The sequence below is a fragment of the Enterococcus sp. AMC1623 genome, from assembly GCF_058216495.1.
The window spans coordinates 2,198,871-2,314,213 of sequence record NZ_CM177096.1 but is presented as its reverse complement, the minus strand read 5'-3'; the positions used below and the strand labels follow the sequence as shown (position 1 = coordinate 2,314,213).

Here is a 115,343-nt window from a genome sequence, read left to right as displayed (position 1 = left end):
TCCAAAAAATTAGCGATAGAATCACGCCATAAAATATCATTGTTACATACATAAGTTGTTGCTGTTAAAGGTTCTTTTGCTTGAATTCGTTCAATCATCCGTTTGGCCGCTAATTGACTAATTTCTTTAATAGGTTGTCGTAGGACAGTTAATTTAGGATAAACGATTTCACTTAAATCAAAGTAATCGAAGCTGGCAAAAGAAATATCTGTGCCAATTTGTTGGTCACTTTCATATAGTGCTTGTAAAGCACCGAGAGCCATTTTGTAATTACACACAAAGACGGCAGAAACATCCTGTGTCAATAATTGCTGCATGTTTTGATAACCACTTGCTTTCGAATAATCACCAAAATAAATGGTCGCTGTTACTTGAGGGTGCTTGTTCACTGCTTCTTGAATACCTGTGAGGCGTTCTTTGGCGATAATATCTTGTTGGGGTGCAGCAATGATACCAATATGTTGATGTCCATAGGCGATAATCTTCTCCATCACGGCTTGAGTACTTTGTCGATTATCCATCACAATCGAATCTACATTATCTAAAGACAGAGGGATATTAATCGAAGCAACAGGAATAGTCAAAGCTTTGATATATTGCTGGTCAAGTGTCGTTGGCTCAATTTCAAACAATAAAAGTCCATCAATTTGTCGTGCCATTAGGAAATCTAATTTTTCTTTTAAACGACTGGCATCATCTCGTAAAGCACTGACAACAATACTGTATCCTAACTTTTCTAGCTCATCTGAAACGGTCGCAATAAAGGTCGCAGAAAATTGATTTTGGACATGATTCATTAATAATCCAATCGAACGAGTTTGTTTATTTTTGAGTCCCCGTGCCAAAAAGTTCTCTTGATAATTTAGTGTTTTGATAGCAGTTGCAATTTTTTCCATATTTGTCGGTTTTAATTGATGCCCATTTAAATAACGCGAAACACTACCTACCGACACACCAGCATGAGCCGCCACTTCTTGAATTGTTGCCATACCATTCCTCCATTCTGCTCTATTTTTGAATCGATTCAAAAATAGATTAGCATAAATAAAAATAAATGAAAACCCTTTTTTCAAAACATTGTAAAATTTTTGTAGTTATTCAAGAATTTAATTTACCTATTGACTTTAGGAAAACAATTCTGATATATTCATTACAACTTCATAAATAAACACTGTGAGAAAGAAAGTAGTGAATTCGTTTTTTTCGTTAGAGAGTCTCGGTAGCTGAAAAGAGATAAAAAAATAGATTCAACGAAAATGGCTTTTGAGTGGATTTTCTGAATAGTTAAGAAGATACGGTTTGCTCCGTTAAGCAGCAACAGTCTCCACGAATTGTGGGTACTGATGAAGGTAGTATTTGTGAGAATACTACGTTATAAGGTGGTAACGCAGAGTAATGCCCTTAGATGTCTTAGGATGTCTAAGGGCTTTTTTTTATAAAATAAAAGGAGAGATAATAATTATGACTATTCCATTTCGTTGGGATCAAGTAGGAAGTTTCTTACGTCCAGAAGAATTAAAAGTAGCACGCGCAGCCTTTAAAGAGGGAACTATTACGAAAGAAGAATTGACTGCAGTGGAAGACAAGGCGATTATTGCATTGATTGAAAAGCAAAAAGAAGTAGGCTTACAAGCAGTTACAGATGGCGAATTTCGTCGTCGCTGGTGGCATCTTGATTTTATTGCGGGGTTGAATGGTATTACCGTCTATGATTTTGAAACCACTGCTTTTGGTTTAAAAACCGAAGCACAAGGTACCTATGTGAGTGGCAAATTATCTTTTGATTTAGCGCATCCATTTTTGGATCACTTCCGCTTCACAAAAGAACATGCTGGTGATGCAGTTGCCAAACAAACGATTCCTGGACCGAATATGATTTTTCTCGATTCATTTATTTTATCGAAACAATACAATGAAAATCCAGTCTATGAAACCAAAGAAGCCTTTATTGAAGATTTAATTGCAACCTATCGTGAGGTTATTCAAGGATTTTATGATGCAGGTTGTCGTTATTTACAATTAGATGACACTAGTTGGGGCGGATTATTCGATGATCGTTTCCGTGGTTTGATTGCCAATAATGGCTATGATCCAGACGAGCTGATTCAAGAATTTGGAGATATTACTGAAGCTGTGTTAGAAGGCAAACCGGATGATTTAGCAGTTACATTCCACTTTTGTAAAGGGAATTTTCAGTCTCACTGGTTGTATAATGGCTCTTATGATAAGATTGCGAAGCGACTATTATCAATTGAAGCATTTGCAGGCTTTTTCTTGGAATTTGATGATGAACGTTCAGGTAGTTTTGAACCATTACAAAATATCAAAGACCAACGTATTGTTTTAGGTTTAGTGACAACGAAAACACCAGAATTAGAAGACAAAGTAGTCTTAAAAGCACGAATTAAAGAAGCAAGTCAATATGTACCGTTAAATCAATTATGTTTAAGTCCGCAATGTGGTTTTTCTTCTACTCATGAAGGAAACAACGTGAGTGAAGACGATCAATGGAAAAAATTCGCATTAATTATTGAAACAGCTAAGGAAGTATGGGGCGACCAATAGTTGCTCTATCGAAAAATAGGAGGAATAAAATTATGGCAGAAGTAGAAAGTTTCACCCTAGATCATACAAAGGTAAAAGCACCTTATGTGCGTTTAATTGCAGAAGAACATGGTACTAAAGGCGATGTTATTGCGAATTATGATTTGCGCTTTTTGCAACCAAATGAAAAAGAAATGCCAACAGGAACCATTCATACATTAGAACATTTGTTAGCTGACTTATTGCGTGACCGATTGGAAGGAATTATTGATATTTCGCCATTCGGTTGCCGTACAGGTTTCCATTTAATTACATGGGGTGTACCAAGTGCTACTGAAGTTGCGAAAGCATTAACGGAAGTATTAACGATTATTGTGAATGAAACAAAATTTGAAGATATTCAAGGCGTATCTGAAAAAGAATGTGGAAATTATCGTGACCATTCGTTATTTGGTGCAAAAGAATATGCCAAATTGGTAATAGAACAAGGCATTAGTGATGATGCGTTTGAGCGCAATGTAGTTAAATAAAAGCTCATGTCATTCCCTTGGGAAAACGAGGCAATGGGTAGGTAGCAGCAAGGGATTTTTTTAGCTGAAATACAACAATGTGACGCATATTGTTGAGGAGGATGACAGGTGGGATATTTTTCAGAATTAGTTGATAAAGTTGTTTTAGTCATTGGAAGTAAACAAGGCATTGGCGAAGCTGTCGTAGCAACCTTTTTAAAAGAAGGCGCGCGGGTAATTTCTGCGGATATTGGCTTTGAAGAAGAGCAATTGACAAAAATAAACGAGCAGCTTTACCATGTACATTTAGATATTAGTCAAGAATCTGCGCTTCAAAACCTTGTGGAACAATTAGAGAATGACCAAGTGATTCCCGAGGTATTTGTGGATGTAGCTGGAATTTCCACCATGGATTTTCTAACTGAAAGTAAAACTTCTGATTTTGATAAGGTACTCGCTGTTAATACTCGAGGTGCTTATTTAAGTAGTAAATATATTGCTAAATTAATGCAAAAACATCAGAAAAAAGGGCGCATTCTTTTTATTGCCTCGCAAGCAGGAAAAAATGGGTATCGAGGGATGTCAGCTTATGTTGCTTCTAAACATGCAGTATTGGGCTTGTGTAAAACCTTAGCATTAGAAGTAGCCAATCAAGGAATCTTAGTTAATGCTGTTTGTCCAGGAATTATTGAAACACCGATGAAACATCGTGAGCGCATTGAAGGAGGAGCCATTCGTGGCATGACAGCACAAGAGGTTCTTGAAGAAGACAATAGTCAAGTACCTCTAGGACGGACAGGTACGCCACAAGATGTCGCCAATGTTGTTTTATTCTTGGCAAGCCCGTTAGCTAGTTATATGACAGGGCAAGCAGTAAATGTAACAGGCGGTATGACAATGAATTAAAGGAGCGAATCAAATGAAAAAATGGTTAAGTGGTTTATTGATAGCAAGTGTCCTTTTGCTAGGGGCTTGTGGCAATCAAGAAAAAACAGAAGAAACTAAAGAAGCGTCAAAAGAAGAAACAATTCGAATTGCTTCAGTTGGACCAGATGCAGAAATTTGGCGCTTTATTGCAGAATCAGATGCGGCGAAAGAAGCGGGAATTAAACTTGAAGTGCAAGACATAACAGGTGGCGCAATTACCAATAATGCCGTTGCGGATGGTGATGCTGATGCGAATGCCTTTCAATCGATTGGTTATCTTGAAAGCTTTAACGCAGAAAGTCCCGTTAAACTCGTTCCTGTAGCAACAACCTATATTGAACCAATGGGAATTTATTCCAATAAATTCAAATCTGTAGAAGAAATTACAGATGGTGCTACGGTTGCGCTAGCTGACAATCCATCAAATACGACACGAGGTTTACGTGTATTAGAATCAGCTGGTTTGATTAAACTAAAAGATGATTTTGATGATGGAATTGGTACGCCAGATGATGTGGTCGAAAATCCTAAAAACTTAGAATTTACATTAATTGATGATTTGACTGGTCCGCGTGTGTTACCGGATGTTGATTTAGTGTTAATTAGCAATACGATTGCTTTTGAAGGCGGTCTAAATGTGTTGGAAGATTCTATTTATCGTGAAGAAGCCGATGCAACCACCCGTAAAAGTATCAATATTATTGCCGTTAAAGAAGATCGGGCAGATGAAGAAGCACTCCAAAAATTAGGCGAATTGTACCATGATCCAAAAGTGCAAGAATTTGTAGCTGAAAAATTTGATGGAACAAAAGTAGAAGTCGATGAACCAGTCAGCGATGTATGGGAGGACTAAAGTGAAAATTGCAGTTGTTGCCGCAATGGAAGAAGAGTTGGCACCATTTCGGGCGAACTTTGCTACAACCGTTGTTTGGCGTAAAGGAAAAACCGTTATTGAACAAGTGAATGAGTCATTGTACCTAGTGGAATCAGGCATTGGCAAAACCAATGCTGCTGCTACGGCGGCTTGGCTTTGTGAAAAAATTCAACCAGATGTAATTATTAATACAGGAACAACGGGTTCTTTTCGTTCCGATTTTGCATTAGGTGATGTCGTCTATACGGACAAATTTGTTTATAGTGATGTTGATGCAACCGGATTTAACTATGCGTTTGGTCAAGTACCACAAATGCCAGCTGATTATCCTGTGGCTGAAGAATGGTTAGCTAAGATTGAAGAAGCGCTCAAAGATGGTGCAATTACTGCGCATTTAGGAACGATTGTGACGTCAGATTCTTTCATGAGTGATACGCAATCTATTGCGGCTATCCGCCAAGTCTTTCCAACGATTGCTGCTTCAGATATGGAAAGTTGCTCTTTAGCTCAAGTAGCAAGTTTTTATGAGATTCCAATTGTCAATGTGCGTGGGATTTCCGACCATGTGGGGGATGCAGCACCCGATACATTTGACGATACGCTAGATCATGCCGCAGAGCAAGCCTTTCAAGCAGTGAAGATTCTTTTAGAACAATGGGGATAAAAAAACTGGTGTCGATTGGCACCAGTTTTTTTAATAGTGGCAAGTGGACAATTTTTCTAACGCGTGTTAGACTAACGTGTGATTAGAAAGGATGATTGTCATGTTTTACCAATCCTATTTAAAATTTATCAGAAAAGCAGCTCTTAACAAGTGAAGATGAAGCATTGTTAAGAGCACGCGTTAGATACTTCATCAAAAAGGACGAGGTTTATTTGTGGTGTCCTTTTTGATGAGTGATAGATAAAGCCGTGGACAATGCGTCTACGGCTGTTTGTTTGTACAGATAAAGAAATGGAGAGAAAAAATGCTAAGTTTAATTAACATTACCCAACAATTTGGAGATAAAATTTTATATGAAAATTTGAATCTACAAGTCAATAAAGGCGAACATGTCGGTTTAATCGGACAAAATGGTGCCGGAAAGTCGACGTTAATCAAGATTATTACAGGAGAACAATTACCCGATGATGGACGTGTAGAAATTGCGAAAAACTGTCATATGGGGTATTTAGATCAATATGTTCGAGTGAACGAAACGTTAACGATTGAAGAATTTCTGAAAACAGCTTTCCAGAAAGAATTAGATATTGAGCAAGAAATTACCGAATTGTATACAACCTATAGTGAAACGTTGGAAGATAAACTATTAGAACGCGCGGGTCGTCTGCAAACACAACTCGATCAAGGAGAATTCTATCAAATGAACACCTTGATTCAAGAGATGGCAACTGGTTTAGGCATTGATGTGTTGGGTTTAGATAGTTTATTAAAGAATTTAAGTGGTGGACAACGATCAAAAGTTATTTTAGCCAAATTGTTATTGGAAAAACCCGATATGTTGGTTTTAGACGAACCAACGAACCATTTGGATGACACCCATGTGCAATGGTTGACTGATTTTTTGAAAAGCTTTAATGGGACCTTCCTTGTGATTTCACATGACCGAGCTTTTCTAAATGATATTACAACTCATATTGCGGATATCGAATTCGGACAATTAACTAAATATACAGGAAATTTAACAAAAGCGTTGAAACAAAAAGAAGCGAATCGAGAAAGTTATTTACGCCAATACGAATCGCAAAAACGTCATATAGAAAAAACCGAAGCATATATTCGTAAATATAAAGCTGGGTCACGTTCAACAATGGCAAAAAGTCGTGAGAAGCAATTAGATAAAATTGAGCGTTTAACCCCACCAAGTGATACGGCGAAACCAAATTTTCAGTTTCCTTATAAACCTATTGTCAGTACCTTAGCATTAACCACAGATGCGTTAGTGGTAGGCTATGATAAGCCATTGTTAAATCCGATTAATTTAACTATTCGTTATGGAGAAAAGATTGCGATTCGTGGTTTTAATGGTATTGGAAAGTCCACTTTATTGAAAACACTGATTGGCGAAATTCCAGCTATTTCTGGAGAGTACCATTTCCCAGCCAATACGAAAATTAATTATTTTTCTCAAGAATTGGTTTGGGAATCTCCCTTAGAAACACCTCTGCAATACCTAGGTAATTTATACGAAAAAGCAACAGTTAAAGATTTAAGACGCCAATTATCAAGAGCTGGGCTGGTTAATCAACTGGCTCAAGAACCATTGAAAATGTTAAGTGGTGGAGAGCAAACCAAAGTAAAATTAGCACAAATGACCATGACAGAAGGCAATTTATTGATTTTGGATGAGCCGACCAATCATATCGATCAAGAAACGAAAGAAAGCTTACAAAAAAGTTTGGCAGAATATGAAGGAACCGTTATTGTGGTATCTCATGAACAAGATTTTTATGAAAATTTTGTAGAACGTGTCATTGAAATCGAGGGATAAGCAAATGTTTGAACAATTCAAAGATTTACATTTAACTGTAATGGAGTTACCTGTTGAGGTGCTTGAAGATAAGCCCGTTTATTCAGGTTATCTTAGAGAGCTGCCATTCATTACTGGAGAAGGGAATTCCAAAGTAGAGATGTATCGAAAGTTGATGGAACATTATCAAGAATATGTGGAAAGTCAAGTTGTCGAAGAATCTACCGAGGAAATGACCTCATCGCTATTAAGTGTTGAGCAGTTATTGAAATATTATGATGGTGAAGTATTTGATGGATTTGAGATAGATACCGAGAAATAAATAAGATACATGAGGCGCCTGTTCTGACACAGCGCCTCATTTTTTGTGCATAAATGTTTCATTTAAAAAGTCTTCAATATTTTTTAAATCTTTATTGGATAAAGAGGGATAGACATGGATAACAGGGGAGTGACCCAAGTCAGTGTTTTGGAAAGTACTGATAATTACATCAGATTGGTTTACATTTTCCACAAAAAGCACATTATATCTCAATAAAAAATAACTAATACGTTTTTCCATAAATGAGCGATGTGTATGAGCAATATCCGAATGAACAAATAATTTTACAGTTGGATTAAACGCTTTGGGATCAACCAAGGAGGTGCAAATCAGAAAAAGTTTAAATCTAAGGTAATCGCTACCGTTAAATTGGTTCGATTTTGTCTCTAATTCTTCCCAAAACTGGGTGAATTGCTGTTGATAAAAAGGAAAATCTTCATTGAAACTATTAAAATTAGTAAGACCAAACATACTTAGCAGAAAATTATTCACTAAAAACATGGTGTGAAATAGGATATGTCGGTCTAATGAAGCGGCTAAAGTATCTGTTTCATCTTCTGTTAAGGGACGAAAATATTTTTCAAAGGTAGTCAAACATAAGGCGATATCTTCTTCAAAAATATAGGGCTTTATCGTTTGAAGGACGTTATCGTTTGGGATGAAGTTCGTAGCATACAGCGTCAACAAGAAGAAGTCCCAATCAATTTCAGTCCATTCTGGGAGAAAGTCTGGTCTTTTCGTATTAAAATGATAAGAAGAATGGTAACGCATGGTAGGCTCTTCTAAGGTTACGCCACCATAACGCTTACTATTTTGTGAGATAATCAAAACGAATAATCCAAAAAATTGCTGGTTGTCATCAGTGGGCTCGATGTCCAAATAAGCAAAAACTTGTTTCGTAAGCTGTACATATTTTTCTATCTCTGGAAACCATGTTAAACGATCCAAACGTCGGTGAACCAAGAAGAAATAATATTGATAATTGGAACATATTTTACTGACAGGTCCGGAAAGTGTCATTTTATCGGATAGAGAGATGCGCAATTGTCGTTGGCTTAACAGGTTATTTAAGCGTTGTAAATAGCGAGCAAGCGTTGATTTTGAGATATAATGTTGTTCGCAAAAATCATCTGTAATGACTTCTTTGTTTAAAAATAGTGCCTGATAGATTTTATAACTCAAGTCATCCACAAAAAAATTTTCAACTAAGCGTTGTAGATCAATACCTTGATGGATAAGCTTGATGCCGTAACGTGTATTGATGACAAGTTCAACTTCATTGTTAGGATAGATTTTTTCAAAATCTTCCTTCAATTCTAAACATGTTAAACGTACATTATTTAGAGTGATGTCCCCCAAATCATGCGCTAATTGCTGCATAGATAAAAAGTCCTGCTCATTATCTAAAATTTCAATGATTTCAATTTTTAAAAAGAGTTTTGTTTTTAATCTCTTCATCGCGATTAGCTATTTAATCATTCGAAATACAAACAATAAATAGGCTCAATCCTCCATTCTTCACTATAATTATCTGTATTCTAACAAATTTTTATAGAATAAGAAACTATTCATGTGTTGCTGGTAACCAAAAGAAGACTCAGTAAAATTTTCTGAGTCTTCTTTGTAATTATAGGATATATTGAATGAACAAAATACTGAAACCAATGAAGCAAAAGCCGATACCTACCCAGCGAATGATTTTTTTTGTTGGTAAGAAAGGGATACGAGAACGTTTTTGGTGAGTGTTCTTTCTTTTCTCATCCGGCACAATAGGGATGAAAAATGACATTAATAAGAAAATCAAGCCTAATAGAGCGATTCCTAATGCGAGAATGGTCAATTTCGTAATTTCGACGACATTAACGATTTTTGCTAAAAAGGTATGTTGATCAATATTTTTTTCAATCGGCGATGTCACTTCACGATAAGAAGCCATAAGAGGAGCGACACTATCTGATATGACAGGTAAGGCTTCCGTTAATGTCAGCTGGTTATCTTTTAAACTAAACGTGGGCTGTTCTCCTTTTTTTACAACAGCATACCAATCGTTTTCTACTTGAATCGTCTGTTTATTCAACTCTTGTTGTCCTGCAGAAATGATTTCTTTGTATTCATAATTATCAAATACTTGTTCCGTCAAGGTATTACTTATGGGAAATACGGCTTGTTTACTCTCGGGTCGTAATACGTCACCGACTCCCATAATCACCGTAATAACACGTAAGCCATTTTGTTTTGCAGTAGTGATGGCGTTGAATCCAGTTGTTGATTGGCTTGTTTTGAGACCATCTGTCCCTTTAAAGGCAAAAGGGCGACTATACAACGAGTCATTATCTGTTTCAAATGTTTCTTCATACAAGGAATCTGGTAAAACCGTAAAAGAAAGTTCTTTGGTTATGTCTAAAATCGAAGAGAATTCACGAATCAAATGATAGACGAGAATGGCTAAATCTTTAGCTGTTGTTAGATTACCTGCATCAAAATCATAGCCTTCTGGTTGGTAATAGCCATTGAATTGAACAGCCGGTATGCCTGTGGCCGTATTGAAAGTCGTTTGCGTCATCCCCAATTCAACCGCTTTATTATTCATCTGGGTGACAAAGCGACTATCTTGCTCTTCTAATAAGTTGGCAAGCATCAACGTAGCGACATTCGATGAAGGCACAACCGCTAATTTCAGTAAATCACGTACAGTATATTCAATTCCTGCAATAATATTGTTGTTGTTTAACGATTGAATTTGACCAATTGCTTCGTCGTTTTGGGTAGCAATGACTTTTTTGTCTAAGCTTAACTCGCCTTGTTGAATGGCTTCTAAAGTTAAATAAATCGTCATTAAATTAGACAGTTCAGCAGCATCAATGCTTTTAGTCGCGTCTTGTTCCCAAAAAATTTGTCCGTTTTCCGCTTCAATAACAATGCCTGTTTCTGGTAAATCTGTTTCGGGAATATTGTAATTATTTTGAGTGACTTGCTCAAGTAACGTCTCTGCAATCACCGGTTTTGTGGTGGTGCATATATAGAAAAAAGCCAATAGACTAAATAGAAATCCGATTTTTTTCGTTTTCAAAATAGTTCTCCTTTGAATGTAGTTGTAACTATTATTTTAGCATAATTTTAGAAAAAAAGAGTCAACGACACAGTCTAGCGTCATTGACTCAACTGTTTATAAGAATGGCAATATCCAGTTTGCCCAAAGCCAACTAAAAGGCATAACCAAAATCATTGCGGGAATCATATCGGCTGTGGGAAACATTTTGACATGAATCATTCGAAACCCTGTTGCTACCATTAAAAAACCACCACACGCTTTGAAATCTAAAATCATATCGGGCGTTGTTAATGGGAAAATGAGTTTAGCAGCGTAGAATAGCGCACCGAAAATAATTAATTGTGGAATGGCGATGATTGACACTACAAAACCTAAATTACACGCAAAAATGGCCGCAGTAAAAAAATCCAAAATTGATTTAGAAACTAAAATCGAATGGTCTCCAGTCATTCCTGAATCTAAACTACCATAGATGCCGGTTCCACTTGCACAAAACAAGACGATAATCGTAACAAGTGAACGGATAAATTCCTCTTCATCCATCGTTGGTTCTGATGGAAAAAGTCTAGCGATGGGACGCTGCATCAACAGAGCACCTTGATTAATTTTATCGCCAAGTCGACACATCAACCCTAATCCAGTTCCAATCACTAAGGCAAAAATAACTGCTGGCATGTATTTCATCGGTGCAATGGCATAGATCCCCATACCCATCGAACAAACGCCAAAAATCATCGTCAAATTAGTTTTAAATTCCTCACTAAGGTGATGACCAAGTAGTCCGCCAAGAATTCCTCCTAATAAAATTGCACCTGTGTTAATTAACACCCCTATTGGCATTTTCTTCCCTTCTTTCACTCGATATTGCTTTAGTCTAGCAAATGATTGATGAATTTATCAATAGCAAACTAGAAATTCGAATTTACACTATTTTAACGTTGTTAACAAAATAGCTACAATCTTCACTGACTCTTTTCATAAATTTTGTCGGAAATTAAAAGAGCTTTGTTACGATTGGGTCATCAAATTATGAGGTGAAAAAATGAAAATTTCAAAAAAAATTACACTTTTAGCATTAGCTAGTTCAGCATTAATTCCAATGTTAGCCGCATGTTCTTCTGAAGTAAAAGAAAGTAATGTTTCTGAGGATGATACGTTAGAAACGATTATTGAAAAAGCGAAAGAAGAAGGCGAAATTGCTAGTTTAGGAATGCCAGATACTTGGGCTAACTGGGTTGATACGTGGAATGACTTAAATGAAAAATATGAGTTGAAACATACAGATACCGATATGTCTAGCGCGGAAGAGTTAGCGAAATTTGAGTCAGAGGGTGTAAAAGGAACCGCAGATATTGGCGATGTCGGCATTAGTTTTGGACCATTAGCTGCAAGTAAAGACTTAACGTTGCCTTATAAAACCAGTTATTGGGAAGAAATTCCTGAGTGGGCAAAAGATCAAGACGGGCATTGGTTATTGAGTTATACAGGAACAATCGCCTTTTTAACCGATAAAAATAATGTAAAAGAAGCACCTAAATCTTGGGCAGATTTGGCAAAAGGCGATTATCAAGTAGCTGTTGGCGATGTTACCAAAGCCAATCAAGCACAATTTGCCGTATTAGCGGCAGCAATTGCACAAGGAGGAGACGAAGCTGACATTCAACCAGGCTTAGAGTATTTCCAAGAATTAGCCCAAAATGGTCGCTTGTCTTCAGTAGATGCTAGTGTTGCTAATTTAGAAAAAGGCGAAATTGATGTTACCGTTGTTTGGGATTTTAATGGATTAAATTATCGCGATCAAATTAACGCAGAGCGATTTGAAGTAACGATTCCTACCGATGGTTCAGTAATTAGTGGGTATACCACTATCATTAATAAAAATGCCCCTCATCCAAATGCAGCGAAATTAGCTCGTGAATATATTTTATCCGATGAAGGTCAAATTAATTTAGCCAAAGGGTATGCTCGTCCAATTCGTGAAAATGTAGAATTACCACAAGAAATTGCTGACAAACTATTACCAGCTTCCGCTTACACGTCTGCGCAACCAGTCAAAAACAATGATACATGGGATGAAACAGCAATGTCCTTACCTGAATTGTGGCAAAAGGAGGTTCTTAGCCATGCCAAATAAGGCACTGGAAGAAAAATTAATTTTGATTGTCTTAGATGGCTGTCGTTATGACACTGCGATTGAACAAATGGGTGTGATGAATCATTTTGTTGAACATCAACAAGCGACGTTAATTAAAGTAATAGCGGAAATGCCAAGTAATTCACGTCCATTATACGAAGTTTTAGGAACTGGCGTACCAAGTTATCGTAATGGCATATTGACTAATGGCCATGTGCGCCGCTCACAAGAAATTTCTTTATTTGATTTAGTGAAACAAGCAGGTGGAAAAACCGGAGCTGCTGCGTATTATTGGCAAAGTGAATTATTTAATGAAGCTCCCTATGACATTACCCGTCATCGAATTCAACACGACGAAAATAAAGCTATTCAACATGGTATTTTTTACAGCGAAGATGGGTATCCCGATTCACATGTTTTCGCAGATGCGAACTATCTTATTCAAACATATACCCCTAATTTCATGCTGATTCATTCAATGAATATTGATGATATCGGACATAAATTTACAGCAGATTCAAGAGAATATGCTGCTGCGGTTAATCACGTTGATACAATTTTAGGCATGTGTCTACCTGAATGGTTACAACTAGGCTATCAAATTTTAGTCACTGCCGATCATGGGATGGATAATAAAGGATTACACGGTGGTAGTCTAGCAGCTCATCGCGAAGTTCCCTTATTTATTTTTTCAACGAAGTTTCCAGAAAATAGTGGTATTCGCCAAATGAATCAATTGGAAGTAGCACCGCTAATTTGTAATTTATTAGGTATTGAAGCTTCTGATAAAATGCAGATCGGAAACACTAGGGGGCAACAATCATGAAAAAATATGCAGGATTAGTCCCATTAATTAGTTTGTTAGCGGCATTTTTGATTGTGCCGCTGATTTTCATGCTACTAAGTAGTTTTCAAAGTGATCAAACAGGTACATGGACCATGACTAACTATACGGAATTTTTCAGCAACTCGTATTATTATCAAGCATTTTTCAATAGTTTATTAATAACCATGGTCTCTTGTATTTTAGGATTGACTGGTGCAATGGTGTTATGTATTTGCCTGTTACAACTATCTGAAAAAACACAAGAAAAAATCACCTTTGTCTCCAATTTAGCGGCAAATTTTGCGGGTATTCCCTTGGCATTTTCCTTTATTATCTTACTAGGTAATGCCGGGGTAATGAAATTGGTTATGCCGTCTTTACAGGCTTTTGACCTGTATTCATGGTGGGGACTTGGCTTGACCTATGTTTATTTTCAAATTCCCTTAGGCGTGTTATTTCTTTATCCAAGTATGCGTGAATTAAAAAAAGAATGGGCAGAAGTTTCTGCCACTTTAGGTACAACTTCATTTTATTATTGGCGTAAGGTAGCTTTGCCATTTTTACGACCTTCGTTAATCACAACCTTTATTATTCTATTTGCCAACGGAATGGGTACCTATGAAACGGCCTATGCGTTAACAGGAAGCAATGTGAATTTATTGACGGTACGGATTGCCTCATTAGTATCTGGAGATGTTTTTGCGAAACCAAATATGGGGAGTGCATTAGCAGTCTTATTTGGTTTGATGATGATTACATTAATGTCGATTGTTGGACGAAAGGAGAAAAAATGAAAAAATTTCTGGTAACACTAACGTTAAGTTTATTTGCCATTTATTATCTCAGTCCATTGTTAGCAACCTTTTTTTATGCGAGTTCAACTTCATGGGAAAAAAGTATTTTCCCCGATGATTTTACCTTGCAATGGTTTGTTCAATTATTAAGTGATGGGGCGTTTTTAGGGGCAGTTGGTCGTTCACTTCTCTTAGCAACTTTGATGACTGTGATCGTTTTTATTGTTTTAGTCCCAACAATGATTTGGATTCATTTGTACTTTCCACGCTGGGATCAAGCCTTACAAAAAATTGTTTTATTACCTTATGCCATCCCAGGGGTTATTTTAGTTACTGCATTACTTAGAACCTATTCTAAGTCTAATATACCAATGTTTTTTGTGTTATTAGGGGCGTTGTTTATTTCAATGTTACCAATTGTTTACCTAGGTATTAGTAACCAAATGAAATTGGTTAACATGAAAGAATTAGTAGAAGCTGCTGAAACATTAGGCGTACCAATGTTTCCAATTATCCGTAGCGTACTCATTCCCAATTTGAAAGTAGGGACAACCTTAGTGTCCCTGATGGTATTTTCTTCGGTATTTGGAGAGTATATGTTAACCAACTTATTGATTGGTGGACGGTTTGAAACATTGCGAATTTATATGCTTCGCCGAATGAATGAGAATGGTCATGTGGCGAGTGCTGTGATGATCTTGTATTTTTTATTTTTATTAGTGACAGCGTTTAGTATTTTCTATTTCAATAAAAAACAAACAAAAAAAATAGTGGTGAGAGCAAAAATGGAGGAACCGGTTTATGAAAAATTACTTAACCACTCGTAATCTATCCTTATCTTTTGGTGACAAAAAAATTTTAAAAGATATCTCTTTTGATGTTCAAAAAGGCGAGTTCGTTACTTTATTAGGACCAAGTGGTTGTGGAAAATCAACCTTATTACGTTGCATTGCTGGTTTAGAGCAACCACAAGAGGGCATTTTGGAATTAGATGGCGAAGAAATTCAGAATCGTCCCACAAGAGAGCGTGACATTGGTTTTGTTTTTCAGCATTATGCCTTATTTCCAACGATGACTGTTTTTGAGAATGTTGCATTTGGTCTAAAAGCTAGAAAATTAGAAAAAGGAACCATCAATCAACGGGTGTTCCGGCTATTAGATTTAGTACAGTTGACAGAGTTTGCCGATACCAATGTTCAACGCTTATCTGGTGGACAAAAACAACGCGTGGCTTTGGCACGTGCCCTAGCAACTGAACCGAAAATTTTATTACTAGATGAACCATTGAGTGCATTGGATGCCAAAATTCGCAAACAATTGCAAAAAGATTTACGCCATATTCAAAAAGAATTGAATATGACGATGATATTCGTTACACATGATCAAGAAGAAGCAATGTTAATTAGTGATCGAGTTTTTGTTTTAGAAGCAGGTGAAATCGTGCAAGCTTCTTCGCCATTTGAACTCTATACCTCACCAAAAAATCCATTTGTTGCCGAATTTATTGGGAATAATGTAAGTTTTGATTGGGAAGAACTCAATGAATATACGTCTGTTTTTTCAGGGATGGGCAATCGTCATTTGTATTACGTTCGTCCAGAATTAATTGCAACGAGAGAAACCAAAGGCGCTTTCCGTATTCCTGTAAAATTACAAAGTGTGAGTACTTTAGGCAATATTAGACGTTATCGGTTTGAAACAAATCGTGGCAAAGAAATTTTGGTTGATCGATTAAATGATTGGCACGACATTCCTGAGACACACTTTTTGTATATTGATCCAGAAGATGTGATTGTGGTTGATGTGCAGCGAGTTGTGAATGAATAAGCTTGAGACACTTACCGTTGTTGGTAGGTGTTTTTTTGGTTACAATGGATTGTAAGACAGAGACGAGGCGAAATAAATGAATAGAAAAAAAGTCATTGGTATTTTTTCACACGTAGATGCTGGGAAAACAACCTTAACAGAGGCATTATTATACAAAAGCGGACAAATTTCTCAATTAGGAAATGTCAACAAAGGGACGACTTTCTTTGACTATGATCCACTAGAACGCAAACGAGGCATTACCTTTTTAAGTAAACCAATCTCAGTCGATTATCAAGAGGGGTTTACATTGATTGATACGCCAGGACATATGGATTTAACTTTTGAGATGGAGCGGAGTTTACAGGTCACGGATTTAGCGATTGTTTTATTGAGTGCCACAGAAGGCGCGACGGGTTATACGGAGACTATTATTGATTTATGTGCCACCTATCAAGTACCTCTGATGATTTTTATCAATAAATGTGATTTACCGACAAGCAATGTTCCAAAAGCACTAGCAAGTTTAGAACAACTAGATGAACGTTTTATTATGGTAGGAAATCATTTGGCGACACCGGATTTCCAAGAAAATTGGGCCTTACTCGATGATGAATGGCTGAATCAGATGGAGGAGGCAACAGTAGATAGTATCAAGCAAGAATTTAGTCGCGCAGTCCGCCAACGAAAGATTTTTCCAATCATCTGTGGTTCCGCTGCTCAACTTGAAGGAATTGATACGTTATTAGACTTATTAATGGAAGTACAGCTTCCTGCCAGTAATTCCGAAAATATTGGACAAGTCTATAAAATTTTAACGGAAAAAGGCCAACGCTATCATTTAATAAAAGTGTTGTCTGGACAATTTTCAGTAAAAAATCGTCTACATAGTCCTCAATTACCCAATAGCGAAATGAAAATAAATCAATTATTTGTCCAACGTAATAAATTAAGCGCGATTCAAACAGCGCAAGCAGGTGAAATTGTTGGTGTAACGGGTCTTTCCCAATTGAGAATCGGCGATGTTTTTTCGACAACCGATGTTTCTTTAGAACAAATACCACCCGTGCAATCATTGACCCGTGAACCGGCGTTAGAAGTGCAAATAGTCTCTGCATTATCTAGTGACGAATTATTGTCAGCTTTCGCGCAATTAGAGGAAGAAGATCCGTCATTGCATGTTCGTTATGAAGAAGAGACGAACGAAGTATTCATTCAAGTTGTTGGGCAAATTCAAATGGATTATATTGAAGAAAATTTTGCACGTCGTTTTAATGCAACCATTACTTTTTCAAAACCGAGTGTCTTATACAAAGAAACCTTGTTAGCACCTGTTCGAGGAAATGGACACTATGAACCACTTCGTCATTATGCAGAAGTGGCCTTTTGGATGGAACCAGGTGTTCGAGGGCAAGGCATTGTATTAAAAAATCAATGTTCTTTAGAACAATTAGCAATCAATTATCAAAAAGGTATCTTAAATCATTTAATCGAAAAAACGCATCGTGGGGTATTAATTGGTGCACCACTGACGGATGTAACTATTACCTTACTGGCTGGGATTGCGCATCATCCTGAAACGAAAGGTGGGGATTTTCGTGAAGCGACTTATCGTGCGGTGCGTCAAGGCTTAATGAAAGCAACTAGTCAATTACTAGAACCCTGGTATCAAGTTAAAATTGTCGTTCCTACAGATTTGGTAGGAAAGGTTGTGACTGACTTGCAAAAATACAAAGGAGAGATTGCACCGATTGAAGAAGCCGATGACTATACAACTACCATCGAAGGAATGGTTCCTGTAGCGAATTTTTTAGAATATCCAATTGAATTTGCATCATTTACCAAAAATAAAGGACGTTTAACAACGACCGTTAAAGGGTATTATCCTTGTCATAATCAAGCAGACGTTTTAGAAAAGTATCCATACAATCCAATCAATGATTTAAATCATACACCCAATTCAATTTTCTTTGCAAAAGGTAAAGGATACGATGTAACTTGGGATCAAGTTGACGAAAAATGTCATATCCAATTGAAATAAAAAAGATTTTGTAAGATGAGTAGAAAGAAGTCAAAAATATCTGAACGCCAAAAACTTGCCACAATCAAGCAAATTTTTGGCGTTCAAGCACTTTATTGTTAACAGATTTATATCACAAGCTATTTTTTGTTATAAAGCACCAAAAGCAGCATGAATATAAGGAGAAATTACAATTTTTGTAGTTCCGTCGGTAATCTCTTGGTTTTTATCTAGGTAATTATCTATTGATTTTTGAATTTCTTCTTTGCTTAATTTGCTTAAAATCAGCCATTCTTTATTTTTATCATTTACTTCTAAAATTTGAATACCTTGGGGTGGTTCAGGCGATTCCTTAGGGTTTATCAAGGGGAACTCAGTGAATTTTACAGTGTATCGAAAGTACGCCACATAACCATGTCTTTTTTTGAACAGAATAGTAATAACTATTCCAATAAATATAAAGAAGGCTGGAATAAAAAGCCATTCACTAAGGCTTTGGTAACCTAAAAAATCAAAAAGGACAAATAGAAAAATTAGAATCAAATCAATTAACAACCATTTTTTCATCATTATTCCCTCCTATATGTAATAAGCTAATTATAGCGCTTTCTTGGGAAGCAAACAAGAAAAGTTCTCATTCTAAATAGTTGATAGTAGTAATTATCACCATATATGTTAATATAATCACAAAGGAAGGTGGAAACAATGATGCAAGCAATGATTCATTATTCAACTGATTTAATCAATGGAGGATGTAACGCGTGTCCAACTGTCAAAACAACCTCCTATAGTCTTACACTAGGACAGCTCAACACACCCTTAGAAGATTTGGATGTGTCTTCGTTAGTCATGGCAATCGTTTTAAATGCGGGGTTTCGTCAAGAATTAGTTTTAGATTTTTTGGATGAATATGTGGCATTTCAGCGTGATGGCAAAAAAGTTCAGTTTTTAGATGAGTATGGAAAAAGTATTTACAAATCCGATCAGAAAGAAGTTGTTTGTATGCCTAGTAAAGATCATTCAGTAATATTTCATAAAGCCAATGAGGTTTTAACTGAGATTTTTGAATTAAAAGCAGTTGAATTTACACTAGCTGAATAATTACTTGCGCCTCACGTTACGTGATAGTCTATGCTAATGGTAGAGGTGAACGCAATGAGGAATACATTAAAGATTTTAACAAATACTAAAGAATGCCGAATTGTGGTGACCGATACACAAAGCTTATCTGAGACATTACTAGCAACGTTTTATGGGAATCAGACAGTTCGACATTTTTTAGAAGAAATTTTAACCGTAGCAGTATTATTCGGTGGTATCCATGATTTTTATACAAAAATTAGCTTTTTGTACCGTTTAAATAAGAAAAACATTCTTTGTGAAATCAAAGAAAATAATGTATCGTTACGTTATCCTAACGAATTGAATGACAAAGATTTTTGCTTAGAAAGTTTATTGGCGAATCCAGGAATTGTCTCAATCACTATCGGAGACTGGTCAATAGGATTGCATACAGGAACGGTAGCGTTTGAAAAAAAGCGTCCGAGTGATGCGATGACTTATTTTTCTTTACAAAGTGAACAATTACTTAGTGAATTTATGGTTTCTAAAGAAAAACCGACCAAAGGAATTTTGCTACAAGGTTTGCCTTTCATTGAAACAAAAGAGTTACAAAGAGTTCGGAAGTTAATTATTCATAGACAAACAGACTCTTTACGAAAATGGCAAGAGGATAGCAAGCAGTTAGGTCAGATACTTTGGCAAAAAAAGGTGGAAACGTATGGATAAATTCTTGAAAATTAAAGACTTCAGTCAACTGATTGGTGTTAGCGTCCGGACATTGCAATATTACGATGAAATTGATTTATTACCTCCTGCAAAAAAGAATGCCCAAGGACATCGGTTCTATAATGACCATTCCTTTTCTCTTGCGTTTATGATTGTCTCTTTAAAACGTATGGGAATTTCTTTAGAAGAAATCAAACAAATTTTAGGAAATAAACAACCTTTAGGATCGTTTATTCTTGAGGAAAAACAGCGAGTAGAGCTAGAAATCGGTTCCTTACAAAATCGTTTGATACAATTGACTCATTTGGAGGAATACTTGAAAACTGGGAGAGAAGTGACTCCAGAAATGCTTGTTTTGTTAGGTGAAGGCGAGTTATCTAAGGAATTATTGGCCAAAGTGTCAGAAAAAACAGTTCCTTCTTTTGATTTAGAGGAGTTTCAGATTTTTCTTCAGGAATTAGCACTATGTTATGAACAACAATTACCATATAATCATCCCTCGGTAAAAAAATGTCTCAATTACTGGCGCCAAATGAACGAATATTCCTATGCATTAGAAATGACAACATTTGCTGAAAAATATTATGCGAAATACCCTGAACAAACGTATGGCATGAAAAAAGAGTGGTATGCTTATTTAAAAGAAAACTTAAAGCAAGACAACTGACACTTTAAAGATGTCAGCTGTCTTGCTTATTTTTTCTCGATACAAAATAAAATTGGTGGTTGATTTTTTTGATTGATAAATTGATAAGTTAATACATTGTATTCTTTTTGTGGTAGTTTTTGACAATAATTCGCTACGGTGGTTAATTCTACTTGACCACCTTCATGCCCATAATAAGCAACAATGATAATCCGTCCCTTACGAGCAAGGTGTTGTAAGCAACTATCTAAGGCTTGTTGAGTTGTTTCAGGTAAGGTAATCACTTTTTTGTTGCTTTTTGGTAGGTAACCTAAATTAAATACAGCAGCATGAATTTCTTCTTTACCTAGGTAATTTTCTAGATGTTGGTGACCATCATGAATAAGAGTTACTTGATGTTTCAAATCCTTGTCATCCAAACGTTTTTGTGTGGATTTTAAGGCTTGTTCTTGAATATCAAAAGCATAAACTCGCCCTTTTTTACCTACTAGTTCAGCTAGAAATACGGTGTCATTTCCGTTGCCCATTGTCGCATCCACTACATGTTGTCCAGGCTGAACGATTTCTTTTAATAATGTATGGCTAAAATGCAAGGCTGTTTGTAGCATGTAAAACTTCCTTTCGCACATTGAATTTACCTTGGTAAGAATTTCTTCTTAATAATTCTTCATCAATCGCATTTAAGGCTTCCCACTTTTTTAGACTCCACATTGGTCCAACAAGGGTATCACGGGGTGCATCTCCTGTTAAACGATGAATAATAATTTCTTCAGGAATCATTTCTAGTTGATTACAAGTAATTTCTACGTATTTTTCAAGAGAGAGTAATTGTAATCGCCCTTCATGATAATCACGCAGCATTCGTGTATTACGCATTAAATGAAGTAAATGCAATTTAATTCCTTGAATGTCTGAATCTAAAATTGTTCGTCGTACATTTTCTAGCATCATTTCAGGCGTTTCTTGCGGTAAGCCATTAATTAAGTGTGTGCAAACTCGAATTTGGTGTTTACGCAATTTAGCCACACCATCAAGGTAGGTTTGATAATCGTGGGCACGATTGATTAAGCGACTTGTATCCTCAAAAGTTGTTTGTAAACCTAATTCTACCCAAAGATACAGACGCTCATTTAATTCTGCTAAGTAATCCACGACATCATCTGGTAAGCAGTCGGGCCGTGTACCAATCGATAAACCGACCACTCCAGGTAAATTAATGACTTGTTCAAAACGTGCTTTAATATCAGCAAGAGGCGCATGTGTATTTGTAAAATTTTGGAAGTAGACAATGTATTGATCGACATGAGGCCATTTTTTATGCATCCGTTGAATTTCTTTATTAAATTGAACAGGTAGTCGGTCTTCAGGAGCTAAAATCATATCTCCAGAACCAGAAACACTACAAAAAGTACAGCCACCATGTGCAACAGTGCCATCGCGATTAGGACAATCAAACCCACCATCAATAACTACTTTAAAAATTTTACTACCAAACTCTTGACGTAGTGCGTAATTCCAAGAGTGGTAACGTTTATTTTTATCTTCTGCATAGATAAAGGGATTCATACTATTTGCTCACTTTCTACTTGTTAAAGCTGCTTATTTTTAAAGCGCCAAATGAAGCGTTGTTTTTGGTAATAGGGATAGCTCAATAATAGCCAACCTAAGCCCAGAGAAAAACCGCCAATAATGTCACTAGGGAAATGGACACCTAGATAGACGCGACTAATTCCAATTAATAAAATACAGCTACCTAAAATTATCTGGAGGCCAAGTTTTAAATATCTGTTTTGGATAAATAGGGCTATCAAGAAAATTAACGTTCCATACAGTACCATACTTCCCGTTGAATGACCGCTGGGGAAACTATAACTATGCTCGGTTACTAAATGCTCTAATGTAGGACGCTCACGCATAAACAACAATTTAATCAAAGGATTAAAAATGCCCGCAATCCCAATAACACCTAGGGAAAACCAGGCGGCTTCTGCATAGCGTTTTCCATATAATAAAACAAAAAGCAATGCTAAAAATAATATAACCATGGTGCTAGGATTAGCAAATTTAGTAATCCAAAGAAAAAAAGGGGTCCATGTTGGATATAAAGAGCGAATACCATTTGTTATAAATTGATCAAATGGTTGGATCCACCCAGGGTAAAACCTAACAACATAACCTAAAAAAGCAAAAAGAACGAGTGAGTGTTTGTGGCAAGATAGACGTACATACAATTGCAGCGCAAAAGTACATAACTCCGCAAGCAGCTTAGGGTAAAATAAAAAGCCATTGCGGGCGTCCTGAAATTCCTCTAAAGTTATAGTTCCGACACTGTAACTGGAGGTAAGAAAGGGAATGCTCGCAATGACCGATATTAATACTATCAGAAATCTACGAAACAATCACGATAAATCTATTCAACACATAGCTGACGAATTGGAAATCAACTGGCGCACCGCAAAAAAGTATGCAGATGAGGATCTTTTACCTGAGCCGAAGGTCCGAAAGAAAACGGGCATGATGTATGTGGAACACTGGGGAGGCATCGTTGCTCTCTGGCTTTCTGAAGATTCTAAGCTCCCGAAGAAGAAGCGTAGGACCGTTGACTTTATGACTAAAGAATTGAAGAACCAGGGGTTCCCCGGTTCGTATCGCACGGTTTGTGATTTCGTTAGGGACTGGAAAGCCACTCACTACGTTGAAGCCAATGAAGATCAAGGCTTTGAGCGTTTGGAACATCCTCCGGCGGAAGCGCAGCTGGATTTTGGCACCATGGAGGTCTGCCATGAAGGAGCCTTTAAGGATATCAAAGCACTCGTGATGTCTTTTCCTTATAGTAACGGCGGATTTGCGGTGGCATTACCAGCGGAGAATCAAGAGTGTCTACTTGAAGGAATGAAGGAGCTATTCCGACAAGTTGGCGGCGTCCCACGAAAAATTCGCATTGATAATATGTCTACGGCAGTAACGCAAGTAAAGTCGAAGACGGAACCAGCAGTGTTAACGGATGGGTTTCTGCAGTTCGCTACGCATTATGGGTTTGAGACACAGGTGTGCAACCCTAGAAGCGGAAATGAAAAAGGCAGCGTAGAAAATAAAGTCGGCTATGTTCGCTACAACTTCTTTCCGGCCACTCCAATCATGAAGGACTTCGCAAGCTTTAATGAGGCATTGGCGGTTCAATTAGCGAAAGACAGGGAACGCGTTCATTATGAGAAACATGTACTTATCAGTGAACTCTGGCTTGAGGAAAAAGCGGATCTTTTGGCATTGCCCGATGTCGCATATCCAGTCTTCAAGGAAATCGAAGTAAAAGCCAATAAGTACAACGAAATCAAGCTGGATGGCGAGCGAATCCATGTTCCTCGCGCCCGGAACCATTCCATCATCTACGGGCTGCTTCGCTTTGACTCCTATCAACTGGTTAGCACGGATGGTGAAATTATCGCTGAAGGCCCCCGGCCCTACATGATGAAGAAACGAGCGATTGACTGGCAAGCAATACTACTCGATTGGCGGCGCAAATTGCGTGCGATGCATTACTCTCGTTACTGGAAATATCTACCCGAACGCATCAAGCTCTATCTCAGCCATCCCGATTGGAAAGAACAGGCAAAGCGTGTAGATCAGCTTCTCGTTTTTCTCGTCACCAACGATATGTTAGGTATTGATCAGAACTTCTACGACCTTATCGGTTCTTCGAAAGAAACGGATGCCTATGATGTGGATTGGAATGACTATGATGCATTTCTCAAGTCATCTAATGGGGAGGCGGCGAGTTGATGGAAACCGATCGTTTAGAAGAGGTTTGTAAGCAGTTGCGGCTCTCTCATATTCCTAGAGTCATTGGAACGGAGGGCTTTGAAACCAAAGAAGATTGGTTGCTATTCCTGTTAGAGAATGAATTGAAGTGCCGGGAAGAACTAAAGACAGCTCGGCTCTTCAAACAGGCCAAATTCCCTGTACGCCGGACTTTAGACAACTACGACTGGCATGATCATATCACGCTGCCAAATCCGACCACAAAGGAAGAGTTAATCAGCCTCTCCTTTATCCGCCAAAAAGAAAACGCCGTTTTCGTGGGTACCCCAGGAACTGGTAAGACGCATTTAGCTTGTGCTCTTGGCCAAATGGCCACGCATGCTGGTGTTGAAACACGCTTCTGGCGAGTCTCTGAATTGGTGGGAGAATTGGAACGTCAATGGAAGAACAACACGTTGGAGACCTTCAAGCACCGCTTTGACAAGGTGAAGTTGGTTATCCTAGATGAGATGGGCTATGTGCCGTTCACTAAGGAAGGTGCCGAGTTGCTCTTCCAGCTGATCAGTGATTGGTATGAAACGAAAAGTATCATCATCACCAGTAATTTGGAGTTCAGCCAATGGAATAAGGTGTTTATCGATACACGTTTGACGGCGGCATTGGTGGACCGCTTAATTCATCACGCACACATTTTAAGCTTCACCGGAGAGAGCTTCCGGCTCAAAAACGCTCTATCAAGACCAAAATAATCAGAGAAAAATTTCAGGCGCAAAGGTGTGTACTTTTTCTTTGCAATATTGTGTAGGAAGGTCTTGCAAAACACAGTGAGCAACTGCCCACAAATTGAGTGTATAATTTATTATTCATAAAAGCTCCTCTATATTTATTCAAATTAACGAATACATTATAGCATAGACCGTTTCTATAATGAAAAATACATGTCAATTTCCCCATAATAAATTAATTTAAAATCGAATGTAAAAATGGAAATAAATACTGATGTGACAAGGGTTGTGATGGATGTGTAGAAATGTACATATTACAAGTATTTTACAATTTGAGTTTTGAGATGTTTAAACTTTTATTAAGAAAAAATAACCTGTATACTAAAAAATGTATTAAAAAAAATGGAGGTCAAAAAATGGAGAAGACTTTATCAAGAAAAGAACTTAAAAGAATAGAACAGCATCCGCTTTTATATCGTAATATGAAAAAAAGCGCGGCAGTCTTAGGAAGCACTGTTACAGCAATTTCTGTTGCAACACCGTTATTACCGAGTGTTGAAGTAGAAGCTGCTGAAAATGAGTCTCAACAAACTGCTGTCTATTCTTCAACAAATTCTAATGCATATATCGAACAATTAGCTTCACATGCCCAATCAATTGCTGGACCGAATAATTTATATGCATCAGTGATGATTGCTCAAGCGGTTATTGAAAGTGGTTGGGGACAAAGCGGACTATCGCAATCACCCTATCATAATTTATTTGGGATTAAAGGTAGTTACAATGGTGAAACGGTGTATATGAATACACAAGAATATTTGAATGGGCAATGGGTAACCATGAAAGAGCCATTTAGAAAATACCCTTCATTTACAGAATCGTTTCAAGACAACGCCAATACATTAAAAAATGTATCTTTACAGCCAGGTGTTTATTATTATTCTGGTGCATGGAAAAGTAATACTTCTTCTTATCGTGATGCTACTGAGTGGTTAACAGGTCGTTACGCTACTGCACCTAATTATGCAAGTGCGCTAAACAGCGTAATTGAAAGTTATGATTTAACACGTTATGATTCTGCAACTTCGGGAAGTTCTAGCGGAACAACAAATACAAACAATAAAACAAACACAAATACCAATACAGAATCTGGTAACAAAACATCTACACCTTCTAAGCCATCTGCCAATGGTCAAAGCTACAAAGTTCAATCAGGAGACTCTGTATGGTTAGTTGCTAATAAACATGGCATGACAATGGATGAGTTAATCAGTTTAAATGGTATTCAAAACAATTTTATTTATCCAGGTCAAACATTGATTGTTTCAAGTAGTGATTCTAGTGCTGTGAACAAACCAAGCCAACCAAGTACACCAAGTCAATCAAACAAACCATCAACGCCAACAACAAACACAGGTAATCAAGGAACTTATACCGTAAAATCAGGAGATTCTGTATGGTTAGTTGCTGACAAACATGGCATGACAATGGATGAATTAATTCGTTTAAATGGCATTCAAGATAACTTCATCTATCCAGGTCAAACATTGACCGTAGCAAAAAGTGGTTCGACTTCTGCCAATCAATCGAGCCAATCAAGTACACCATCAACACCTAATAAAAATACGGGTAGTGAAGGAACTTATACCGTAAAATCAGGAGATTCCGTATGGTTAGTTGCTGACAAACATGGCATGACAATGGATGAATTAATTCGTTTAAATGGCATTCAAGATAACTTCATCTATCCAGGTCAAACATTAACTGTAGCAAAAGGTAGTTCAACTTCTACTAATCAGTCAAACCAATCAAACACTACGACAACGCCAAATAGCAACACTGCAAGTCAAGGGACATATACAGTGAAGTCAGGAGACTCTGTATGGTTAGTTGCTGATAAACACGGGATGACAATGGATGAGTTAATTCGTTTAAATGGCATTCAAGATAACTTTATCTATCCAGGCCAAACATTAAACGTAGCAAAAGGAAATTCAGCTAGTACAAGTACACCTACTCCAAGTACACCATCAACACCAACAGCAAACACAGGTGGACAAGGAACATATACTGTACAATCAGGTGAGTCTGTATGGTCAGTTGCTGATAAACACGGGATGACAATGGATGAGTTAATTCGTTTAAATGGCATTCAAGATAACTTTATCTACCCAGGTCAAACATTAACTGTAGCAAAAGGAGACTCGACCTCTGCCAATCAGTCGAGCCAACCTAATCAGTCAACCACACCGACAACACCAACACAACCGTCAGTGTCACAAACCAACAATAACACTGATAAATATACGGTTCAATCGGGTGAATCTGTTTGGCTGATTGCTGATAAGTTTGGTATAACAATAGACGAATTATGTAGTTGGAATAATATCCAAAATAATTTCATCTATCCAGGTCAAACATTGATTGTAAAAGGTAATTCGACTTCTGCCAATCAGTCGAACCAATCAACTACACCAGCTACACCAACTACCAACGTAAATACAAACAATAATGCTAATGTAACAACATACAAAGTTCAGTCAGGCGATTCCGTTTGGTTAATTTCAGATAAATTTGGAATCACGATTGATGAGCTAAGTAGTTGGAACAACTTAGAGAATAATTTTATTTATCCAGGTCAAACATTAAAAGTTGCTTAGTTGCAACATGTAGATAAAGTTTGATTTTTCACAAAAATTCATGAATTAAACAAAATTATTTTCAAAACTCAGAAACCGATAAAAGATTGATTGAAAGGCACTTTCGTAAAAGAAAGTGCTTTTTTTATAAGTTTCTCATCTTATTTTAACACTAAAGTCGTTAAAATTTAATCATAAGATTTGTTATATAGAAAAAATTTTAAAGAAGAGAAAAGAAAAAAAGATTGACCAGTCAACAAGTGGTTCGTTACTATAGAAAATAAATGCAATGAACCGGGAGGAAAAGTGATTGAATATTCAACAAATGCGCTATGTCGCAGCAATTGCCAATAATGGTAGTTTTCGAGAAGCAGCTAAAAAATTATATATTTCGCAACCAAGCCTTTCCCATGCTATTAAAGAATTAGAAAAAGAATTAGATGTCCAACTCTTTGAACGCACCAGACAAGGAGCCTCATTGACCTCTGAAGGGATGGATTTCTTTCAATACACACAGCCAATTTTGGCTCAAGTTGAGTTATTAGAAAATCGTTACTTAGCAAATGAAGAGAACGAAAAACATTTTTCTATTTCTAGTCAACATTATGATTTTCTATCGATTATGATTAGTCAATTAATTCAAGATTTTCCAGATTATAATGATTTTCGAATTTTCGAAAGTACTACTTTAAATGTCATTAAAGATGTAGAGCAGTATCGAAGTGAATTTGGTATTTTATTATTTAATGATTCCAATCAAGCTGGTTTAAGTCGATTGTTAGAAAACGGCGAATTAGAGTATGAGATTTTAACTACTTTCCAGACGCATATCTTTATGAGAGAAGGTCATCCGTTAGCGACTAAATCAGTGATTGAATTATCAGATTTACATGATTATTCGCAAGTTCGTTTTACACAAGAAACAAATAATTATACCTATTTTGCTGAAGATTTAATTGATTTCCCAGGAATTACCCAGGTAATTCATACGAGTGACCGAGCGACACTCACTGGGATTTTACAGCGGACAGATGCGTATGGTTCAGGTTCTGGTTTAGTGGAGGATCCACGTAGTCAAGGGATTGTTTTAATTCCTTTAGCGAACTCACCCGAAAATAAAATGGTCATGATTAAAAAGAAAAGTCGCAGAATATCAGGAATAGGTGAAGCCTTTTTAACAAACTTGAAAAAATATTTCATTGATTTTCAAGAAACCCAGAAAAATAAAAAGAAATAAATTGAATTCAAGTCACTTTTTTGATAGTATGAACTCAATAATGACTTATGCGCGTTTGAAAAGGAGTAGTAGGTGGTGTCCTTTTTGTTAGAGAGTACATGGTTGGTGGGAATGTACAAAAGACCCGTTGAACTCGCCTTTGAGTGTATGATTTTCTTAAAGCTTTACAAAAAGTGTGTAGAGAAAATACGGTGACGACCGTTACAACGTTTGAGGTTGGAGCATGTCCAACAAATATAGGTGGTACCACGTCAATTACGTCCTATAAGAGGCTTTTTTGTGCTTCTTATAGGGCTTTTTATTTTATTAAGGAGGAGTCAAGTAGTGAATTATAATCACAAAGAAATTGAAAAAAAATGGCAAAAGTATTGGGCAAAAAACAATACCTTTAACACGCATGATGAAACAGGTAAACCAAAATTTTATGCTTTAGATATGTTCCCGTATCCGTCTGGTCAAGGACTACATGTTGGGCATCCAGAAGGGTATACAGCAACAGATATTTTAGCACGTTTTAAACGTAGTCAAGGCTACAATGTGTTACATCCAATGGGGTGGGATGCATTTGGTTTACCAGCAGAACAATATGCGTTAGATACAGGAAATGATCCCGCTGAATTTACAAAGAAAAATATCGAAACATTCCGTCGCCAAATCAATTCTTTAGGTTTTAGTTATGACTGGAATCGTGAAATTAATACCACTGATCCAGATTACTACAAATGGACCCAATGGATTTTTACAAAGTTATATGAAAAAGGCTTGGCGTATGAAGCTGAAGTAGCGGTAAACTGGGTGCCAGAATTAGGAACAGTTATTGCGAATGAAGAAGTTATTGATGGGAAAAGTGAACGTGGCGGCTACGATGTTGTCCGTAAACCCATGCGTCAATGGATGTTAAAAATTACTGCGTATGCAGATCGTTTATTGGATGATTTAGAAGAACTAGATTGGCCAGAAAGCATTAAAGACATGCAGCGTAATTGGATTGGACGTTCAGTCGGTGCGAATGTCACTTTCAAGGTGGCAGGAACAGAGAAAGACTTTACGGTTTTCACTACGCGTCCGGATACTTTATTTGGAGCAACCTATGCTGTATTAGCTCCAGAATTAGAGTTAGTGAAAGAAATTACAACTCCTGAACAAAAAGCAGCCATTGATGCGTATGTTGAAGAAGCTTCAAAAAAATCAGACTTGAACCGTACAGATTTAGCCAAAGAAAAAACTGGTGTGTTCACTGGAGCATATGCGATTAATCCAGTCAATGGTAAAGAAATTCCAATTTGGATTGCTGACTATGTTCTGGCAACTTACGGAACAGGTGCCATTATGGCTGTACCTGCGCATGATGAGCGTGACTATGAATTTGCCAAAACGTTTGATTTGGAAATCATCCCTGTCCTTGAAGGTGGCAATGTAGAAGTAGCAGCATTCACTGAAGATGGTTTGCATATCAATTCTGATTTTCTAGATGGCATGAATAAAGAAGATGCGATTGCCAAAATGGTAGCATGGTTGGAAGAAAACGGTGTGGGAAAACAAGAAGTTAGCTACCGTCTACGTGACTGGTTATTCTCTCGTCAACGTTATTGGGGTGAACCGATTCCAGTCATTCATTGGGAAGATGGCACAACAACAACTGTACCTGAATCAGAATTACCATTACGTCTACCAAAAACGGAGGATATTCGTCCAAGTGGAACTGGAGAATCTCCATTGGCAAATATTGATGACTGGGTAAATGTTATCGATCCTGAAACTGGTAAAAAAGGTCGTCGTGAAACCAATACAATGCCACAATGGGCTGGTAGCTCATGGTATTTCTTACGTTTTATCGATCCGCATAATAAAAATGAACTAGCTAACTATGAAAAATTGGAACGCTGGTTACCAGTTGATATTTATATCGGCGGGGCAGAGCATGCAGTCTTGCATTTATTGTATGCTCGTTTCTGGCATAAATTCTTATATGATTTAGGCGTAGTGCCAACCAAAGAACCATTCCAAAAGTTATATAATCAAGGAATGATTTTAGGTTCAAACAATGAAAAAATGTCTAAATCACGTGGAAACGTAGTAAACCCTGATGATGTAGTGGCGCAATATGGTGCTGATACATTACGTTTATATGAAATGTTTATGGGACCATTGGATGCATCAATCGCTTGGAGTGAAAATGGCTTAGAAGGTAGCCGTAAATTCCTTGACCGTGTATGGCGTTTAATCGTGGACGAAAACGGTAAAATGCGTGATCGAATTACCACTTTCAATGATGGTAAATTAACAAAAGTGTACAATCAAACCGTTAAAAAGGTTACGGAAGACTTTGAACATTTGCATTTCAATACGGCTATTTCTCAAATGATGGTCTTTGTGAATGAAGCCTATAAAGCCGATGCACTTCCTTATGAGTATGTCGAAGGATTTGTCCAATTACTTGCACCAATTGCACCACATTTAGGTGAAGAATTGTGGTCAATTTTAGGAAATACAGAAGCTATTTCTTATATTGCATGGCCAACTTACGATGAAGCAGCGTTAGTTGAAGAGGAAGTTGAAATTGTCTTACAAGTAAACGGTAAAGTTCGTGCTAAAGTGAATGTTCCAGCAGAAGCGAGCCGTGAAGAGCTAGAAGCAATTGCGAAAGCCGATGCAACTATTCAAGAACAAATTGCCGGAAAAACAATTCGTAAAGTAATTGCAGTACCTGGAAAATTAGTAAATATCGTAGCCAATTAATTTCAAACCATTCATTCTGTCTGATGCAGAATGAATGGTTTTTTAGACTTTAATTAAGCAATAAATAGAAGACAATGAAGGATGAAAATAGATTATAATAAACAAAAAGGAGGTGAGGATATGAAAGTTGTAGCAATGATTGATTCATTCAAAGGATGTGCAACCTCAGAAGAATTAAATCAGGCGGTTTTAGCAGGGTTACCAGATGAAATTTGGACAGAAAAATGCACTATTCCGATTGCTGATGGTGGTGAAGGAACAATGGCAGCTATTTATGCAGAATTAGGCGGGACATGGCAAAGTGTAACAACGCAAGATCCCTTAGGAAAACCGATTACCGGTCAATACTTATTGAGTCGCTTTGAAGGTCAAGAGATTGCTGTAATTGAATCAGCTGTTTTTATAGGGATTCATTTAGTTGAAGTTTCAGATACTGTAATTCGCCAAACCTCTTCTTATGGATTAGGCAAAGTTATTCAAGATGCACTAGCTCACCGTGTCACACAAATTTATTTAACTTTAGGTGGTAGTGCAACATCTGATGGTGGATTAGGACTATTGCAGTCCCTTGGTGCAATCATTGAAGGAAGTGAGGAAGGTAATCCACTAATAAATATTAATAATGTTGATTTAAAAGGACTTCAAGGGGAGTTGAATAATGTGGAATTAGTAGCATTAGCAGATGTTACCAACCCTTACCTAGGTAAAAAAGGATTTGCCGAAATTTTTGCACCACAAAAAGGAGCCTCTAAAAATACAGTTAGTGAAATGGAGCAACAAGCACAACTTGTCGCTAAAAAAATCAAGCAGCAGACCAATTTAGATTTGGCTACCATTTCTGGTTCTGGAGCAGCAGGCGGTTTGGGAGGTGCAGTGATTGTTTTAGGAGGTAAAATTGCACCTGGTTTTGTAACTTTGCAAAAAATAATACGATTAGAAGAGAAGTTACAAAAAGCAGATTTGATTTTTACTGGAGAAGGTAAAATGGATGGACAAACAGACCAAGGGAAAGTCCCCTTTGGTGTGGCGCAACTTGCCAAAAAAGCTGGTATACCAGTGATTGGTTTGTGTGGCAGCCGCACGAGAGATATCGGGAAAATGACCGAGGTAACACTCGGCGTTTTTAGTATTCAACAAGGCCCGATTTCTTTAAAAGAAGCGATGGAAAAAGAGCGAACCTTGACTAATATCCAACAGTTAGCAAGCGAGTTAAGTCACGTTTTTATGTACAAAAAAAAGTAGCTGTTTAGATTTCTAAACAGCTACTTTGATTTTATTATTCAGCTTCATATGTTACTTCGACATTGCCATTGATAGCTTTTGAATACGGGCAAATATTATGTGTTTCTTCCATATATTTCAATGTTTCTTCTTTTGATAGACCTTCAATTTTACCGATTAAATGAACAGCTAAATGCAATGTGTGGTAATCAGGTAAATCGCCCAATAATGTCACTTCTGCACGAACCGAACGAGGTAAATCACCATGACCATCACGTTCTAATGGGAAAATAAGTGCACCGTTGAAACAAGCAGAAAAACCTGCAGCAAATAACTCTTCAGGGTTTGTATAACCTTCTTTTTTCGTTCCAGTTGTTTTTACTTCAAAATCACCATTTAACGATTTACTTACGCCTTCACGACCGCCTTCGTTAACCACTGTTGAAACGCCTAATTTTTTACTCATACAATAAACACCCTTTCGTTTTTTGATCTATCTTAACTATAGTATAAAACGAGAAGAATGAAAACCGAATTGCCTTATGATTGAAGACAAAATAAAAGAGCGTAGGAACCACGCTCTAGTTTATTTTTTTGTATAAGCAATTCCATAAAAAAGTGCACCTGTAGCAACAATTGGTAAAAACAATACCAAAACCAAACCATGTGGAAGTGCGGAGCGAGTATGTAAGTGAGCTACATCAGGTAGACCAATCACACCCGTTGCTGTTAATAATTTCCAACCTAAGAAACTAGCGACTACAATCATCAATGCAATAACTGCATAGAAAAGAAATTTCTTTTGTTTGCCCATGAAACGTATCCCCTTTAATTTTACATTCACAGTTATTATACAAGAAATTAAAAGAAATAATAGAAAATTTTTCAAAAATTTTCTTTTGTAATCATTTTGAAATAATTAGGCATTTTCACGTATTAGTCGTTGCGTAATATGAAAGTCTCCTTCATAAGGTTCTTGGACTCCACGAACTTTCATCATTTGTTCAGTACCTTTTCCAGCTAAAATCACAGTATCTTCCGCTTGAGCTATTTCTACGGCAGTGGTTACGGCTTTGGCACGGTCTAATTCAATTTGAACGGGCAATTGTGTAGTAATGGCTTGATAAATTTCCTTGGTAATTGCTGAAGCATCTTCAAAACCAGGATCATCACTTGTTAAAATAGCAATGTCTGCACATTCACTTAATGCTCGTCCAATATCAGGACGGCGAGAATGCGCTTTGTCACCAGCACTACCAGTGACAATAATTACTCGGCCATTAGGTCTTAGTTCTTTGGCAAATTCACCAATAGCTTTGATACTTAAATAGTTGTGCGCATAATCAATGAAAATATAGGCGCCATTTGCTTTTTCTAATAAGTTCATGCGACCAGGAACATGGCTTTGTGGTAAACTAGCTTGAATCATTTCTTTAGAAACGCCTGCTAGTCGGGTAGTTAAAATAGTTGCTGCTGCATTATCATGATTAAAAGTGCCAAATAACGCGAGTTGATAATCACCAGTAACATCTAAGGCATCTTCAGTTGCTTCTAAGTGGAAACAACGAGGGTTAGCTAATGGCTGAATGCGGTAAGTTCCCGTTTTTTGCCCAAATGTATAATAAGGCACCTGTTCTTTTTGGCAAATATCTTCTAACACATCAAAGTGATCACTATCATGATTAATGACCACTTGCTTGCTATTTCTTAGTAATTGACATTTGCAGGCGAAATACTCTTCAAATGTTGCATGTTCAATTGGACTAATGTGATCGGGACTAATATTAAGGAAAATGCCTGTTTCAAAAGTTAACCCAAAGACTCGTTTGGTTTTATATGCTTGTGAAGAAACTTCCATTACTAAATGAGTAGTACCACTTTCCACTGCTAAAGCCATTTGGCGGTAAAGGTCTAAGGCTTCTGGCGTGGTTAATTTTGACGCATAAAATGTGGTGCCATCTAATGTTGTTTCTTCCGAAGAAAACAACGCGACTTTTTGATGGAAAGCTTCGTCTAATACTTTTTTGATAAAATAAGCGGCGGTTGTTTTTCCTTTGGTGCCTGTAATTCCGATTTTGTATAATTTATCTTGCGGTTGTTGATAAAAAGCTTGTGCAACAACGGCCATCGCTTCACGAATGTCAGTTACCAAAATCTCTTGTGCATCCACATCATAAGACACTTCAGACAGATAATGCGTCACACCATCTTGCACCGCAGCTTCTAAAAGTTCTGCTTTAAAGTTCAATCCTTTACAAAAGAAAAGTGTGTGCTCTTTTAAGTCACGTGAATCATAGGAGAGATACGTGAAGGTATTGTTAGCAGATTCTTTGATTTTTTGCTGCCAGTTTTCGTTAGCTACCTTTTCTTGAAGTAACTGATGTTTGCTTAAAAGGTTACAAAGTTCATTAATTGTCATGGAATACATAAATAAGTTTACTCCTTGTCCTAAAGTTCTAGCTAATTATAGCATAGGATATCAGAAAGAGGCATTTTCGCAAGTTGAAATATTAAAAGGGTGTAACGAATAGAAAAATAGATTGCGACAAAGAGCATTTCGCATTAGAATAAGAGATATGTATGAAAGAAAGTGGAGAAGAACTCAATGACAGATAATACAAAACAGGCTTCATCTGAATTGACAAATGAAGACAAAATGGCGCGTGGTTCTGCTTGGATGACCATTGGCAATATTGGCTCTCGTTTGATGGGCGTTATCTATATTTTGCCTTGGTATTATTGGATGGGTGAGTACGGCGATGTGGCAAATGCCTTGTTTAACATGGGATATAATGTATATGCGCTTTTCATCATGGTTTCAACTGCGGGAATTCCTGCAGCGATTGCCAAACAAGTCGCTTATCATAATTCAAGACAAGAGTACCGTACAAGTCAGCGTCTATTCCATCGTTCCTTGCAAGCAATGGCAATTTTAGGGCTGATTAGTGCTTTAATTATGTATTTTGCTGCGCCAGTGTTGTCACAAGCTGCTGGTGGTGGTGTCGATTTGATTCCATCAATGCGTTCGTTAAGTGTTGCAATTTTAGTTATTCCAGTGATGAGTGTAATTCGAGGATATTTCCAAGGAATTCAAAATATTGCGCCATTTGCGATTTCCCAGTTAGTAGAACAAGTCGCACGTGTTATTTATATGTTAATTGCCACCTTTATGATTATGAAACTAGGTGATGGCGATTATGTTGCTGCAGTTACACAATCAACATTTGGTGCTTTTATTGGTGCGTTAGCGGGAACAGGGATTTTAATTTATTATTTCCGTAAAGAAAAAATCAAAATGGATATTTTAGCAGAAAACAGCAAAGAAACTGGTAATGTAGATACGATTAAATTATTGATATCGACAGTTAAAGAAGCGATACCGTTCATTATTTTAGGTGCAGGGCTCACAATTTTCAAATTAGTTGACCAATATACATTTGTTCACACAATGAGTGGTTTTACAGAATACTCTAAAAATCAATTGATTGCTTTGATGGCTTTATTTGGTGGAAATCCAGATAAATTATCAATGGTAGTTATTGGTTTAGCCACTTCAATGGCAATTGTTGGGATGCCATTATTGACAGAATCGTATGCAAAACAAGACTATAAGGGAATGGCAAAATTAGTTACAAATAATTTACAACTTTACGCATTTGTCATGTTACCAGCTACTTTAGGTATGATGATTTTAGCTTATCCGTTAAACACAATGTTTTATAAACCTGATCAATTAGGAGCGAATTTATTAATTGCTGTGTGTATTTCTGGTTTAGCACAAGGGTTATTTATGGTAACTTCCATGATGTTACAAGGAATGTATGAAAATGGTTCAGCAGTATTATTTTTTGTGATTGGTTTAATTGTTAAAATTGCCACACAGACAATTTGCATCCGCATGTTAGAAGCTTATGGACCCATTGTTTCAACTACACTAGGGATGAGCGTTGCTTGTTACCTGAATTTATGGAAAATTCATAAGAAGACGCGTTTCAACGCACGTTTAACGTGGAAACGTACAGCATTGATTGCTGTTATGACTGCGATTATGGTTTTATTTGCAGGTCTTACAAAATTTGGCTTAGAATTAGTTTTAAGCCCAGATAGTAAAGTTCAGTCATTTATTATTATTATAATTGTCGCAGGTGTTGGGGCACTTGTTTACGTTTATATGGCATTGAAATTGCGTTTAGCAGACAAGTTATTAGGCTCAGGTATGGCACGTTTTAGAACGAAATTACACATTAAATAGTGATAGGTTCGGAAGGAAATCTCTTCCGAACTTTTCTGTTGAAAGGAGAAAAAATGCGATTAGATAAATATTTAGCCGATATGGATTTTGGCTCACGAAAAGAAGTGAAAAACTTTATTAAAAAAGGATTGGTTTCAGTCAACGGAACAGTCATTAAATCTGATAAATTCCAAGTGAAAGAAAATGAAGATACTGTATTTTTTGATGGGGAGCCTGTCGTTTATCAAAAATATTTTTATTACTTATTAAATAAACCAGCTGGCGTAATTTCAGCTACGATTGATGATTACGATGAAACCGTGATGGATTTATTTGATGATGAACATTATCGTGAGGATTTATTTCCAGTTGGACGTTTAGATAAAGATACAGAAGGATTATTAGTTATCACCAATGATGGTGCCTTAGCACATCGACTACTATCACCGAAACGTCATGTAGAAAAAGAATACTATGCACAAATAGCTGGTGTGATGACTCAAGCGGACATTGAAGCTTTTGAAAAAGGACTCACAATTGATGGGGAAGCCTGTCTTCCTGCTAAATTAATGATTGATACCATTGACGAGGAGGAAGAAACTTCAGAAATTCGTTTGATTTTGCATGAAGGAAAATTTCACCAAGTCAAACGAATGGTCCAAGCGGTTGGTAAAGAGGTAACGTATTTAAAACGTATTCGCATGGGTGGATTAGTTTTAGATGCAACGCTTGATTACGGAGAACATCGTGTTTTAACCGAAGCAGAACGGACTCGTCTGGAGCAAAAAAATTAGTAATTGTTAAAAAAGCTTTGATCCAAGCCGAATCAAAGCTTTTTTTTCTTATTCCCACAATCCAGGAGTCGCAACGATATGCATTTGTTCTTTGGTAAAAGGATGAACTAAAAACATTTCATAGGCATGGAGCAACAAACGCGGCCCTTTTTTGGTTTGATATAAAGGATCACCAACAATGGGATGACCAACACTTGCAAGGTGAACGCGAATTTGATGGGTGCGTCCCGTGTCTAGCACACAATAAATCTCACTAGTTTTTTGATGGACTGCATGCACTTCAACATGCGTAATGGCTGTTTTGCCTTTGCGCTCATCAATGACGCGTTTACGGCGGTCGTGACGATCACGACCCATTTTTTTATGAATGGTGGTATCGTTGTTTAATTTACCCCAAACAACTGCTTGATAACGGCGATAGATCGCTTTTTGTTCTAATAGACGTCCTAAAATCGGTAAGACTAAAGGATTTTTGGCAAATAAAATTACCCCGCTTGTTTCTTTATCTAAGCGATGGACCACATAAGCTCTTTGGTTTTTTTCAGCAAGATAAGCCGCTAAATCATTTAAAAGTGTCTCTGTTTCATCTGGTTGGTTTGGGTGAGTTTTTACACCCGCTGGTTTATTGACTAAAATAATGTGTTCATCTTCAAATAGAGGATGAATATTTTTTTTGTTGCCAAGATGAATTTCTTGATAAGTATAATCTGTTTCTTCTAAACGCAAGGTAAGAGTATCACCTGCGTGGACCTCTTGATGAAACATCGCAAGTTCATTGTTGAGTAAGACATTTTTTCGTATGCGTAAAAAATGACGAACTTTACGAGGAACTAGCCACTCCTTTTCAAGTAAGTCACGAATTGTCATTGGTTGTTGTGAAGCAGGTAAAGTAATTGAATATTCCACAGCCAACGCTCCTTTCGTCTGTCATTATATCATCTTTAACGCTTTTTTAAGAAAAAAACAACGAAAATGTGACAATTCAATGGTAAACTAGGCAAAGTCGAAGTCTATGTTAAAATGACGTAACTTACGTCTCTAGTCGTATTTTCTTATTAGAAAAATATGCTACACTTTGTTAGAGGAGGGGAAGCGATGGATTTTCAGCGCTTTTTAGCTACAATAAAAAAATATTTAGGTATTATAAAAGAATATTTGATTCGTTTTTGGCAATGGATGAAACCTTATCTTGTTCAATTCCATCAATGGCGCAAGCGAGTTTGGAAAAAATATCATGTGAATAAAATTATTATTTTATTGGCATTAGTTGGCGCATTAGTTATGAGTGTCTACTTATTTTATATTGCAAAAACAACCAAGGTTTCAGAGCTAGAATCAGGATTACGTGAATCTACGATAATTTATGATAAAGAGAATCAAGAAGCTGGACGAATGTCTGCTCAAAAAGGAACATATGTTGATTTAGATCATGTATCACCTTATGTGGTTGACGCAGTTATTTCGACTGAAGACCGTAGTTTTTATTCACATCATGGGTTTGATATTAAAGGGATTGGCCGAGCAGCAGTTCGGATGCTTATCAATCGCAGCACTAGTGGCGGTGGTGGTAGTACTATCACCCAGCAGTTAGCCAAAAATGCCTATTTAACGATTGATCAAACCTTTAACCGAAAAGCCAAAGAAATATTTTTAGCAATTGAAATTGAAAAGAAATATTCTAAAGACGAAATTTTAGCAATGTACTTAAATACATCTTATTATGGAAATGGTGTTTGGGGCATTCAAGACGCAGCGAAAAAATATTTTGGTGTGGATGCAACAGACGTAACTATTGGTGAAGCAGCGACTTTAATTGGGATGCTAAAAGGGCCATCGATTTATAATCCAATTGACGAACCAGAAGCTGCAACCAATCGTCGCGACACTGTCTTACAGTTGATGGTAGAAAATGGCAAATTAGACCAAACTTCAGCCGATCAAGAGAGTCAAGTGGCAATCACTGATTTATTGTATGATGCTTACAATCAAACGGATGCCGGGTATCAATATCCCTATTACTTTGATGCAGTAATTAATGAAGCAGAACGTGAGTATGGGATTGATGACGATGATTTAATGAATCGTGGGTATAAGATTTATACAGCATTAGATCAAAATTACCAAGTTGCTATGCAAGATACTTATGCAGAAAATGGTTATTTTCCACCAAATGCGGAAGATGGGACGATGGTTCAATCAGCATCTGTGGCCTTAGACCCTGGTACAGGTGGTGTTCGTGGTTTAATTGGTCGTCGTGGAGATTACACTTTTAGAGGATTTAACTTTGCGACAGATATGAGACGTTCACCAGGTTCTACGATTAAACCATTGAGTGTATATGCACCGGCCTTAGAAGCTGGTTACAAACCAGATAGTATTTTAAAAGATGAACCACAAAGTTATTACGATGCAAAAAATTACAGTGGTACTTATGAAAATGAAGTTCCGATGTATCAAGCAGTCGCGCGTAGTCTGAATTTACCCGCAGTATGGTTGTTACATGAAATTGGCTTGGATAAAGGTTACAACAAAGCCAAAGCATTTGGCTTGAACTTAACCGACTCTGATAAATATTGGGGCGTAGCATTGGGTGGCTTAGAATATGGGGTATCACCAATGACCATGGCAGGAGCATATGGTGTATTTGCAAATGGTGGAACTTTGTATACACCGCATTTGATTACCAAAATTATTGACTCAACCGGTGCAGTTATTGTTGACAATACACAACCTAAAGGGAAAAAAGTAATTTCTCAAGAAACAGCCAATGAAATGACCAGTATGTTGTTAGGAACCTTTTCAAATGGTACCGCAATGGAAGCTGCACCGTATAACTATACAGTTGCTGGAAAAACAGGAACAACAGAAACCAACTTTGACGCAACTAAAAACAATGACCAATGGATTGTCGGCTATACACCAGATGTAGTGATTTCAACTTGGTTGGGATTTGAACAAACAAGTAAAGATCATTATTTAGAAGGAACTAGTGGTGAAACAGTAGGACCAATCTTTAAAGCGCAAGCAGACAGTATTTTACCTTACACATCAGGAACCAACTTTACTGTAGCAGATGCTTATTGGACAGGGGGCAAAGTCATGTCACCAGATGAAGCTCCTGAAGAACAAACCACTACCGAAGACGATCAGCCATGGCAAGATGACTTAAATAAATTTACAGAAGATGCGAAAGATGGCATGCAGAAATTTGGCGAAAAAGTGAAAGAAGGGGCTAAAGACCTATTCCGCGGCATTCGTGACCGTTTAAGATAAGCATTAGCCACATGAAATAGAACATGTTACAATATAACTAACTTAAAGAAAAGCGAGGGACAATTATGTCTAACATTTATGATACAGCGAATCAATTAGAACGTGAAATTCGTGATATGGAGCAATTCCAAGAATTAAGTGACACATTTACAAAACTAAAAGCAGATGAAAAAGCTTATGGTTTGTTTAAACAATTCCAAGAATTCCAAATTTCACTTCAAGAAAAAATGGCTGCTGGTGAAGAAATGACAGATGAAGATGCAGAAAAAGCACAAGCATTAGCTGTAGAAATTCAACAAGAAGAATTAATTGCTGATTTAATGCGTGTTGAACAAGCATTTAGTACAGTAATCAATGACTTGAACCGCATCATTATGACACCATTAAGAGAATTATATCAAGACTAAACAACAGGAGAGTTTGGGAAACACCAACCTCTACAAAAAAATATCGGCACAAAACTTTTTCCAAGTTTTTGTGTCGATATTTTTTATTGTTTGAAACTATTTACGAATGTTGTTTTGGATTTTTTTAATTAATTTTTCTTTTTCCAGAATTGGTACCATTTCTTTTTCTTCGCTTCTAGATCAGCTTTTAACTCTGCTAATTCTTTTTCTAGTTGCTCTTTTTCTGTAGTTAATGCTTCAGCTTTTTTCATTTGTTCTTCTAGCTTAGCCACTTGTGCTTCTAGCTCAACAGAACGTTTGTCATCTTCTTCATTGGGTTCTTTAGGAGCTTCTAAAGCAAAATATTGATGAAGTTCTTTGATTAATTTTTTATCTTCTGCATTTAGTTGTTGCTGTTGATCGATTAATTTTTGTAATTGTTCAATTTGTTCATCTTTTTTAGCTAATTGCTCAATTAAATAATCGTTGATTGGGCTACTTACCTCATTTTGTGTGCCTTCTTCATTGATGTCTTCCCCTAACTCATCAATGATACGTTGAACCCCGTTTTCTTTAATATAAATTGTGTTGTTTTCTTTGTAGTAATGATCTTCAGGTAGTTTTTTATAACGATAGATGACTTTATCGCGTGATACACCCAATTCATTGGCTAATTGAGTGAGTGTTTTGCCTGTTTGTTCTGTCATAATTCCCATTTCTCCTTTACCTAGTAATTACTTAGGTACTAACTAAGTGTTTTCAATAGATAGATTTTATCATAAAATTACTAGAAATGCTTGAAAAATCTTTATTTTTTTATTTTTTTCTACGTAAGCGCATTATTTTACCGAGGTAATCACAAAGTAATGTTAATTTTTCGCTTAATGCGAACGAATTTTCGCATTTTGCTGACTAGAATTTGAAAAAATGGTAAAATAATAGGAAAAAGAGGAGGATTTTGAATTATGTTGCGATTTATTCATTGTGCGGATTTACATTTTGATCGAACCTTTGAAGGATTGCATTTAATTACGCAAGTCAAAGAGTTACCTCTTGCGAATAACCAAGTATTAGAAAAAATTGTGACACTAGCTTTAGATGAACAAGTTGATTTTTTAGTATTTGCAGGAGATATTTTCCATCAAAATCGTCCGAGCTTAAAAACACAACATCAGTTTTTTAAACAAATGAATCGTTTGAAGGAACAAGATATTCCAGTCTATATGATTTTTGGTAATCATGATTATTTTGAAAAAGAGCGTTACTGGTTTGATTTTCCTGAGAATATTCATTTATTTACAGAAGAAAAAGTACGAACGATACATGGAAAAAATAAGACAGGCGAAAGTTATGCAATTAGTGGTTTTAGTTACCAACATCCGTGGATTCCCACGTCCAAAGTGAGTGAATTTCCTAAAAAAGCAGCAACTTATCACATTGGAATGTATCACGGAGACAGTAATGGTGAGCGTTTTGCGCCTTTTCAGATTCAAGAAATGAAACAAAAAAATTACGATTATTGGGCATTGGGACATATTCATGTACCAACTGTATTATCTAAAACGCCTCCAATCATCTATCCAGGAACCCCTCAAGGTCATACTCAAAAAGAAAAAGAAACAGGTGTTCAATTGGTCACGTTAGATGGGCTGACAGTACACTACGAAACAAAAAGGGTTGCTGCAGTGACTTGGGAAGATTATGAGTTATCGCTATCAGGGATGAAATCTCGTAAGGATGCTTTGGAAGCTATGAAGGCATGCTTTCAAACATCTCAGCGGCAGTTAGTTAAATTTTCATTGAAAGATACGGAGCATTTACCGATCGACTGGTTAAATAATCGTGAAAAGCCGGAATTGATCGCGTATTTAAATGAATATTTGGCACAGAATAATTTTGAACAGATTGTTTATCAGTTAGAAGTAATCGCAGTTCCTGAAAGTGAGAAACTAGTTTTAACAGGTAAAGAAGTTATGGCGCAATTATTAGCTAGCTATCAAACAAATGAAGTCTTTGAAACAATCATTGAAGAGTTAGCGACACATCCGCTAATTAAACGAACGATTTCATCACAAACATTGAAAGAAGAAACATTAGCCCAAGTGAAAACAACACTAGAGCAAGAGTTTTGTTGGAGTGAGGAAGAATAATGAGGATAATAAAAGCAGAAATTACAGGTTTTGGCCATTATCGTCAACAAACATTTGATTTTTTATCAGGTAATCAACTGTTATTTGGGCAAAATGAGATTGGAAAATCAACATTGTATCAATTTATTCAAGCCATGTTATTTGGTTTTCCCAAGAAAAATTTACGGAAACGTGACTATACTCCCCAAGATGGTGCTGCTTATGGTGGAAAGTTATGGCTAGAAATTGAACCTTATGGTGAAATTGTGGTTGAGCGTTATCGTCAAATAAATCGTGGACAAGCCAAAGTATGGATTGGTTCAGAAGAAGGCGATGAAAAACTATTTCTACAGTTGATTGCTCCTCTGAGTCAAGAGGTATTTCAAGAAGTGTTTACGTTTCAACAAGAGCAACTTTCTCAAATTGAACGTATGCAAGAAAAAGAGCTCCATGCGGCATTGATTTCTTTGGGAATTAGTGGAAGCAAACAATTAATGCAGAAAATTCAAGAATATCATAAAAATAATCAACAACTTTTCAAACCACGCGGTCAACGATTACCATTAAATAAACGTTTAAATGAATGGCAACGATTAAAAGAAACCATTCAGCAAAAAGAAGCCCAAGAAAATGATATGAAGCGAGCGTATCAACAACTATCTGTTTATACAGAACAACAAAAAGAATTACGTCAACAATTACAGCAGTTACAACAGCAACAACAAGAATTAAATCAGCAAAAAATAAATTGGCCTTTATATGAAGAATGGCAACAATTACTACGGCTAAAAGAAAGTAGTATGACTGAAAAAGAGCAAAAGCAGTTGCGTCTTTTTTACCAAGAGTATCAACAACTATCTGAAGAAATCAACAAAAAGCAAGCTGAACTATCACGTTTAGAGCAAGGGCAAGAGTCGAGTCATTATTTCTTTTATTTAGATAAAGAAAGCAAGATTCAAGAGTTACTACGTCAAAAAGTACCAATTGTTCGAATGGTGGATGAGTATGATCGATTAAATGACGAATATGAAACAATCGATACTACGTTAATGCAACTTGTAGAACGTTGGGGTTGGAAAAAAGAGGTGGCACCACCTGAATTGGATGACCAAATTTTTCAGCTGTTACACCGTTTAGAAGAATTGGATGAGGAAGTTTCTCAGCATGAGTTGCGTATTCAGTGGTTAAAAGAGAAAAAAGAACCCATAGAAATAGAAATTACCAAAATAGAAAGTAAACATCCTGAATTATTAGCAAAAACGAATACACAAGCGTATGTTTTACCGGCTATTGGTGGGGGATTATTTTTACTTAGTGTATTATTACCCAGTCCTTTAAAAGTAATAGGCATGCTCATTGGTGGCAGTGCCTTATTGATTGGTGGGGGGCTATTCTTTTATAAAAAAATTAATCCTGCATCACAAATTAAACCTCTGTGGCAAGAAAAGTTAGTCCAATTAGATGCATATGCTGCTGAAATTGAAGCAGAAACAGCAGTGTTGAACCAGACACAGCAAGAAAAACAGCAGCTGTTAACTTATTTGCAACCATCTTTTGGCAATAATACGAATTATCATACATGGCATCAAGTCTTACAAGAATATGAACAAGCCGTGGCTAGCTTCCATGAATACACGGCTTTGCTAGCAAAGAGTACCAAACAACACGAACAACTTATCAATGAATTAGCAAAAATTGAAGAAGACTTTCAACTGTTTAGTGAATGGCTACCTTTAGAAAATAAAGCGATTCAAGAAAAATTAACAGTGCTAGAAGAATTTTCAGATAAAATGCAAGATATTAAGTTAACGCGCTTGCAACAACCAAGTACGTTAATTGCGCAACAATTAAAACGTAGTAAAGAAGAACAGCATGCTTTATTTGCGAAATACCAAAACTTACTGGAAAAATTTGGGTTAGAACATCCTACTGAAATTCCTTTGTGGATGAAGCAATGGGAACAGCAACAAAAACAGGCAGAACGAAAAGCAGAATTAACGCATCTCTTAACCCCTATTTTTCCTAAAAAAATGCGTTTCGACGAATTAACCATTCAATTACAAATTGTTCAAGAAAAGCAAGAGGTGCTTCAACAAGAAAGTTCTCAACTTTTAGAAGAAAAACAACGTGTGCAATTACAAATTGAGCATCTACAAATTGATGGTGTTTTAGATGAATTGTATCAAGAGGAAAGTCGATTGCTTTCAGAAATTCAAGAATTAGCAATTACTTGGAGTACCAATCAAGTCTTGAGTGCGAGCTTAAGTGATTTAGCGACTGAACTATCCGAACAACAATTGCCACAGTTACTACAACAAGCTTCGCATTATTTTGAGTTATTAACCAATGAGCGTTATAACCAAGTATTATTAAGCGAAGGTGTCTTACACGTTGCTTCTGACCAGACACTTCTGGATATTTATACGCTTTCCACTGGAACAAAAGATCAACTGATTATGGCTGTGCGTTTTGCGTATTTATCTTTACAAGGACAATCAATGGTAAGTCCAGTCATTATTGACGATGGTTGGTTGCATTATGATAGTTTACGTAAAGAACAGTTAGCGAAATTGTTTGCAGAATTTGGAAAAAAACACCAAGTCATTTGTTTGTCTTCTGATCAAGAAATGGTAAGCTATTATCAAAGGCTGCAACAACCAGTAATTGAAATTAAGCAAAGGATGTGAGAGACGCTTGTTTTACCTAGGTAAAGCAGAGCGTTAAACAAATGAAAAAATTACGAGAATTGGCAGTAGACGAAGAGTTTCATGCATTTGTATTAGTCAAAAATGCGGATGTACGCATGGCAAAAAATGGCAAAAAATTTATTGCTTTTACATTTCAAGACACATCAGGGACATTGGATGGTAAGTTTTGGGATGCTTCTGAAGATGAAATTAAGCGTTTTGAAGCTGGACGTGTGGTCTATCTAACTGGAAAAAGAGAAGTGTATCAAGGAAACCCTCAAGTGAAAATTTTACAATTGCGCACAGCAAAAGCGGAAGAACCGAATGACCCAAGTTTATACATGGAACGAGCACCAATTCAAAAAGAAGCGATGGAAGAAGAAATTAGCCAAGTGCTTTTTGAAATTACTAATCCTCATTGGAACCGAATTGTTCGTTTCTTATTAAACCAATACAAAAAAGAATTTTTTGAATATCCAGCAGCTAAACGAAACCATCATGCGTTTGCTGGCGGACTTGCTTACCATACTACAACGATGCTTCGCCTAGGTAAAGCAATCGTTCGCGAATATTCTGAATTAAATGCTTCCTTGCTTTACGCAGGTATTATTTTACATGATTTGGGCAAAGTAATAGAGTTGAGTGGACCAATGTCAACAGAATATACGCTAGTGGGGAATTTAGTAGGGCATTTGGTTTTAGTTGATGAAGAAATTACTAAAGCTTGTTTGGCGCTAAAAATTGATGAACGTGATGAAGATGTAGTTGTTTTGCGTCATATGGTACTGTCGCATCATGGTCTATTAGAATATGGTTCTCCTGTTCGTCCACGAATTATGGAAGCAGAAATTTTGCATCAAATTGACAATTTAGATGCTTCGATGCAAATGCTCTTAACCTCCATTCGTCAAACTGAACCTGGCGAATATACAGATCGTATTTTTGGTTTGGATAACCGTAGCTTTTATGTCCCAAAAAATATTTAAAACTTAATTGCTACAATCAAAAATAAATCTTACTCTATACGATTCCTTCTTTGATAATCGTATAGAGTTTTTTTTATTCGTTAAAAACGAAATTACTGAATTGAAATTCTATAGTAAGACGTAAAAACAGGCGTTAAGTACATCCGTACTTAACGCCTGTTTTTGAGAATTATTTGCTTTCTTCAGTTGATGCGTTTGTTTCTGATTCTTTTGTAGTAGATTCTTTGGCATCAGAGTCTGAAGATGTTTTAGTTTCTGCTGCATCAATGAAGTTTGTTAGAATATTTGAGAATGCTTCATCTTTGATTTTTACATTTGCGTCAACTAATTCTTCACCAATAGCTTTTGTTGTAAATTCGCTATCGTTTAATTTTGTATCAGTAGCAATTTCTTTAATCTTGTCTTCGTATTTAGACATGTCATTGCCTTTTGATTGGTTTTTCACCATTTTCACTACATAGTAGCTTGTACCATATGCAGAGTTTACAGCGATTGGTTCAGAAATTTCACCATCTTTTAAATCCCAAGCAGCAGCTTTTACTTCTTCAGGAATTGTTGTAGCAGCTGTTGATGAGTCAAATTTCACTTTACCACTATCTTCTTTTGAAGCATCAACTGATTTTTCTTTGGCAACTTTACCAAAATCAGCATCTTTTTTACTTACTTCTTCTTTTACTTCTTTTGCTTCATCTTCAGATGTTACTGCAATTAATTGTGCTTCAACTTCTGGATGGAAAGAATCCCAAGCAGCTTTCAAGTCAGCATCTGTTAAGTCTACGTGAGCTTTCAAACCTTCTTTAAAGGCTAAGCTTTCACGAATACTATTTTCAACTTCTTTACGAGACATGCCAGAAGCTTTTAATTGATCTTCGAAAGTATCACCAAAAACATTTGTAATTTCTTTTTCAACGTCTTTGTCTGTTACTTTATCGCCGTATTTTGATGTGAAAACTTCTGATAAAATCATGTCAAAAACAATTTGTTGACTGTTTTGATCGGTTTTTGCTTTCTCATAAAAATCTTCAACGGTTAATTTAGCACCTTTCATCGTTGCGATTTCTGTATTTGTGTTACCTGAGCAAGCAGCTAGCGTGAAAACACTCATTGCGCCGACAACTGCTAAAAGAATTTTTTTCTTCATTGTATTAAGCACTCCTGTTATTAGATTTCAATATGTTCATAGCCATAACTATACCATACTCTTTTTCAGAAAGGAAAGTGTTGGTAAAATCTTTCAAATAAAATTCATACAAATATCTTTTTCTTTACTTTTTCTTAGTTTCATTTTGAACAGGAAGTGAAGCAATATATTGATTCATTTCTTCCACTTGTTCATTGATTCGTGCCAGACGAGGCTCGGCTTGAAATTTGAAGGCTTCGACATCCTTTTGTAGCGATTTCGTAAAGTAGGGAATCGTTTCTTCAACGGTTTTCTGGGTTTGAGCAAGTGCCTGTTGAAAATTTTGTAAGCTTTCATTAAATTCTTTAGTTGATTCAGTGACATCATCAATGTATGTCTCTACCATTTGTTGGGTTTCCTTGCCGCTACGAGGAGCCATCAATAAACCACTGACGCCACCAACTGTTGCGCCAAATAATAATCCTTTTATGAAACTCATTTATTTCACCTGCGCTTTGATTTTTTCAGCAATAGCAACCATTTCTTCCGAGGTATAATCATCCATGTGTTTACCGAAATGCATCGAGAAATCGTCATCTTTTCCATAACGAGGGATTAAATGGACATGTGAATGAAAGACAGTTTGATAAGCTACTTCTCGGTTATTATTCACAATATTCAACCCTTGCATTTCAGGAAATGATGCTTCGAGTGCACGGGCAATTTTTGGAATGCGTGTAAAGACGTCCGCCGCTAATTCTTCTTCGTATTCGAAAACATCAGAAACATGTTTTTTAGGAATAACTAATGTATGTCCTTTAGTTACTTGCGTGATATCTAAGAATGCATAGATTTTTTCATCCTCATATACTTTATAACTTGGAATTTCTTGATTGATAATTTTACAAAAAATACAGTTTTCCATAAAAATTTCCTCCTATTTCTTTTATAGTTACTTTACCATATTCTAGTGTTTAGCTGTAATTATTTTCCTTCTTAATGGAGCCGTGCTTGTTAAAGCTTTTTTTTTCTTCTATACTATAGAAAAAAGTGATGAAAGGAGTTTTGGCTATGTACGTGGGAATTGATATTGGTGGGACACAAATTAAATATGCGTTAGTAGACGATGCAGCGCAAATTTTTGAAAAAAGCGCCCTGGATACGCCCAAAGATAAAGAACCATTTTTAGAACAAGTTACAGCAATTATTCAAGCGTATCAGGAAAAGCATGACGATATTTTAGGTGTTGGAATTAGTGCACCAGGTATCATTCAAAAAGATGGAATGATGACGACAGCAGGTGCTATTCGTTCCTTATATGGCACAAACTTAAAAGAAGAAATTAAAGCCCGTACAGGTATGGTAACTGTGGTTGAAAATGATGCGAATGCAGTTGCAATCGCTGAAAAATGGGTAGGAAATGCCCAAGATTTAGATAATTATTTATGTATTGTTTTAGGAACTGGTGTTGGTGGCGGAATTGTCATTAACGGAGAGGTTTTCCGTGGTGCACATGGTATAGCTGGTGAATTTGGCTGGGCAATTACTAAAGAGTTACCTGAAGAAGGTAATATTGAATATGCTAGTTTAAACCTTCACATATCTGTCATTGGTGGCTTGTGCCGTTTGTACAATGAGGCGCTAATTAAAGAACAACCAGAAGCAACATCAACATGGGATGCTCGTGAGATTTTACAACGTTATACAGAAAATGAACCGATTGCTCGCCAAGTTGTTGATCGTTTTCATCAAGATTTAGCGGTTGGTTTAATAAATTTAATCAGTCAATATGACCCAGAGGCGATTTTAATTGGTGGTGGTATCAGTGCCAATGAACAATTTTTTAATGGTCTTAAAGAAACAATGGAAAAACTTGAGACGCGTCATGAGAGCATTAATTTTATCAAGCAATATGGCTGGACACCCATTTTACCAGCAAAATTAAAAAACGATGCAGGAATTATTGGAGCCGTTTACCCATTACATAAACAATCACAATCGTCATGAAAAAAGTCTGTTGAAAAATTCTGAAAATATCTAGAGTTTTAGTTGCGTGAATGTTTTTTTATCAGTACAATAGTTTGAGAAGAAACAAGGAGGCCGTGAAAAAATGTCAGGTTTTAATTTAGGCACAACTACTGCACTAGCAACAGTAGCAATTCGTGTCAAAGATCGTGATAAAATGATTGATTTTTATCGTGATTTGATTGGTTTTGTCTTAAAAGGGGAAGAAAATGCCTTAGCGATTATGGGAACGGTTGAAGATAAAAGTGAAAATTTGTGGTTGGAAGAAAGTCCACGTGCGCAAGATTACTTTGGTAAAGTAAAAAAATTACAGCATTTAACACTGCGAGTAGGTAGTGTAGCAGAATTAAGTGATATTTTTGCACGCTTGAAAAAAGCGGATTATCCAGTGACTATTTTGCTCAATGAGACAGAAGCTCGAATTCAACTAACTGATCCAGAAGAGAATCAATTAGAAATTTATACTCAAGTCAATGAAGCATTGTCTGAAACAGATTTGTTAGCCGCTAGTACCGGAGAACATACGCATTTGTCTGTCGATTCACACTTTGAACACGTGCACTTAAATGTAATAGAAGTTATCGAAGAAGCTTCATTTTTACATGAAATTTTAGGTTTTGAAAACAAAGAACAAGGCTATCACTTAAACAATCAATCTTTTCATGTAGGATTAAACAAAGCGGAAAGTGAAGCTATCGCAGTGGAAAGCCATGAAATTTTAGGTTTAGAATTTTTAAAATTTTTTATTAGTGAAGAAAATATTCTGGACTTAGAAAAACATTTAAGTGAGTTGAAAAAAGAATTTTTTATTGATAAAAAGAAATCTATTTTAACCATTTATGATGCGGTTGGCATCGAGTGGTGGTTCGTTCGTCATTAGAAAAAGTCATAAGTTATTGCGAAATGCAAGAGCTTATGACTTTGTTTTTGCATTTTTACAAAGGAGAGTATCAGAATGAAAGTAGCAATCTTAGGATATTCGGGAAGCGGAAAATCAACCTTAGCCAAACATATTGCCACAACGCAACAGATTCCTTGTTTGCATCTAGATACGGTGCAATTTATTGAAAATTGGCAGACGCGTCCCGATGAGGAAGCCAAGGCTCTTGTAAAAGAATTTTCAGCTGGAGCGAATTGGGTTATCGATGGAAATTACACACGCTATTATCAAGCTGAGCGTCTAGAGAAAGCTGATCAAATCGTATTGTTATTGTTTCCACGCTGGCATGCTTTGCGACGTGTGGTGACTCGCTATTTTAACTATCGTGGGAAAACTCGTCCAGACATGGCAGAAGGTTGCGAAGAAAAAATTGATTGGGAGTTTTTATGGTGGGTTTTATATCAAGGGCGCACTAGAGCAATTAGACAACATTATCAAGAAATTAAAGATGCTTATCCTGATAAAACCATTATTGTTCGCAATCAATCGGAATTAGAGAAGTTATACCAACAATATCACTAATTATCGAAAAGGAGTGAAAAGATGTATCCTAAAACGCAAGCAATGATTGCTAAAAAACTAGCGCAAGGCGTTTTTCCTGGTGTCGTCTATCAATTTATTGAACAAGAAAGTGAGACGCATGTTTTAGGAGACGCTGCGGTTTTACCGGAGAAAGAAGCAATGACGCAGCAGCATGTCTTTGATGTCGCTTCTTTAACTAAAGTCATTTGTACAACAAGTGTGGTGTTACGTTTATGGGAACAAGATAAATTGCAGATAGATGCACCACTCAAACAATATTTACCTACTTTTGCGAATGATCAAATTACCTTACGCCATTTATTAACACATACCTCAGATATTCAAACGTGGATTCCCAATCGAGATCAATTATCTGCGTTTGAATTACAAAAAGCATATCTAACTTTACAACCAGGGGAAAACCTAGGTAAAATAGTGAAATATACTGATGCAGGAACGATTTTATTAGGATTTATGTTAGAAGAATTATTAGGGAAATCCGCAACAATCATTTTTCAAGAAGAGGTCTTGAAGCCAATTGGCATGACAAACAGTCAGTTTCCACCACTAACTGCTAATCGGATTGTACCTACGCAACAATTGGCAGATGGGACAGTCATTAAAGGAATCACACATGATCCTAAAGCTCGCATTTTAGGAGAGCATGCGGGTAATGCAGGATTATTTACGACGATTGACGATATTCACTTGTTCATGCGAACTTATTTTGAGGGCAGTTATTTAAAGTCGGCAACTATCGAGTGGCTATTGCAGGATCATACCCCTATGCAAAACGGGAAGAGGTCATTAGGTTGGGATTTGAAAGAAGATATGTTTTTTCATACAGGGTACACGGGGACTTTTTTGCTAATCGATCCAAGGAAACAGCAAGGATTCGCCTTTTTATCGAATCGTGTGCATCCTGTTGATAAACGCGAAGACTATAAACGACACAGGGATGAAATTATTGCACAGTATTTATCTGAAAAACGATTACAAAACGTGCTATAATAAGCCAATAGAAAAGTAACGAGAGGAGAGCAACAATGCAACCATTATTTATGGAACCTGTATTTCAAGAGAAAATTTGGGGAGGAAGTCGATTAAAAACCGTCTTTGGTTTTGATATCCCCAATGACCATATTGGTGAAGATTGGGCGATTAGTGCCCATCCACATGGCGTTAGTGTTGTACAAAATGGGCCTTACAAAGGACAAATGTTAGATGCATTGTGGGCAGAACACAAGGAATTATTTGGTCAACCAAGCGAAGAAGTGTTCCCATTATTAATAAAAATTTTAGATGCAGAAGATGATTTATCTGTTCAAGTGCATCCAGATGATACTTATGGCTTAGAACACGAAGGAGAGCTTGGCAAAACGGAATGTTGGTATATTATTGATGCTGCACCAGGAGCAGAAATTATTTATGGACATTCAGCGACCACTCGTGAAGAACTCGCACAAATGATTGAAGAAGAACGTTGGGATGATTTATTTGTACGCGTGCCTGTTAAAAAAGGCGATTTCTTCTATGTTCCAAGTGGCACCATTCATGCGATTGGAAAAGGTATTTTAATTTTGGAAACCCAACAAAGTTCGGATACCACTTATCGCGTATATGATTATGATCGAACAGATGATCAAGGGCAAACTCGTGAGTTGCACATTCAACAATCGGTGGATGTCACAACTGTTCCTGCACGTACACCAGAAGTAAGTATTACCGAGGTAAGACATGGTGAATCTGCTGTAGTCACATATTTGAAAACCGACTTCTTTAATGTTTATGAATGGCAAGTAAAAGGTGTATTAAATTTTGTAAAACAAGCACCATACACCTTAGCAACAGTTATCGATGGTTATGGAAAATTAGTTGTTGATGGGGAAGTGTATGAGCTAGAATTAGGAACAAGCTTTATTTTGCCAGATCAAATTACTAGTTGGGAAATTCAAGGTGATGTAAAAATCATTGCCTCAGAACCTGGAGAAAAATAGTGAAAAAACAAGCTTAAACCTTTTGATAGAGGGTTTAAGCTTGTTTTTTTGTTTAGTTTTGAACATTTCGTTTCATCACTGATTCACGTTTAATCAAGCGATGAGGAACAACTACACGAATACTACGTTGTTGTTTATTGTTTAATTGATCCATTAAACGTTGTGTGGCAATTTTACCTAGGGAAGGTACATCGATATCCATACTTGTTAAATAGGGATGAATGAGTGTTGCAAAAATAGAATTGTTAAAGCTGATAATAGAAATGTCTTCAGGAACTCGATAGCCGTATAAATTGACTAATTGCATGATTCGTACAGCAAATAAGTCATCAAGTACCACAATAGCTGTTGCTTTCGTATTGGTCAAGGTTTCTTCAAATCTAACGTAATCATCAGGTGATTCAAAAGTTGCTGCTGAATGAACAGGCAAGTTTGCCATCATTAAGGCTTTTTGATAGCCGAAAAAGCGTTCATAATATAAATTCTCGTGCGTGATATTACTTGCAAAGAGAATTTGTTCGTGACCTTCTTCAATTAGATATTCAGTTGCTTGTTTACCTAATAATTGATTGTCATTATCCACATAAATGGTTTTCTCTTCCGCAATATACGGTTGCCCAATCAAAGTGAAAGGGACTGCTTCTTCTAATAAATAACGAATAATTGGATCATCTTTATCAGAATAAGTCAAAATGAACCCATCGACTTGCTTTTGACGATGCATACGCTGAACATTTTCTAACAGGGTATCAAAGTCTCGTGCTGAAGCAATCGCTACCGACATGCCATAATTGCGTGCTTCATCATTAATTGTCTCAATGGTCTCTAAGTGAAAAGGATTACCGATACGTTCTTTTGAATCTAACGGCGGTAATACGACGCCGATTGCACTTGAAATCTGTTTACCAAGATTACGTGCAGCTAAATTCGGGGTATAACCTAACTCATCCATTACTTTGCGGACTTTTTTCTTAGTCTCTTCCGAAATACTCGGATGGTCATTGATGACACGGGAGACGGTGGATGTCGCCACGCCCGCTTTTTTTGCTACATCTTTTACCGTAATACTCATGTTTTCCCACCTCTCGATTATAGTATCACAGGGAACCATTACCTGCTAGCTTGATTTGAAAAAACGTTCATTTGCCTCAACGACAAATGAACGTTTGTAAGTAGGCCTAGTTGTTTTTTACAGGGATTTCTAGAGAATCTTCTAATGTGTAACTGTCATTGTAAACAGTTAAGGTTAAGGCTTCCCCGTCAATTAATTTCAACGTTACGTGTTCTTGGGTCACAGAAACAGCTAACAGGCGCCCACGATAGTTGATATGAAAGGCATAAGAATCCCAAGTTTTAGGAACAAAAGGAGCAAAGCTTAACACTTCATCAAAGGTTTTCATTTGAGCGAATCCTTGAACAATTCCTAACCAGCTACCAGTCATTGAAGTAATGTGTAAGCCATCTTCTGTATCGTTGTTATAGTTGTCTAAATCTAAACGTGCGGTGCGTTCGTACATTTCCAAGGCTTTGTCTTCCATTCCCAATTCAGCGGCTAAGATCGCATGAATGGAAGGAGAGAGAGAAGACTCATGAACAGTCATTGGTTCATAAAATTCAAAGTTACGACGTTTTTCTTCTTTTGTGAATTGATTGCCTAAGAAATAAATACCTTGTAAGACATCCGCTTGTTTGATAAAGCAAGAACGTAAAATTCGATCCCATGACCAGTTTTGATTTAATGGTAAGTGTTTTGGATCTAACTCAGTGACGTTCATTAAATCTTTATCTAAGAATGTATCATGTTGGACAAACACACCAAGTTCTTCATCAACAGGGAAGTACATTTTTTCAATAATTTCACGCCATTTCGCCTGTTCTTCTTCTGAAATCGTAATTGTTGTTTCTTCTTGATAACGCAAGTAGTTTTCTAACGTATAGTTTAACACCCAAGTCGCAATTGTATTAGTGTACCAGTTATTGTTGATATTATTTTCATATTCATTTGGACCAGTTACGCCATGAATCATATACGCATCGTTACGTTTTGAATAATGCACGCGGTCTGCCCAGAAACGTGCGATTTCGACTAATACTTCTAAGCCGTTTGTTTTAAGGTAGTCTGTATCACCTGTGTAATTTGTATAGTTGTAAATAGCATAAGCAATTGCACCATTACGATGAATTTCTTCAAAGGTAATTTCCCATTCATTATGGCATTCAACTCCTGTAAAAGTAACCATTGGGTAAAGTGCACCTTTAAGACCTTGTTGACGGGCATTGTGTTGTGCTTGTGGTAATTGATTGTGACGGTATTTTAATAAGTTTTTAGTGACATTTGCATCAGCTAAAGCAAGATATAACGGTACGGCATACGCTTCTGTATCCCAATAAGTTGCACCACCATATTTTTCACCTGTAAAGCCTTTTGGTCCAATGTTTAAGCGCTCGTCTTCGCCATAATAAGTTGAGAAGAGTTGGAACAAGTTAAAACGAATCCCTTGTTGAGCAGCGTCATCGCCTTCAATTGTCACATCAGCTAAATCCCAACGTTTACGCCACGCATCTGCTTGTTCTTGACGTAAAGCATCATAGTCTGAACCAAACTGGGTCATGTATGCTATCGCGGTTGTTACTTGTTTTTCTTCTTCAAAATCACGACTAGTTACTACGATAACTTCTTTTTCTAAACGAATTTTTTCGCCAGCATTCGCTTGAAAATCAAACGTAGCAGCAATCGCTAGTTCACTTGTTTCAATGGTTGTTGGTAAAACGTTGTGCGCCATTGCTGACGTGACTGTAAATTGTTCAATACCAAAATCATTAGGCACAGTGCGTGTCGTTAAATGATGAATATCATTAGTCGTTCCTTTGGCTAATTCCTCCCAGAACATCTCATCGTAGTTACTATCTTCATTTTGAACGTTGTTATCTAGTTTAGAAACAATATGAATAGCTGCATGGCCTTCTAAAACTTCAGCGTCCATGCGAATCATAGCTAATTCTTTTTTTGCGATACTTAAGAAACGTTCAAAAGAAAAAGCAATCGTTGCACCGCCAACTGTTACAGTAAAGCGACGTAATAAGATGCCTGTTTCCATATCAAGTTCCATGTAAAAATCTTGCGGATTAATAACTGAAAGGTCAACAGTTTCACCGTTAACAGTGATATCCATAGCGATAAAGTTCACAGCGTTAATCACTTTACCAAAATATTCTGGATAACCGTTTTTCCACCAGCCAACTCGTGTTTTATCAGGATACCAGACACCGGCTAGATACGTTCCTAAATGGTGGTCTGCACTATAATGTTCTTCAAAGTTACCGCGCATACCCATGTAGCCGTTTCCAATACTTGTCAAAGATTCTTGCAAACGACGATTTTCGACATCAAGTTTAGTTGTGGCAATTTTCCATGGATGAATATCAAAAAGACGTTGAATATGTTGCATAATTTATTTCCTCCAGCTCGTTTATTTTATATGTATATATTAAACGCAAACGGTTGCGTTAGTCAAGTGTAATATTGCAGAATAGTTTATTTTATTTTTTAAGCGAAACGATAGAGAAACCGATTGCATTTTATTGTATTTTGTTTTCATTGAAGGAAAAAAAGATGGTTGTTTCACTATACGAAGTGTACTACAATATTTAGTGATGTTGCTGTTAGTCGTGGTTTGAGAGTGAGGAACGTAAAAAGTAATGAAAGTATTAACGTTAAATACCCATAGTTGGATGGAAGAACATCCAGAAGAGAAATTTGAACAATTAGCAGAGATGATTTTAAAAGAAGAATATGACGTGATTGCTTTGCAAGAAGTTAATCAAGGAATTAAGTCAGAACCAGGGATTGTAGGCGACTTATATTGTCCTACAACAGATATGGTTATTCATGAAGATAATTTTGTTTTGCGATTAGTGGATTATTTAACTGCAAATGATGTCGAATACTACTGGACATGGACATTTTGTCATATTGGTTATCAAAAATTCCACGAAGGTTTGGCATTATTGTCTAAAAATCCGATTTTACCAAAAGATTATTTAGTCTCTCAATATGATGGTGCCGAGGATCATCGTCGTCGTCCGTTATTAACAGGAGTGACAGAAATTGCTGGGCAAATGGTTCGTGTATGTAGCGGGCATTATTCTTGGTGGTCACAAGAGGGATTTGTAACGGAGTGGCAAAATACGGTAGCAGTTTTAAAAGATAATCCGTATCCTTTGTTAGTGATGGGCGACTTCAACAACCCAGAAGGCACAGAAGGCTACCAGTTAGTGACAGCAAGCGAGTTAGGCTTAATGGATACCTTTGTAACATCTGAGAAACAAATCGGCTCATACACCGTTTCAAAGGCAATTGACGGTTGGAACGATAACCAAGGCAGCTTGCGAATTGATTACATTTTTGCTACAAAAGAATTCGTGCCAGAAACTTATCAAGTGATGTTTGATGGGATTAGTGGACCAGTTGTTAGCGATCATTTTGGAGTTGCTGTAAAATTCAACTAAAAAAAGTTGTGGGGAAAAACTTCCTCACAACTTTTTTTAATCTAATGAAAAAATTTCTTCTTTCGCAGTAATGCTACGCTCTTGAACACTAGGTAGTTCTTTTTCTTCAGGGAATAAAACCATCAATGTTGACGCTTTGCCTTTTGCTTTAAGCAATTGATGATCAACACGTGCTAGTAAGGTGTCAGGTGACACTTTATCGCCTTCTTTTACGTGGATATCGAAACCTTCCCCATTTAATTCAACGGTATCAATGCCAATATGTAGCAAAATGTCTTTGCCGTTTTTGGCTTTGACGCCAATGGCATGTTTCGTTGGGAAAATGGTAGTGATTGTTCCTTCGACCGGTGCGTAGATTTCAGCAATAGTCGGTTCGATTGCTAGCCCAGGTCCCATCATACCTTCTGCAAATACTGGATCGCTCACTTGAGACAACGGAATCAACATCCCTGTTGTTGGACTGTGTAGCGTCGCTTTTTTCTTTTTAAATAATGAAAACATCTTTTACACTCCTCTCAAACGCCAAGCAATAAATAGCGTTAGAAAACTTAATAATAAAATAAATCCAATTGCAAAGTAAAAAATTAATTTAATTTGAGATGATGTATTTTCTTTGACTGGTAATAAGGCACGTCGTAAGAAGAAGGTTAACAAAGCACCAATAATATTCCCTGTCATCGCTTGTTGAAAAATTGAAATAAAGACGAACTGTCCCAATAAACCCTCTCTACTTTGTGAAACGCGACTAACAAAAAAGAGAACAGCCGCTTGAAAAAGGGTCAAACAAGCAATAAGATTCCCTAATGCTATCCCAGGAACATATTGAATTAAGTCTTGTATTGCTACATCTTTCATTATACTAGAAATTAGCAAATAAACATAAAATAAAATAGGGAAGAGGACCCAATAAGTTAATAAGATTTGTTGTAGTCGCTTGGAATTTGTTGTCCATCGCAGCATAGTTATCCCTCCGTTAATTGGTAAATCCCGTAAGAACGATACAAGTAATCAATTAAACAATGCAAAGTTATTAATGAAATGACTTCACTATGTTTTTTCCCGATAGTAAAAGGGGAGCAATAATAGTTTAAGTGATGCGTACTATTGCGAGCAAAATAGTTATTGCCAGATGCTGTAATCGCAATTACAGGGATTTGACGCATATGAAATGTCGTCAGATTTTCTTTTACATCTGCTGTTTCCCCACTGACAGAAGTCACCATAAAGCAATCATCACTGGTAATCATAGGCATGGCCATATCTAATTCCGTTTTATTGGGTAAGATAATGACTCTTTTTTCTAGTGATAACATCATTTTTGAAAATTCTTCTAAGGGCTTTTTCTGAGAGAATCCAGTTGAGTAACAATAGATCGTTTTACTTTTACTAAGTAGTTCGTTAATTGGTTGCAAATCAACGGAGCGGATATAATCCAGTGTTTGTTGGATATCATCCAATTGTTTATCGTAGATTTGTTTTTCGCTTTCTTCAACTAATAAATGTTGTTGTTCTTGTCGCAAAAAATATTTGAATTCAGAATAACCGGAAAAGCCCATTTTTTTCGTCAAGCGTAAAATCGATGACTTGGATGAATGGACTCTTTCGGCTAAATCAAGAATACTTAAGTTAACAACTTCCTCTGTGTGTTCTACAATGTAATGCAAAATTTCTAAATCTAGCTCACTTAAGTCTTTGGCATAGTGATGAATCAAACGTTGCAATTTCATCAAATCCCTCCTTCTTCCGTTATTATAACTGAAAAAGAAGAAGGAGGGATGAATAACTGCTAATAATTATTTTAATTCAGGCCAAAACTCTTGGTTGGCTTCGATTAAATCGTCTAATAATTGTTTAGCAACCCGCGCATTTGGCACGATGCGTGATAAGGTTAAGGCTTGCCATAGTTTCTGGTAAGAACCTTCTACCCAAGCTTCCACTACTAATTTTTCAACGGATACTTGTTGTTCCATCAAACCTTTTTGGAACTGTGGAATTTTTCCTTGTGTCAATGGTTCAGGACCGTTTGAACCAACGATACAGGGTACTTCAACCATTGCCGTTTCATCAAAGTTTACGATAGCGCCATTATTCGGTACAATCAATAACATTCTTTCATGTGTGTTATAAGCAATCGCACGGGCTAAATCGACAATATAACTTGCATGTTCATCGATTTCAAGAGTGGTACCTTCTGTATTGCCACGCGCAGCAATTGCATTACATTCCCCAAAGACATGTTTTTCACGGCCAGCCATTACTTCATTGGCACGTGTGTAATCAGGGTTTGAATGAGCAACTTCATCTTGAGGATAGAAATAATATTTCAAATACGTATTTGGCAAAGTATCAGGATCAACAGCATAGACTTCACGTGCTTTGGCAAAAGTGTGCATCCAGCTTTCATCTAAATGTTGTGATTCTTCGATTTCATCTTGTAGAGAATAACCATATTGTGCCACATGTTCCTTAATTTTTGGCATTAAGTCATTGCCATCTTTATCACGAATGTCTGTCCACCAGCCAAAATGATTTAATCCGTAGTAACGCACAACCATTTCTTTACGGGACTTCAATCCGATTGAGCGTGCCATACGTTCTTCAATTCCAACTGGCATATCGCAAATATTGATGATTTTTGAATTCGGACGTAGTTTACGTGTTGCTTCTGCGACGATTGCTGCTGGATTAGAGTAGTTTAACATCCAAGCATCAGGTGAATATTTTTCCATGTAGTCTAAGATTTCTAACACGCCACCAATTGAGCGCATACCATAAGCAATTCCGCCAGGTCCGCATGTCTCTTGACCAACCACACCATATTTCAATGGGATTTTTTCATCTTTTTCACGCATTGCATAAAGACCAACACGGATATGTGCCATAACAAAATCAACATCAGTAAAGGCTGTTTCTGGATCAGTTGTTGCAACAAAGTTAATGTCAGGTGCTTTTTCTTTTAATAAAATTTCGCAAGCATCTGCGACTTGTTTTTGGCGTCCTTCATTATTATCATAAAATTTAATTTGACGAATAGGGAAACGATCTAAGTTGTCTAATAACATTAAGACAATTCCAGGAGTGAAGGTACTTCCTCCACCGGCAACGACGATTGAAAATTTTTTCATGATTTTATAACACTCCTTAATCTTTAATATCTAATAATTGTTCAAATTGTTCTCTCACTTGAGGAACATCTAAGCCTACAATAACTTGGAACGCTGTACCATTGCGGACAACTCCGTGAGCACCACCTGCACGAAAAGCATCATCGGTTGCGACAATTGCAGGATCTTTAACGGTAATACGCAAACGAGTGGCACAATTATTTACTTTATCAATATTATCTGAGCCACCAAATGCTTCTAGATAAATAGCTGCTGATTCACGGTAACGATTGCCTTCAGGCTCACCATCATCATTAGCTCCGCCTGCTTTTTTCGCTTTGTAATCTTTTTTCGTAAATAGTTTAATATCATCTGAAACAGCTTCGCGACCTGGTGTTGGTAAATCCCATTTCAAAATCAAGAAACGGAAAATTAGAACATACAATACTGCGAACGCTAAACCAATCGCCAATTGTGTAAAGATTTCTGTTTTATGATTTGCAAACATTGGAATCCAGTTTTTCGCTAATAAATCTAGGAAACCACCACCCATATCTCCAGAAACACCAAAGGCATACATAGTTGCTGTCATTGAAGCAGCTAATACAGCATGAATCGCAAATAATGGCGGAGAGATGAATAAGAATGTGAATTCTAATGGTTCAGTAATCCCTGCTAAAAAGGCTGTTAAAGTGACTGGAATTAAAATAGAAATAACTTTCTTTTTGTTTTCTGGTTTTGCAGTCAGATAAAATGCTGAAGCAATCCCAATAGAACCAAACATCTTAGAGTTACCATGCATAGCAAAACCACCTTCAGGGAACAATTCTTTCAATGGTTTTGTAGAAGCAGCAAATTCATTTAGGTTTGCCATCCAAGCACGAGTAATCCCATCTGGTGTTACTGCTGGACCAAATACAAACGGGGAGTAGATAAAGTGATGCAACCCAGTAGGTATTAGTATTCGTTCTAAGAAGGTATAAATCCAAACCCCTAACACGCCTGAACTTGCTAAGAAACCTTGCATGGAGTTAATGCCATTTTGGATTTTTGGCCAGATAAGCGCTACAAGGAAAGCGATTGGTAACATTAAGAAGAATCCAATAATCACAACAAATGAAGAACCTTGGAAAATTCCTAACCAATCAGGCAATTTTGTATCAAAGAAACGATTGTGAATCCAAACAACAATAGCTGAAATGACAATTGCACCGATAATACCTGTATCTAGTGTTTTGATATTGGCAATTAATTTCAAACCACTTGTTCCGCCAGCATCCATAGCGTAATCAACACCAAAGAAATTACTGAAGTTTTTTAACATCCCACCAACGAAGTATTGGAAAGTCAAGTAGACGACAAAGGCTTCCATGACTGCACGAGCATTGGCTTTTTTTGCTAAACCAATTGGTAATCCAATAACAAATAATAATTCCATTTGATTAAAGACTGTCCATGCACCGTCTTCGATAATTGACCAAACTCCGTACCATGCGGTTCCTTCAGTTGCGATACTTCCTACTAACATCGGATTTTTACAAATAATTGCTAATGAAACCATTAAACCCGAAAATGAGAAAAGTAGAACTGGTGTAAACATTGCGCCACCAAAGCGCTGAACTTTTTCCATCATAATTGAGAAAACTCCCTTCTAAAATAACTTACGTGATTACTTTAAGTTAAAATGTGAGCGTTTACAATAGGTGGAGTTACTTATGGGACAAAAGAGTAGAAGCTGGCACTAGGTATCAGACGGCGGGAAAATTCCCACAAAAAAACGAGACTCATTTATAAGTCTCGTTTCGCTTGCGAACTACGCTTGATATTTACGGTTATATGCTAAATCGATTAAACGTTTTGCTAGGGCTTCATTTCGTGCCAAAATTGGTCCGTGGAAGTAAGAACAGAAAACATTCCGATAAATTGCGCCTTCTGTTTGGTCTTCGCCATTATTCCCAAAACCTTCAACAATTTTTCCTAAGGGACGTTCACCTTTTCCTAAGAAGGTACGACCATTGTGGTTTTCAAACCCTTCGTAAGTTTCATCGAACTCTTCATTATAGATTTTTACATCACCAATGAAGCGATTGTTATCTTGGCTCAAGGTATAATGATCCAATGCACCGATGCCATAGATTTTTTCACCGCCAGCACCAATGTAATAGTGGCCAAGTAATTGATAGCCACCACAAATGGCCAAAATGACGCCATCATTTTCAATAAATGTCGTTAAACTGTCTTTTTTACTTTGAATATCTTGTGAGACAATCAATTGCTCGTAATCTTGTCCGCCACCAAAAAAGACTAGGTCATAACGATTTGGATCAAATGGTTCGTGGATGCTAACAATTTCAATTTCTAACTCGATATCCATTTTTTTAGCGACGTAATTTAACATTAAAATATTTCCATTATCGCCATAAGTATTTAACAGATTTCCATACAAATGGGCTAGTTTTAATTGTCGTTTAGCCACGTGTCATTCCTCCTTCCATGTATCCTTTGTCTGCTAGTTTTTTACGTAATTGTAAGACAGCAGTATAGGTTGCGAGGATGTAAACATGTTCTGTTGGCAAATCTTTAATACTATCAATAACTTCATCAAGATTTTGTGTTTCTGTAATGATTTCTTCGGCAATGCCGGCAACTTTCAAGCGCAAAGCCATATCTTTATGACGATCACCACCTGCAATTACTTGTGGAATGTCCATCTCGGCAAACGCTTCATGATCGCCATCCCAAATCCAACTAACGTCAATTCCATCGGCGTAGTTGGCATTTAATAGACAAACTAATGAAAATTGATAAGGAGATAAACCAATCATATCGATGACTTGATTTAGTCCCACTGGATTTTTTACTAAAACTAAGGTACATTGCTTCCCATCAATTTCAATCACTTCTTGACGGCCAAAGACTTTTTCATCATAGCCAAGTCCAGCACGAATTTTTTCAGGGCTAACTGTATAATATTCTGCAACAGCAGTAGCAGCTAAGGCATTATAAATGTTGTACATGCCACCAACTTCTAATTTGTATTCATTCCCATCGATGACAAACTCTGCCGAAGTATTTGTCATATTTTTCAATTCCGTTAATTTATAGTCTAATTCTGGACGATGGAAGTCGCAATTCGGGCAATAATATTTCCCCAGATTGGCATAAGTAATCATTTTGTAGTGTAAAATATGTTGGCATTTCGGACACAAAACGCCGTCTGTATTGTAGTGTGCCATTTGTTCATGATCTTCTTCATGATCGAACCCGTAATATTTACGAGGATTAATGGTATCGATTGAATTGAAAATTGGTGAATCACCATTGGTTAAAATAGTTGCGTTTGGTGATTTAGCTGCACCATCAACAATTAGTTGATACGTTGTATAAATTTCACCATAACGATCCATTTGATCGCGGAAAATATTTGTAAAAACAAATAATTCTGGTTTGATGTACTCTGTAACTTTACTTAGACTGGCTTCATCAATTTCAAGGACAGCAAATTTTTTCCCACTTGTTTTTTTCGCAGAAAGAAAAGTAGAGACAATTCCTTGCACCATATTTGCACCAGTTGGATTTGTCAACACATTATCAAATTCTTGACGCAAAATATTCACAGTTAAGGCAGTTGTTAATGTTTTGCCGTTTGTTCCAGTAACCACTACAACTTGATAGTCTTTTGCTAGGTAATCTAGAATGTGCGGATCAATTGATAATGCTAGTTTTCCAGGAAGACTTGATCCTCCCTTAAAAAAATTCTTTAGTATCCATTGTGAGGTCTTGCCAACAAATGCAGCAAAATAACTTCGGATTCCCATAAAAAACCTCCATACGTAAAATGAAATATTCATTACAAATTCAACTTATCATACCATATCTTTGCCAAAAGATTAATCAGCTTCCCTTTTTCTTTAGAATTAAGAAAAAATTTAGCAAGAAAAAAGAAACTCTCTTATAATAAAATAAAAAGGAGTGAAGCGCATGCAACAACGCTATGAACGTCTGCAAGCATTTGGTAAGCAATTGCCTTTTGCAAAAGTTTATTATCGAGAAGATTGGCAAACCATCTATTTTGAAGTAGCCGGCAAAATGTTTGGAACGATGAGTCCAGAACTCTCGGAAACAGCTATTATTACTTTAAAAGGTGAACCAGAAAAAAATGAAGAGTGGCGAGAAATTTATTCAGATATTGTCGCTGGCTATCATATGAATAAAAAACATTGGAATTCAATTACCTTAAGTACAGAAGAACTAAGTGATGAAGAACTGGAACAGATGATTCAACTTTCCTACAATCTCGTTTGGCAAAAAATACCTGCAAAAACCCGAAAAGAATTAACAAAATAGTATCCCTAGGTAGTTACTTAGGTAAAAAAAGCAAATACCCCTTGCCTAGATTGCTAAGCAAAGGGTATTGTTTTAACCAATAATAATTTTTTCAGTAGGATATTCGTATCCTAAATCTCTTGTTTCTTTAGGGATAAATAATAATAGAGTATACAACATTCCAATCCGTCCAATAAACATTAGTAAAGCAATAATCAGTTTGCCGATTACAGAAAGTTCCGAGGTGATTCCTAGGGATAATCCTGTCGTTCCAAATGCGGAAGTCACTTCTACAATAATGGAAATTAAGGAGACATCTTCTGTAGCAGTTAAGAAAATGACGCAAGCAAAGCACATTAATAGAGATAACATGAAGACAACGACCGATTTACGCACATCATCATTGGCAATTTTGCGACCAAAAATGTTAATATGGCTTTCACTTTTTAAAAACGAAATTAAATACAAACCAATAATGGCGACAGTCGTTGTTCGAACACCCCCACCAACGGAACTAGGGCTACACCCGATGAACATTAATACTGAAAAAATCATTAGAGTAGTTGTTTGAAATTCATTCAAATCATGAATCTGTAACCCAGCATTTCGTGTAGTCATTGAGTAGAACATGCTATTAACCCATTGCCCTACTGCAGTCATATTTCGAAAGAGATGATCTTTTTCTAGGAAGAAAATCGTTAAGGTACCGCCAATGAATAAAATGACGAATGCTAAGAAAGCAATTTTGGTAAATAGGGTGAAACGGAAAGGTAACTGGCGTTTCTTTTTAAACACTTGATAACCAATCCATTCTCGAAAATCCATAATTACCGGAAAGCCAATGCCTCCAATAAAAATTAAAAACATGATTGCTACTAAAAAGAGATTGTCGTTTGCGTAAGGAACAATTGATTCACCGGTCACATCAAAACCAGAGTTGGTTACCGCAGAGATGGCTTGATACAATCCATAAAAAAGTGCATCTAGCCAGCGGTCATAATAACCCATGACTTTGAAATAAATGCCAAAGACGGCACCGCCAATCAGCTGACATACTAAAATAATTGTAAATGTTGTACGAATCATGCGCACAATGCCGCTTAAACGAGGCTGATTCATGTCTGCCATGATTAATTGACGCTGTTTCAATGAGATTTTACGCCGTGAAACAATAAAGAAAAAGGTCGAAATCATCATGACACCCAAGCCACCAATTTGAAAGAGAATTTCTAGTAAAATGACGCCACGTTCATTAAATACCTCATCAATTGGAAAAGTGGACAAGCCAGTCACACTAATCGTACTAATTGCCATAAAGAACATGTCGATAAACGAAACATATACATCTGGTTTTCGAAAAATAGGCAAGTAAAGTAAAATAAGTGCAAGAAGAGTCATTAAAATATAATAGGTAACAATCAGTTGAATTGACGAAATATTTTTTGAGAAAAAATTCTTTCCTCGACGCACTGTAAGACGCGTAAAACGTCCAAAGTTCATAAGAATATCTCCAATCTAAATGTATTATTCACTAGTATAACAAAAGTGTAGCCAAAAATGGCAAATATTCAGAGAATATACCATAGAACCGTAGTAAAAACAATCATTATCGATAAGAGAGGACATCAATTTTCGCTAACAATAAGAAGCTATGTTATAATAAACAAAGAATCGAAATAACTAGTAGGGGAGCATAACCTTTGAAAGAATTTATGAAAAATTGGGGGACGTTTATTTTTTTCGTCGTACTATTATTAATATTACGTCTATTTGTAGTGACACCTGTGTCAGTGAAAGGACATTCAATGGACCCTACTTTAGCAGACGGACAAAAATTATTTACATTCCAGCTTTCTAAAATTGAACGCTTTGATATCATCACCACCCAAGAACCAGATGATTTAGAAAAATTAGCTGTCAAACGTGTAATTGGTATGCCTGGTGATAACGTTCAAATGAAAAATGATGTGCTTACCGTAAATGGTGAAAAAGTTGAGGAAACGTACTTAACAGAATACAAAGAAAAATTTGCAGACAATAAATTACAAACAGAATATGGTTATAACACGAGTTTTCAACAAACTGCTGAACGAGCATTAACGTTCACAAATGATTTTTCATATAATGTACCGGAAGGAAAATATTTTGTTCTTGGAGACAATCGTTTAATCTCGAAAGATAGTCGGATATTTGGCTTTGTCGATGAGTCGATGATTCAAGGGGAAGTTTTCATGCGTTATTGGCCATTGAATGAAATTTCACTAATTAAATGATTTGGTTTTAAATATTGACACTGGTTTACGGATACTGTAAAGTACAAGAAAACTTATATATCTATCCGTTGAAGAGCTGTGTCATCTTGTAAGTATTCATTGCTTTCAAGTAGAACAGATTCTCTGAGGAAAATTGTCGATAATAGGCAATTTCGACTTGTTCAATTGTTACCTTGAACGTTTCTTGCAAAAAAGAGACAGGGAAGTTTTACTTCTGAAAAAAGGTGGTACCTCGAAATTTCGTCCTTTTATCAGCATCTTTGTGTTGATGAAGGGCGTTTTTTATTTTTCAGAAGCAAAATCAAAACGGAAAAAAACAAAAGGAGAATGGCAATGAAAAAAGGTTGGAACAAAGTGGTTACAGGTATTTTAACGGTTGGTGCCCTAACATTATTAGGTGCATGTGGTTCAGGAAATACAACGGAGACAGATTCTTCAAGTGAGGCGAAAGCAGAAGTTGTTCGTCTAGGAGTTGTTGGAGAAAACAATGAAGCGTGGGAACATGTTCAAAAAGAATTAAAAGATAAAGAAAATATTGATTTAGAAATCGTAAAATTTACTGATTATCGTGGCCCAATTACGGCTTTAGAAGATGGATCAATTGATTTACATTCATCATTAACTGAAATCTACATGGATAACGTCAACAAAGAAGGCGGGTTCCACAATACAACTATCGCTTATACCACGTTGAATCCATTAGGTATTTTCTCAAATAAAATTAAAGATGTGTCAGAATTAAAAGATGGCGCAACTGTTGCCCTTCCAAATGACGTATCAAATGAAAGTCGCGCATTGTTATTATTACAAACTGCGGGTTTAATAGAATTAGACCCAGAGAAAGGGTTTATGCCAACAGTTAACGATATCACTGCTAATCCAAAAGATTTGAAATTTGATTTATTGGATGCTAATCAAACGATTCGTGTATTAGACGATGTAGATATTGCATGTGTAAACAACAATGTCGCTGTTGATGCAGGTCATATTCCAACTGAGGATGCAATTTTCTTAGAACCAATTGCTGATTCTTCTAAACCATACTACAATGTTATTGCAGCTCGTGAAGAAGAAAAAGACAAAGAGATTTATCAAACAGTAGTAAAATACTATCAAACAGATGAAGTGAAAAAAATCATCGAAGAAACAACGAAAAAATCAAGTGTTCCAGTTTGGTAAAAAAATAGAAACAGCTACGATTATCAGGTGATTCAATTCCTTTATACTAAGATGTAAAAGGCTTACTTACGTGAAAGGTTACTGTTTCAGCAAAAGCGTATAGATGCGTTCATCTATACGCTTTTTTTTCGCTAATTTTTTTAATAATTAATATATAGTGATAGAAAAAAGCTATCACAAGTGCGTTGACTTTTTAAAATGAACCGACTATTCTTTGGGAACAAATACTATCAGTAAGTGATGTATTCAGGGAGGAATAATACATGAAAAAATGGAAAAAGGGGCTTTTTAGCGTCGGCATCTTTGCTTTAGGATTGGCTTTAGCGGCTTGTTCATCAGGAGGAAACACGAATGAAACAGCAAATAGTTCAAGTACCACAGCAGACGATGCGACATTTACGTATGCAATCAGTGGAGATCCTTCTTCTACCAACCCAATTAACACAAGTGACCGTTGGGGCTTAACAGTAACTAATATCATTTATTCACCATTAGTGATTGTTGAAGGGGATGGAACGACAAAAAATGCTTTAGCAGAATCAGTTGAACCAGCAGAAGATGGTTTATCTGTAACTGTTCATTTGAAAAAAGATGTGAAATGGTCAGATGGCGAACCTTTTACAGCTGATGATGTAGTGTTTACGTATGAACAAAAAGCCAAAAAAGAAAATGGAAATGCCGATCAACTATGGGTTGGCGATCAACCGATCAAATTTGAAAAAGTCGATGACTATACAGTGAAATTTGTATTGCCACAAGCCAGTGCAGCGGCAGTTAACAACATTGCGACTGAAACGTTTATCATTCCAAAACATATTTTTGAAGGCGTAGAAGATTTTTCGGTGAATGAATTACCAGAAAATCCAGTTGGAACAGGACCATACAAGTTAGTTGAGTATAAACGTGGCGAGTATTTAACATTTGAAGCGAATGAACATTATTTTGGTGGCGAACCATCAATTAAAAACTTAACTTTACGCATTATTGAAAGTGCCGATACAACAAAAGTAGCACTGCAAAAAGGTGAAGTTGATGCAGCCTTTGTTTTACCATCAGATGTGGCTGATTTAGATGAAAAAACCATCACTACGTACCCTTACAGTGAAAATCGTGTAGGTTATCTAGGATTAAATACAAAATCTGAAGCATTACAAGATGTTAAAGTACGTCAAGCTGTATTGTTTGCGTTAAACAAAGATGAGTTAAATCAAGCGGCGTATTTAGAAAAAGAATATTATGAACAACCTTACTCATTCTTACCACCAAATAATCCATTTGCGACAGAGGACGTTGAAAAATACGACACGAACATTGAAAAATCAAAAGAACTATTAAAAGAAGCTAATGTAAGCGACTTGAAATTAAACTTAGCCTTTTCTTCAAGTGATCCAGCACAAACGATTCAAGCAACTTTAATTCAACAACAGTTGCAAAAAGCTGGTATTACCGTAACATTAGAGGGTGGCGATGGAACAGCAATTTTTGCTGAATTGGATAAAGATGGCTCAACTAAATATAACCTATTCTTGGGTGGTTATATTATGGGAAATGATCCTGATTTATATGGTGCATTATTTGAAACAGAGGGTAGTGCCAATTACTTCCAAACAGAAAATAAAGCAACAGACGAATTATTTAACAAAGCTGCAGTTGAATTGGATGAAGCGAAACGCAAAGAATTATATAATGAATTACAACAAGCTATCGCTGACGATGCGCGTATCTATCCAATTGTTGATAACAAAAAAATTCTAGCAGTTAACAACCGCATTGGAAATGTAGAAGATGCCGGATTAATTCCAATTTACACGTTTGAAGATGTGTCTAAATTAACGATTAAATAGTGAATTGGACTGTGATAAAGACTCTTTTATCACAGTCTCTTTTCATTTTTATTATGAGAAAGGAAGTGTTACGTGTGGCAAGATATATTGCAAAACGAGTACTTCAAGCTATTCCTTTGCTATTGGTTATTTCATTTATTGTCTTTTCACTGATTCATCTGGCACCGTATGATGTAATTGATTCCGTGACAACACCTAATATGTCTCCAGACCGAGTAGAAGCATTAAGAGAGAAATATGGCTTGAATGAACCATTTTTTGTCCAGTACGCTACGTGGTTGACGAATATTTTTAAAGGAGATTTTGGTTATTCATTGGTTTCACAACGCAGTATTGCTGGTGAATTAGCGGTTCGTATACCTAATACGATGAAATTAATTATTCCGGCCTATCTAACGGCATTAATTTTAGCCATTACTTTGGGATTGATTGCTGCTGCAAACAAAGGGAAATTTTTTGATAAATTAATTGATGGTATTGCTTCTTTAGGGATTGCGATTCCAACATTTTGGTTTGCGATGATTTTGATTTATTTTTTAGGTTATCGGTTAAATTTATTCCCAATTATTGGTATGAATACAGTTGGGAAAGCGGGGGACTTCAATGATTTTCTGGCACATTTTATCATGCCTTATCTTACATTGACGGTTGCTTTTTTCCCAGAATTAACCCGTTATATTCGTTCCTCTGCCTTGCAACAAGTGGCGGAAGATTACGTGACTGTTCAACGAGCATTTCATGCGACAAAATGGCAAATTTTCCGTCGACACATTAGTCGAAATGTATTGATTCCAGTAGTGACCCAATTAGGTTTAGCATTACCGATGTTGGTTACTGGTGCGATTATTACAGAAACCATCTTTGGTTGGCCAGGAGTGGGGCCTTATTTGACGAGCGCAACGAGAAGTTTAGATTATCCAGTTATTATGGCAATTATGCTACTTTCAGCAACTTTAGTTATCTTGGGGAATCTCCTTTCAGATGTCCTTTATTCAGTTGTTGATCCACGAATTCGCAAGGGAGGAAAAGAGTAATGAAGCGTTTGAAAAATTTGTTCAGAGCGATTTTTTCTTCTCCAATTTATACCCTCTCTTTTATATTTCTAGCATTACTAATTAGCTTGTCACTAATCGCTCCGTTACTACCAATTGATCCGAATGCGACAGATGTCAGCAATATGTCACAACCTCCAAGCTGGCAGCATCTTTTTGGAACTGATGAAGTGGGCCGAGATTATTTTATTCGAGTGGTATATGGTGGTAGGGTCTCCTTATTAGTAGGTGTATTGGCAATGTTGACGGCGACGACAATTGGTACGACAGTCGGCTTAGTCTCAGGATATTTTGGCGGCTGGATTGATAATGTCTTGATGCGTATTGTAGATATCTTATCCTCTATTCCGTGGTTAGTTTTAGTGATTGTATTAAGTGTCTTCTTAAAACCAGGTCTAGGGACGATCATTATTGTTATTGGTGGTTTTTCATGGATGAATATTGCACGTTTAATTCGTGGTGAAACCTTGTCTGCGAAAGAAAGAGACTACGTTTTATATGCAAATTTCATTGGGCAATCTGCAAGCACGATTATTTTTAGACATATTTTTCCCTCGGTATTACCGACCTTAATTGTCGCAGCTTCAACGAGCATTTCTAGTGCGATTATGACTGAATCAGCGTTGAGCTTTTTAGGATTAGGAATTCAACAACCTATGGCATCATGGGGAAGTCTTTTGCAGAATGCTCAAAATAGCTTGCAACGGGCACCTTATATGGCCATACTTCCTGGTTTGTTTGTAGCATTAACGATTTATTCCTTTAATAACCTTGGTGACATGATTAAGCAAGTTTTACAAAGGGAGGTCTAATTCGATGGCAAAAAATATATTAAAATTGAGTGATTTACGCGTAGACATTCAACCAAAACGTGGCGAATTAATACCAATTCTTAGAGGAATTGATTTGGATGTGCCTAAAGGTCAAGTCATCGGGATTGTTGGTGAATCAGGTAGCGGCAAAAGTATGGCAATGAAAAGTATTATGGATATTTTACCGGAACAAGCTGTGATGTCGACAACTGCTTTTGAATTTAACGAAGAGCGCGTAACGAATCCACAAAAGTTACCAATTTCCATGATTTTTCAAGATCCAATGACTTCTTTAAATCCTTTACGAACGATTGGCTATCATTTAACTGAAGTGATTTTACGAAAACAAAAAATCTCCAAAAAAGCAGCTCAACAACGAGCGATTCAAGAGTTAGAAAAAGTGGGGATTGCTCTTGCTGAAAAACGGATGAAACAATTTCCTCATGAATTATCTGGTGGCATGCGCCAACGTGTAATGATTGCGATGGCCTTGTTAGCAGAACCACAACTTTTAATTGCAGATGAACCAACAACAGCTTTGGATGTGACAATTCAGGCACAAATCTTATCACTTATTAAAGAATTACAGGAGAGTGAAGAGCTTTCCGTGATTTTAGTCACCCATGATTTTGGCGTAGTAGCAGGAATGTGTGACTATATTAAAGTAATGTACCAAGGGTTGGTTGTCGAAGAAGGAACCACTGAAGAAATCTTTTATCACCCACATCATCCGTATACAAAGCAATTACTGGAAGCGGCACACTTAGGAGATAAACAGGCGCAATTGCATGTTTTTGATTATCATGAAGAGTTACCAGATAATTTAACTCGCAAGGAATTATCAATAACTCACCATGTTTGGCTTAAGGAGGAAGGAAAATGACAACAGAGTTAATTCGTGTCGAAAACGCGACAAAAATTTTTCGTTCCAAAAACTGGCGTGGTGTAGTAACAGAAGTACGCGCTTTAGATGATATTAATTTAGCGATTTATCGTGGTGAAACATTAGGATTAGTTGGTGAATCGGGAAGTGGAAAAACAACGTTAGGTCGTAGTTTATTAAGTTTAGAGACGCTAACAGAAGGGCAAGTCTTTTTTGAAGGACAAGAACTGACGAACTTAACAACTGCTGAAAGAAAATCCATTTATCAAAAAATGCAAATTATTTTTCAAGATCCTTATTCTGCGTTAAATCCCCGAATGACTGCGTTAGAATTAGTGATGGAACCTTTATTAAATGATTCTAAAACAAATGCTCGCGACAAAGCGGAACAGATTCTAGCCCGTGTTGGAATTACTGGCGAGGCTTTACACAAATTACCTCGAGCCTTTAGTGGTGGTCAACGTCAGCGAATTGGGATTGCGCGTGCAGTAGTGAATCAACCTGAGTTTATTTTATGTGATGAACCGACGTCTGCATTAGATGTCTCCATTCAAGCCCAAATCATTCAATTATTATTAAGTTTACAAAAAGATTTTGGTCTATCGTATTTATTCATCTCGCACGATTTATCGGTGATTCGTCATATTTCTGACCGAATTGCGGTGATGTATCAAGGGAAATTAGTTGAGTTAGCGCCTACCCAACGATTGTTTGAAGCACCACAACATCCCTATACCAAAAAGTTATTGGCTGCGGCACCGATTGCTGATCCGAAATTAGCGCGTGCTGCGCTTGCAAAAAAAGAAATTCAACAACAAATTGAAGTGACCGAAGCCTTTGACTGGGTTGAAGTAGCAGAAGGCCATTTCGTAAGGAGGAACAAATGACAATCGAGACATTTACACTCATTCAAGGAAAAGAAAAAATTGAATTACCACATGAAACAGGAAACTGGGTTTTGGCAAGAGAACAAGGTTATTCGCCAGTTCAAATGCTAGTCTGTGCGGTCGCTGCTTGCGGTGGGTATGTATATCAATCGGTTTTAGATAATTCACATATTCCGTATCAATTTGAAAAGATTGAGGCTGACTACAGCCGAGATACAGAACGTCGTGCCGAGCCAGTTCAAGCCATTCAGTTACGGTTTTACGTTAAAATTGCGGAAGAATTTCAAGAAAAAGCGCAACGTTGTCTAAAATTAGTTTCCCCGAATTGCCCAGTTATTCAAAGCTTAGATCCAGCTATTCAAGTGGAAGAAACCGTTGAATTTATCTAAAAAAAGAAGCCCTCATCACGTGTGAGGGTTTCTTTTTTTGCCTTTTTGCTCAGGATCAGGTTGTTTTTCTTTGGTTAATTGCAAAAGGACTCCAAATGGATCTCGAACAATTGCATAAAAATCTGCAAATTCGTTTTCGCAAGGTGCAGCAATAATTTGCGTCTCATCATATTGAATGATTTTTTGATAAATCGATTCGATAGTGGCTAAATTGTTAATCGTAAAACTTAGCGAAAAATTGGTCCCACTTGTCAGGAAATCGCTGGTAATTGATGTGTCAGCAATTTGTAACTGTGTGGTCCCAATCTGTAAAATAGAATGTGAAATATACTCTTCTTGGCCGTTGGGAATTTCTAGCTGTGGATTTAAACATTCCTTGAATTGTTGATTGGTAATTTTAAAAAGAACTTTCGCTTGAAAAATTTCTTGGTAAAAAGTGAGTGCTTGGTTGGCCTTACCGTCTAATGATAAAAATGTGGCTAATTGAATGGACATAACTAATCATACTCCTTTGCTTTTTTTCTTAGTATACGTTTTAATGGTGACAGAAGATGGCACCAAAAGGAGAAAATATGAAAAAAAGTGAACGACTCAATCAAGAATTAATTTTTATACATGGAAAAAATCAATTCAATTTACGTGATTTAATGACGGAATTTCGTATTTCTAAACGAACTGCCTTACGTGATGTGAGTGAATTAGAAGCACTGGGGGTACCTTTATATGCTGAAAGTGGAAAAAATGGGGGGTACCGTGTCTTACCTCATCAGTTACGAACCCCAATTTACTTTAAGGAAACAGAGTTGTTAAGTATCTTTTTTGCTTTGCAGTTATTGAAAGGTGCCACCCCTTTTCCCCATTCTTATCAACAAATTAAAGAGAAGTTAATAGAAAAATTTCCAGTGACTTCCTTAGAAGAACTCGAAACAATGGTTAGTTATGAAGGCCTCCAAGTACCGATAGCAGTTCCTCAGCTAGAGACGCTCTATCAAGCGATATTGGCACAACACCAGTTACGTTTGCATTATCAAAAAGAACATTCAGAAGTCAAAATCATTCAACCAGTCCATTTAAATTATCGTCAAGGTTTGTGGTATTGTTTGGCTCGAGATATACAAAAACACCAATGGCGAACGTATCGTTGTGATAAGATGACCAATATTCAATTTTTTGCTGAAGGAAAAAACTATTCAGTAGAAGCAGTGCAAAAACAACAAGTGCGTCCATTTACTTTCGCAGCTCAGTTAACAGCAAAAGGCTGTGATCTGGCACAAAATCAATTATTTCCTAATATGACTATGGTAGGGAATCAGCTTAAAGGAACGTATCACGAAAAAGAGCTGGATTTTTTAGTGAATTATTTCTTAATGTTTGGCACAGAAGCGCTTATTCTTGAGCCGCCTATGTTAAAACACGCTTATTTGCAAAAATTACAAGATATGCAAGCCCGCTACTAATTGGGTATAATAAAATAGAGAAAGAAGGGAACAAATGAGTGAACTAACACAATTATTAGAAGAAAAATTTGGCTATCAAACTTTTCGTAAAGGTCAACTAGAGATTATTCAAAAAATTTTAAACCGAGAAGATGTTCTGGGCATTATGCCGACTGGTGGTGGAAAATCCATTTGTTATCAATTACCTGCTTTGTTATTTAATGGACTGACAATTGTAGTTTCTCCTTTAATTTCATTGATGAAAGATCAAGTGGATAGTTTAAATGAAATGGGGATTCCAGCAACATATGTTAATAGCACGCTTCATTTTTCAGAAATCCAACAACGCTTAGGAATGGCAGCTAGAGGAGAAGTGAAGTTATTATATTTAGCGCCGGAACGTTTAGAAACAGCTGATTTTCTTGAACTGTTACGTCATGTAGATATCGATTTAGTAGCAGTAGACGAAGCACATTGTATTTCGCAATGGGGACATGATTTTCGTCCAAGTTATTTAAAACTAGCAGAAACGTTGCGTTCATTTGCCCAACGCCCAACCATCATTGCGTTGACAGCTACTGCCACTACCCAAGTTGCGGAAGATATTTGTCAGTTATTATCAATTTCTGAGAATAATCAAATTAAAACGGGCTTTGCTCGTGAAAACCTCGCTTTTCAAGTGGTTAAAGAACAAAAAGATGTCTATTTATTGGAATATTTAAAAACCAATAAAGGACAAGCGGGTATTATTTATGCAAGCACGCGTAAAGAAGTGGAGCGGTTGTATCATTTATTGCGACATAAAGATATTCCAGTGGGCATGTATCATGGTGGACTTTCTGAACAAGTACGTTCAAAAAGCCAAGAAGATTTTCTATTTGATCGTATTCAAGTGATGGTCGCAACAAATGCATTTGGTATGGGGATTAATAAGAGCAATGTGCGCTTTGTCATTCACGCTCAAATTCCGGGAAACCTAGAATCTTATTACCAAGAAGCTGGACGTGCAGGTCGGGATGGCTTACCTAGCGAGGCCGTTTTACTTTATGCTGCGCAAGATTTACAAATTCAGCAGTTTTTTATTGAACAATCAGAATCGTCCATTGACTATCAACAAAATGAATATTTGAAATTACGAGAAATGAGTCAATATGCCCATACACAAACATGTCTTCAATGTTATATTTTACGTTATTTTGGTGAAGAAGGCGTCGCTTGTGGCAAGTGTAGTAATTGTTTGGATGACCGTGAATCAGTAGATATTACCGTTGAAACACAAAAAGTATTGTCTTGCGTAAAACGCATGGGAGAAAAATTTGGGAAATCACTTGTTGGCAAAGTGTTAACAGGTTCCAAAGATCAAAAAATTACGCAATGGCGTTTTGAACAATTATCTACGTATGGCTTAATGAAAGACTGGACACAAAAAGAAATTGTTCAGCTAATTGATTATTTAACTGCGGAACAATATTTGACACCTTCAGAAGGGCAATATCCATTATTGTCGATTTCACCCGAAGGAATTGATGTTTTATTAGGGAAACGAAAAGTCTATCGGAAACAAGCCACTGTTAAACAATTGGTGATGGACAATGAACTATTTGAAGAATTACGTGCTTTGCGTCTTTCATTAGCGCAAGAACAAAATCTACCGCCGTATATCATTTTTTCTGATAAGACTTTGCAAGACTTGGCAGAAAAACAACCTCAAAATTCCTTAGAATTTTTACAAATTAAAGGTGTGGGGCAAAACAAATTAGACAAATATGGCGCGCAATTTTTAGCGGTATTAAAAAAACAGTAGTAGAAGTGAAAACTTCTCTACTATTTTTTTATGGAAAAAGGCGTTTTTCATTACTTTTTGCAATAATCAATCATTATTTCTGAAAAAACACCTAATTGATATTCATTTGAAATGATTTTGTAACATTCTTTTTACCTAAGTGCTATATTAATATGTTAAGATTTATCTGTCGCTAAATTAGAACACGAAATTTTCTTATACAAAAGAAGTTAGATAATTATATTATAGAGTAATCTCAGGGGGAACAATAATTTGAAGAAAAAATACTTAGCCACTTTAATGGTATGTTCATTAATGTTAACAGCAATTACAGCGCCAAGCGCAACTTTGGCAGATACAATCGATGACCAAATTGAACAACAAGATCAAAAAATCAATGATTTAAAAGGTCAACAAGCAGATGCACAAGCACAAATCGATAGTTTATCATCAGAAATTGCAACAGTTAGCGGAAAAGTTAGCGAATTAGAAGCAAAACAAGCTGAATTAGGTAAAGAAGCTGAAAAATTACAACAAACAATTGCTGATTTAAAATTACGTATTGCACAACGTGAAGAAGTTATCCAAAATCAAGCGCGTGACGTCCAAGTGAATGGCGATAACATGAATTTACTTGATGCGGTTTTAGAAGCTGATTCTTTAAGCGATGCAATTGGTCGTGTACAAGCAGTATCAACAATCGTTAAAGCAAATAACGAATTAATCGAAAAGCAAAAGCAAGATAAAGAAGCTGTTGAAAAAAATATTCAAGAGAATGAAAGAAAAGTCCAAGAAGTTGCGGCGACACAACAACAATTGGAAAATGAAAAAAATTCTCTTGCTGAAAAACAAGCAAGCGTAAACGTCTTAAAAGCAGACTTAGCAGCACAACAAGCAACTGCTGAAGGCGATAAAGCAAAATTACAAAAGAAAAAAGAAGAAGCTGAAGCTGAAAAAGCTCGCATTTTAGCAGCACAACAAGCAGCCGCTAAAAAAGCAGCTGAAGAACAAGCACGTATTGAAGCAGCTCAACAACAAGCAGCGCAAGAAGCCGCTCAACAAACAGTTAAACAAGAACAAACTGAAGAAAAAGCGACACAATCAGTAGAAACACAAGAACAAGCTGCTGAACAAACTGTCGAACAAGAAACTACTGAGCCAAAAGCAGAACAAGCTGAATCAGTAGAACAAGCAGTTGAACAACCAGCAGAAACACAAGAACAGCCAGTAGTTGAAGAGACTGTGGAACAAGAAGTTTCTGAACCAAAAACTGAAGTAAAAGAAGTCGTTCAAGAAGTAAAAACAGAAGCGACTGTTGTAGAACAACCAAAAGTTGAAGAAACACCAGAAGTAACTGTTGAAACACCTTCTGTTGAATCAAACAATAATAGTTCATTTGTAGGAAATTCATCAAGTGGTGCAGTTGACCATTCTTCTTCAGGTAACATGTATGCTTGGGGACAATGTACTTGGTATGTGAAAAACCGTGCACCATGGGTTGGAACTTACTGGGGTAATGGCGCACAGTGGGGTGCATCTGCAGCAGCTGATGGCTATACTGTAAATGGTACACCTGCCGCTGGTTCAGTCGTAGTATTTGCTGCTGGTCAATCTGTCGGTGGTGTTTGGACAGCTGATGGTGTTTACGGACACGTTGCTTATGTAGAATCTTATGATGCAGCAAGTAACACAATCACTATTTCTCAAGGTGGTATGGGATTCTCTAGCCCTGGAGGCCCTAACACTGCAACAATGAGTGCATCAGGTTACACTTATATTCACCGTTAATTTTAAGATAGTTAGAGGTAGAAAACTTAACGAAGTTTTCTACCTCTTTTTTATGTGACAAAACTGTTCGTCACTTGTTATTTAAATAGCTGTAAACACTAGAGAGTTATTGTTATATTAAAGAAAAAAAGAAAGTAGGAAACAACATTTTTAATCGAAATCAATTGAAAGTATTTATGCTTATCTTAATGGTGTTTGACCATATCAGTCCCTTTGTATCTGCCGAAACAGCAGCTCTTTTTCACGTGTTAACGCGTTGTGTGGGTGTGTTTTTTGCGTATATGAGCGTGGAAGGTTTACGCTATACTAGAAATCAAAAAAAATATTTAATCCGTTTATGGAGTGCTGGTTTGCTCATGCTTGCAAGTAATTGGGTGTTAAATACACTTGTTTTTGCAGAAGAATATGCTGTGCATAATAATATTTTTCTGACATTAGCGTTCGGGACAACTATTCTATATCTGATACAGCACTGGCAAACAAATCAAGGACTAACCCGAGTAGCAGCTAGCCTACTAATTTTTTGCTTAATAGCAGGATCTTTAGTGACAGAAGGAGGTATTGTGCTGATTCCATTTATGTTGATCGCTTATCTCGCTCGAAACAATAGTTGGTTGCGCAATAGTTGTTGGTTCGCACTGTCCATTTTGTTCTTTTTCCTTAGTTATGTGGATTATGGAGATTGGCAAACAACATTGACGATGTTAGCGATGAACTCAGACTTTTTCTTTATTTCTGTTTTGCCATTCTTAGCATTATATAATGGAGAAAAAGGGAGTAATCAGCCCTTCTTTAAATATTTCTTCTATCTATTTTATCCATTGCACTTATATATTATTGCTTTAATAGCGACTTTTATGTTGTAATAAATGATAAGGTCACAAAAGATAAGAGGCGATTTGATGGATGTAGTAAGAAAATATTGGCATACATTTAGTCAGAAACAAGGACTGACACAAGCACTTCCAGATGCTTGGATGTTTGGAGATGGATCGGAAAAAATGGGGAATGAATTAGGTCAGCTCGTTGTTCAAGGGCTTAAAACAGGAACCTGTTCAGCCAAGTGTATCCATGAACTTGAAGAAGAAAACATACCTGCTGTTGGAGGATATGAAATTGTATTGGATGGGCAAAATAATCCATTGGCGATTATTCAATATACGAAAATTGAAATTGTCCCGATGAATGAAGTTTCTCAAGAATTTGCTGTTTCTGAAGGTGAAGGAGATTTAAGTTATGAGTATTGGTACCAGGAGCATGAAAAATTTTTCCGCTGGGAATTAGGACAATATTCATTGCCATTTACGCCAACGATTGAATTGGTGTGTCAGTCATTTAAAGTCGTGGATCTTTATAGCAATAAATAAACAGTGTTCGTTGAAACTGATTTCAACGAACACTGTTGTCGTTTATTCTGCTTTTTTGGCTGTATCAGCAATAACTTGTAAATAACCTTTTGTATCAGCAAAGGTAGCACCAGAAACGACATCCGTTGGGTTACCGTCTTCGCCTTGTTTATCTAATTCACCGATAGCTGCTTCGATTTCAGCAATCGTTTTACCAATTGCAAAATCTTCGACTGCTTTCATATTTACTGCATATTCTTGAGTAGAGCCGCCTTTTTCTTTCATTAAAGCTGAATAGGCATCATTGTTAGCGACTTTAGAAGCCAATACTTGCCCTGCTGCAACACCTTGACCAAAGTCGGCATCAGAGTTTGGAACGCCACCGAAAGCTGTCGCATCTACGTATTGGAATTCATCAAGGAAGACGGCAGCTACTTTATCGCCATCCATTGCAACAGTTGTGATGGCAAAGGATTTATCGCCATGTGGTGCGCCAAGAGATTGTGTTTGTGTAAAATCAGTTGCTTCAGTTTTAGCACCAATAGCAACCATGCCGTTGTTGGCTGTGTCAGCAATGGCTTGTAAATAACCTTTTGTGTCGGCAAATGTAGCACCAGAAACAACATCAGCAGGGTTACCATCTTCGCCTTGTTTATCCAACTCACCGACAGCTGTCTCGATTTCAGCGACCGTTTTGCCTTTTACAAAATCAGTAATGGCATCCATACTGGCTTGCCATGTTTGTGTTGCACCAGCTTTATCTTTCATTAAAGCGGAATAAGCCGCATCATTTTCAGTTTTACTTCCTAAAACAGTCCCTTCAGGAAAAGCTTCGCCAAAACCAGCATCAGCATTTGGAACGCCTGTAAAATCAGCTGGATCTAAATATTGAAACTCGTCTATATGTGCGGCAACAATTGTTTCTCCGTTCATTAGAACATTTACAGCAGCGAACGAGTTTGTTCCATGTGGTGCTGTATACATTTGTCGCATCACTAATGTGCCTGCTTCGGGAATTTCAGTGCCTGTATCTGTTCCTTCCGCAATAGTAATGTTACTTGCTTCACTTGTAGTGCTTTCTGAAGTGGTTGCACTTGAAGCAGTGGTCTGTTGTCCTTCTGTTGTTGAACCTGCCGTATTTGAATCATCCGGACTACAAGCTGCTAAACTTAAACTAGCGAAAACAAGAAAGGTAGCGATTCGTGTCTTTTTCATAATATCCTCCTAAAATTTAATTGTTAATTTATTCACATTGTATCACAAAAGGAAAACGTTGCCAAATGGTATTTTGGGTTTTATAGGGAAAAATTCATGCATTTAATTGTGAAATTCAAGTCAATGTTATTTAAAATTGAAAAGTTAGTTGTTGAATTCCATTTTTTTTGTATAAAAATCGAAGAAAGAAGATATTTAAAGCTGTAAAAAATTGTCATTTTCAAGTATACTAGCAAAGGAACAAACGGAGGATGACCACATGGCACAATTATTTTTTAAATATGGCGCAATGAATAGTGGAAAATCAATTGAGATTTTAAAAGTTGCCCATAACTATGAAGAACAGAATAAACCTGTTGTTTTGATGACAAGTGGATTAGATACGCGTTCGGGCATTGGACAAGTCTCTAGTCGAATTGGTTTAGAAGAGAAAGCTATTCCAATTTTTGATGAGACAGATGTATTTTCTGTCATTCAAGAACTGGACTACACTCCTTATTGTGTATTGATTGATGAAGCACAATTTTTAAAGAAAGAGCATGTTCTTTCTTTTACCCGTGTAGTTGATGAATTAGGAATCCCTGTCATGGCGTTTGGTCTGAAAAATGATTTTCGTAATGAATTATTTGAAGGATCAAAATATTTATTGCTATATGCCGACAAAATTGAAGAAATGAAAACTATTTGCTGGTTTTGTCACAAAAAAGCAATTATGAATTTACATTATATTGATGGAAAGCCGGTTTATGAAGGTGCACAAGTGCAAATTGGTGGCAATGAAGCCTATTATCCAGTTTGTCGTCACCATTACTTCCATCCAGAAATTTAAACAAAGGAGCAAAACAAATGTACGATCAGTTACAAGCAATTGAAGACCGTTACGAAGAATTAGGCGAATTATTAAGTGATCCAGCTGTCGTATCTGATACCAAGCGTTTCATGGAGCTGTCTAAAGAAGAAGCTAGCACACGTGAAACAGTTGACGTTTATCGTCGTTATAAAGATGTTGTCGCAGGAATTGCGGATGCAGAAGAAATGTTAGGCGAAAACTTGGACGATGAAATGGCGGAATTAGCCAAAGAAGAGCTTTCTGAACTGAAAAAAGAAAAAGTAGAGCTTGAAGAACGAATCAAAATCTTATTATTACCAAAAGATCCAAATGATGATAAAAATATTATTATGGAAATCCGGGGTGCTGCTGGAGGAGACGAAGCGGCATTGTTTGCAGGAGATCTATTTAGTATGTATCAACGTTATGCTGAATCACAAGGCTGGAAAACGGAAGTGCTAGAAGCAAACGTTACCGGAATCGGTGGCTACAAAGAAGTCATCATGATGATTAGTGGCGATAATGTATTCTCAAAACTAAAATATGAAAGTGGCGCTCATCGAGTTCAACGTGTGCCTTCAACAGAATCTCAAGGACGTATTCATACGTCGACAGCAACAGTTGTTGTGATGCCAGAAGCTGAAGAAGTAGAAATCGATCTTGCGGATAAAGATATTCGTACGGATATTTATCATGCATCGGGTGCTGGTGGTCAGCACGTCAATAAGACGGCCTCTGCGGTACGTTTAACACATATCCCAACTGGAATTGTGGTGGCAATGCAAGATGAACGTTCACAATTGAAAAACCGTGAGAAAGCAATGAAAGTTTTACGTGCGCGCGTGTATGATCAAATCCAACAAGAAGCGCAAAGTGAATATGATGCGAACCGTAAATCAGCAGTAGGAACTGGTGATCGTTCAGAGCGAATTCGTACCTATAATTTCCCTCAAAACCGAGTAACGGATCATCGTATTGGCTTAACTATTCAAAAACTAGATCAAATTCTAGCAGGTAAAATGGATGAAATCATCGACGCATTAATTATGTATGATCAAACATCGAAGTTAGAAGAGTTGCAAAATGGCTAAAACTTATCAAGAAGTCCTGTCATGGGCTTCTTCTTTTTTAGAAGAACAAGGTAAAGAAGGCTATGCGATTCAATACGTCTTTTTAGCAAGAAAACATTGGACGAAAACGGATTGGCTGTTAAACATGCGAAAAGAAATCTCTTTCGCAGAAGAACAACAACTACAAAGTGACTTAGCTGCTTTATTAGCCAATCATCCTCCACAGTATTTAATTGGTTACGAAGAATTTTATGGTCGCAGATTCCAAGTAACCACAGATACATTAATTCCTCGTCCCGAAACGGAAGAATTAGTGGCACTTTGTTTAGAAAAAAATTCTTCTGAACCTTTAACGGTGGTAGATGTGGGAACAGGAACTGGTGCAATTGCTATTACATTAAAAGCCGAGCGCTCAAACTGGCAAGTTATGGCAGTGGATATTTCTGTTTCTGCCTTAGAAATAGCTCAAAAAAACAGTCGATCGTTAACAACAGAGGTAGATTTTTACCTCGGTGATACCTTGGATCCGATTTCGCAGCCAATTGATGTGTTAATTTCCAATCCACCGTATATCAGTCAAGCTGAATGGTCATTGATGGATGAGAGTGTTCGTTTATTTGAGCCCAAAACAGCATTGTTTGCTTCAAACAATGGGTTAGCTATGTATGAAAAGTTAGCTCAGCAAGCAAAAATGAAATTACAACCTCACGGGAAGATTTTTTTAGAAATTGGCTTTCAACAAGGAGAAGCAGTTAAAAAATTATTTCAAGAGGCGTTTCCTGATAAAGTAATTGAAATTAAAAAAGACTTGTCAGGACAAGATCGAATGGTTTTTGTTTATTAGTTATCCACAATCTTGTGGATAACTAAGATTGGTAATCAAATCCTTTAAAAGTAGCTATATTCCTACCAAGGTAACTACCGAGAGAAATGCTGAGTGACAAATAGATGATAAATAGTAGAGTTTTCCACAGAATGTGTATAACTATATAGAATTGTTGATAACTCAATAAAAAAAGATTGAAAGGGTGTGGATAACTTTGGAAACCAAACGATTGAATGAAAAAGAATTGAACACGGCAGTTGCTATTTTAAAAGCAGATGGTTTAGTGGCATTTCCAACCGAAACAGTCTATGGACTAGGTGCGAATGCTTTATCCGAAAAGGCAGTAAAGCGAGTTTTTGCAGTGAAAGGTAGACCAACAGATAATCCCTTGATTGTACATATTACAGGATTTAATCAAGTAAAAACCTATGTAGATAACATTCATCCCTTAGCAGAACAATTAACAGAAAAATATTGGCCAGGTCCTTTAACATTAGTATGCCAAACGAAAAAAGATGCTTTTCCAGCAGTGGTATCAGCTGGACTATCAACCGTTTCGTTTCGTATGCCTAATAACGACAAAACGTTAGCTTTGTTGAATGCATCGGGTTTACCTTTAGTTGGACCTAGTGCAAATACCTCGGGAAAACCAAGTCCGACTAGTAGTGAGCATGTTTATCACGATTTAAATGGGAAAATTGAAGGGATTTTAGAAGATGGTTCAACAGCGATTGGGGTGGAATCAACTGTTTTAGATATTAGTGATCCCAACCAACCACCAATGATTTTGCGTCCAGGAGCAATTACAAAGGAACAACTAGAACAAGACTTAGGCATCGAGATTGCTGTTGATAAACATTTGATTAAAGAATCAGAAGCACCAAAATCACCAGGTATGAAATATAAACACTATTCACCCGATACAAGAGTTATGATGATTCGCGAAAACGATTGGGAAAAAGCCATAGCAGCTGCTAAACAACAAGCATTGAAAGTCGGCGTTATGGCAGGACCTACTATTGTAAACCAAGTGCAACAAAACGTAACGACGGTTTTTACGTATGCTGATGATAGCGTGGAAGCAGCCACAAAAGGGCTATTTGCAGGATTACGGGCCTTAGATGAAACTAATCCAAAATTAGATGTGATTTACGTGGCGACATTTCCTGAAAAAGATTTAGGCGTAGCGTACATGAATCGCCTAAAAAAAGCGGCAGCCCAACAATATTTTGAATAAATGAGCAAGAAATGCATCTTTTTTCTAACGATAAAAGATGTATTTCTTTTTATTGTTCGTTTTTAAACCGTTTTTAATTTGAAATAGACAAAATGAATCGCCTTTTTAGATTTTTTTGGAGATTTATGTGCGCGATTATGTTACAATGCTAACATCTTAGTAAAGGGGTGTTATGTGTAGAATGGATTATAAAGAGTTTGATAAAGATTTATGGACAGCGATTGAAAATGAGGCTGAGCGTCAACAAAACAATTTAGAATTAATTGCTTCTGAAAATATTGTTTCTGAAGGTGTTATGGCTGCGCAAGGTAGTATCTTAACAAATAAATATGCAGAAGGTTATCCAGGCCGTCGTTATTATGGTGGTTGTGAATTCGTAGATGTCATTGAAAGTTTAGCAATCGATCGTGCGAAAGAAATTTTTGGTGCGGAATTTGCAAACGTACAACCTCATTCAGGTTCCCAAGCTAACACAGCTGCGTATTTAGCTTTAATTGAAGCAGGCGATACTGTTTTAGGTATGGATTTATCTGCAGGCGGACATTTAACACATGGTTCACCAGTTAACTTTAGTGGTAAAACATATAACTTTGTAAGTTATGGTGTCGATAAAGAAACAGAATTAATTGATTATGATGTCGTTCTTGAATTAGCAAAAGAACATCAACCAAAATTAATCGTTGCTGGTGCTAGCGCATATTCTCGTACGATTGATTTTTCTAAATTTAAAGAAATCGCTGATGAAGTTGGCGCAAAATTAATGGTTGATATGGCCCATATTGCTGGCTTAGTAGCAGCAGGCTTACATCCAAGCCCAGTACCTTATGCTGATATTACCACAACGACAACGCATAAAACATTACGCGGGCCTCGTGGTGGTTTAGTCTTAACGAATGACGAAGCTTTAGCGAAAAAAATTAACAGCAATGTCTTTCCAGGTATCCAAGGTGGTCCATTAGAACACGTGATTGCTGGTAAAGCTATTTCATTTAAAGAAGCTTTAGACCCAAGCTTTAAAGACTATGCAAGCCAAGTCATCAAAAATGCCAAAGCGATGGCAGAAGTCTTCAATGATTCAGCAAAAGCTCGTCTAATTTCTGGTTCAACTGATAACCATTTATTACTAATTGATGTAACTGGTTTTGATATGACCGGAAAAGATGCTGAGAAATTATTAGATACTGTCAATATCACTGTCAACAAAAACTCTATTCCATTTGAAACATTAAGTCCTTTCAAAACAAGTGGTATTCGTGTAGGAACACCAGCAATTACAAGTCGTGGTTTTGACGAGGAAGGTTCAGCAGCTATTGCTAAACTAATCGTGAAAGTATTGGAAAATAAAGACGATGAAGCTGTTCATGCACAAGTGAAAGAAGAAGTTCGTGCTTTAACAGATGCACATCCTTTGTACGCGAAGTAATAACAAAAGGGATTCTCTAGCTAATGAGAATTCCTTTTTTTGTTACAGTAAAATCAAGAAAAAAGAAAGCTTGTTATTTATCAGGATGCAAGTAACTCCGATTAACTAAAACCTTGCCTAGATTTATCCAAAGTTGAAATAAACACTAATTCTTATCAAAAAGGAATAAAAGATGGATATTTCAAAAAAATAACGTGAATTGACACAAGATATGTTGTGCGAAATTTTGATTTGAATTACAATAAAAGAAAACTCTAAAGGAGAGCTGACAATGGGCAAATTTCAAGTAATCGATCATCCGTTGATCCAACATAAAGTATCAATTATTCGTGATAAAAATTGTGGAACAAAAGTATTTCGTGAGGTTGTTGATGAAATTGCGATGTTAATGGCGTACGAAATTTCACGTGACATGCCAGTAGAAGACGTCGTTATCGAAACTCCGATTACGAAAACAACACAAAAAACTTTAGCAGGTAAAAAAGTAGCAATTATTCCAATTCTACGTGCTGGTTTAGGAATGGTTGATGGTATCTTACAATTGATTCCAGCAGCAAAAGTAGGTCACGTTGGTGTGTATCGTGATGAAGAAACACTAGAACCACATGAATATTTCGTAAAATTACCAGAAGATATTGATAGCCGTCAATTATTAGTGGTTGACCCGATGTTAGCAACAGGTGGTTCAGCGATCATGGCAATTGATTTATTGAAAAAACGTGGTGCTTCAAACATCAAATTTGTTTGTTTAGTTGCTGCTCCAGAAGGTGTGAAAGTGTTACAAGAAGCGCATCCAGATGTAGACATCTATACAGCTGCATTAGATGATCATTTAAATGATCATGGCTATATCGTTCCTGGTTTAGGCGATGCGGGTGACCGTTTATTCGGTACAAAATAAATAAAAACCGATTGGGATTTTTCCAATCGGTTTTTATTATATTTTCTTCATATGTTTATAGTTAATAATGATAACGCCATTACTTTTGGACATGAGCTGTTTATTGTCAGCAGTTTCATTAATTTCAATAACGGCTGAGTTTTTTAGCTGTTTAGTGACAGTACCTGTTTCTACTTGATCGTGAATTTTGAATGCTACCGGAGTATCTACGGTAAACATTTCACCAAATTCGGATGGGACGACAGTTGTTTCAAATTTACCAAATGTTGACATATTTAAAAAACCTCCCTTTCTGTATTAAATTGTAACACATTTTTTGGAAATTTTCAGACAACAGGATTATAAAAGAATTTCACTTTACAAAAAAAAGATTTTTAACTATAATACTTGTGTATTTTCGCCAGCTTAGCTCAGTTGGTAGAGCAACGCACTCGTAACGCGTAGGTCACAGGTTCGATCCCTGCAGCTGGCATAAGTAATTAACGCTGATGTAAAGCCGTCGTGGTTTTTATTAGCGTTTTTTATCGAGTCAATCATAAAAATAAATCATATTCAAAGAAGCGTTGATACAGAAATAACTGTCTTACAAAAAAATGAACACGATAAAAAATTTATAAATTGCTCTAAAGTGAGTATTTCTAAAATTTTTTTGAATGTCTCAGCGGAAGACTTTCAATTCTAAATGATTCCATCTATAATGAGAAGAGTATTTTTAGGGAAAGAGAGAGCCGATGGAAAAAAAGAATGTGTTTAGAAATGATAACCGAATTGATTATGGGGTAATTTTACCTGTTTTTCTTTTATGCTTAGTGGGATTAGCGTCATTATATGTTGCATTGTTTCATAGTCATAATTTAGCAGAATCTGCTAATCCAATTAAAGGCGTTCTAAAGCAAGGTGTTTGGTATGTGTTTGGGGTTATTGCAGTCGCTATTATCATGCGAATTAGTTCTAGAATGTTATGGCTATTAACGCCGTATATTTATGGTTTAGGACTCGTAATCATGGCGCTATTGGTTCGTTTTTATGATCCAGATATTGCAGCGTTTACTGGTTCTCGTAACTGGTTTAGCTTTGGAGCCTTTACTGTACAACCAGCCGAGTTAATGAAAATTGCGATGATTATGATGTTGGCTTTGGTTGTTACCAAGCACAATGGGAGTTATCGTGAGCGAACGTTACAGACAGATGGACTGTTGATTGGTAAAATGTTAGCTGTGACGTTACCAGTTATTATTTTAGTTTTATTACAAGAAGACTTTGGGACGATGTTAGTCTTTTTAGCTATTTTTGGCGGAATCTTTTTGATGTCTGGGATTTCCTGGAAGATTGTGGTTCCAGTCATTGCAACGTTTGTGGTTATTGGTGCCGGCACAATTTTTTTAGTTCTTACAGATGGTGGACGAGCGTTTTTAGAAAATATTGGCTTATTCTCGGAATACCAATTCAAGCGAATTGATGCCTGGCTAGATCCTTTTCATGACGTTCAAGGAAGTTCTGGGCAAGTAGCTAAAGCAATTATGGCGATTGGTTCCGGTGGTATGTTTGGGAAAGGTTTTAATGTCAGTGATGTCTATGTCCCTGTTCGTGAATCGGATATGATCTTTTCAGTAATTGGTGAGAATTTTGGTTTTGTAGGTAGTACTTTTGTGATTTTATTATATTTCATTTTAATTTATCGCATGATTCGGGTTTGTTTTGATACGAACAATGAGTTTTATACCTATATTGCAACTGGAATTATTATGATGATTTTATTCCATGTGTTTGAAAATATCGGTGCAAACATTGGCTTGTTACCGTTAACTGGGATTCCATTGCCATTTATTAGTCAAGGTGGTTCAGCATTGTTAAGTAACATGATTGGCATTGGTTTGATTTTATCCATGCGTTATCATTCTGTTGACCAAGAGTCAGAAACACTTAAAAGAGGTAGTAGAAGGAGCAAAAGATAGATGTTTACATTATATTGGTATCCAAAATGTAGTACGTGTAGAGACGCAAAAAAATGGTTGGAAGCACATGGACAAACTGTTGAGACAATCGACATGATTACGCAACCTCCTGAGCCAAAAGTATTACAGGCGTGGATGGAAGCTAGTGATTTGCCGATGCGTCGCTTTTTTAACACAAGTGGCATGAAGTATCGTGAATTGGGCTTGAAAGATAAGATTGATAGTTTTACACTAGAAGAAGCTAGTCAGGTTTTAGCATCTGATGGAATGTTGATTAAACGACCTATTCTAGTAAAAGATGGTGAATTTTTATTGAATGGGTTTAAGGAAAACGAATATGAGGGAGTCCTTTAAAATGGAAAAAACATGCTTGAAGAAAAAAGATAACTTATGGATATTATTTAATGGCGTGGAATATGTCATCGGTTTAACAAAAGAAGCACAAGATGATTTAGGAAAAATTACGTTTGCTTCTGTTCCCAAAGTAGGACAAACATTTGCGCAAGGGGATACATTAGTTGAACTTGAAGCCGAAAAAGCCGTGAATGAATACCTAAGTCCATTAACTGGTGTGGTCTCTTCTGTCAATGAAAAAATTGATGAAGATGTGGATATATTAAATGATGAAGATGAGCTAAATGCTTGGATTATTAGTTTGAAAGATGTCGATGTAGCACAATTTGATGCACTATAAAAAAATCCCTGTAAAGTTTCGTGTAGTGACCCCAAAAAGTTAGATTTTTGGAGGTCGGTACATTCGACTTTACAGGGTATTTTTTATTATTCTTCTTCACCGATAACTTCTGGTTCAGCAGCTTCACCAGGTTCTTCATCTTCTACAATTTGAGCTTCATTCACAGCCGCAATTTGTTCTTCGGGATTTGTTACAATAGTATATTCATCAGAAGTTGGAATATCTTCAACAGTGATGGATTGACCAATTTCTAAAGAAGTAACATCAACTTCAACATTTTCTGGTAATTTATCAGGGGTAGCAGAAACAGTCACGCTATATAGATTTTGAGTTAGAACACCACCAGCTTTGACACCAGCAGCTTCACCAACTAAAACAACTTCTGCTTCCACTTCTGTTTCTTCTTTCATGTCAACGGATAGGAAAGCAACGTGTGTCACTTGACCTGTAAATGTGTCAGACGAATAGTCTTGGATCAAAGTATTAACATTTTTTCCGTCAATAGCCAATGTAATTACAGTGTTTAATCCATGCGTACGTAAAATACGGTCAAATTCTTTGGCATCAATGGAAATAGGTGTACTTTCTACTTTGTACCCATTTACAATTGCCGGAATTTTTCCTTCGTGACGTAATTTGTTTCGAATAGAACGGGGGCGAACTTCTCTCTTACTTACTTTCAATGATACTGACATAACTCAATTCCTCCTAAATTTCCTGTGTTGTAACAGTAGTTTTTAAGCAAATTTTTGTTACTCATGCACATTTAAGTGGCACGTGATTGAGAACACGCAAAAAGGCAGTTGTTTATCCACAGCTGCCCAGAAAGGTTGATCAGATCTTTCTCCACCAGGTTGTAACGCTGTGTGTAGTGAGAACTTATATTTACTTTACCCTTTAACCATACGTGGAATTTTAATAGAAGTCAAAGATTTCGATTTTTTTATTAGGACAATCTTAAAGAATTCAAGCTATAATAAGATAGAAAGAAAGGGATACTATGCGATTAGATAAATTAATTGAGAAACAGTTAAAGACGTCGAGAAAACAGATGAAACGTCTTTTTTTAATGGGGAAAGTTCAAGTAGATGGTCAAGTGGTTTATCAAGAAAATAAAAATGTGGATAGTCGAATTCATCAGATTGACATTAATGGGCAACGCCTTTTTACAAATGACAAATATTATTTATTAAATAAACCTCAAGGTGTTGTCACTGCCAATAAAGATAATTTGTCAACTGTTTTCGACTGTTTACATCCTGAAGACTATCGTCAAGATTTAGTGGCAGTCGGGCGTTTGGATCGTGATACAGAGGGTCTTCTGCTACTAACAAGCAATGGACAGTTGAATTATGATTTAATTCAGCCAAAGAAAAAAGTTGATAAAGTATATGAAGCAATCATTAATGCAGAAGTGACTACAAAAGATATGACGATCTTCGCTCAAGGTATTAAATTTATTGGGGGTGCAACCTGCCAACCAGCAAAATTGGAAATTTTATCAGCAACACCCTATGAAAGTCATGTCCGTTTAACTATTCGAGAAGGAAAATTTCATCAAGTGAAAAAAATGTTTTTAGCGACTGGTAAAAAAGTCATCTATTTAAAACGTGTGGCAATGGGGCCAATTACACTAGGAGATTTATCAGTAGGTGCTTATCGTGAACTAACGCAAGACGAATTACTGTTATTAAAAGATTATTTCAGATGAAAAATCTAGGCATAATTATTTACTTAGGCTTTCAAACTATGGTTTAATAGTAAAGTACTAACTTATAGTAAGTTTAGGAGGATGTTATGTTTAAGAATAGATTGGTCATTGGCATTATTATTATTCGAGTGATTTTAGGAATCACTATGTTGTTGCACGGTGTTGCGAAATTCACAGATTTAACTGGCACACAACAATTTTTTGAAAGTATCGGCGTACCAGGAATCGTTGCTATTTTGACTGCTTTGGTAGAAGTAGTTGGTGGAATATTTATGATTGCGGGGATATTAGTGCCACTGGTTTCGCTAGGATTTATTGCCATTTTATTAAGTGCAATGTATTTGTTAAAAGCACAAAGTGGCTTTGTGAATGGCTATGAATTAGAACTATTATTGGCAGTCATCAGCTTAGGTGTGGGAATTAGTCATTTTGATAAAAAAATTGTGCAATTTATTCCCACAAAATAACAAGAAAAAACCAGGACTACATTTTGTAGCTCTGGTTTTTTCAATAAGTTTACTAATGGCTTCAAATTCCAATATGAGTTACACTATTTAACAGAGTGAAGACAAAAGGAGCGTTACTATGCGATACAAAACATTATTATTCGATGTCGATGATACCTTATTAGATTTTAAAGATGCAGAAAATCAGGCATTACAATCTCTGTTTCAAGAAGTGAAAATTGAGCTGACACCAGAAATTGAACAGACTTATAAGGTGTTAAATCAGCAACGTTGGAAAGAATACGAAAAAGGCAATATGACTTCAGCAGAGGTTGTAAATGGTCGATTTGGTATTTTGTTTGAACATTTAGGAAAACAAGTAGATAGTCCAGCCATGGAAAAACGCTATCGTCATTATTTGAATCAAGGACACAAACGCTTAGGAAATAGTTTAGAGATTGTACAGGACTTGGCAGAAAAAGCTGAGTTATACGTGGTTACAAACGGTGTGGCCACAACTCAATACCAACGTCTCACTGATTCAAAGCTATTACCTTATTTTAAAGATATTTTTGTATCCGAAACAGCGGGTTATCAAAAACCAAAACGAGAATTTTTCGACTACGCATTTGCACGTATTCCAGAATTGAAAAGAGAAGAAACAATCATTATAGGAGACTCTTTGACTTCTGATATTCAGGGTGGGAAAAATGCTGGTATTGATACCATTTGGTTAAATCCTGTTAAAAATGTTGAAGAACCAAACATTAAACCGACTTTCCAAATTCAAAACTTGCAAGAAATTTATGGAATTTTGGCTTAATCAATGGATTTTGATAGTAATTTTACCTATTTTCGTTATAATTTAAAGAGAATTGAAAATGAAAGAGGTAAATTTGATGACGAAACATAAACCAATCATTATTGGCGTTACTGGAGGATCTGGAAGTGGCAAGACAAGTGTCAGTCGTGCGATTTTAAATCACTTTCCCGAGCATTCAATCATGATGTTAGAGCATGACTCTTATTACAAAGACCAAAGCCACTTAGTCTTTGAAGATCGTTTAAAAACGAATTACGATCATCCGTTAGCTTTTGATACGGATTTGTTGATTACGCATTTATCAAAATTATTAAATTACGAAACGATTGAAAAACCTGTTTATGATTATGTCAAACATACACGTAGTGACGAAATAATTATTCAAGAACCAAAAGAGGTCATCATTTTAGAAGGGATTTTAATTTTAGAAGATGAACGATTACGTGATTTAATGGATATTAAAATTTACGTGGATACAGATGACGATATTCGTATTATTCGTCGTATCAAACGTGATATGGAAGAACGTGGACGTACGCTAGATTCAATCATTGAACAATATTTATCCGTCGTAAAACCTATGTATAATCAGTTTATTGAACCAACCAAACGTTATGCAGACGTCATTGTGCCTGAAGGTGGCGAAAATCATGTAGCGATTGATTTAATCAATACGAAAGTTGGCTCAATTTTAGAAGATTAAACACTAGCCAAGCGAGTGATTTTATGCTAAAGTAATCTTCATGCGATGAGCCGAGACGGCTAGCGGATGCTAGTCAACTCAAACAGAGACACACCGAGGAAACTCAACCTGCCGGATTTGCAGGGTGTCGGATGATTGTTTTGTGGAGAATCGATCATCTACTAGCAATAGTACTGTAAAAAGGGCAACAACAAACAATTTGTTTGTTGTTGCCTTTTTTTGTGTATGTGTGCTTTTTCAGTGGTTCAGGTAGAGCGATTGCTGAAGCAGCAGGTACAGCGGTACGTAATCTTCTTGAAAGTGATACACAATATAAAGTGAACGGACTATTCCTAATTTTTGGAAGGCAACAAGCGCAACACTATTATGTGAAGGAAAATAGAAAAATTCGAGCAACCGTATCAAAGCAAATTTGTTTTTGGAGAGTCCGATTGTCACAAAAGAGTTGATTTTACAAACCGTTGAATTATTTGAACAATTCTATCAGCAAGGGGGCGATTAGAGAGTACCGAGGTATTTTTTCTTTATAAACCAGATAGTAAATTTTAATTGTTAAGAAAGGAATGTGTGATATTACGTTATGAACAATAAATATCTGAACGATAGAAAGACGACTCCTATGCTTCGACAGACCTCTGTCGTAATAGTAGCACACACGCTTCTCTATGGTTCAGATACTTTTATTTGTATTCATGTCATAACTTCAGGCTAATTACTCGAAATGCGCACGCTATTCTTTCACGTCTAGATAAGAATAGGCTCGTACATCATAGCGATTTCTGCTACATGAGAATTCTAGTGGTTGACCATTGTTTAAATAAATGATTTGTTGAATCTCTAAAACCGGATCTGTTTTTTTACATTGTAAATACTGTTGATCAAATTCAGAACTGATATCGGCCATGATTGTTCGATAGGCACCAGCAAATTTAATCCCCAATTCGTCTTTGACATAACTATAGATAGAATTAGCAGCATGGATTTTTTTCAATCCAGGTACAAGATTGACTGGCATATACGTATACTCTAAAATAAATGGTTCACCATCTAAAATGCGAAGACGAATAATTTTGTAAATCGGCTGTTCAGCATCGATCATTAAACGTTCTTGGATATTTTTGTCAGGAAAATCAACTTTAAATTCAATGACTTGACTCTCTAATGAGCGATGTTCACGCATCATCTCTGTGCTTAAACCTTGATAATTGGACAAAATAGACGTATCACGATTAACGAAAGGGTGATTTAATACTTTTGTACCACTACCACGTTGTGCATAAACTAGTCCTTCCATAGTCAAAATATTAATGGCTTTTTTGATGGTCATTCGACTCACTGAAAATTCTTCTACCAATTGTACTTGATTGGGTAAAAAGCTGTCAGGAGGATAAATCTGACTTTTGATTCGTTCTCTTAAAACATTTGCGATTTCTTCGTACTTCAACACATCATTCACCTCTATTTGAGTATACATAATTCTTTTCATTTCCTCAATCTTAAGATGAAACAAACAAGAGATAAACACGTGTATTTCGTGTTTATCTCTTGTTTTGTTTACTCTTCGATAGTTGTTTGGCGATCCATTGCTCGTAAAAATGGATACCAAATTAAAGCAACTATAATGAAATCTATTGCTTGCAATAAACCGCCTAACCATGAGTTTGTGGCAAGTGTTCCGCTAGCAATAATTGGAACTGTCCAAGGAACAGAAACACCTGTCGGGGCAGGAACGATACCTGTTGCCATCATAAAGTAGTTGAAGGTGGTTACAATTAATGGTGCACAAATCCAAGGAATTAAAATGGTTGCATTGAGTACAATTGGCAAGCCAAAAATCGCGGGTTCATTCACATTAAAAATACCTGGAGCTAAAGCTAGTCGACCAATCTCTTGATATTGCTTTTTCTTTAAAACAAAAGCCATTAAGATGACAACTGCCAAAGTCATACCAGAACCTCCTAGTCCAACAGTAAATGTTTCCATGAAAGGTTTGGTAATAATATGAGGTAAATCCTGTCCTTGCTGGTATGCTTCAAGGTTATCTAGCATTAACGTATTCCAAATTGGGTCCATAACAGAGTTTACGATAATTTGCCCGTGTAATCCAAAGAACCACAGAAATTGAACTAAAAATAATGCTAATAAAGTCGCAGGTAAACTACTACCTAGCCCAGTTAATGGTTTTTGGATGACTTCATAGATAACATCATGCAAGTTCACATGAAAGATTCCAATCATTAAGGCATTAACTAATAGAAAGAAAGTCAAAGTTACGACTGCGGGAATCAATGCGGCGAACGATTTTGTCACAGCTGGTGGAACACCATCGGGCATTTTTATTTGCCAGCCTTTTTTAGTGATTCGACAATAAATTTCTGCGGCAATAAAAGCGGCAATCATACCAATGAACATTCCTTTTGCACCTAATCGATCCAGAGAGAGTACGCCACTGACTTCAGTACCATCTTCAGTTAATAAAACAAACGGTGTTAAAATTAAAAAACTAGCTAAAGAAACAGCGCCACCGAAAATAGCCTCAACTTTATAAGATTTAGATAAATAATAGCCAATACCAAATGTGACAAAAATTGTCATAATACTCATTGTGGCATTTTGTCCATTTCCAAAAAGACCGCTCAAGGTTCCTTTTGTAGCATCATTAAAGAAAGGTAAATTATTAATAACAACAACAATAGAGCCAAACATCGTAAGTGGAAAAGAAAGCATGAATGCATCTCGTAAAACTGATAAATAACGATTCTGCCCTAATGCATTAGCTAAAGGCATAATTTTTTCTGACAATTTGTCCATAAAACTATTCATTATAGTCACCTCTATATATATTTGTAATCGATTACAACGAAAATATACCATTATTTATTTTAAATGTCTAGTCATTTATTTAAAAAGATTGATTTATTTTTTGATATCAGCTATGATAATTGGGAAATCGTAAAGGAGGAAAAAATATGAATTATAAATTTCCAGAAAATTTTTTATGGGGTTCAGCAGCTAGTGGTCCGCAAAGTGAAGGGCGAATCCATGGTGATCTTAAGGGAGAGAGTATATGGGATTATTGGTATGAAGAAGAGCCAGAAAAATTTTTTAATAAAGTAGGTCCAGAAAAAGCATCGCAAGTATATACGAAATATAAAGAAGATATTCAATTGATGAAAAAGACAGGACATAATTCATTTCGAACATCCATTCAGTGGAGTCGTTTAATTCCGGATGGTGTGGGAGCTGTCAATCCAGAAGCGGTGGCATTTTATAATAGCTATATTGATGAATTACTGTCGAATGATATTGAGCCTTTGATAAATTTGTATCATTTTGATATGCCGAAGTCTTTACAGGAACAAGGAGGATGGATGAGTCGCCAAACAGTGGATGCTTATGTAAGATATGCTAAAATTTGTTTCGAACTATTTGGTGATCGTGTAAAGAAATGGTTTACTCATAATGAACCGATTGTTCCAGTAGAAGGAGGTTATTTGTATCAGTTTCATTATCCAAATGAAGTGAATTTAAAAAAAGCTGTTCAAGTGGGCTTCCATGAAAATTTGGCTAGTGCTCAAGCAATCAAGATATATCATGAAATGGAATTAGATGGCGAGATAGGAATTATTTTAAACTTGACACCTAGCTACCCACGAGATGATTCTAATCCAGAAGATGTTAAAGCTGCAGCGATTGCAGATGCTTTTTTCAATCGTTCCTTTTTAGATCCCGCTGTCAAAGGAACGTTTCCAGAAGAATTAGTAGAAATTATCAAAGAATTAGATATTTTACCAAAAATGGAAGTAGAAGATTTACTAACGATTCAGGAAAATACAGTTGATTTACTTGGAATTAATTATTATCAGCCACGTAGAATCAAGGCCAAAGAAACACCAATCGCTGATATCAATCATCCAATGCCAGACGACTATTTTGATAATTATGATATGCCAAATAAAAAAATGAATCCTTATCGTGGTTGGGAAATTTATGAAAAAGGAATCTATGACATCTTGACCAATACTCGAGAAAATTACGGCAATATTAAATGTTATATTTCTGAAAATGGTATGGGGGTAGAGGGAGAAGAACGTTTTATCAATAAAGACGGTCAGATTGAAGATGATTATCGCATCGCGTTTGTTAAAGATCATCTAAGGTATGTTCACCAAGCAATTCAAGAAGGTGCAAATTGCATTGGCTATCATATGTGGACCTGTATGGATAATTGGTCATGGACTAATGCTTATAAAAATCGGTATGGCTTCATTGCAGTAAATCTTGAGCAGGATGGTCAACGAACAATCAAAAAATCAGGATATTGGTTTAATGAAGTTTCTGAAAAGAACGGATTTAATTAAAGAATAGATAGGCTGTGACGTAAGGATGTATCATCCTCAGTTATAATCAGAAGGGGACTTATGTCACAGTCCCTTTTTTTGTGTATTCATGCTTTTTCAAATGAAAAAAAGTATAGTACAATCAAACGTGACAAAGGAGGAGAAAGCTCATGATTCGTTATGGTATTATCAGTGCTGCACAGATTGTTCCCCGCTTTGTAGCAGGAGTGAAAGAAAGCAAAGATGGCGAAGTTGTGGCGATTGCAGCGCGTGATTATGCACGTGCGCAAGAAATGGCAGAACAGCTTGAAATACCTAATGTCTATGGTAGCTATCAAGAATTATTGCAAGATACTACCATTGATATTGTGTATATTGCCGTGTACAACAAAGGTCATTACGAAACGGCTAAGGAAGCCTTGTTAGCGAACAAGCATGTTTTACTGGAAAAACCCTTCACACTTAATTGGGATGAAGCAGAAGAATTATTTGATTTGGCGCGTGAACGCCAATTGTTTATCATGGAAGCACAAAAAGCATTGTTTTTACCAATCACACAAATTGTCAAAGAAAAAATTGAGGCAGGAGCAATCGGTACGGTGAACTATATGCAATCAACTACGGCATATCCTACGGTTCATCATATTGATTGGTTTTATTCGGTTGAAGCAGGAGGTGGTGCACTACGTGGTTCAGGCGGATATCCTCTACAGTACATGTTGTATGTGACAGGCGGAACGATTGCTGAAGCGGCGGGTACAGCGGTACGTAATCCTCATGAAAGTGATACGCAATGTGATGTCAGCGTACTATTTGAAAATAAAGTACAAGGGAATATTTTTATTACTACCCATCTGGATTTACCGAGTCAGCTAACATTTTATGGAACAAAAGGGGAGCTGACTATTCCTAATTTTTGGAAGGCAACAAACGCAACACTGTTATGTGAAGGAAAAACAGAAAAATTCGAGCAACCGTATCAAAGCGAATTTGTTTTTGAAGTCAATCACGTCAATGACTGTCTTCAAAAGGGCTTGTTGGAAAGTCCGATTGTCACAAAAGAGTTGACCTTACAAACCGTTGAATTATTTGAACAATTGTATCAGCAATGGGAAAGCTAAACATCCGGAGGTAGATTATGCTATTCTTAAACGATACACCCGAATTAAGTCCGATTGATTTTGAGATTTATAAATATATAGCGTCTCATATGGAGCAAGTAAGTTATATGCGCATCCGTGAATTAGCAACTTGCACACAGGCAAGTACCGCTAGTATTTTACGTTTTTGCAAAAAATTTGGCTGTGAAGGTTTTTCGGAATTTAAGATTAAATTGCGATGGTATCAGGAGAATTTAGAGAAACAGCAAACGGTGCGAACTGTAGATGAGAGTGCTTTTATCAATTTTATTCATCGTTTGAAGGAAGAGCGATTCCAAGAGGATTTACAGAAAGCAGTTCAACTTTTAGCGGAAAAAGAAATGGTATTTTTTATTGGGGGAGGAACATCCAATAGTATTGCTTCTTATGGCGCGTTCTATTTTGCCTCTATTTTCCCGGTAGTCGCGCACCTTGATTTATCAGGGAATCATTCATTGAATTCGTTAAGCACTGCGAGCGCTGAAAAAATGGCACTGATTGTTTTATCAGTAGATGGAGAATCTTTAGACGTTATCAATTATCTCAATCATTTTGTGGTGCAACAACGTGCGATTATTTCGATTACCAATAGTGCTAACTCAACAATTGCCAGCTTGTCAGATGTTAATTTAGCCTACTATATTACAACAGAGCGTAAGGGAAAAGCCGATATAGCCACACAAGTTCCAGCGTTATATACGATTGAATATTTAGCAAAAGAAGTTCAAAAATCAAAAAATAAAAAAGCGTAGAAGCAGATTGTATGTTGAACCTCAAAAGGTAGAGCAAAAAGCTACCTTTTGGGGCTTACAATATCGTTTCTACGCTTTTTATTGAGGCTGTGACTTGCTGCTTTTAGTGGATTTCATGGTTTAAATGCAAGCGTTTAGCAATTTTTTCTAATAAAAATAGGGCAGGAACCTGTGAAGTCAGCTCAATTGTTTTATCTGTATTGTTACTGGATTTATAAATTGTTTCACGTTCGATAAAATAAGGAATCGTTAAATCCGATAGTCGGCTAATAGTAGAAGTTTCAGAATTAGTGATTGCAATAATGCAGCACTTTTTTTGGTTCAAACGTTGCAAATAATGAATCATTTCTTTGGTTTCACCAGAAATAGACAAGACAATGACACACACTTTTTCTAATATTTCTTCAGAAAACCATTCAATAGGATAATTGGAAGGGTCTTCAATTTTTAAAGCGGTTTTGGCTAAATTAGTAAAATAAAGCGATCCATAGGCGGCGATTGTTTCAGATGTTCCTGAACCGATAAATAAAACTAACTGTTTTTCTCTGAGTAATGACACTGCTTGATCAATTTTTTCTTGTAGAAACGGTTGATTGACTCGCTGTAAAAAATCCATGTATTGTGTTTCATCACTTTCTGCAATTTTTGATTTTTGCAAAGAATCATTATACATCCGTAGTTTAATTTTGAATTCTGAAAAAGAAGCACATTCAAATTTTTTGCAAAAACGAGTGATACTAGTGGCACTGGTGTGGGTATGGTTGGCCAATTCTTTAATTTTTATTTTTGAAACAGCATCTAAATGTTGGGCGACAAAGCGATAAATCTCAAATTCTAAAGGAGTTAATTCAGGTACATAATCAAGAAATAACATGTATTCATCCTCCGTAACATGTCGTGACATAAATGTAACAAGAAACATTTTCCGTTATTGGAAACTAAAATGAATTATATCATTATATTGATTTTAATTCATGCTATACTCTCGGTGTAAATGATAGCACTTACAAATGGAGGGATTAGATGCATTATTCATTTTCAAAAGACTTTTTTTGGGGAGCAGCAACGAGCGCTACACAATCAGAAGGACGGATTGAAGGAGATAAGAAAGGAGAAAATATTTGGGACTATGCGTCAAAAGAATACAATCATCGCTTTTTCGACGGTGTTACGACAGAACACACGTCAAGATTTTATGAAGATTATCAAGAAGATATTCAAAAGATGGCGGATTTATCATTTAATTCGTTTCGGACATCCATTTCATGGTCACGATTGATTCCAGATGGGGTTGGCGAAGTGAATCCTGAAGCAGTTGTTTTTTATAATCAGATGTTGGACGAGTTAAATGCAAAAGGCATTCAACCATTTATCAATTTGTATCATTTTGATATGCCGATGAAATTGCAAGAAATAGGTGGCTTTGAAAATCGAGAAGTGATTCAAGCTTATAAAAAATATGCCGAAACTTGTTTTGAACTATTCGGAGATAAAGTCGCCTATTGGTTTACCTTTAACGAACCGATGATTCCCGCCGAAGCAGGTTATTTACATGATCGCCATTATCCTTATGTAGTGGATTTTAAAAGAGCTGCACAAGTGCTACATCATATTGTTTTGTGTCACTGTGAAGCCATTAAATCTTTTCGTGAAGGTGGTTATTCTGGAAAAATAGGAATTATTATGGATGTGATTCCAGTCTATCCGCGTAGTCAACATCCTGCTGATTTGTATGCTGCAGAAATGGCCGACTTGTTTTATACCAAAAGTTTAAATGACGTTATTTTGAAAGGGTTTTATCCGGAAGGAATTGGCGAAATATTACGAAAATACGACCAATTACCAGTTGTCACAACAGCAGACAAAGAGCTTTTATCAGCAACGAAAATTGATTTGTTAGGGATTAATTACTATCGTCCTCGCCGTGTGAAAGCGAGAGAAAGTGTACCTAATCCAGAAGGTGTTTTCTCTCCAGAATGGTTTTATGATAACTATGAAATGCCGGGGCGTCGCATGAATACATCGCGTGGTATTGAAATTTATCCTAAAGGGCTGTATGACATCGCGAAGAAAATTCAAAATGAATATGGGAATATCGATTGGTTTGTTTCGGAAAATGGGATTGGTATTCAAGATGAGGAACAATATCTTCAAGACGACATGGTTCAAGATGATTATCGTATCGAATTTTTAGAAGAACATTTGAGTTGGTTACATCAAGCAATGGAAGAAGGCAGTAACTGCTTAGGTTATCATATGTGGACATTTGTGGATTGTTGGTCATGGATTAATGCCTTCAAAAATCGGTATGGTTTTTATCGTATGAACTTGGAGACAGGCGAAAAAACAGTGAAAAAATCGGGTTTATGGTTCAAAGATGTTATTGAAAATCAAGGCTTTGATAAAAATAATTAAAACAGGGGATGAAGAAAAATGAATTTTTTAGATTCAGTTGCAATGAAACTTTTACCGGTTGCGAATGCCATTGGGAATCAACGGCATCTGCAAGCTGTACGTAATGGATTGATTTCAATTTTACCATTGACGGTTGTGGGTTCCTTTTTTACGATTATTCTGAATCTACCTATTCCTGGATATACTGAATGGGTAGCGCCGTACTTAAATGCACTGGATGTTCCGTTTCGTTTCACAGTAGGTTTAATGTCATTGTATGCGGCATTTACGATTGGTTCTAACTTAGGGAATTCGTATAAATTAGATAAAATTACTAGTGGTTTCCTCTCAATGCTGGCTACTGTTTTAATGATTGTCCCGATTAATCTAGCGGAGGGTGTGAATCAAGCAGGAGAAGCAGTTGCGGCTGGACGCTATTTACCGATTGCTACTCTAGGTTCTCAAGGCTTGTTTGGCGCGATTGTAGCTGCATTGATATCTGTCGAAATTTATCATTTTACCAAAGTAAAAAAATTAGAAATTAAAATGCCAGAAGGTGTACCACCAGTTGTGGGAGAATCGTTTGCTGCATTGTTACCAACATTATTAGTCATTTTGATTTTCTGGATTCCTCGCCATTTCTTTGGCTTTGATTTGAATGGTTTATTGACGATTGCCATCTCACCATTAAAAGGATTTCTGACGGGAAATAACTTACTTGGTGGTATCATTACTCAATTTGTAATTTGTGTTTTTTGGGTATTGGGGATTCATGGCCATGCAGTATTGGGTCCAATTATTCGTCCATTTTGGGATCAAGCAATTTTAGAAAATGCTGAATTGTTCCAAGGAGGAATGAACGCTTTTGATTTACCGAATATATTTACTGAGCAGTTTTATCAATGGTATGCACAAATGGGTGGAACCGGTGCAACATTAGCGTTAGTGGTTCTGTTTATGTTCTCCAAATCAAAATATTTGAAGCAATTAGGCAGATTATCTATTCTACCAGGTATCTTCAACATTAATGAACCAATGATTTTTGGAACACCTATCGTCATGAACCCACTACTAGCTATTCCATTTATTTTAGTACCTATTGCGAACACTATTTTAGTTTATATCGTTACGGCTTTGGATTGGATGCCAAGAATGATGGTTAAACCACCGTTTTCAATTCCAGCTCCACTGGGTGCCTTGATCACTTCTAATTGGAATTGGGTTGCGTGTGTCATGGTAATTGTCTGTTTCTTTGTTTCATTGGCGATTTATTATCCATTCTTCAAAGCATTTGAAAAACTTCAAATTGTTCAAGAAAACGAAGCAGAAAAAGAAGTTGCATAAAAAGGAGTGTTGACATGCAGTTAATCATTCTATGTGTATTACTGATATTAGGCACGCATATTTTTATGAAAAAGCAGGTAGCAATTTTTCAAATCGCTTTTTGGAAACTATTATTGGTAAGTTGTGTCTTTCTTTTATTGGTATTTATCTTAAGTGTAGAACTAAACAATTTTTATCCGATTATCATTAGCCTGGTTATTCTTTGTACCATGTTACAAGTCCGATTTCTTCAATTGTTTCAAAGGGGAAAATAATTGGTATAATAGAGGGAAAGAAATGGATTAAAGCTTTTGCAAACCTTTTCTTAGCGTGGTATGCTTAATAAATATCGATAATGAAGGTGAAAATATGAAAAGAAATCGGGTGTTATATTTAGAGGTTGCCGATCAACTAAAAGAAGATATTTTTTCTGGAAAATATCCAGTGGGAAGTATGTTGCCAACAGAAACTGAATTAGAGGAATTATTTAATGTCAGTAAAATTACGATTCGAAAAGCAATTGAGTTATTAGCAGCAGATGAATATGTGCAGAAAAAAAGCGGGAAAGGAACAACTGTTTTAAGTGACCGTCCTTACAATCGACTTTCTCGAGCTGTTAGTTTTACACAAATTCTTGAAAAATCAAACTTAAATGTGACCAAAACGACCTTACATGTCCAAAAAGTAAATTTACCAACGACACATCCGGCGTATGAATTTTTTGGTGAAGAAGCACTTTGCTTGGAACGATTATATTCGCTAGATAATGAACCGTACATTTATTTTACTCATTATATGCCGACGAGTTTATCATCTATTCCTAAGCAACAGTTTGAAGAGGAGTCGTTGTATCGTTTGATGAATCAAAAAGGATATGACTTGAATTCTTTTGAAGATTCTTTTTCGGCGATTATGCTTTCTGATGAGCAAAAAGAAAAGTTGCAAACGAATGAAGCATTAGCCATTTTACGTATCCGTCAATCAATTGATAAATATGGGAAAGTGGTTGAATATTCTGAAGCGATTTACAATACAGCGAAACAACCATATTATATCGAATACGAAACATAATCGAGTTTTTCGACAATAAGATTTCAAACTTATTGTCGAAAAACGTTTACAAAAAAATGTTTCCATGTTACTATTCATTCGTAAACATTATAATGATATAATATGGAGGTCAAGTAATGAATGGTTTTGTAGGTTTTATTGAACAAAAGTTGATGCCTGTTGCTAATAAAGTTGGGATGCAACGTCATATGGTAGCGATTCGTAAAGGGATTATTGCGACATTACCCTTAACGATTGTGGGTTCCTTTTTTACGATTCTGTTAAATTTCCCAATTGAATCGGTAGCAGCAATGATTGAGCCTTATCGTGAGGTGTTAGATATTCCTTTCCGTTATACAGTGGGCTTATTAGCATTGTATGCAACATTTGGAATCGCGTCTTCATTAGCATCTAGTTATAAATTGGATGCGTTAACATCTGGTATTTTAGCAACTATGTCTTTTTTAATTACAGCAGCGCCTCCTTTGCGAGTCTTCGAACCAGTCGAAGGAATTATTGATGCCGGTCGCTTCATTAATATTGCGAATTTAGGTTCTGGCTCATTGTTTGGTGCAATTGTAACAGCTTTATTATCTGTCGAAATTTATCGTTTCTTTATCGTCAAAAATATTACTATCAAAATGCCCGATGGTGTGCCACCGGAAGTAACCAATTCCTTTATGGCATTAATTCCTGGTGGAGCAATTTTAATTTTATTCTGGGCAATTCGTCATTTAATCGGATTTGATATCAATGCGTTCTTGAGTAATTTATTGATGCCATTTAAAGATGTCTTAGCAGGCAATAGTCTATTCGGCGGTTTGTTGACAGTCTTTCTAATTTGTTTCTTCTGGGTATTAGGAATTCATGGACCGGCAATTATGGGTCCAGTTATTCGTCCATTCTGGGATATTTCAATTGCTGAAAATATGGACGTTTTCCAAGCAACAGGGAACGCCCATGACTTACCAAATATTTTTACAGAACAATTTTTACAATGGTTTGTTTGGATTGGTGGAGCTGGAACGACATTAGCACTCGTTGTATTGTTCTTATTCTCAAAATCTAAATATTTAAAACAATTAGGCCGTCTATCTATCTTACCGGGAATTTTTAATATTAATGAACCAGTGATTTTCGGAGCACCAATTGTAATGAATCCGATATTGGGGATTCCGTTTCTTGTAGCGCCATTAGTAACGACAACTTTGTCTTACTTTTTGACTGTTTCTGGTGTTATCCCAATGATGGCTGCTCGTTTAGGTTTTGCGATTCCTGCACCGATTGCGGCGTGGATGAGTACTAACTGGAGTGTAGCAGCAGGAGTCTTAGTAGTAGTGAACTTCTTTATCACGCTAGCTATTTATTATCCATTCTTTAAAGTCTTTGAAAAACAACAATTAGCACGTGAAGCAGAAGAATCAGAATAAAAAAGGAGAGAGGATAGCTAACCACTATCCTCTTTGGTGAAAAAAATGATTATGATTTATATTCTTTGCCTATTTTTTGGCAGTCAAATTTTATTAATGAAAAGTTCATTGGGAACGAAATGCAATCAAGTGAAGTTCCGTTATATTTTAATGCTAGTCATAAGTCTTATTCTAGTGTCTATTGTGTTTGGAGCAGTAGGTGTTCTAACAACTACGATTCTAGGTAGTTCAACGATTTTATATCGATTCCAACAAAAATATGCAGAAATGGAGCAAGGAAAAATATGAAACGACAACTAGGTATTTCGGTTTATCCCGATCACAGTGATATACAAGCAGATAAGGAATATATTGCTTTAGCTGGAAAATATGGCTTTAGCCGAATTTTTATGAGTATGTTAGAAGTAACAGAAGGCAAAGAAGTTGTTGCCAAAAAGTTTAAAGAGTTAATTTTTTATGCGAAAGGGTTAGGTTTTGAAACAATCTTAGATGTCGCGCCTAATATTTTTGAAGAGCTAGGAATTTCGTATGATGATATGACATTTTTCCATGAATTAGGGGCAGACGGAATTCGCTTAGATTTGGGTTTTGACGGAAATAAAGAAGCGATGCTCACTTACAATCCTTTTGGTTTAGCCGTTGAGTTGAATATGAGTAATGATGTCGCCTATTTGGATAATATTTTAACTTACCAAGCAAACACGCCTTATTTATATGGTTGCCATAATTTTTATCCACAAGAAGGAACGGCATTGCCTTATGATTTCTTTGAAAAATGTAGTCAACGTTTTAAAAATCATGGCATTCGTACTGCAGCGTTTATCACGTCACAAGTGGGTGAAGTTGGCCCGTGGGACATTAATGATGGGCTACCTACCTTAGAAATTCACCGCCATTTGCCAGTGGAAGTTGCGGCGAAGCATCTATTTGCAACAAATTTAATTGATGATGTGATTATTGGAAATGCGTATGCTTCAGAAGAGGAGTTAGAGGCATTAAGTCAAGTTAATCGTTACCAAACAGCTTTTGCTATTGAATTTGTAGAGGGGATTAATGAAGTAGAAAAAGCGATTGTACTAAATGAACAGCATTATCGTCGCGGAGATATTACGCACCAAGTTGTTCGTTCAACAGAAGTTCGCAAAAAATATAAACAAGATTCGAATTCACCACATGACAATACCAGCGAGTTCCAAGTAGGGGATATTGTGATTGGGAATGATACGTTTGGGAAATACAAAAATGAATTACAAGTGGTTTTAGAGCCGCATGCAGATGCTCGTAAAAATAAAGTAGGACAGATTATTGATGTCGAACATTTGTTATTACCATTCATTCATCCTTGGTCTAAATTTAAATTTACAGAGAAATAAGGTGAATATATGTTAGATTTAGTAATAAAAAATGCTAAAATGATAACCAATCAAATGTTAGAAATTGGCATTCAAGCAGGTAAAATAGTAAAAATTGCCTCGGTAATTACCGAGGAAGCAAAAGAAACACTTTATTTAAAGGAATCGCAGTATCTTTCTGCTGGCTGGATTGATGATCATGTGCATTGTTTTGAAGAAATGAGTTTATATTATGATTATCCTGATCAAATCGGTGTAGAAAAAGGTGTGACCACTGTGATTGATGCAGGAACGACAGGAGCAGAAAATATTGGTCGTTTCTACAATTTGGCCCAACAAGCCAAAACAAATGTCTATGCGCTACTCAATATTTCTAAGTGGGGAATTGTCGAACAAGATGAACTAGCTGATTTATCTAAAATCAAGGAAGAATTAGTAGCCCAAGCATTAAAAGAATTTCCTGAATTTATTGTTGGCATTAAAGCTCGGATGAGTAAAACAGTCATTGGTGAAAATGGCATTACGCCTTTAGAATTGGCTAAAAGAATTCAGCAGAAAAATCATGTCCCCTTAATGGTTCACATTGGTTCAGCACCTCCAGAGCTAGCTGATATTTTAGCAGTCATGGAACAAGGCGATGTATTAACGCATTGTTTTAATGGTAAAGAAAATGGTATTTTGGCTACTGACAATACGATTAAGCCGATAGCTTGGGAAGCATATCGTAAAGGTATTGTCTTTGATATTGGTCATGGCACGGATAGCTTCAATTTCACTGTCGCCGAGACTGCTTTAAAAGAAGGCATCAAAGCAACTTCAATCAGTTCGGATATTTATATTCGAAATCGTAAAAATGGTCCGGTCTATGATTTAGCCACTACTATGGAAAAATTACATGTGATTGGTTATTCTTGGGAAGAAATCATTGAGAAAGTGACAGTTGCCCCAGCAAAAAATTTCCATTTAACAACAAAAGGGCAGTTAAAAGAAACGTTTGATGCAGATTTAACGATTTTTGAGTTGCTTGAAGAAGATAAAGAGCTTGTAGATTCTAATGGGTTTACTCGGATTACTCCTGTACAAATCAAACCTGTTCACACAATTATTGGAGGAGAAATTTATGACAATGAACTATAATACGTTTGGTTTAAAAGAAGTGATTAATGCTTCTGGTAAAATGACTATTTTAGGTGTCTCTAAAGTATCTGAAAATGTTTTAGAGGCGCAACGTTTTGGTGGCGAACACTTTTTTGAAATGGAAGAGTTAGCGATTCAAACAGGAAAATATATCGCTGATTTACTACAGGTAGAAGATGCACAGATTGTTTCTTCTGCTTCAGCTGGGATTGCTCAAGCAGTAGCAGCTGTTATTGGACAGGGAAGTTTATTTCATGTGTATCATCCTTATGATACGAGCATAACAAAAAGAGAAATTATCTTACCTAAAGGCCATAATGTTGATTATGGGACACCTGTAGAAGTAATGGTCAATCAAGGTGGAGGACAAGTGATTGAAGCCGGATACGCGAACATGTGCACAGCCGATCACCTAGAGATGATGGTTACTGACAAGACAACAGCTATTTTGTACATTAAAAGTCATCACACTGTTCAAAAAAGTATGCTATCAGTAGCGGAAGCAGCTGAGGTTGCCAAACGTCATCACTTGCCATTGATTGTCGATGCCGCAGCAGAAGAAGATTTATTCCAATATATGGCAGCTGGTGCGGATTTAGTTATCTACTCAGGAGCGAAAGCAATTGAAGGTCCTAGTGCTGGTTTAGTTATTGGTAAAAAAGAGCTGGTTTCGTGGGTACGTCTACAAGGGAAAGGCATTGGTCGAGCAATGAAAATCGGTAAGGACAATATCCTAGGTTTTACCCAGGCAATTGCCGATTATGTGGCACAAGGTAGTGAGCAAGGCGCTTCAATGAAAGAACGGTTAGCACCGTTTATCACAGACCTCAATCAAATTACTAATTTAACAGCGAATGTCGTTCAAGATGGCGCTGGTCGCGATATTTATCGAGCAAGTGTAAAAGTTTCTGGGGAAAAAACAGCGAAAGAAGTTATTGCGGAATTAAAAGCGCAAAATCCGGCGGTGTATACGCGAGAATACCAAGCCAATAACGGAATTATTGAATTTGATATTCGTTCTGTGAATACAGAAGAAATGAAAAAAATTGTAACACGTTTACAACAAATTATGGAAGAAAAAGGAGCGGATTAATATGTCATTAACCCCTAATTATTTAGAAAATCGAATCTGTTTAAATGTATTGGCAAACTCTGTCGAAAATGCGAAAGAATGTTATGAAGCAGCAGAAGGTCACGTGGTTTTAGGTGTTTTATCAAAAAACTATGATACGGATGAAGCTGCCATTGAAGATATGAAAAAATATCAAGCAGCAACGAACAACGCATTATCGGTCGGTTTAGGCGCTGGCGATCCAAATCAAAGCCAAATGGTTTCACGAATTTCAAGTGTCTTACAACCACAACACATTAATCAAGTCTTTACTGGTGCAGCAACTTCACGGGCATTATTAGGTCAAGAAGAAACAATTATCAATGCTTTGGTTTCGCCAACTGGCAAAGTAGGCTATGTGAACATTGCGACAGGTCCGTTAAGTTCCAAAGAAGCTCCGGCAGAAGTACCTTTAGCAACTGCCATTGCGTTATTAAAAGATTTAGGGGCAAGTTCAATCAAATATTTTCCGATGAAAGGTTTAGCGCATAAAGAGGAATACGAAGCAGTAGCCAAGGCATGTGCAGAACATGATTTTTATTTAGAACCAACGGGCGGAATTGATTTAGATAATTTTGAAGAAATTGTTCAAATCGCTGTAGATGCCGGTGTGAAAAAAATTATCCCACATGTATATAGTTCAATTATTGACTCAGCAACAGGCGACACACGACCAGAAGATGTGAAAACCTTATTAGCGATGGCAAAAAACACGTTGAAATAATCATTGTGGAGGGAAGAATATGAAAATTGGTGCTTATGGCGAAGTAATGCTTCGCCTCACTCCTCCTGAATATCGTTTACTTGAACAGACACACTCATTGCGGATGGATTATACAGGAACTGGTGTCAATATTTTGGGCAACTTAGCTCATTTCGGACTGGATACTTGGCTGTTAACGAATGTCCCTGATAATCGTTTAGGGGATGCGGCAATTGTTAATTTACGTAAATTTGGGTTGAAAACAGACTTTGTAGGTAAATATCACAATCACATCGGTAGTTATTTTGCCGAAGTAGGTTTTGGTTCACGTCCAACCTATGTAACTTATCAAAATCGCCATAATAGCTCATTTGGTATTTCTACTGTAACCAATTATTTAATCAAGGAATTTTTGGAAACTGTTGATTTGATTCATATTTGTGGGATTTCCTTAAGTTTAACCGATGCTACGTGGGAGACAGCACGCGCGCTTGCCCAGCAGGCTAAACAACTAGGAAAAAAAGTTTGCTTTGATTTTAATTTTCGTCCAAGTCTAAATACCGAAGCAGGTAAAAAGGCCTTGATGAAAGCACGTTACGAAGCGATTTTACCCTATTGTGACCTTGTATTCGGAACATCGAGAGATTTACTTGAGTTACTCGAAATACCTAAAGAAGCGGATGAAGATGATGTTCGTTATATTCAACGATTTTTGGCGCATTATGAGGTGGAGTGGTTTGCTGGGACGCAGCGTACCACAATATCTGAAAAACCGTATATTAGTGGTAGAATCATCACGAAGAACGCACATTACGAGACGGAACCAAAATTACTTACGGTATTAGATCGTATTGGCGCAGGTGATGCCTATGCAGCAGGTGTTTTATTAGGTTACACAGAGAAATGGTCGTTAGAAACAACCGCAGAATTTGCGACGACTAATGCAGTTGTCGCGCATACCTTATCAGGCGATGTTCCCTTGACAACACGCGCACAAATTCAACAAATTATGGATTATCCGGGCTTAGATTTAATCCGTTAATCAATAGCAATTATTTCAACAAATGAACGAAAATTGTTGAAGTAATTGCTATTTTATTTTTTTCTTCATGCTATACTGAGTGAAAAAAAGGAGTAAGTTATGCAATCTCTTATCAATAAATTACAGAAAAAGCGTCCACAATTAAGTGAATTAGAAAAGCAAGTGTTTGACTATATTTTACGTAATCCAACAGAAATAAAACAATTAACAATTGATGAGTTAGCAGCGAAACTTTTTCTATCGACAGCGACTATTTCACGTACGGCTAAACATTTGGGGTTTAAAGGTTTTCAAGAATTAAAATATGCTATTGCTCAGTATAGTCAAACTGAACGTGGCGAGCGTGAACTAACGAATCCAAGCATCATAAGTTTGTCACAATCAATTCAACTTCAATTATCCCAGACACTTCGTTTATTACAACAAGCGCCAATCAAAGAAATTGTTGATGCCTTATATCATGCTAAAGTGATTGAGATTTTTGGCGTAGGCGGGAGTTTACCAAACTGTATTGAAGCCGCACGAAAACTAACTTTTCTAGGAAAAAAAGCAAATGCCAGAATTGATTGGGATGAACAACAAGCAGTTTCTAAAAGTTTAAGTTGTGATGATTTAGCTATTATTGTTAGTAATAGTGGAGAAACCATTCATATTATTGAATATGCTTTGAATTTGCAACAAAATAATGTACCGGTTTTAGCAATTGTGGGTACGGAAAATAGCCGTTTAGAAACGCTTGCTACTCATACATTACAAGCATCAGTAGATATGATTTATTTTGAAGAAGTTGATTTAAGCTCAAGAGTTTCGTTATCGGCTATTTTAGATATCCTATTAATTCAACTGGCTGGCAGAAGTTCTCACGAATGAAGATACAAACGGATGTATCTCCATTCATTTTGTTGAAAGCGCTTGTTAAAATGGATAGATTACCTAAAATAAGGGTAACCAAAAGTTGAGGGGAGTTTATTCTATGAAAAAGCAAAAAGGTAGTGCTTGGGAATTTTTTCAAGGTTTAGGAAAAACATTTATGTTACCAGTCGCATTATTAGCATTTATGGGGATTTTATTAGGAATAGGAAGTTCGTTTTCAAGCCAAGCAACGATTGATGCGTTTCCTTTTTTAGGTAATCATTTCTTACAAATTATTTTTCGTTTAATGTCGACTGTCGGAGGTTTTGCTTTTAGCTATTTACCTGTTTTATTTGCGATGGCGATTCCATTAGGTCTTGCACGTAAAGAAAAAGGCGTAGCCGCATTTTCTGGTTTTGTTGGATATGTCATTATGAACTTAACCATTAATTTCTATTTGCAAGAAACTGGACGCTTGGCTGACCCTGAAAATTTGCGTGAAGCAGGTCAAGGAATGGTTTTTGGGATTCAAACAATTGAAATGGGCGTACTTGGTGGGATTATTGCAGGGTTAGTCGTTTATCAACTGCATAAACGTTTTTATACGATTCAATTATCTGATAGCTTTGCATTCTTTTCAGGCGTACGTTTTGTGCCTATCATCACTTCACTCGTTATGCCGGTTATTGGTCTTTTAATTCCAGTGATTTGGCCAATTTTTGCATTGGTCATTACTACAATTGGATTAGCCATTCAAAAAGCTGGCGCATTTGGGCCTTTCTTATTTGGTTCAGGCGAGCGTTTGTTATTGCCTTTTGGTTTGCATCATATCCTAGTATCGATGATTCGTTTTACCGAAGCAGGAGGTTCAGCAATTATCAATGGCAATGAAGTGTTTGGTGCATTAAATATTTTTTATGCGGAATTGCAGAATAATTTACCTATCAGTCCAAGTGCGACAGCTTTTCTTTCACAAGGAAAGATGCCAACATTTATGTTTGGATTACCGGCAGCGGCATTAGCGATGTATCATACTGCGAAGTCCCAAAATCGAGCTAAAATCAAAGGCTTATTGATTTCAGGAGTGATTGCAACTTTTGTTACAGGAATTACTGAACCGATTGAATTTTTATTTTTATTTGTTAGTCCGT

Annotated in this window: 110 protein-coding genes, 1 tRNA gene and 1 other annotated feature (2 of these 112 cut by a window edge); of the genes, 78 read left to right on the top strand and 33 right to left on the bottom strand. The window is 36.6% G+C overall.

All coding sequences use genetic code 11. The annotated features are described in order from the left end of the window. Window positions 1-989 carry the 5' portion of a LacI family DNA-binding transcriptional regulator gene (locus AC4BC7_RS11215; protein WP_207871834.1) on the bottom strand. 16 nt of this gene lie to the left of the window's left edge, so 989 of the gene's 1,005 nt are visible here — the first part of the coding sequence; the start codon lies at window positions 987-989; its stop codon lies off the left edge, out of view. 469 nt (window positions 990-1,458) lie between these two features. Between AC4BC7_RS11215 and AC4BC7_RS11210 the strand changes: the two genes are divergently transcribed. From AC4BC7_RS11210 to AC4BC7_RS11180, 7 genes are all read left to right on the top strand, one after another. Beyond that, window positions 1,459-2,565, top strand: coding sequence for a 5-methyltetrahydropteroyltriglutamate--homocysteine S-methyltransferase (locus AC4BC7_RS11210; protein WP_490504428.1), 1,107 nt, complete (start codon window positions 1,459-1,461; stop codon window positions 2,563-2,565). A gap of 32 nt (window positions 2,566-2,597) precedes the next feature. Next, window positions 2,598-3,074, top strand: coding sequence for an S-ribosylhomocysteine lyase (locus tag AC4BC7_RS11205; protein WP_207871833.1), 477 nt, complete (start codon window positions 2,598-2,600; stop codon window positions 3,072-3,074). Between the two features lie 108 nt (window positions 3,075-3,182). After that, window positions 3,183-3,959 carry an SDR family oxidoreductase gene (locus tag AC4BC7_RS11200; RefSeq protein WP_207871832.1) on the top strand — a complete coding sequence of 259 codons (777 nt, stop codon included), beginning with the start codon at window positions 3,183-3,185 and terminating at the stop codon, window positions 3,957-3,959. Window positions 3,960-3,972: 13 nt separating this feature from the next. Then, window positions 3,973-4,833: a MetQ/NlpA family ABC transporter substrate-binding protein gene (locus tag AC4BC7_RS11195; protein ID WP_207871831.1), complete on the top strand. Its 861-nt coding sequence runs from the start codon at window positions 3,973-3,975 to the stop codon at window positions 4,831-4,833. A 1-nt stretch (window position 4,834) separates the two neighbouring features. Beyond that, on the top strand, window positions 4,835-5,518 hold the full coding sequence (locus AC4BC7_RS11190; protein ID WP_207871830.1) for a 5'-methylthioadenosine/adenosylhomocysteine nucleosidase: 684 nt from the start codon (window positions 4,835-4,837) through the stop codon (window positions 5,516-5,518). Between the two features lie 304 nt (window positions 5,519-5,822). Beyond that, window positions 5,823-7,346, top strand: a complete 1,524-nt coding sequence (locus AC4BC7_RS11185) for an ABC-F family ATP-binding cassette domain-containing protein (protein WP_207871829.1) — start codon at window positions 5,823-5,825, stop codon at window positions 7,344-7,346. A 4-nt stretch (window positions 7,347-7,350) separates the two neighbouring features. Further along, window positions 7,351-7,647 carry a hypothetical protein gene (locus AC4BC7_RS11180; RefSeq protein WP_490502884.1) on the top strand — a complete coding sequence of 99 codons (297 nt, stop codon included), beginning with the start codon at window positions 7,351-7,353 and terminating at the stop codon, window positions 7,645-7,647. A 36-nt stretch (window positions 7,648-7,683) separates the two neighbouring features. Here the strand turns inward: AC4BC7_RS11180 and AC4BC7_RS11175 are convergent, their stop codons facing one another. From AC4BC7_RS11175 to AC4BC7_RS11165, 3 genes are all read right to left on the bottom strand, one after another. Beyond that, window positions 7,684-9,105: a helix-turn-helix domain-containing protein gene (locus AC4BC7_RS11175; protein ID WP_490502883.1), complete on the bottom strand. Its 1,422-nt coding sequence runs from the start codon at window positions 9,103-9,105 to the stop codon at window positions 7,684-7,686. 169 nt (window positions 9,106-9,274) lie between these two features. Beyond that, window positions 9,275-10,717 carry a DUF1958 domain-containing protein gene (locus AC4BC7_RS11170; protein WP_490502882.1) on the bottom strand — a complete coding sequence of 481 codons (1,443 nt, stop codon included), beginning with the start codon at window positions 10,715-10,717 and terminating at the stop codon, window positions 9,275-9,277. A gap of 96 nt (window positions 10,718-10,813) precedes the next feature. After that, the gene (locus AC4BC7_RS11165; protein WP_490502881.1) at window positions 10,814-11,539 is read right to left on the bottom strand and encodes a DUF554 domain-containing protein; all 726 of its coding nucleotides are present in this window, start codon (window positions 11,537-11,539) and stop codon (window positions 10,814-10,816) included. A gap of 259 nt (window positions 11,540-11,798) precedes the next feature. On the opposite strand from AC4BC7_RS11165, the gene AC4BC7_RS11160 reads away from it, so the two are divergent. From AC4BC7_RS11160 to AC4BC7_RS11135, 6 genes are all read left to right on the top strand, one after another. After that, a complete protein-coding gene (locus AC4BC7_RS11160; RefSeq protein WP_422389688.1) occupies window positions 11,799-12,833 on the top strand; it encodes an ABC transporter substrate-binding protein in 1,035 nt (344 codons plus the stop codon). Beyond that, window positions 12,823-13,659, top strand: a complete 837-nt coding sequence (locus tag AC4BC7_RS11155; protein ID WP_207871823.1) for an alkaline phosphatase family protein — start codon at window positions 12,823-12,825, stop codon at window positions 13,657-13,659. The genes AC4BC7_RS11160 and AC4BC7_RS11155 overlap by 11 nt, the downstream gene beginning before the upstream one ends. Continuing rightward, a complete protein-coding gene (locus AC4BC7_RS11150) occupies window positions 13,656-14,453 on the top strand; it encodes an ABC transporter permease (RefSeq protein ID WP_490502880.1) in 798 nt (265 codons plus the stop codon). The genes AC4BC7_RS11155 and AC4BC7_RS11150 overlap by 4 nt, the downstream gene beginning before the upstream one ends. Then, the gene (locus tag AC4BC7_RS11145) at window positions 14,450-15,280 is read left to right on the top strand and encodes an ABC transporter permease (RefSeq protein WP_490502879.1); all 831 of its coding nucleotides are present in this window, start codon (window positions 14,450-14,452) and stop codon (window positions 15,278-15,280) included. Before AC4BC7_RS11150 ends, AC4BC7_RS11145 begins: the two co-directional genes overlap by 4 nt. Next, window positions 15,255-16,280, top strand: a complete 1,026-nt coding sequence (locus AC4BC7_RS11140; RefSeq protein WP_490502878.1) for an ABC transporter ATP-binding protein — start codon at window positions 15,255-15,257, stop codon at window positions 16,278-16,280. The genes AC4BC7_RS11145 and AC4BC7_RS11140 overlap by 26 nt, the downstream gene beginning before the upstream one ends. Window positions 16,281-16,356: 76 nt before the next feature. Then, window positions 16,357-18,300: a GTP-binding protein gene (locus tag AC4BC7_RS11135; RefSeq protein ID WP_490502877.1), complete on the top strand. Its 1,944-nt coding sequence runs from the start codon at window positions 16,357-16,359 to the stop codon at window positions 18,298-18,300. 129 nt (window positions 18,301-18,429) lie between these two features. Here the strand turns inward: AC4BC7_RS11135 and AC4BC7_RS11130 are convergent, their stop codons facing one another. After that, window positions 18,430-18,846, bottom strand: coding sequence for a hypothetical protein (locus AC4BC7_RS11130; RefSeq protein ID WP_490502876.1), 417 nt, complete (start codon window positions 18,844-18,846; stop codon window positions 18,430-18,432). A 138-nt stretch (window positions 18,847-18,984) separates the two neighbouring features. Between AC4BC7_RS11130 and AC4BC7_RS11125 the strand changes: the two genes are divergently transcribed. From AC4BC7_RS11125 to AC4BC7_RS11115, 3 genes are read left to right on the top strand one after another with little or no spacing between them, the layout of a single operon-like run. Next, window positions 18,985-19,380, top strand: a complete 396-nt coding sequence (locus AC4BC7_RS11125; protein WP_490502875.1) for a DUF4809 family protein — start codon at window positions 18,985-18,987, stop codon at window positions 19,378-19,380. Window positions 19,381-19,434: 54 nt separating this feature from the next. Next, window positions 19,435-20,067 carry an Hsp33 family molecular chaperone HslO gene (locus AC4BC7_RS11120; protein ID WP_490502874.1) on the top strand — a complete coding sequence of 211 codons (633 nt, stop codon included), beginning with the start codon at window positions 19,435-19,437 and terminating at the stop codon, window positions 20,065-20,067. Beyond that, entirely contained in the window at window positions 20,060-20,734 is a 675-nt protein-coding gene (locus AC4BC7_RS11115; RefSeq protein WP_490502873.1) for a MerR family transcriptional regulator, read from the top strand. The genes AC4BC7_RS11120 and AC4BC7_RS11115 overlap by 8 nt, the downstream gene beginning before the upstream one ends. Before the next feature lie 26 nt (window positions 20,735-20,760). On the opposite strand, the gene mnmM is transcribed toward AC4BC7_RS11115, so the two are convergent. From mnmM to AC4BC7_RS11100, 3 genes are read right to left on the bottom strand one after another with little or no spacing between them, the layout of a single operon-like run. Next, on the bottom strand, window positions 20,761-21,321 hold the full coding sequence (gene mnmM / locus AC4BC7_RS11110; protein WP_490502872.1) for a tRNA 5-(aminomethyl)-2-thiouridylate-methyltransferase MnmM: 561 nt from the start codon (window positions 21,319-21,321) through the stop codon (window positions 20,761-20,763). Continuing rightward, entirely contained in the window at window positions 21,296-22,279 is a 984-nt protein-coding gene (gene mnmL / locus AC4BC7_RS11105) for a tRNA modification radical SAM protein MnmL/YtqA (protein WP_490502871.1), read from the bottom strand. Before mnmL ends, mnmM begins: the two co-directional genes overlap by 26 nt. A 23-nt stretch (window positions 22,280-22,302) precedes the next feature. Beyond that, complete coding sequence (locus AC4BC7_RS11100; RefSeq protein ID WP_490502870.1) at window positions 22,303-22,944, bottom strand: phosphatase PAP2 family protein; 642 nt, start codon at window positions 22,942-22,944, stop codon at window positions 22,303-22,305. Between the two features lie 121 nt (window positions 22,945-23,065). Here AC4BC7_RS11100 and istA point away from each other — a divergent pair, with 121 nt between their 5' ends. The 6 genes from istA (at window position 23,066) to AC4BC7_RS11070 (ending at window position 33,054) form a co-directional block, all read left to right on the top strand. After that, complete coding sequence (gene istA, locus AC4BC7_RS11095; protein ID WP_093365140.1) at window positions 23,066-24,493, top strand: IS21 family transposase; 1,428 nt, start codon at window positions 23,066-23,068, stop codon at window positions 24,491-24,493. Further along, entirely contained in the window at window positions 24,493-25,221 is a 729-nt protein-coding gene (gene istB / locus AC4BC7_RS11090) for an IS21-like element helper ATPase IstB (protein ID WP_490502869.1), read from the top strand. Before istA ends, istB begins: the two co-directional genes overlap by 1 nt. Before the next feature lie 392 nt (window positions 25,222-25,613). Further along, window positions 25,614-27,857, top strand: coding sequence for a LysM peptidoglycan-binding domain-containing protein (locus AC4BC7_RS11085; RefSeq protein WP_490502868.1), 2,244 nt, complete (start codon window positions 25,614-25,616; stop codon window positions 27,855-27,857). Between the two features lie 289 nt (window positions 27,858-28,146). After that, window positions 28,147-29,073, top strand: coding sequence for a LysR family transcriptional regulator (locus AC4BC7_RS11080; protein ID WP_490502867.1), 927 nt, complete (start codon window positions 28,147-28,149; stop codon window positions 29,071-29,073). A gap of 45 nt (window positions 29,074-29,118) precedes the next feature. Continuing rightward, window positions 29,119-29,341: a binding site (T-box leader), on the top strand. Window positions 29,342-29,397: 56 nt separating this feature from the next. Beyond that, window positions 29,398-31,812, top strand: coding sequence for a leucine--tRNA ligase (gene leuS / locus AC4BC7_RS11075; protein ID WP_490502866.1), 2,415 nt, complete (start codon window positions 29,398-29,400; stop codon window positions 31,810-31,812). A gap of 120 nt (window positions 31,813-31,932) precedes the next feature. Further along, complete coding sequence (locus AC4BC7_RS11070) at window positions 31,933-33,054, top strand: glycerate kinase family protein (protein WP_207871809.1); 1,122 nt, start codon at window positions 31,933-31,935, stop codon at window positions 33,052-33,054. A 34-nt stretch (window positions 33,055-33,088) separates the two neighbouring features. On the opposite strand, the gene AC4BC7_RS11065 is transcribed toward AC4BC7_RS11070, so the two are convergent. The 3 genes from AC4BC7_RS11065 to murE form a co-directional block, all read right to left on the bottom strand. After that, a complete protein-coding gene (locus AC4BC7_RS11065) occupies window positions 33,089-33,499 on the bottom strand; it encodes an Ohr family peroxiredoxin (RefSeq protein WP_207871808.1) in 411 nt (136 codons plus the stop codon). 120 nt (window positions 33,500-33,619) lie between these two features. Further along, window positions 33,620-33,847, bottom strand: a complete 228-nt coding sequence (locus AC4BC7_RS11060) for a hypothetical protein (protein ID WP_207871807.1) — start codon at window positions 33,845-33,847, stop codon at window positions 33,620-33,622. 105 nt (window positions 33,848-33,952) lie between these two features. Further along, window positions 33,953-35,461, bottom strand: coding sequence for a UDP-N-acetylmuramyl-tripeptide synthetase (murE, locus tag AC4BC7_RS11055; RefSeq protein WP_490502865.1), 1,509 nt, complete (start codon window positions 35,459-35,461; stop codon window positions 33,953-33,955). Between the two features lie 177 nt (window positions 35,462-35,638). On the opposite strand from murE, the gene AC4BC7_RS11050 reads away from it, so the two are divergent. Continuing rightward, complete coding sequence (locus tag AC4BC7_RS11050) at window positions 35,639-37,285, top strand: putative polysaccharide biosynthesis protein (protein WP_490502864.1); 1,647 nt, start codon at window positions 35,639-35,641, stop codon at window positions 37,283-37,285. A 53-nt stretch (window positions 37,286-37,338) separates the two neighbouring features. Next, window positions 37,339-38,058 (top strand): pseudouridine synthase, encoded by a 720-nt coding sequence (locus AC4BC7_RS11045; RefSeq protein WP_490502863.1) that lies wholly within the window; start codon window positions 37,339-37,341, stop codon window positions 38,056-38,058. 48 nt (window positions 38,059-38,106) lie between these two features. Here the strand turns inward: AC4BC7_RS11045 and AC4BC7_RS11040 are convergent, their stop codons facing one another. Beyond that, window positions 38,107-38,964 (bottom strand): RluA family pseudouridine synthase, encoded by an 858-nt coding sequence (locus AC4BC7_RS11040; protein ID WP_490502862.1) that lies wholly within the window; start codon window positions 38,962-38,964, stop codon window positions 38,107-38,109. 189 nt (window positions 38,965-39,153) lie between these two features. On the opposite strand from AC4BC7_RS11040, the gene AC4BC7_RS11035 reads away from it, so the two are divergent. Both AC4BC7_RS11035 and AC4BC7_RS11030 read left to right on the top strand, forming a co-directional pair. Then, a complete protein-coding gene (locus tag AC4BC7_RS11035; RefSeq protein WP_490502861.1) occupies window positions 39,154-41,331 on the top strand; it encodes a PBP1A family penicillin-binding protein in 2,178 nt (725 codons plus the stop codon). A gap of 65 nt (window positions 41,332-41,396) precedes the next feature. Next, window positions 41,397-41,738 carry a YlbF/YmcA family competence regulator gene (locus AC4BC7_RS11030; protein ID WP_207871801.1) on the top strand — a complete coding sequence of 114 codons (342 nt, stop codon included), beginning with the start codon at window positions 41,397-41,399 and terminating at the stop codon, window positions 41,736-41,738. A gap of 128 nt (window positions 41,739-41,866) precedes the next feature. Here the strand turns inward: AC4BC7_RS11030 and AC4BC7_RS11025 are convergent, their stop codons facing one another. Next, on the bottom strand, window positions 41,867-42,424 hold the full coding sequence (locus tag AC4BC7_RS11025; RefSeq protein WP_207871798.1) for a DUF536 domain-containing protein: 558 nt from the start codon (window positions 42,422-42,424) through the stop codon (window positions 41,867-41,869). A 258-nt stretch (window positions 42,425-42,682) separates the two neighbouring features. Between AC4BC7_RS11025 and AC4BC7_RS11020 the strand changes: the two genes are divergently transcribed. Genes AC4BC7_RS11020 through AC4BC7_RS11010 form a run of 3 tightly spaced genes read left to right on the top strand, consistent with a single transcriptional unit; the run spans window position 42,683 to window position 47,519 of the window. Then, entirely contained in the window at window positions 42,683-43,867 is a 1,185-nt protein-coding gene (locus tag AC4BC7_RS11020; RefSeq protein ID WP_490502860.1) for a metallophosphoesterase family protein, read from the top strand. Then, window positions 43,867-46,533 (top strand): ATP-binding protein, encoded by a 2,667-nt coding sequence (locus tag AC4BC7_RS11015; protein ID WP_490502859.1) that lies wholly within the window; start codon window positions 43,867-43,869, stop codon window positions 46,531-46,533. The genes AC4BC7_RS11020 and AC4BC7_RS11015 overlap by 1 nt, the downstream gene beginning before the upstream one ends. A 41-nt stretch (window positions 46,534-46,574) precedes the next feature. Next, window positions 46,575-47,519 carry a 3'-5' exoribonuclease YhaM family protein gene (locus AC4BC7_RS11010; protein WP_207871795.1) on the top strand — a complete coding sequence of 315 codons (945 nt, stop codon included), beginning with the start codon at window positions 46,575-46,577 and terminating at the stop codon, window positions 47,517-47,519. A gap of 169 nt (window positions 47,520-47,688) precedes the next feature. Here AC4BC7_RS11010 and AC4BC7_RS11005 read toward each other — a convergent pair whose 3' ends face one another. The 3 genes from AC4BC7_RS11005 to AC4BC7_RS10995 form a co-directional block, all read right to left on the bottom strand. Beyond that, on the bottom strand, window positions 47,689-48,660 hold the full coding sequence (locus AC4BC7_RS11005; RefSeq protein WP_490502858.1) for a peptidylprolyl isomerase: 972 nt from the start codon (window positions 48,658-48,660) through the stop codon (window positions 47,689-47,691). 124 nt (window positions 48,661-48,784) lie between these two features. Beyond that, the gene (locus AC4BC7_RS11000; protein ID WP_490502857.1) at window positions 48,785-49,138 is read right to left on the bottom strand and encodes a YtxH domain-containing protein; all 354 of its coding nucleotides are present in this window, start codon (window positions 49,136-49,138) and stop codon (window positions 48,785-48,787) included. Beyond that, a complete protein-coding gene (locus tag AC4BC7_RS10995) occupies window positions 49,139-49,564 on the bottom strand; it encodes an HIT family protein (protein WP_207871792.1) in 426 nt (141 codons plus the stop codon). A 146-nt stretch (window positions 49,565-49,710) separates the two neighbouring features. On the opposite strand from AC4BC7_RS10995, the gene AC4BC7_RS10990 reads away from it, so the two are divergent. From AC4BC7_RS10990 to manA, 5 genes are all read left to right on the top strand, one after another. Continuing rightward, window positions 49,711-50,646 carry an ROK family protein gene (locus AC4BC7_RS10990; RefSeq protein WP_207871791.1) on the top strand — a complete coding sequence of 312 codons (936 nt, stop codon included), beginning with the start codon at window positions 49,711-49,713 and terminating at the stop codon, window positions 50,644-50,646. 103 nt (window positions 50,647-50,749) lie between these two features. Then, entirely contained in the window at window positions 50,750-51,544 is a 795-nt protein-coding gene (locus AC4BC7_RS10985) for a VOC family protein (RefSeq protein ID WP_490502856.1), read from the top strand. A gap of 75 nt (window positions 51,545-51,619) precedes the next feature. Further along, window positions 51,620-52,126, top strand: a complete 507-nt coding sequence (locus AC4BC7_RS10980) for a P-loop NTPase family protein (RefSeq protein ID WP_490502855.1) — start codon at window positions 51,620-51,622, stop codon at window positions 52,124-52,126. A gap of 21 nt (window positions 52,127-52,147) precedes the next feature. Then, window positions 52,148-53,137 (top strand): serine hydrolase domain-containing protein, encoded by a 990-nt coding sequence (locus AC4BC7_RS10975; protein WP_490502854.1) that lies wholly within the window; start codon window positions 52,148-52,150, stop codon window positions 53,135-53,137. A 35-nt stretch (window positions 53,138-53,172) separates the two neighbouring features. Then, entirely contained in the window at window positions 53,173-54,123 is a 951-nt protein-coding gene (manA, locus tag AC4BC7_RS10970) for a mannose-6-phosphate isomerase, class I (protein ID WP_490502853.1), read from the top strand. Window positions 54,124-54,175: 52 nt separating this feature from the next. Here the strand turns inward: manA and AC4BC7_RS10965 are convergent, their stop codons facing one another. Continuing rightward, window positions 54,176-55,195 carry a LacI family DNA-binding transcriptional regulator gene (locus AC4BC7_RS10965; protein ID WP_490502852.1) on the bottom strand — a complete coding sequence of 340 codons (1,020 nt, stop codon included), beginning with the start codon at window positions 55,193-55,195 and terminating at the stop codon, window positions 54,176-54,178. A gap of 106 nt (window positions 55,196-55,301) precedes the next feature. Continuing rightward, complete coding sequence (locus AC4BC7_RS10960; protein ID WP_490502851.1) at window positions 55,302-57,572, bottom strand: glycoside hydrolase family 65 protein; 2,271 nt, start codon at window positions 57,570-57,572, stop codon at window positions 55,302-55,304. 250 nt (window positions 57,573-57,822) lie between these two features. On the opposite strand from AC4BC7_RS10960, the gene AC4BC7_RS10955 reads away from it, so the two are divergent. Next, entirely contained in the window at window positions 57,823-58,632 is an 810-nt protein-coding gene (locus AC4BC7_RS10955) for an endonuclease/exonuclease/phosphatase family protein (protein WP_490502850.1), read from the top strand. Window positions 58,633-58,668: 36 nt separating this feature from the next. On the opposite strand, the gene AC4BC7_RS10950 is transcribed toward AC4BC7_RS10955, so the two are convergent. The 7 genes from AC4BC7_RS10950 to AC4BC7_RS10920 form a co-directional block, all read right to left on the bottom strand. Next, complete coding sequence (locus AC4BC7_RS10950; RefSeq protein WP_207871783.1) at window positions 58,669-59,133, bottom strand: PTS sugar transporter subunit IIA; 465 nt, start codon at window positions 59,131-59,133, stop codon at window positions 58,669-58,671. A 3-nt stretch (window positions 59,134-59,136) separates the two neighbouring features. After that, window positions 59,137-59,592: a hypothetical protein gene (locus AC4BC7_RS10945; RefSeq protein WP_207871782.1), complete on the bottom strand. Its 456-nt coding sequence runs from the start codon at window positions 59,590-59,592 to the stop codon at window positions 59,137-59,139. A 2-nt stretch (window positions 59,593-59,594) separates the two neighbouring features. After that, window positions 59,595-60,359, bottom strand: coding sequence for a MurR/RpiR family transcriptional regulator (locus AC4BC7_RS10940; RefSeq protein WP_207871781.1), 765 nt, complete (start codon window positions 60,357-60,359; stop codon window positions 59,595-59,597). Window positions 60,360-60,425: 66 nt separating this feature from the next. Then, window positions 60,426-61,757: a 6-phospho-alpha-glucosidase gene (locus AC4BC7_RS10935; protein ID WP_490502849.1), complete on the bottom strand. Its 1,332-nt coding sequence runs from the start codon at window positions 61,755-61,757 to the stop codon at window positions 60,426-60,428. 16 nt (window positions 61,758-61,773) lie between these two features. After that, a complete protein-coding gene (locus AC4BC7_RS10930) occupies window positions 61,774-63,369 on the bottom strand; it encodes an alpha-glucoside-specific PTS transporter subunit IIBC (protein ID WP_490502848.1) in 1,596 nt (531 codons plus the stop codon). Window positions 63,370-63,549: 180 nt separating this feature from the next. Further along, on the bottom strand, window positions 63,550-64,212 hold the full coding sequence (locus AC4BC7_RS10925) for an adenosylcobyric acid synthase (protein ID WP_207871778.1): 663 nt from the start codon (window positions 64,210-64,212) through the stop codon (window positions 63,550-63,552). Further along, window positions 64,205-65,554 (bottom strand): Mur ligase family protein, encoded by a 1,350-nt coding sequence (locus tag AC4BC7_RS10920; RefSeq protein WP_207871777.1) that lies wholly within the window; start codon window positions 65,552-65,554, stop codon window positions 64,205-64,207. Before AC4BC7_RS10920 ends, AC4BC7_RS10925 begins: the two co-directional genes overlap by 8 nt. 163 nt (window positions 65,555-65,717) lie before the next feature. Between AC4BC7_RS10920 and AC4BC7_RS10915 the strand changes: the two genes are divergently transcribed. Continuing rightward, on the top strand, window positions 65,718-66,083 hold the full coding sequence (locus tag AC4BC7_RS10915) for an MmcQ/YjbR family DNA-binding protein (RefSeq protein ID WP_490502847.1): 366 nt from the start codon (window positions 65,718-65,720) through the stop codon (window positions 66,081-66,083). 72 nt (window positions 66,084-66,155) lie between these two features. Here the strand turns inward: AC4BC7_RS10915 and AC4BC7_RS10910 are convergent, their stop codons facing one another. After that, complete coding sequence (locus AC4BC7_RS10910) at window positions 66,156-67,562, bottom strand: TrkH family potassium uptake protein (protein WP_207871775.1); 1,407 nt, start codon at window positions 67,560-67,562, stop codon at window positions 66,156-66,158. Between the two features lie 200 nt (window positions 67,563-67,762). Here AC4BC7_RS10910 and lepB point away from each other — a divergent pair, with 200 nt between their 5' ends. The 8 genes from lepB to AC4BC7_RS10870 all read left to right on the top strand — a co-directional run bounded on the left by lepB (window position 67,763) and on the right by AC4BC7_RS10870 (window position 75,381). Next, on the top strand, window positions 67,763-68,335 hold the full coding sequence (lepB, locus tag AC4BC7_RS10905; RefSeq protein WP_490502846.1) for a signal peptidase I: 573 nt from the start codon (window positions 67,763-67,765) through the stop codon (window positions 68,333-68,335). Between the two features lie 333 nt (window positions 68,336-68,668). Then, window positions 68,669-69,514, top strand: coding sequence for a MetQ/NlpA family ABC transporter substrate-binding protein (locus AC4BC7_RS10900; RefSeq protein WP_490502845.1), 846 nt, complete (start codon window positions 68,669-68,671; stop codon window positions 69,512-69,514). A gap of 263 nt (window positions 69,515-69,777) precedes the next feature. Next, complete coding sequence (locus AC4BC7_RS10895) at window positions 69,778-71,358, top strand: ABC transporter substrate-binding protein (protein ID WP_207871772.1); 1,581 nt, start codon at window positions 69,778-69,780, stop codon at window positions 71,356-71,358. A gap of 74 nt (window positions 71,359-71,432) precedes the next feature. Beyond that, a complete protein-coding gene (locus AC4BC7_RS10890; RefSeq protein ID WP_207871771.1) occupies window positions 71,433-72,392 on the top strand; it encodes an ABC transporter permease subunit in 960 nt (319 codons plus the stop codon). Beyond that, entirely contained in the window at window positions 72,392-73,222 is an 831-nt protein-coding gene (locus tag AC4BC7_RS10885; protein WP_207871770.1) for an ABC transporter permease, read from the top strand. The genes AC4BC7_RS10890 and AC4BC7_RS10885 overlap by 1 nt, the downstream gene beginning before the upstream one ends. Before the next feature lie 4 nt (window positions 73,223-73,226). After that, window positions 73,227-74,105, top strand: coding sequence for an ABC transporter ATP-binding protein (locus AC4BC7_RS10880; RefSeq protein ID WP_490502844.1), 879 nt, complete (start codon window positions 73,227-73,229; stop codon window positions 74,103-74,105). Continuing rightward, window positions 74,102-74,992 (top strand): ATP-binding cassette domain-containing protein, encoded by an 891-nt coding sequence (locus AC4BC7_RS10875; protein WP_490502843.1) that lies wholly within the window; start codon window positions 74,102-74,104, stop codon window positions 74,990-74,992. Before AC4BC7_RS10880 ends, AC4BC7_RS10875 begins: the two co-directional genes overlap by 4 nt. Continuing rightward, on the top strand, window positions 74,989-75,381 hold the full coding sequence (locus AC4BC7_RS10870) for an OsmC family protein (protein ID WP_207871767.1): 393 nt from the start codon (window positions 74,989-74,991) through the stop codon (window positions 75,379-75,381). The genes AC4BC7_RS10875 and AC4BC7_RS10870 overlap by 4 nt, the downstream gene beginning before the upstream one ends. Window positions 75,382-75,396: 15 nt before the next feature. Here AC4BC7_RS10870 and AC4BC7_RS10865 read toward each other — a convergent pair whose 3' ends face one another. Next, a complete protein-coding gene (locus AC4BC7_RS10865) occupies window positions 75,397-75,876 on the bottom strand; it encodes a VOC family protein (RefSeq protein ID WP_490502842.1) in 480 nt (159 codons plus the stop codon). A gap of 77 nt (window positions 75,877-75,953) precedes the next feature. On the opposite strand from AC4BC7_RS10865, the gene AC4BC7_RS10860 reads away from it, so the two are divergent. From AC4BC7_RS10860 to AC4BC7_RS10840, 5 genes are all read left to right on the top strand, one after another. Beyond that, window positions 75,954-76,838 carry a helix-turn-helix transcriptional regulator gene (locus tag AC4BC7_RS10860; RefSeq protein WP_490502841.1) on the top strand — a complete coding sequence of 295 codons (885 nt, stop codon included), beginning with the start codon at window positions 75,954-75,956 and terminating at the stop codon, window positions 76,836-76,838. 34 nt (window positions 76,839-76,872) lie between these two features. Then, window positions 76,873-78,621 (top strand): DNA helicase RecQ, encoded by a 1,749-nt coding sequence (recQ, locus tag AC4BC7_RS10855; protein WP_490502840.1) that lies wholly within the window; start codon window positions 76,873-76,875, stop codon window positions 78,619-78,621. Between the two features lie 252 nt (window positions 78,622-78,873). Beyond that, window positions 78,874-80,388 (top strand): CHAP domain-containing protein, encoded by a 1,515-nt coding sequence (locus tag AC4BC7_RS10850; protein ID WP_490502839.1) that lies wholly within the window; start codon window positions 78,874-78,876, stop codon window positions 80,386-80,388. Window positions 80,389-80,564: 176 nt separating this feature from the next. Beyond that, window positions 80,565-81,254 carry a TraX family protein gene (locus AC4BC7_RS10845; RefSeq protein ID WP_490502838.1) on the top strand — a complete coding sequence of 230 codons (690 nt, stop codon included), beginning with the start codon at window positions 80,565-80,567 and terminating at the stop codon, window positions 81,252-81,254. Between the two features lie 36 nt (window positions 81,255-81,290). Next, a complete protein-coding gene (locus tag AC4BC7_RS10840; protein WP_207871761.1) occupies window positions 81,291-81,755 on the top strand; it encodes an ASCH domain-containing protein in 465 nt (154 codons plus the stop codon). A gap of 42 nt (window positions 81,756-81,797) precedes the next feature. Here the strand turns inward: AC4BC7_RS10840 and AC4BC7_RS10835 are convergent, their stop codons facing one another. After that, on the bottom strand, window positions 81,798-82,949 hold the full coding sequence (locus tag AC4BC7_RS10835) for a peptidoglycan-binding protein (protein WP_207871760.1): 1,152 nt from the start codon (window positions 82,947-82,949) through the stop codon (window positions 81,798-81,800). Window positions 82,950-83,208: 259 nt separating this feature from the next. Here AC4BC7_RS10835 and AC4BC7_RS10830 point away from each other — a divergent pair, with 259 nt between their 5' ends. The 6 genes from AC4BC7_RS10830 to upp all read left to right on the top strand — a co-directional run bounded on the left by AC4BC7_RS10830 (window position 83,209) and on the right by upp (window position 89,235). After that, complete coding sequence (locus AC4BC7_RS10830) at window positions 83,209-83,778, top strand: thymidine kinase (protein WP_207871759.1); 570 nt, start codon at window positions 83,209-83,211, stop codon at window positions 83,776-83,778. A 17-nt stretch (window positions 83,779-83,795) separates the two neighbouring features. Beyond that, complete coding sequence (gene prfA, locus AC4BC7_RS10825; RefSeq protein ID WP_207871758.1) at window positions 83,796-84,869, top strand: peptide chain release factor 1; 1,074 nt, start codon at window positions 83,796-83,798, stop codon at window positions 84,867-84,869. Next, entirely contained in the window at window positions 84,862-85,692 is an 831-nt protein-coding gene (gene prmC, locus AC4BC7_RS10820) for a peptide chain release factor N(5)-glutamine methyltransferase (RefSeq protein WP_490502837.1), read from the top strand. The genes prfA and prmC overlap by 8 nt, the downstream gene beginning before the upstream one ends. Before the next feature lie 196 nt (window positions 85,693-85,888). Beyond that, window positions 85,889-86,911 (top strand): L-threonylcarbamoyladenylate synthase, encoded by a 1,023-nt coding sequence (locus AC4BC7_RS10815; protein WP_490502836.1) that lies wholly within the window; start codon window positions 85,889-85,891, stop codon window positions 86,909-86,911. 181 nt (window positions 86,912-87,092) lie between these two features. Continuing rightward, entirely contained in the window at window positions 87,093-88,334 is a 1,242-nt protein-coding gene (gene glyA, locus AC4BC7_RS10810; RefSeq protein WP_490502835.1) for a serine hydroxymethyltransferase, read from the top strand. Window positions 88,335-88,605: 271 nt separating this feature from the next. Continuing rightward, the gene (gene upp, locus AC4BC7_RS10805; protein WP_207871754.1) at window positions 88,606-89,235 is read left to right on the top strand and encodes a uracil phosphoribosyltransferase; all 630 of its coding nucleotides are present in this window, start codon (window positions 88,606-88,608) and stop codon (window positions 89,233-89,235) included. A gap of 36 nt (window positions 89,236-89,271) precedes the next feature. Here the strand turns inward: upp and AC4BC7_RS10800 are convergent, their stop codons facing one another. Further along, on the bottom strand, window positions 89,272-89,508 hold the full coding sequence (locus AC4BC7_RS10800) for a hypothetical protein (protein WP_207871753.1): 237 nt from the start codon (window positions 89,506-89,508) through the stop codon (window positions 89,272-89,274). 126 nt (window positions 89,509-89,634) lie between these two features. Between AC4BC7_RS10800 and AC4BC7_RS10795 the strand changes: the two genes are divergently transcribed. The 4 genes from AC4BC7_RS10795 to AC4BC7_RS10780 all read left to right on the top strand — a co-directional run bounded on the left by AC4BC7_RS10795 (window position 89,635) and on the right by AC4BC7_RS10780 (window position 91,884). Continuing rightward, window positions 89,635-89,707 (top strand) — tRNA-Thr (locus tag AC4BC7_RS10795). Window positions 89,708-89,966: 259 nt separating this feature from the next. Then, on the top strand, window positions 89,967-91,190 hold the full coding sequence (locus AC4BC7_RS10790) for an FtsW/RodA/SpoVE family cell cycle protein (RefSeq protein WP_207871752.1): 1,224 nt from the start codon (window positions 89,967-89,969) through the stop codon (window positions 91,188-91,190). Further along, complete coding sequence (locus tag AC4BC7_RS10785) at window positions 91,191-91,544, top strand: arsenate reductase family protein (protein ID WP_207871751.1); 354 nt, start codon at window positions 91,191-91,193, stop codon at window positions 91,542-91,544. Window position 91,545: 1 nt separating this feature from the next. Then, a complete protein-coding gene (locus tag AC4BC7_RS10780; protein WP_207871750.1) occupies window positions 91,546-91,884 on the top strand; it encodes a glycine cleavage system H family protein in 339 nt (112 codons plus the stop codon). Window positions 91,885-91,970: 86 nt separating this feature from the next. Here the strand turns inward: AC4BC7_RS10780 and AC4BC7_RS10775 are convergent, their stop codons facing one another. Then, the gene (locus AC4BC7_RS10775; protein ID WP_207871749.1) at window positions 91,971-92,579 is read right to left on the bottom strand and encodes a 50S ribosomal protein L25/general stress protein Ctc; all 609 of its coding nucleotides are present in this window, start codon (window positions 92,577-92,579) and stop codon (window positions 91,971-91,973) included. 305 nt (window positions 92,580-92,884) lie between these two features. Here AC4BC7_RS10775 and AC4BC7_RS10770 point away from each other — a divergent pair, with 305 nt between their 5' ends. The 4 genes from AC4BC7_RS10770 to udk all read left to right on the top strand — a co-directional run bounded on the left by AC4BC7_RS10770 (window position 92,885) and on the right by udk (window position 95,567). Continuing rightward, window positions 92,885-93,595, top strand: coding sequence for a pseudouridine synthase (locus AC4BC7_RS10770; RefSeq protein WP_490502834.1), 711 nt, complete (start codon window positions 92,885-92,887; stop codon window positions 93,593-93,595). Window positions 93,596-93,681: 86 nt separating this feature from the next. Further along, complete coding sequence (locus tag AC4BC7_RS10765; protein WP_207871747.1) at window positions 93,682-94,062, top strand: DoxX family protein; 381 nt, start codon at window positions 93,682-93,684, stop codon at window positions 94,060-94,062. 118 nt (window positions 94,063-94,180) lie between these two features. Further along, window positions 94,181-94,864, top strand: coding sequence for a YjjG family noncanonical pyrimidine nucleotidase (locus tag AC4BC7_RS10760; protein ID WP_490502833.1), 684 nt, complete (start codon window positions 94,181-94,183; stop codon window positions 94,862-94,864). A 76-nt stretch (window positions 94,865-94,940) separates the two neighbouring features. Further along, a complete protein-coding gene (udk, locus tag AC4BC7_RS10755; RefSeq protein WP_490502832.1) occupies window positions 94,941-95,567 on the top strand; it encodes a uridine kinase in 627 nt (208 codons plus the stop codon). A gap of 730 nt (window positions 95,568-96,297) precedes the next feature. On the opposite strand, the gene AC4BC7_RS10750 is transcribed toward udk, so the two are convergent. Together AC4BC7_RS10750 and celB are read right to left on the bottom strand one after the other, a co-directional pair. Further along, complete coding sequence (locus tag AC4BC7_RS10750) at window positions 96,298-97,014, bottom strand: UTRA domain-containing protein (protein WP_207871847.1); 717 nt, start codon at window positions 97,012-97,014, stop codon at window positions 96,298-96,300. Between the two features lie 107 nt (window positions 97,015-97,121). Then, window positions 97,122-98,390: a PTS cellobiose transporter subunit IIC gene (celB, locus tag AC4BC7_RS10745; RefSeq protein WP_207871743.1), complete on the bottom strand. Its 1,269-nt coding sequence runs from the start codon at window positions 98,388-98,390 to the stop codon at window positions 97,122-97,124. A 146-nt stretch (window positions 98,391-98,536) separates the two neighbouring features. On the opposite strand from celB, the gene AC4BC7_RS10740 reads away from it, so the two are divergent. The 3 genes from AC4BC7_RS10740 to AC4BC7_RS10730 all read left to right on the top strand — a co-directional run bounded on the left by AC4BC7_RS10740 (window position 98,537) and on the right by AC4BC7_RS10730 (window position 101,798). Then, window positions 98,537-99,928, top strand: a complete 1,392-nt coding sequence (locus AC4BC7_RS10740) for a glycoside hydrolase family 1 protein (protein ID WP_207871742.1) — start codon at window positions 98,537-98,539, stop codon at window positions 99,926-99,928. Window positions 99,929-100,077: 149 nt separating this feature from the next. Further along, window positions 100,078-101,028 carry a Gfo/Idh/MocA family protein gene (locus tag AC4BC7_RS10735; RefSeq protein WP_490502831.1) on the top strand — a complete coding sequence of 317 codons (951 nt, stop codon included), beginning with the start codon at window positions 100,078-100,080 and terminating at the stop codon, window positions 101,026-101,028. A 17-nt stretch (window positions 101,029-101,045) separates the two neighbouring features. Then, window positions 101,046-101,798, top strand: coding sequence for a MurR/RpiR family transcriptional regulator (locus tag AC4BC7_RS10730; RefSeq protein ID WP_490502830.1), 753 nt, complete (start codon window positions 101,046-101,048; stop codon window positions 101,796-101,798). Window positions 101,799-101,901: 103 nt separating this feature from the next. On the opposite strand, the gene AC4BC7_RS10725 is transcribed toward AC4BC7_RS10730, so the two are convergent. Then, a complete protein-coding gene (locus tag AC4BC7_RS10725) occupies window positions 101,902-102,672 on the bottom strand; it encodes a MurR/RpiR family transcriptional regulator (protein ID WP_207871739.1) in 771 nt (256 codons plus the stop codon). A 149-nt stretch (window positions 102,673-102,821) separates the two neighbouring features. Here AC4BC7_RS10725 and AC4BC7_RS10720 point away from each other — a divergent pair, with 149 nt between their 5' ends. From AC4BC7_RS10720 to malX, 12 genes are all read left to right on the top strand, one after another. After that, the gene (locus AC4BC7_RS10720) at window positions 102,822-104,213 is read left to right on the top strand and encodes a glycoside hydrolase family 1 protein (RefSeq protein WP_490502829.1); all 1,392 of its coding nucleotides are present in this window, start codon (window positions 102,822-102,824) and stop codon (window positions 104,211-104,213) included. Between the two features lie 18 nt (window positions 104,214-104,231). Beyond that, entirely contained in the window at window positions 104,232-105,536 is a 1,305-nt protein-coding gene (locus tag AC4BC7_RS10715; protein WP_490502828.1) for a PTS sugar transporter subunit IIC, read from the top strand. 348 nt (window positions 105,537-105,884) lie between these two features. Next, a complete protein-coding gene (locus AC4BC7_RS10710) occupies window positions 105,885-106,586 on the top strand; it encodes a GntR family transcriptional regulator (protein ID WP_207871736.1) in 702 nt (233 codons plus the stop codon). A gap of 116 nt (window positions 106,587-106,702) precedes the next feature. Beyond that, complete coding sequence (locus AC4BC7_RS10705; protein WP_207871735.1) at window positions 106,703-107,995, top strand: PTS sugar transporter subunit IIC; 1,293 nt, start codon at window positions 106,703-106,705, stop codon at window positions 107,993-107,995. Between the two features lie 45 nt (window positions 107,996-108,040). Beyond that, window positions 108,041-108,283: a hypothetical protein gene (locus AC4BC7_RS10700; RefSeq protein WP_207871734.1), complete on the top strand. Its 243-nt coding sequence runs from the start codon at window positions 108,041-108,043 to the stop codon at window positions 108,281-108,283. Continuing rightward, window positions 108,280-109,368: a DUF871 domain-containing protein gene (locus AC4BC7_RS10695; RefSeq protein WP_207871733.1), complete on the top strand. Its 1,089-nt coding sequence runs from the start codon at window positions 108,280-108,282 to the stop codon at window positions 109,366-109,368. Before AC4BC7_RS10700 ends, AC4BC7_RS10695 begins: the two co-directional genes overlap by 4 nt. Window positions 109,369-109,377: 9 nt before the next feature. Continuing rightward, a complete protein-coding gene (locus tag AC4BC7_RS10690) occupies window positions 109,378-110,484 on the top strand; it encodes an amidohydrolase/deacetylase family metallohydrolase (protein WP_207871732.1) in 1,107 nt (368 codons plus the stop codon). Further along, entirely contained in the window at window positions 110,468-111,577 is a 1,110-nt protein-coding gene (locus tag AC4BC7_RS10685) for a DgaE family pyridoxal phosphate-dependent ammonia lyase (protein WP_490502827.1), read from the top strand. Before AC4BC7_RS10690 ends, AC4BC7_RS10685 begins: the two co-directional genes overlap by 17 nt. 1 nt (window position 111,578) lies before the next feature. After that, a complete protein-coding gene (gene dagF / locus AC4BC7_RS10680) occupies window positions 111,579-112,319 on the top strand; it encodes a 2-dehydro-3-deoxy-phosphogluconate aldolase (protein WP_490502826.1) in 741 nt (246 codons plus the stop codon). 19 nt (window positions 112,320-112,338) lie between these two features. Further along, window positions 112,339-113,340, top strand: coding sequence for a sugar kinase (locus tag AC4BC7_RS10675; protein WP_490502825.1), 1,002 nt, complete (start codon window positions 112,339-112,341; stop codon window positions 113,338-113,340). Window positions 113,341-113,439: 99 nt separating this feature from the next. Further along, complete coding sequence (locus AC4BC7_RS10670; RefSeq protein ID WP_207871728.1) at window positions 113,440-114,210, top strand: MurR/RpiR family transcriptional regulator; 771 nt, start codon at window positions 113,440-113,442, stop codon at window positions 114,208-114,210. 103 nt (window positions 114,211-114,313) lie between these two features. After that, window positions 114,314-115,343 carry the 5' portion of a maltose/glucose-specific PTS transporter subunit IIBC gene (gene malX, locus AC4BC7_RS10665; RefSeq protein WP_490502824.1) on the top strand. Its footprint extends 530 nt past the window's final position, so the window shows 1,030 of its 1,560 coding nt (coding positions 1-1,030); the start codon lies at window positions 114,314-114,316; its stop codon lies off the right edge, out of view.

Bases quoted from the DNA above. Each gene is read 5' to 3' on its own strand.
- AC4BC7_RS11205 (WP_207871833.1), top strand. From the start codon at position 2,598: ATGGCAGAAGTAGAAAGTTTCACCCTAGATCATACAAAGGTAAAAGCA.
- AC4BC7_RS11195 (WP_207871831.1), top strand. From the start codon at position 3,973: ATGAAAAAATGGTTAAGTGGTTTATTGATAGCAAGTGTCCTTTTGCTA.
- AC4BC7_RS11185 (WP_207871829.1), top strand. From the start codon at position 5,823: ATGCTAAGTTTAATTAACATTACCCAACAATTTGGAGATAAAATTTTA.
- AC4BC7_RS11180 (WP_490502884.1), top strand. From the start codon at position 7,351: ATGTTTGAACAATTCAAAGATTTACATTTAACTGTAATGGAGTTACCT.
- AC4BC7_RS11175 (WP_490502883.1), bottom strand. From the start codon at position 9,105: ATGAAGAGATTAAAAACAAAACTCTTTTTAAAAATTGAAATCATTGAA.
- AC4BC7_RS11165 (WP_490502881.1), bottom strand. From the start codon at position 11,539: ATGCCAATAGGGGTGTTAATTAACACAGGTGCAATTTTATTAGGAGGA.
- AC4BC7_RS11160 (WP_422389688.1), top strand. From the start codon at position 11,799: ATGTTAGCCGCATGTTCTTCTGAAGTAAAAGAAAGTAATGTTTCTGAG.
- AC4BC7_RS11155 (WP_207871823.1), top strand. From the start codon at position 12,823: ATGCCAAATAAGGCACTGGAAGAAAAATTAATTTTGATTGTCTTAGAT.
- AC4BC7_RS11150 (WP_490502880.1), top strand. From the start codon at position 13,656: ATGAAAAAATATGCAGGATTAGTCCCATTAATTAGTTTGTTAGCGGCA.
- AC4BC7_RS11145 (WP_490502879.1), top strand. From the start codon at position 14,450: ATGAAAAAATTTCTGGTAACACTAACGTTAAGTTTATTTGCCATTTAT.
- AC4BC7_RS11140 (WP_490502878.1), top strand. From the start codon at position 15,255: ATGAAAAATTACTTAACCACTCGTAATCTATCCTTATCTTTTGGTGAC.
- AC4BC7_RS11135 (WP_490502877.1), top strand. From the start codon at position 16,357: ATGAATAGAAAAAAAGTCATTGGTATTTTTTCACACGTAGATGCTGGG.
- AC4BC7_RS11130 (WP_490502876.1), bottom strand. From the start codon at position 18,846: ATGAAAAAATGGTTGTTAATTGATTTGATTCTAATTTTTCTATTTGTC.
- AC4BC7_RS11125 (WP_490502875.1), top strand. From the start codon at position 18,985: ATGATGCAAGCAATGATTCATTATTCAACTGATTTAATCAATGGAGGA.
- AC4BC7_RS11120 (WP_490502874.1), top strand. From the start codon at position 19,435: ATGAGGAATACATTAAAGATTTTAACAAATACTAAAGAATGCCGAATT.
- AC4BC7_RS11115 (WP_490502873.1), top strand. From the start codon at position 20,060: ATGGATAAATTCTTGAAAATTAAAGACTTCAGTCAACTGATTGGTGTT.
- mnmM (WP_490502872.1), bottom strand. From the start codon at position 21,321: ATGCTACAAACAGCCTTGCATTTTAGCCATACATTATTAAAAGAAATC.
- mnmL (WP_490502871.1), bottom strand. From the start codon at position 22,279: ATGAATCCCTTTATCTATGCAGAAGATAAAAATAAACGTTACCACTCT.
- istA (WP_093365140.1), top strand. From the start codon at position 23,066: ATGCTCGCAATGACCGATATTAATACTATCAGAAATCTACGAAACAAT.
- istB (WP_490502869.1), top strand. From the start codon at position 24,493: ATGGAAACCGATCGTTTAGAAGAGGTTTGTAAGCAGTTGCGGCTCTCT.
- AC4BC7_RS11085 (WP_490502868.1), top strand. From the start codon at position 25,614: ATGGAGAAGACTTTATCAAGAAAAGAACTTAAAAGAATAGAACAGCAT.
- AC4BC7_RS11070 (WP_207871809.1), top strand. From the start codon at position 31,933: ATGAAAGTTGTAGCAATGATTGATTCATTCAAAGGATGTGCAACCTCA.
- AC4BC7_RS11065 (WP_207871808.1), bottom strand. From the start codon at position 33,499: ATGAGTAAAAAATTAGGCGTTTCAACAGTGGTTAACGAAGGCGGTCGT.
- AC4BC7_RS11060 (WP_207871807.1), bottom strand. From the start codon at position 33,847: ATGGGCAAACAAAAGAAATTTCTTTTCTATGCAGTTATTGCATTGATG.
- murE (WP_490502865.1), bottom strand. From the start codon at position 35,461: ATGTATTCCATGACAATTAATGAACTTTGTAACCTTTTAAGCAAACAT.
- AC4BC7_RS11050 (WP_490502864.1), top strand. From the start codon at position 35,639: ATGACAGATAATACAAAACAGGCTTCATCTGAATTGACAAATGAAGAC.
- AC4BC7_RS11045 (WP_490502863.1), top strand. From the start codon at position 37,339: ATGCGATTAGATAAATATTTAGCCGATATGGATTTTGGCTCACGAAAA.
- AC4BC7_RS11035 (WP_490502861.1), top strand. From the start codon at position 39,154: ATGGATTTTCAGCGCTTTTTAGCTACAATAAAAAAATATTTAGGTATT.
- AC4BC7_RS11030 (WP_207871801.1), top strand. From the start codon at position 41,397: ATGTCTAACATTTATGATACAGCGAATCAATTAGAACGTGAAATTCGT.
- AC4BC7_RS11025 (WP_207871798.1), bottom strand. From the start codon at position 42,424: ATGACAGAACAAACAGGCAAAACACTCACTCAATTAGCCAATGAATTG.
- AC4BC7_RS11020 (WP_490502860.1), top strand. From the start codon at position 42,683: ATGTTGCGATTTATTCATTGTGCGGATTTACATTTTGATCGAACCTTT.
- AC4BC7_RS11015 (WP_490502859.1), top strand. From the start codon at position 43,867: ATGAGGATAATAAAAGCAGAAATTACAGGTTTTGGCCATTATCGTCAA.
- AC4BC7_RS11010 (WP_207871795.1), top strand. From the start codon at position 46,575: ATGAAAAAATTACGAGAATTGGCAGTAGACGAAGAGTTTCATGCATTT.
- AC4BC7_RS11005 (WP_490502858.1), bottom strand. From the start codon at position 48,660: ATGAAGAAAAAAATTCTTTTAGCAGTTGTCGGCGCAATGAGTGTTTTC.
- AC4BC7_RS11000 (WP_490502857.1), bottom strand. From the start codon at position 49,138: ATGAGTTTCATAAAAGGATTATTATTTGGCGCAACAGTTGGTGGCGTC.
- AC4BC7_RS10995 (WP_207871792.1), bottom strand. From the start codon at position 49,564: ATGGAAAACTGTATTTTTTGTAAAATTATCAATCAAGAAATTCCAAGT.
- AC4BC7_RS10990 (WP_207871791.1), top strand. From the start codon at position 49,711: ATGTACGTGGGAATTGATATTGGTGGGACACAAATTAAATATGCGTTA.
- AC4BC7_RS10985 (WP_490502856.1), top strand. From the start codon at position 50,750: ATGTCAGGTTTTAATTTAGGCACAACTACTGCACTAGCAACAGTAGCA.
- AC4BC7_RS10980 (WP_490502855.1), top strand. From the start codon at position 51,620: ATGAAAGTAGCAATCTTAGGATATTCGGGAAGCGGAAAATCAACCTTA.
- AC4BC7_RS10975 (WP_490502854.1), top strand. From the start codon at position 52,148: ATGTATCCTAAAACGCAAGCAATGATTGCTAAAAAACTAGCGCAAGGC.
- manA (WP_490502853.1), top strand. From the start codon at position 53,173: ATGCAACCATTATTTATGGAACCTGTATTTCAAGAGAAAATTTGGGGA.
- AC4BC7_RS10965 (WP_490502852.1), bottom strand. From the start codon at position 55,195: ATGAGTATTACGGTAAAAGATGTAGCAAAAAAAGCGGGCGTGGCGACA.
- AC4BC7_RS10960 (WP_490502851.1), bottom strand. From the start codon at position 57,572: ATGCAACATATTCAACGTCTTTTTGATATTCATCCATGGAAAATTGCC.
- AC4BC7_RS10955 (WP_490502850.1), top strand. From the start codon at position 57,823: ATGAAAGTATTAACGTTAAATACCCATAGTTGGATGGAAGAACATCCA.
- AC4BC7_RS10950 (WP_207871783.1), bottom strand. From the start codon at position 59,133: ATGTTTTCATTATTTAAAAAGAAAAAAGCGACGCTACACAGTCCAACA.
- AC4BC7_RS10945 (WP_207871782.1), bottom strand. From the start codon at position 59,592: ATGCTGCGATGGACAACAAATTCCAAGCGACTACAACAAATCTTATTA.
- AC4BC7_RS10940 (WP_207871781.1), bottom strand. From the start codon at position 60,359: ATGAAATTGCAACGTTTGATTCATCACTATGCCAAAGACTTAAGTGAG.
- AC4BC7_RS10935 (WP_490502849.1), bottom strand. From the start codon at position 61,757: ATGAAAAAATTTTCAATCGTCGTTGCCGGTGGAGGAAGTACCTTCACT.
- AC4BC7_RS10930 (WP_490502848.1), bottom strand. From the start codon at position 63,369: ATGATGGAAAAAGTTCAGCGCTTTGGTGGCGCAATGTTTACACCAGTT.
- AC4BC7_RS10920 (WP_207871777.1), bottom strand. From the start codon at position 65,554: ATGGGAATCCGAAGTTATTTTGCTGCATTTGTTGGCAAGACCTCACAA.
- AC4BC7_RS10915 (WP_490502847.1), top strand. From the start codon at position 65,718: ATGCAACAACGCTATGAACGTCTGCAAGCATTTGGTAAGCAATTGCCT.
- AC4BC7_RS10910 (WP_207871775.1), bottom strand. From the start codon at position 67,562: ATGAACTTTGGACGTTTTACGCGTCTTACAGTGCGTCGAGGAAAGAAT.
- AC4BC7_RS10900 (WP_490502845.1), top strand. From the start codon at position 68,669: ATGAAAAAAGGTTGGAACAAAGTGGTTACAGGTATTTTAACGGTTGGT.
- AC4BC7_RS10895 (WP_207871772.1), top strand. From the start codon at position 69,778: ATGAAAAAATGGAAAAAGGGGCTTTTTAGCGTCGGCATCTTTGCTTTA.
- AC4BC7_RS10885 (WP_207871770.1), top strand. From the start codon at position 72,392: ATGAAGCGTTTGAAAAATTTGTTCAGAGCGATTTTTTCTTCTCCAATT.
- AC4BC7_RS10880 (WP_490502844.1), top strand. From the start codon at position 73,227: ATGGCAAAAAATATATTAAAATTGAGTGATTTACGCGTAGACATTCAA.
- AC4BC7_RS10875 (WP_490502843.1), top strand. From the start codon at position 74,102: ATGACAACAGAGTTAATTCGTGTCGAAAACGCGACAAAAATTTTTCGT.
- AC4BC7_RS10870 (WP_207871767.1), top strand. From the start codon at position 74,989: ATGACAATCGAGACATTTACACTCATTCAAGGAAAAGAAAAAATTGAA.
- AC4BC7_RS10865 (WP_490502842.1), bottom strand. From the start codon at position 75,876: ATGTCCATTCAATTAGCCACATTTTTATCATTAGACGGTAAGGCCAAC.
- AC4BC7_RS10860 (WP_490502841.1), top strand. From the start codon at position 75,954: ATGAAAAAAAGTGAACGACTCAATCAAGAATTAATTTTTATACATGGA.
- recQ (WP_490502840.1), top strand. From the start codon at position 76,873: ATGAGTGAACTAACACAATTATTAGAAGAAAAATTTGGCTATCAAACT.
- AC4BC7_RS10845 (WP_490502838.1), top strand. From the start codon at position 80,565: ATGCTTATCTTAATGGTGTTTGACCATATCAGTCCCTTTGTATCTGCC.
- AC4BC7_RS10840 (WP_207871761.1), top strand. From the start codon at position 81,291: ATGGATGTAGTAAGAAAATATTGGCATACATTTAGTCAGAAACAAGGA.
- AC4BC7_RS10835 (WP_207871760.1), bottom strand. From the start codon at position 82,949: ATGAAAAAGACACGAATCGCTACCTTTCTTGTTTTCGCTAGTTTAAGT.
- AC4BC7_RS10830 (WP_207871759.1), top strand. From the start codon at position 83,209: ATGGCACAATTATTTTTTAAATATGGCGCAATGAATAGTGGAAAATCA.
- prfA (WP_207871758.1), top strand. From the start codon at position 83,796: ATGTACGATCAGTTACAAGCAATTGAAGACCGTTACGAAGAATTAGGC.
- prmC (WP_490502837.1), top strand. From the start codon at position 84,862: ATGGCTAAAACTTATCAAGAAGTCCTGTCATGGGCTTCTTCTTTTTTA.
- glyA (WP_490502835.1), top strand. From the start codon at position 87,093: ATGGATTATAAAGAGTTTGATAAAGATTTATGGACAGCGATTGAAAAT.
- upp (WP_207871754.1), top strand. From the start codon at position 88,606: ATGGGCAAATTTCAAGTAATCGATCATCCGTTGATCCAACATAAAGTA.
- AC4BC7_RS10800 (WP_207871753.1), bottom strand. From the start codon at position 89,508: ATGTCAACATTTGGTAAATTTGAAACAACTGTCGTCCCATCCGAATTT.
- AC4BC7_RS10790 (WP_207871752.1), top strand. From the start codon at position 89,967: ATGGAAAAAAAGAATGTGTTTAGAAATGATAACCGAATTGATTATGGG.
- AC4BC7_RS10785 (WP_207871751.1), top strand. From the start codon at position 91,191: ATGTTTACATTATATTGGTATCCAAAATGTAGTACGTGTAGAGACGCA.
- AC4BC7_RS10780 (WP_207871750.1), top strand. From the start codon at position 91,546: ATGGAAAAAACATGCTTGAAGAAAAAAGATAACTTATGGATATTATTT.
- AC4BC7_RS10775 (WP_207871749.1), bottom strand. From the start codon at position 92,579: ATGTCAGTATCATTGAAAGTAAGTAAGAGAGAAGTTCGCCCCCGTTCT.
- AC4BC7_RS10770 (WP_490502834.1), top strand. From the start codon at position 92,885: ATGCGATTAGATAAATTAATTGAGAAACAGTTAAAGACGTCGAGAAAA.
- AC4BC7_RS10765 (WP_207871747.1), top strand. From the start codon at position 93,682: ATGTTTAAGAATAGATTGGTCATTGGCATTATTATTATTCGAGTGATT.
- AC4BC7_RS10760 (WP_490502833.1), top strand. From the start codon at position 94,181: ATGCGATACAAAACATTATTATTCGATGTCGATGATACCTTATTAGAT.
- udk (WP_490502832.1), top strand. From the start codon at position 94,941: ATGACGAAACATAAACCAATCATTATTGGCGTTACTGGAGGATCTGGA.
- celB (WP_207871743.1), bottom strand. From the start codon at position 98,390: ATGAATAGTTTTATGGACAAATTGTCAGAAAAAATTATGCCTTTAGCT.
- AC4BC7_RS10740 (WP_207871742.1), top strand. From the start codon at position 98,537: ATGAATTATAAATTTCCAGAAAATTTTTTATGGGGTTCAGCAGCTAGT.
- AC4BC7_RS10735 (WP_490502831.1), top strand. From the start codon at position 100,078: ATGATTCGTTATGGTATTATCAGTGCTGCACAGATTGTTCCCCGCTTT.
- AC4BC7_RS10730 (WP_490502830.1), top strand. From the start codon at position 101,046: ATGCTATTCTTAAACGATACACCCGAATTAAGTCCGATTGATTTTGAG.
- AC4BC7_RS10725 (WP_207871739.1), bottom strand. From the start codon at position 102,672: ATGTTATTTCTTGATTATGTACCTGAATTAACTCCTTTAGAATTTGAG.
- AC4BC7_RS10720 (WP_490502829.1), top strand. From the start codon at position 102,822: ATGCATTATTCATTTTCAAAAGACTTTTTTTGGGGAGCAGCAACGAGC.
- AC4BC7_RS10715 (WP_490502828.1), top strand. From the start codon at position 104,232: ATGAATTTTTTAGATTCAGTTGCAATGAAACTTTTACCGGTTGCGAAT.
- AC4BC7_RS10710 (WP_207871736.1), top strand. From the start codon at position 105,885: ATGAAAAGAAATCGGGTGTTATATTTAGAGGTTGCCGATCAACTAAAA.
- AC4BC7_RS10705 (WP_207871735.1), top strand. From the start codon at position 106,703: ATGAATGGTTTTGTAGGTTTTATTGAACAAAAGTTGATGCCTGTTGCT.
- AC4BC7_RS10700 (WP_207871734.1), top strand. From the start codon at position 108,041: ATGATTATGATTTATATTCTTTGCCTATTTTTTGGCAGTCAAATTTTA.
- AC4BC7_RS10695 (WP_207871733.1), top strand. From the start codon at position 108,280: ATGAAACGACAACTAGGTATTTCGGTTTATCCCGATCACAGTGATATA.
- AC4BC7_RS10690 (WP_207871732.1), top strand. From the start codon at position 109,378: ATGTTAGATTTAGTAATAAAAAATGCTAAAATGATAACCAATCAAATG.
- AC4BC7_RS10685 (WP_490502827.1), top strand. From the start codon at position 110,468: ATGACAATGAACTATAATACGTTTGGTTTAAAAGAAGTGATTAATGCT.
- dagF (WP_490502826.1), top strand. From the start codon at position 111,579: ATGTCATTAACCCCTAATTATTTAGAAAATCGAATCTGTTTAAATGTA.
- AC4BC7_RS10675 (WP_490502825.1), top strand. From the start codon at position 112,339: ATGAAAATTGGTGCTTATGGCGAAGTAATGCTTCGCCTCACTCCTCCT.
- AC4BC7_RS10670 (WP_207871728.1), top strand. From the start codon at position 113,440: ATGCAATCTCTTATCAATAAATTACAGAAAAAGCGTCCACAATTAAGT.